The sequence below is a fragment of the Streptomyces sp. NPDC047315 genome (genome assembly GCF_040643215.1).
In the GTDB taxonomy this organism is placed as follows: Bacteria; Actinomycetota; Actinomycetes; order Streptomycetales; family Streptomycetaceae; genus Streptomyces.
Genome location: NZ_JBEYTZ010000001.1, coordinates 106,836 through 220,451 on the forward strand (window position 1 = coordinate 106,836; position 113,616 = coordinate 220,451).

The 113,616-nt window shown below is 72.5% G+C and carries 99 protein-coding genes, 2 pseudogenes and 1 riboswitch (1 of these 102 cut by a window edge); of the genes and pseudogenes, 47 read left to right on the forward strand and 54 right to left on the reverse strand.

Annotated features, from left to right (window positions below; all coding sequences use genetic code 11):
• Together ABZ842_RS00485 and ABZ842_RS00490 are read left to right on the forward strand one after the other, a co-directional pair.
• A protein-coding gene (locus ABZ842_RS00485) for an SMI1/KNR4 family protein (protein ID WP_361529175.1) crosses the window boundary here: on the forward strand, positions 1-678 show its 3' portion. The gene continues 12 nt to the left of window position 1, outside the view; only the last 678 of its 690 coding nucleotides appear in the window; the start codon falls outside the window, past its left edge; it ends in the stop codon at positions 676-678.
• Positions 679-922: 244 nt separating this feature from the next.
• Positions 923-1,696: a GIDE domain-containing protein gene (locus tag ABZ842_RS00490; RefSeq protein WP_361529178.1), complete on the forward strand. Its 774-nt coding sequence runs from the start codon at positions 923-925 to the stop codon at positions 1,694-1,696.
• Here the strand turns inward: ABZ842_RS00490 and ABZ842_RS00495 are convergent.
• Positions 1,665-2,072, reverse strand: coding sequence for a helix-turn-helix domain-containing protein (locus ABZ842_RS00495; protein WP_361529181.1), 408 nt, complete (start codon positions 2,070-2,072; stop codon positions 1,665-1,667). The genes ABZ842_RS00490 and ABZ842_RS00495 overlap by 32 nt on opposite strands.
• 103 nt (positions 2,073-2,175) lie before the next feature.
• Here ABZ842_RS00495 and ABZ842_RS00500 point away from each other — a divergent pair, with 103 nt between their 5' ends.
• Positions 2,176-3,720, forward strand: coding sequence for an MFS transporter (locus ABZ842_RS00500; RefSeq protein ID WP_361529184.1), 1,545 nt, complete (start codon positions 2,176-2,178; stop codon positions 3,718-3,720).
• 533 nt (positions 3,721-4,253) lie between these two features.
• Here the strand turns inward: ABZ842_RS00500 and ABZ842_RS00505 are convergent.
• The 6 genes from ABZ842_RS00505 to ABZ842_RS00530 form a co-directional block, all read right to left on the reverse strand.
• Complete coding sequence (locus ABZ842_RS00505) at positions 4,254-5,159, reverse strand: hypothetical protein (protein WP_361529187.1); 906 nt, start codon at positions 5,157-5,159, stop codon at positions 4,254-4,256.
• A 28-nt stretch (positions 5,160-5,187) separates the two neighbouring features.
• Positions 5,188-7,371, reverse strand: a complete 2,184-nt coding sequence (locus tag ABZ842_RS00510) for a hypothetical protein (RefSeq protein ID WP_361529190.1) — start codon at positions 7,369-7,371, stop codon at positions 5,188-5,190.
• A gap of 67 nt (positions 7,372-7,438) precedes the next feature.
• A complete protein-coding gene (locus ABZ842_RS00515; protein ID WP_361529193.1) occupies positions 7,439-8,014 on the reverse strand; it encodes a hypothetical protein in 576 nt (191 codons plus the stop codon).
• Complete coding sequence (locus ABZ842_RS00520) at positions 8,011-8,982, reverse strand: hypothetical protein (protein ID WP_361529196.1); 972 nt, start codon at positions 8,980-8,982, stop codon at positions 8,011-8,013. Before ABZ842_RS00520 ends, ABZ842_RS00515 begins: the two co-directional genes overlap by 4 nt.
• Positions 8,983-9,376: 394 nt before the next feature.
• A complete protein-coding gene (locus tag ABZ842_RS00525; RefSeq protein ID WP_361529199.1) occupies positions 9,377-10,456 on the reverse strand; it encodes an NAD(P)/FAD-dependent oxidoreductase in 1,080 nt (359 codons plus the stop codon).
• Positions 10,457-10,526: 70 nt separating this feature from the next.
• Positions 10,527-11,159: a TetR family transcriptional regulator gene (locus ABZ842_RS00530; RefSeq protein WP_361529202.1), complete on the reverse strand. Its 633-nt coding sequence runs from the start codon at positions 11,157-11,159 to the stop codon at positions 10,527-10,529.
• Positions 11,160-11,788: 629 nt separating this feature from the next.
• On the opposite strand from ABZ842_RS00530, the gene ABZ842_RS00535 reads away from it, so the two are divergent.
• Both ABZ842_RS00535 and ligD read left to right on the forward strand, forming a co-directional pair.
• Complete coding sequence (locus tag ABZ842_RS00535; RefSeq protein WP_361529205.1) at positions 11,789-12,826, forward strand: Ku protein; 1,038 nt, start codon at positions 11,789-11,791, stop codon at positions 12,824-12,826.
• 28 nt (positions 12,827-12,854) lie between these two features.
• Positions 12,855-13,733 carry a non-homologous end-joining DNA ligase gene (ligD, locus tag ABZ842_RS00540; RefSeq protein ID WP_361529208.1) on the forward strand — a complete coding sequence of 293 codons (879 nt, stop codon included), beginning with the start codon at positions 12,855-12,857 and terminating at the stop codon, positions 13,731-13,733.
• A gap of 37 nt (positions 13,734-13,770) precedes the next feature.
• Here ligD and ABZ842_RS00545 read toward each other — a convergent pair whose 3' ends face one another.
• Positions 13,771-14,619 carry an NERD domain-containing protein gene (locus ABZ842_RS00545; protein WP_361529211.1) on the reverse strand — a complete coding sequence of 283 codons (849 nt, stop codon included), beginning with the start codon at positions 14,617-14,619 and terminating at the stop codon, positions 13,771-13,773.
• Positions 14,620-14,856: 237 nt separating this feature from the next.
• Between ABZ842_RS00545 and ABZ842_RS00550 the strand changes: the two genes are divergently transcribed.
• From ABZ842_RS00550 to ABZ842_RS00580, 7 genes are all read left to right on the forward strand, one after another.
• Positions 14,857-17,289 carry a PBS lyase gene (locus ABZ842_RS00550; RefSeq protein WP_361529214.1) on the forward strand — a complete coding sequence of 811 codons (2,433 nt, stop codon included), beginning with the start codon at positions 14,857-14,859 and terminating at the stop codon, positions 17,287-17,289.
• Positions 17,286-17,681, forward strand: a complete 396-nt coding sequence (locus ABZ842_RS00555) for a zinc-ribbon domain-containing protein (RefSeq protein WP_361529217.1) — start codon at positions 17,286-17,288, stop codon at positions 17,679-17,681. The genes ABZ842_RS00550 and ABZ842_RS00555 overlap by 4 nt, the downstream gene beginning before the upstream one ends.
• A 105-nt stretch (positions 17,682-17,786) precedes the next feature.
• Positions 17,787-18,569, forward strand: coding sequence for a hypothetical protein (locus tag ABZ842_RS00560; protein ID WP_361529220.1), 783 nt, complete (start codon positions 17,787-17,789; stop codon positions 18,567-18,569).
• A gap of 20 nt (positions 18,570-18,589) precedes the next feature.
• A complete protein-coding gene (locus ABZ842_RS00565) occupies positions 18,590-19,831 on the forward strand; it encodes a HAMP domain-containing sensor histidine kinase (RefSeq protein ID WP_361529948.1) in 1,242 nt (413 codons plus the stop codon).
• Positions 19,832-20,340: 509 nt separating this feature from the next.
• Positions 20,341-21,681 carry an FtsW/RodA/SpoVE family cell cycle protein gene (locus ABZ842_RS00570; RefSeq protein ID WP_361529223.1) on the forward strand — a complete coding sequence of 447 codons (1,341 nt, stop codon included), beginning with the start codon at positions 20,341-20,343 and terminating at the stop codon, positions 21,679-21,681.
• Positions 21,678-23,162 (forward strand): penicillin-binding transpeptidase domain-containing protein, encoded by a 1,485-nt coding sequence (locus ABZ842_RS00575; RefSeq protein WP_361529226.1) that lies wholly within the window; start codon positions 21,678-21,680, stop codon positions 23,160-23,162. Before ABZ842_RS00570 ends, ABZ842_RS00575 begins: the two co-directional genes overlap by 4 nt.
• Positions 23,163-23,194: 32 nt before the next feature.
• Positions 23,195-23,671: a DUF3291 domain-containing protein gene (locus tag ABZ842_RS00580; RefSeq protein ID WP_361529229.1), complete on the forward strand. Its 477-nt coding sequence runs from the start codon at positions 23,195-23,197 to the stop codon at positions 23,669-23,671.
• A gap of 4 nt (positions 23,672-23,675) precedes the next feature.
• Here the strand turns inward: ABZ842_RS00580 and ABZ842_RS00585 are convergent.
• Positions 23,676-24,282, reverse strand: a pseudogene (locus ABZ842_RS00585) (Uma2 family endonuclease).
• A 255-nt stretch (positions 24,283-24,537) separates the two neighbouring features.
• On the opposite strand from ABZ842_RS00585, the gene ABZ842_RS00590 reads away from it, so the two are divergent.
• Positions 24,538-25,509, forward strand: a complete 972-nt coding sequence (locus tag ABZ842_RS00590; RefSeq protein ID WP_361529232.1) for a diiron oxygenase — start codon at positions 24,538-24,540, stop codon at positions 25,507-25,509.
• A gap of 46 nt (positions 25,510-25,555) precedes the next feature.
• The gene (locus tag ABZ842_RS00595) at positions 25,556-26,284 is read left to right on the forward strand and encodes a TetR/AcrR family transcriptional regulator (protein WP_361529235.1); all 729 of its coding nucleotides are present in this window, start codon (positions 25,556-25,558) and stop codon (positions 26,282-26,284) included.
• Positions 26,285-26,359: 75 nt separating this feature from the next.
• Here the strand turns inward: ABZ842_RS00595 and ABZ842_RS00600 are convergent, their stop codons facing one another.
• A complete protein-coding gene (locus ABZ842_RS00600) occupies positions 26,360-27,136 on the reverse strand; it encodes an amidohydrolase family protein (RefSeq protein WP_361529238.1) in 777 nt (258 codons plus the stop codon).
• Entirely contained in the window at positions 27,133-27,900 is a 768-nt protein-coding gene (locus ABZ842_RS00605; RefSeq protein WP_361529241.1) for an amidohydrolase family protein, read from the reverse strand. The genes ABZ842_RS00600 and ABZ842_RS00605 overlap by 4 nt, the downstream gene beginning before the upstream one ends.
• A 127-nt stretch (positions 27,901-28,027) precedes the next feature.
• Between ABZ842_RS00605 and ABZ842_RS00610 the strand changes: the two genes are divergently transcribed.
• Positions 28,028-28,312, forward strand: coding sequence for a hypothetical protein (locus ABZ842_RS00610; RefSeq protein ID WP_361529244.1), 285 nt, complete (start codon positions 28,028-28,030; stop codon positions 28,310-28,312).
• 130 nt (positions 28,313-28,442) lie between these two features.
• Positions 28,443-29,744: a C40 family peptidase gene (locus ABZ842_RS00615; protein WP_361529247.1), complete on the forward strand. Its 1,302-nt coding sequence runs from the start codon at positions 28,443-28,445 to the stop codon at positions 29,742-29,744.
• Positions 29,745-29,760: 16 nt separating this feature from the next.
• Here ABZ842_RS00615 and ABZ842_RS00620 read toward each other — a convergent pair whose 3' ends face one another.
• The 5 genes from ABZ842_RS00620 to ABZ842_RS00640 form a co-directional block, all read right to left on the reverse strand.
• Positions 29,761-31,023: a styrene monooxygenase/indole monooxygenase family protein gene (locus ABZ842_RS00620; RefSeq protein WP_361529250.1), complete on the reverse strand. Its 1,263-nt coding sequence runs from the start codon at positions 31,021-31,023 to the stop codon at positions 29,761-29,763.
• Between the two features lie 22 nt (positions 31,024-31,045).
• Entirely contained in the window at positions 31,046-31,678 is a 633-nt protein-coding gene (locus tag ABZ842_RS00625) for an ATP/GTP-binding protein (protein WP_361529951.1), read from the reverse strand.
• A gap of 61 nt (positions 31,679-31,739) precedes the next feature.
• Positions 31,740-32,174 carry a DUF742 domain-containing protein gene (locus ABZ842_RS00630; protein ID WP_361529253.1) on the reverse strand — a complete coding sequence of 145 codons (435 nt, stop codon included), beginning with the start codon at positions 32,172-32,174 and terminating at the stop codon, positions 31,740-31,742.
• Positions 32,171-32,653, reverse strand: coding sequence for a roadblock/LC7 domain-containing protein (locus ABZ842_RS00635; protein ID WP_361529256.1), 483 nt, complete (start codon positions 32,651-32,653; stop codon positions 32,171-32,173). Before ABZ842_RS00635 ends, ABZ842_RS00630 begins: the two co-directional genes overlap by 4 nt.
• Positions 32,650-35,709: a nitrate- and nitrite sensing domain-containing protein gene (locus ABZ842_RS00640; protein ID WP_361529954.1), complete on the reverse strand. Its 3,060-nt coding sequence runs from the start codon at positions 35,707-35,709 to the stop codon at positions 32,650-32,652. The genes ABZ842_RS00635 and ABZ842_RS00640 overlap by 4 nt, the downstream gene beginning before the upstream one ends.
• Before the next feature lie 330 nt (positions 35,710-36,039).
• Here ABZ842_RS00640 and ABZ842_RS00645 point away from each other — a divergent pair, with 330 nt between their 5' ends.
• On the forward strand, positions 36,040-36,828 hold the full coding sequence (locus ABZ842_RS00645) for a hypothetical protein (RefSeq protein ID WP_361529259.1): 789 nt from the start codon (positions 36,040-36,042) through the stop codon (positions 36,826-36,828).
• A 61-nt stretch (positions 36,829-36,889) separates the two neighbouring features.
• Here the strand turns inward: ABZ842_RS00645 and ABZ842_RS00650 are convergent, their stop codons facing one another.
• Positions 36,890-37,387: a MarR family transcriptional regulator gene (locus ABZ842_RS00650; protein WP_361529262.1), complete on the reverse strand. Its 498-nt coding sequence runs from the start codon at positions 37,385-37,387 to the stop codon at positions 36,890-36,892.
• A gap of 263 nt (positions 37,388-37,650) precedes the next feature.
• Here ABZ842_RS00650 and ABZ842_RS00655 point away from each other — a divergent pair, with 263 nt between their 5' ends.
• Positions 37,651-38,466 carry a lysozyme gene (locus ABZ842_RS00655; protein ID WP_361529265.1) on the forward strand — a complete coding sequence of 272 codons (816 nt, stop codon included), beginning with the start codon at positions 37,651-37,653 and terminating at the stop codon, positions 38,464-38,466.
• Positions 38,467-38,505: 39 nt separating this feature from the next.
• On the opposite strand, the gene ABZ842_RS00660 is transcribed toward ABZ842_RS00655, so the two are convergent.
• Complete coding sequence (locus tag ABZ842_RS00660; RefSeq protein WP_361529268.1) at positions 38,506-39,276, reverse strand: pentapeptide repeat-containing protein; 771 nt, start codon at positions 39,274-39,276, stop codon at positions 38,506-38,508.
• Between the two features lie 489 nt (positions 39,277-39,765).
• Positions 39,766-42,180 carry an endopeptidase La gene (gene lon / locus ABZ842_RS00665; RefSeq protein ID WP_361529271.1) on the reverse strand — a complete coding sequence of 805 codons (2,415 nt, stop codon included), beginning with the start codon at positions 42,178-42,180 and terminating at the stop codon, positions 39,766-39,768.
• A gap of 264 nt (positions 42,181-42,444) precedes the next feature.
• Here lon and ABZ842_RS00670 point away from each other — a divergent pair.
• From ABZ842_RS00670 to ABZ842_RS00685, 4 genes and pseudogenes are all read left to right on the forward strand, one after another.
• A pseudogene (locus ABZ842_RS00670) lies at positions 42,445-43,085 on the forward strand (spermidine synthase).
• Between the two features lie 91 nt (positions 43,086-43,176).
• The gene (locus tag ABZ842_RS00675; RefSeq protein ID WP_361529274.1) at positions 43,177-43,917 is read left to right on the forward strand and encodes a response regulator transcription factor; all 741 of its coding nucleotides are present in this window, start codon (positions 43,177-43,179) and stop codon (positions 43,915-43,917) included.
• A complete protein-coding gene (locus tag ABZ842_RS00680; protein WP_361529277.1) occupies positions 43,914-45,158 on the forward strand; it encodes a HAMP domain-containing sensor histidine kinase in 1,245 nt (414 codons plus the stop codon). The genes ABZ842_RS00675 and ABZ842_RS00680 overlap by 4 nt, the downstream gene beginning before the upstream one ends.
• Before the next feature lie 302 nt (positions 45,159-45,460).
• A complete protein-coding gene (locus tag ABZ842_RS00685) occupies positions 45,461-49,306 on the forward strand; it encodes a multifunctional oxoglutarate decarboxylase/oxoglutarate dehydrogenase thiamine pyrophosphate-binding subunit/dihydrolipoyllysine-residue succinyltransferase subunit (protein WP_361529280.1) in 3,846 nt (1,281 codons plus the stop codon).
• Between the two features lie 343 nt (positions 49,307-49,649).
• Here ABZ842_RS00685 and ABZ842_RS00690 read toward each other — a convergent pair whose 3' ends face one another.
• The 4 genes from ABZ842_RS00690 to ABZ842_RS00705 form a co-directional block, all read right to left on the reverse strand.
• On the reverse strand, positions 49,650-53,513 hold the full coding sequence (locus ABZ842_RS00690) for an SAV_2336 N-terminal domain-related protein (RefSeq protein WP_361529283.1): 3,864 nt from the start codon (positions 53,511-53,513) through the stop codon (positions 49,650-49,652).
• A 4-nt stretch (positions 53,514-53,517) separates the two neighbouring features.
• Entirely contained in the window at positions 53,518-54,573 is a 1,056-nt protein-coding gene (locus tag ABZ842_RS00695) for a MoxR family ATPase (RefSeq protein ID WP_361529286.1), read from the reverse strand.
• Positions 54,574-54,835: 262 nt separating this feature from the next.
• Positions 54,836-56,842: a trypsin-like peptidase domain-containing protein gene (locus ABZ842_RS00700; protein ID WP_361529289.1), complete on the reverse strand. Its 2,007-nt coding sequence runs from the start codon at positions 56,840-56,842 to the stop codon at positions 54,836-54,838.
• Complete coding sequence (locus ABZ842_RS00705; protein ID WP_361529292.1) at positions 56,839-57,324, reverse strand: CU044_2847 family protein; 486 nt, start codon at positions 57,322-57,324, stop codon at positions 56,839-56,841. The genes ABZ842_RS00700 and ABZ842_RS00705 overlap by 4 nt, the downstream gene beginning before the upstream one ends.
• Positions 57,325-57,492: 168 nt before the next feature.
• Between ABZ842_RS00705 and ABZ842_RS00710 the strand changes: the two genes are divergently transcribed.
• Positions 57,493-57,675, forward strand: coding sequence for a DUF6104 family protein (locus ABZ842_RS00710; RefSeq protein ID WP_361529295.1), 183 nt, complete (start codon positions 57,493-57,495; stop codon positions 57,673-57,675).
• A 443-nt stretch (positions 57,676-58,118) separates the two neighbouring features.
• Here the strand turns inward: ABZ842_RS00710 and ABZ842_RS00715 are convergent, their stop codons facing one another.
• The gene (locus ABZ842_RS00715; protein WP_361529298.1) at positions 58,119-58,979 is read right to left on the reverse strand and encodes a hypothetical protein; all 861 of its coding nucleotides are present in this window, start codon (positions 58,977-58,979) and stop codon (positions 58,119-58,121) included.
• 181 nt (positions 58,980-59,160) lie between these two features.
• Between ABZ842_RS00715 and ABZ842_RS00720 the strand changes: the two genes are divergently transcribed.
• Both ABZ842_RS00720 and ABZ842_RS00725 read left to right on the forward strand, forming a co-directional pair.
• Positions 59,161-60,036 (forward strand): DUF4097 family beta strand repeat-containing protein, encoded by an 876-nt coding sequence (locus tag ABZ842_RS00720; protein ID WP_361529301.1) that lies wholly within the window; start codon positions 59,161-59,163, stop codon positions 60,034-60,036.
• A 1-nt stretch (position 60,037) separates the two neighbouring features.
• Positions 60,038-61,057, forward strand: coding sequence for a helix-turn-helix transcriptional regulator (locus tag ABZ842_RS00725; RefSeq protein ID WP_361529304.1), 1,020 nt, complete (start codon positions 60,038-60,040; stop codon positions 61,055-61,057).
• A gap of 16 nt (positions 61,058-61,073) precedes the next feature.
• On the opposite strand, the gene ABZ842_RS00730 is transcribed toward ABZ842_RS00725, so the two are convergent.
• Entirely contained in the window at positions 61,074-62,042 is a 969-nt protein-coding gene (locus tag ABZ842_RS00730; protein WP_361529307.1) for a zinc-binding dehydrogenase, read from the reverse strand.
• A 483-nt stretch (positions 62,043-62,525) separates the two neighbouring features.
• A complete protein-coding gene (locus ABZ842_RS00735; RefSeq protein ID WP_361529310.1) occupies positions 62,526-63,776 on the reverse strand; it encodes an NADP-dependent malic enzyme in 1,251 nt (416 codons plus the stop codon).
• Between the two features lie 614 nt (positions 63,777-64,390).
• On the opposite strand from ABZ842_RS00735, the gene ABZ842_RS00740 reads away from it, so the two are divergent.
• The 3 genes from ABZ842_RS00740 to ABZ842_RS00750 are packed head-to-tail and all read left to right on the forward strand — an operon-like array spanning position 64,391 to position 67,191.
• Positions 64,391-65,368: an ABC transporter substrate-binding protein gene (locus tag ABZ842_RS00740; protein WP_361529313.1), complete on the forward strand. Its 978-nt coding sequence runs from the start codon at positions 64,391-64,393 to the stop codon at positions 65,366-65,368.
• A 51-nt stretch (positions 65,369-65,419) separates the two neighbouring features.
• Positions 65,420-66,433, forward strand: a complete 1,014-nt coding sequence (locus ABZ842_RS00745; protein ID WP_361529316.1) for an amino acid ABC transporter permease — start codon at positions 65,420-65,422, stop codon at positions 66,431-66,433.
• Positions 66,430-67,191: an amino acid ABC transporter ATP-binding protein gene (locus ABZ842_RS00750; protein WP_361529319.1), complete on the forward strand. Its 762-nt coding sequence runs from the start codon at positions 66,430-66,432 to the stop codon at positions 67,189-67,191. Before ABZ842_RS00745 ends, ABZ842_RS00750 begins: the two co-directional genes overlap by 4 nt.
• 88 nt (positions 67,192-67,279) lie before the next feature.
• On the opposite strand, the gene ABZ842_RS00755 is transcribed toward ABZ842_RS00750, so the two are convergent.
• From ABZ842_RS00755 to ABZ842_RS00765, 3 genes are all read right to left on the reverse strand, one after another.
• Positions 67,280-68,038, reverse strand: a complete 759-nt coding sequence (locus tag ABZ842_RS00755) for a hypothetical protein (protein ID WP_361529322.1) — start codon at positions 68,036-68,038, stop codon at positions 67,280-67,282.
• On the reverse strand, positions 68,039-68,605 hold the full coding sequence (locus tag ABZ842_RS00760) for a SigE family RNA polymerase sigma factor (protein WP_361529325.1): 567 nt from the start codon (positions 68,603-68,605) through the stop codon (positions 68,039-68,041).
• Between the two features lie 88 nt (positions 68,606-68,693).
• Positions 68,694-69,383: a class I SAM-dependent methyltransferase gene (locus tag ABZ842_RS00765; protein ID WP_361529957.1), complete on the reverse strand. Its 690-nt coding sequence runs from the start codon at positions 69,381-69,383 to the stop codon at positions 68,694-68,696.
• Between the two features lie 174 nt (positions 69,384-69,557).
• On the opposite strand from ABZ842_RS00765, the gene ABZ842_RS00770 reads away from it, so the two are divergent.
• Positions 69,558-70,187, forward strand: coding sequence for a CGNR zinc finger domain-containing protein (locus tag ABZ842_RS00770; RefSeq protein WP_361529328.1), 630 nt, complete (start codon positions 69,558-69,560; stop codon positions 70,185-70,187).
• Here ABZ842_RS00770 and sodX read toward each other — a convergent pair.
• Positions 70,091-70,510: a nickel-type superoxide dismutase maturation protease gene (gene sodX, locus ABZ842_RS00775; RefSeq protein ID WP_361529331.1), complete on the reverse strand. Its 420-nt coding sequence runs from the start codon at positions 70,508-70,510 to the stop codon at positions 70,091-70,093. The genes ABZ842_RS00770 and sodX overlap by 97 nt on opposite strands.
• 171 nt (positions 70,511-70,681) lie before the next feature.
• Here sodX and sodN point away from each other — a divergent pair, with 171 nt between their 5' ends.
• Positions 70,682-71,077 (forward strand): superoxide dismutase, Ni, encoded by a 396-nt coding sequence (gene sodN, locus ABZ842_RS00780; RefSeq protein WP_361529334.1) that lies wholly within the window; start codon positions 70,682-70,684, stop codon positions 71,075-71,077.
• Positions 71,078-71,197: 120 nt separating this feature from the next.
• On the opposite strand, the gene ABZ842_RS00785 is transcribed toward sodN, so the two are convergent.
• Together ABZ842_RS00785 and ABZ842_RS00790 are read right to left on the reverse strand one after the other, a co-directional pair.
• Positions 71,198-71,743 carry a flavoprotein gene (locus ABZ842_RS00785; protein WP_361529337.1) on the reverse strand — a complete coding sequence of 182 codons (546 nt, stop codon included), beginning with the start codon at positions 71,741-71,743 and terminating at the stop codon, positions 71,198-71,200.
• The gene (locus ABZ842_RS00790; RefSeq protein WP_361529340.1) at positions 71,740-72,987 is read right to left on the reverse strand and encodes a helix-turn-helix transcriptional regulator; all 1,248 of its coding nucleotides are present in this window, start codon (positions 72,985-72,987) and stop codon (positions 71,740-71,742) included. The genes ABZ842_RS00785 and ABZ842_RS00790 overlap by 4 nt, the downstream gene beginning before the upstream one ends.
• Positions 72,988-73,336: 349 nt before the next feature.
• Here ABZ842_RS00790 and ABZ842_RS00795 point away from each other — a divergent pair, with 349 nt between their 5' ends.
• Entirely contained in the window at positions 73,337-73,606 is a 270-nt protein-coding gene (locus tag ABZ842_RS00795) for a hypothetical protein (RefSeq protein WP_361529343.1), read from the forward strand.
• Positions 73,607-73,729: 123 nt separating this feature from the next.
• Here the strand turns inward: ABZ842_RS00795 and ABZ842_RS00800 are convergent, their stop codons facing one another.
• On the reverse strand, positions 73,730-74,200 hold the full coding sequence (locus ABZ842_RS00800) for a hypothetical protein (RefSeq protein ID WP_361529346.1): 471 nt from the start codon (positions 74,198-74,200) through the stop codon (positions 73,730-73,732).
• A 160-nt stretch (positions 74,201-74,360) separates the two neighbouring features.
• On the opposite strand from ABZ842_RS00800, the gene ABZ842_RS00805 reads away from it, so the two are divergent.
• Positions 74,361-74,906, forward strand: a complete 546-nt coding sequence (locus ABZ842_RS00805) for an NUDIX hydrolase (protein WP_361529349.1) — start codon at positions 74,361-74,363, stop codon at positions 74,904-74,906.
• A 10-nt stretch (positions 74,907-74,916) separates the two neighbouring features.
• Here the strand turns inward: ABZ842_RS00805 and ABZ842_RS00810 are convergent, their stop codons facing one another.
• A complete protein-coding gene (locus tag ABZ842_RS00810; protein WP_361529352.1) occupies positions 74,917-75,876 on the reverse strand; it encodes a LysR family transcriptional regulator in 960 nt (319 codons plus the stop codon).
• 254 nt (positions 75,877-76,130) lie between these two features.
• Here ABZ842_RS00810 and snpA point away from each other — a divergent pair, with 254 nt between their 5' ends.
• On the forward strand, positions 76,131-76,775 hold the full coding sequence (gene snpA / locus ABZ842_RS00815) for a snapalysin (protein ID WP_361529355.1): 645 nt from the start codon (positions 76,131-76,133) through the stop codon (positions 76,773-76,775).
• 127 nt (positions 76,776-76,902) lie between these two features.
• On the opposite strand, the gene ABZ842_RS00820 is transcribed toward snpA, so the two are convergent.
• The 3 genes from ABZ842_RS00820 to ABZ842_RS00830 form a co-directional block, all read right to left on the reverse strand.
• Entirely contained in the window at positions 76,903-77,343 is a 441-nt protein-coding gene (locus ABZ842_RS00820) for a DUF6304 family protein (RefSeq protein ID WP_361529358.1), read from the reverse strand.
• A gap of 189 nt (positions 77,344-77,532) precedes the next feature.
• Positions 77,533-77,829, reverse strand: coding sequence for a hypothetical protein (locus tag ABZ842_RS00825; protein ID WP_361529361.1), 297 nt, complete (start codon positions 77,827-77,829; stop codon positions 77,533-77,535).
• 109 nt (positions 77,830-77,938) lie between these two features.
• Positions 77,939-79,024, reverse strand: coding sequence for a polyprenyl synthetase family protein (locus ABZ842_RS00830; RefSeq protein ID WP_361529960.1), 1,086 nt, complete (start codon positions 79,022-79,024; stop codon positions 77,939-77,941).
• A gap of 472 nt (positions 79,025-79,496) precedes the next feature.
• Between ABZ842_RS00830 and ABZ842_RS00835 the strand changes: the two genes are divergently transcribed.
• Together ABZ842_RS00835 and ABZ842_RS00840 are read left to right on the forward strand one after the other, a co-directional pair.
• Positions 79,497-80,087 (forward strand): N-acetylmuramoyl-L-alanine amidase, encoded by a 591-nt coding sequence (locus tag ABZ842_RS00835; RefSeq protein ID WP_361529364.1) that lies wholly within the window; start codon positions 79,497-79,499, stop codon positions 80,085-80,087.
• A 119-nt stretch (positions 80,088-80,206) separates the two neighbouring features.
• The gene (locus tag ABZ842_RS00840) at positions 80,207-81,181 is read left to right on the forward strand and encodes a pyridoxal-phosphate dependent enzyme (protein ID WP_361529367.1); all 975 of its coding nucleotides are present in this window, start codon (positions 80,207-80,209) and stop codon (positions 81,179-81,181) included.
• Here the strand turns inward: ABZ842_RS00840 and ABZ842_RS00845 are convergent.
• On the reverse strand, positions 81,160-82,758 hold the full coding sequence (locus ABZ842_RS00845; protein ID WP_361529370.1) for a Na+/H+ antiporter: 1,599 nt from the start codon (positions 82,756-82,758) through the stop codon (positions 81,160-81,162). The genes ABZ842_RS00840 and ABZ842_RS00845 overlap by 22 nt on opposite strands.
• A gap of 115 nt (positions 82,759-82,873) precedes the next feature.
• On the opposite strand from ABZ842_RS00845, the gene ABZ842_RS00850 reads away from it, so the two are divergent.
• The 3 genes from ABZ842_RS00850 to ABZ842_RS00860 all read left to right on the forward strand — a co-directional run bounded on the left by ABZ842_RS00850 (position 82,874) and on the right by ABZ842_RS00860 (position 85,156).
• On the forward strand, positions 82,874-83,134 hold the full coding sequence (locus tag ABZ842_RS00850; RefSeq protein ID WP_361529963.1) for a UBP-type zinc finger domain-containing protein: 261 nt from the start codon (positions 82,874-82,876) through the stop codon (positions 83,132-83,134).
• 382 nt (positions 83,135-83,516) lie between these two features.
• Positions 83,517-83,930, forward strand: coding sequence for an anti-sigma regulatory factor (locus ABZ842_RS00855; protein WP_361529373.1), 414 nt, complete (start codon positions 83,517-83,519; stop codon positions 83,928-83,930).
• On the forward strand, positions 83,927-85,156 hold the full coding sequence (locus ABZ842_RS00860; protein WP_361529376.1) for a SigB/SigF/SigG family RNA polymerase sigma factor: 1,230 nt from the start codon (positions 83,927-83,929) through the stop codon (positions 85,154-85,156). Before ABZ842_RS00855 ends, ABZ842_RS00860 begins: the two co-directional genes overlap by 4 nt.
• A gap of 27 nt (positions 85,157-85,183) precedes the next feature.
• On the opposite strand, the gene ABZ842_RS00865 is transcribed toward ABZ842_RS00860, so the two are convergent.
• Positions 85,184-85,591, reverse strand: coding sequence for a hypothetical protein (locus tag ABZ842_RS00865; RefSeq protein WP_361529379.1), 408 nt, complete (start codon positions 85,589-85,591; stop codon positions 85,184-85,186).
• Between the two features lie 132 nt (positions 85,592-85,723).
• Between ABZ842_RS00865 and ABZ842_RS00870 the strand changes: the two genes are divergently transcribed.
• Together ABZ842_RS00870 and ABZ842_RS00875 are read left to right on the forward strand one after the other, a co-directional pair.
• Positions 85,724-86,692, forward strand: a complete 969-nt coding sequence (locus tag ABZ842_RS00870) for a diacylglycerol kinase family protein (protein ID WP_361529382.1) — start codon at positions 85,724-85,726, stop codon at positions 86,690-86,692.
• A gap of 321 nt (positions 86,693-87,013) precedes the next feature.
• The gene (locus ABZ842_RS00875) at positions 87,014-87,271 is read left to right on the forward strand and encodes a WhiB family transcriptional regulator (RefSeq protein ID WP_003953983.1); all 258 of its coding nucleotides are present in this window, start codon (positions 87,014-87,016) and stop codon (positions 87,269-87,271) included.
• A 195-nt stretch (positions 87,272-87,466) separates the two neighbouring features.
• On the opposite strand, the gene ABZ842_RS00880 is transcribed toward ABZ842_RS00875, so the two are convergent.
• Both ABZ842_RS00880 and ABZ842_RS00885 read right to left on the reverse strand, forming a co-directional pair.
• On the reverse strand, positions 87,467-88,942 hold the full coding sequence (locus tag ABZ842_RS00880) for a histidine kinase N-terminal domain-containing protein (RefSeq protein ID WP_361529966.1): 1,476 nt from the start codon (positions 88,940-88,942) through the stop codon (positions 87,467-87,469).
• A 350-nt stretch (positions 88,943-89,292) separates the two neighbouring features.
• Positions 89,293-89,883, reverse strand: a complete 591-nt coding sequence (locus ABZ842_RS00885; protein ID WP_361529385.1) for a TetR/AcrR family transcriptional regulator — start codon at positions 89,881-89,883, stop codon at positions 89,293-89,295.
• Positions 89,884-89,978: 95 nt separating this feature from the next.
• Between ABZ842_RS00885 and ABZ842_RS00890 the strand changes: the two genes are divergently transcribed.
• Entirely contained in the window at positions 89,979-90,746 is a 768-nt protein-coding gene (locus tag ABZ842_RS00890; RefSeq protein ID WP_361529388.1) for an SDR family oxidoreductase, read from the forward strand.
• Positions 90,747-90,812: 66 nt separating this feature from the next.
• On the opposite strand, the gene ABZ842_RS00895 is transcribed toward ABZ842_RS00890, so the two are convergent.
• The 5 genes from ABZ842_RS00895 to ABZ842_RS00915 all read right to left on the reverse strand — a co-directional run bounded on the left by ABZ842_RS00895 (position 90,813) and on the right by ABZ842_RS00915 (position 96,751).
• Positions 90,813-91,886, reverse strand: coding sequence for an SIS domain-containing protein (locus tag ABZ842_RS00895; protein WP_361529391.1), 1,074 nt, complete (start codon positions 91,884-91,886; stop codon positions 90,813-90,815).
• Between the two features lie 108 nt (positions 91,887-91,994).
• Complete coding sequence (locus ABZ842_RS00900; RefSeq protein WP_361529394.1) at positions 91,995-93,575, reverse strand: glycoside hydrolase family 3 N-terminal domain-containing protein; 1,581 nt, start codon at positions 93,573-93,575, stop codon at positions 91,995-91,997.
• A 6-nt stretch (positions 93,576-93,581) separates the two neighbouring features.
• Positions 93,582-94,412, reverse strand: a complete 831-nt coding sequence (locus ABZ842_RS00905; protein WP_361529397.1) for a carbohydrate ABC transporter permease — start codon at positions 94,410-94,412, stop codon at positions 93,582-93,584.
• Positions 94,409-95,386: a sugar ABC transporter permease gene (locus ABZ842_RS00910; protein WP_361529400.1), complete on the reverse strand. Its 978-nt coding sequence runs from the start codon at positions 95,384-95,386 to the stop codon at positions 94,409-94,411. The genes ABZ842_RS00905 and ABZ842_RS00910 overlap by 4 nt, the downstream gene beginning before the upstream one ends.
• 90 nt (positions 95,387-95,476) lie before the next feature.
• The gene (locus ABZ842_RS00915) at positions 95,477-96,751 is read right to left on the reverse strand and encodes an extracellular solute-binding protein (RefSeq protein WP_361529403.1); all 1,275 of its coding nucleotides are present in this window, start codon (positions 96,749-96,751) and stop codon (positions 95,477-95,479) included.
• Positions 96,752-97,203: 452 nt separating this feature from the next.
• Here ABZ842_RS00915 and ABZ842_RS00920 point away from each other — a divergent pair, with 452 nt between their 5' ends.
• The 3 genes from ABZ842_RS00920 (at position 97,204) to ABZ842_RS00930 (ending at position 102,191) form a co-directional block, all read left to right on the forward strand.
• Positions 97,204-97,968: a GntR family transcriptional regulator gene (locus ABZ842_RS00920; RefSeq protein ID WP_361529406.1), complete on the forward strand. Its 765-nt coding sequence runs from the start codon at positions 97,204-97,206 to the stop codon at positions 97,966-97,968.
• A 509-nt stretch (positions 97,969-98,477) separates the two neighbouring features.
• Positions 98,478-98,552: riboswitch (cobalamin riboswitch) on the forward strand.
• Positions 98,553-98,784: 232 nt separating this feature from the next.
• A complete protein-coding gene (locus tag ABZ842_RS00925) occupies positions 98,785-101,163 on the forward strand; it encodes a ribonucleoside-diphosphate reductase subunit alpha (RefSeq protein ID WP_361529969.1) in 2,379 nt (792 codons plus the stop codon).
• Complete coding sequence (locus tag ABZ842_RS00930) at positions 101,163-102,191, forward strand: ribonucleotide-diphosphate reductase subunit beta (RefSeq protein WP_361529409.1); 1,029 nt, start codon at positions 101,163-101,165, stop codon at positions 102,189-102,191. Before ABZ842_RS00925 ends, ABZ842_RS00930 begins: the two co-directional genes overlap by 1 nt.
• 85 nt (positions 102,192-102,276) lie before the next feature.
• Here ABZ842_RS00930 and def read toward each other — a convergent pair whose 3' ends face one another.
• The 8 genes from def to ABZ842_RS00970 all read right to left on the reverse strand — a co-directional run bounded on the left by def (position 102,277) and on the right by ABZ842_RS00970 (position 110,130).
• Positions 102,277-102,909: a peptide deformylase gene (gene def, locus ABZ842_RS00935; protein WP_361529412.1), complete on the reverse strand. Its 633-nt coding sequence runs from the start codon at positions 102,907-102,909 to the stop codon at positions 102,277-102,279.
• A 117-nt stretch (positions 102,910-103,026) separates the two neighbouring features.
• Positions 103,027-104,046, reverse strand: a complete 1,020-nt coding sequence (locus ABZ842_RS00940) for a hypothetical protein (protein WP_361529415.1) — start codon at positions 104,044-104,046, stop codon at positions 103,027-103,029.
• Positions 104,047-104,174: 128 nt separating this feature from the next.
• A complete protein-coding gene (locus ABZ842_RS00945; protein WP_361529418.1) occupies positions 104,175-105,533 on the reverse strand; it encodes an HD domain-containing protein in 1,359 nt (452 codons plus the stop codon).
• A complete protein-coding gene (locus ABZ842_RS00950) occupies positions 105,530-106,948 on the reverse strand; it encodes an HD-GYP domain-containing protein (RefSeq protein ID WP_361529421.1) in 1,419 nt (472 codons plus the stop codon). The genes ABZ842_RS00945 and ABZ842_RS00950 overlap by 4 nt, the downstream gene beginning before the upstream one ends.
• 189 nt (positions 106,949-107,137) lie before the next feature.
• Positions 107,138-107,449 (reverse strand): mycothiol system anti-sigma-R factor, encoded by a 312-nt coding sequence (rsrA, locus tag ABZ842_RS00955; RefSeq protein WP_361529424.1) that lies wholly within the window; start codon positions 107,447-107,449, stop codon positions 107,138-107,140.
• Positions 107,446-108,180 (reverse strand): sigma-70 family RNA polymerase sigma factor, encoded by a 735-nt coding sequence (locus ABZ842_RS00960; RefSeq protein ID WP_361529972.1) that lies wholly within the window; start codon positions 108,178-108,180, stop codon positions 107,446-107,448. The genes rsrA and ABZ842_RS00960 overlap by 4 nt, the downstream gene beginning before the upstream one ends.
• A 318-nt stretch (positions 108,181-108,498) precedes the next feature.
• Entirely contained in the window at positions 108,499-109,182 is a 684-nt protein-coding gene (locus tag ABZ842_RS00965) for an alpha/beta family hydrolase (protein ID WP_361529427.1), read from the reverse strand.
• A 132-nt stretch (positions 109,183-109,314) separates the two neighbouring features.
• Positions 109,315-110,130, reverse strand: coding sequence for an SOS response-associated peptidase (locus ABZ842_RS00970; protein WP_361529430.1), 816 nt, complete (start codon positions 110,128-110,130; stop codon positions 109,315-109,317).
• 49 nt (positions 110,131-110,179) lie between these two features.
• Here ABZ842_RS00970 and ABZ842_RS00975 point away from each other — a divergent pair, with 49 nt between their 5' ends.
• The 3 genes from ABZ842_RS00975 to rsgA all read left to right on the forward strand — a co-directional run bounded on the left by ABZ842_RS00975 (position 110,180) and on the right by rsgA (position 113,539).
• The gene (locus ABZ842_RS00975) at positions 110,180-110,968 is read left to right on the forward strand and encodes a M50 family metallopeptidase (RefSeq protein ID WP_361529433.1); all 789 of its coding nucleotides are present in this window, start codon (positions 110,180-110,182) and stop codon (positions 110,966-110,968) included.
• A 195-nt stretch (positions 110,969-111,163) separates the two neighbouring features.
• Entirely contained in the window at positions 111,164-112,510 is a 1,347-nt protein-coding gene (gene aroA, locus ABZ842_RS00980) for a 3-phosphoshikimate 1-carboxyvinyltransferase (protein ID WP_361529436.1), read from the forward strand.
• A gap of 15 nt (positions 112,511-112,525) precedes the next feature.
• A complete protein-coding gene (gene rsgA, locus ABZ842_RS00985; protein ID WP_361529439.1) occupies positions 112,526-113,539 on the forward strand; it encodes a ribosome small subunit-dependent GTPase A in 1,014 nt (337 codons plus the stop codon).
• The last annotated feature ends 77 nt before the right edge of the window (positions 113,540-113,616 follow it).

Below are 113,616 nucleotides of genomic sequence, written 5' to 3' on the forward strand. Positions count from 1 at the left end.
ATATGGGTGGGGGTGCGGGAGCGGGTGCAGTCGCTCACTGCCGCGCCGGCCGGTGACCGTGTCTTTGGCTCGCTCGGGCACAAGTTCCTCCTTGAAGACCCTCTGACCCCGGCAGAGCTGGCCGACCTCGAAGGACAGGTGGGTGTGGCGCTGCCCGGGGAGTACCGCGACTTCCTCCTCCGGGTAGGCGCCGGAGGAGCCGGGCCCTCGCACGGGGTGTATCCGGTACGGCTCATTCAGGGTCGCTGGCAGTGGGAGGGAGATGGAGCCGAACTGGCTGACCTGTCCCGTCTGGCCGAGCCGTTTCCGCGTGAGGGTGCCGATCCTGAAGCTGTCCAGTTGCTGCTGTCCGAGCAGCCTGAAGAGGACGACTTCGAGGACATAGAGGACTTCGATGACGCCGTTGAGGCATGGGAAGAGCGTTGGGGACCCGTGATGTGGTCAGCGGACCGCACCGTCGGCGCGGTGGTGATCTCAACGCTGGGCTGTGCCGCCCGCGAGTGGCTGATCATCAGCGGACCGGAGCGTGGGCGAATCTGGTCCGACAACAGGGTCGATGACGAGGACCTGAGGCCGCTCCTGGATGACCACGACGCTCCGATGACTTTCGCGCGCTGGTATCTGACGTGGCTTGAGAGGGCGGAACGTCAGCAGGCGTTGGCCCCGCAGGCAGACTGACCTGCGGGCCCGGCGGAGGGACTTCCGGGCCCTTCGGGACGCGCTCGCCGACGGCCGGCCGATGACGCCGGAGGCCAACGTCGACGTGATGAGCCGCTACGCGACCAAACCCGCGACCAAACCCGCGACCGAGCCCGTCTGACGAGGGGAGCGTTCCGGCCGAAACCGATCACGGGGGCGGTGGCGTCCTCGGATTGGGCAGGATCCGACCGGAGCACACGTACTCGAAGCGCGCGGGGGTCTCTTGATCTTCATCCAGTTCATCTCGCAGTTCGTCGTCGTCGGCGGACTCGTCCTGCTCGTCCGTGCGCTGCTGGAGCACCGCAAGCTCTCCACCATCGACAAGGCCCGACCGGTGACCGTCGCCGAACTGGCGGCCGACCGGCCGCCCGGCGAGGGGCTGAGGTGCGCCGTCGAAGGCAGCGCCGAGCCGGGCACGGCCGGGCTGATGACGGCCCCGTTGTCCGGACAGCCGTGCGTTTGGTACCAGGTCACGACCAGGGAGAAGTGGCGGACGGTCACCAAGGACGAGGGCCGTGAGATCTCCACCCGGCACGACAAGGTGCGCGGGCGGACGGGCTCGCCGCCGCAGTTCTGCGTCCGCGACGCCACGGGCGTCGCGGTGGTGAACTTCGCCGGCACGGACGTGGACGAGCCGGTCCAAAGCTTCACCAGAACTCGGCCGGCGAGGTCACAGGACGCCGAACTGCCGCCGGTGCCGGTCAAGCTCGACGGCTCGGACAAGCTCGACCACGAGGTCACCTGGCGGGAGGTCATCGTGCCGCCGGGGCAGTCGATGTGCGTGCTGGGCAGGGGGGCGCGGCACCCGGAGACCGGCCACGTCGTCCTGGGCCCCCCGGACACGGGCCGGTTCATCGTGTCCACGCTCTCCCACGACGAGCTGAGGACGCGCTCCTCGGCCCTGAGGAAGAGCCGTTACACCCTCGGCGGCTGGCTGTTCGTCGGCGGCGCCACCGTGTTCACCCTCATCGAGCTGCTGGCGAACCCTTCGTCGTAGCGGCGGCGCCCGACGAGGGCGCGCCCGCGGTCGGGTCGTCGGCGCGGCGGACGGTGTCCTGGTACCACCGTCCCCAGGTGTCCAACTGGTCCATGATCGCGTCGAGCCGGTGGCCGACGTCGGTCAGGGTGTACTCCACGCGCGGCGGTACCTCCCGGTACATGGTCCGCGTCACCAGCCCGTCGGCCTCCAACTCCCGGAGCTGGCGGGTCAGCATGCGCTGCGTGATGGCGGGCAGCGCGCGCCTGAGTTCGCCGAAGCGCAGCGTCCCGGGAACGAGCTGCTTGAGGATCGCGAGCTTCCAACGCCCCCCGAGCACCTCCATGGCGGACTCAATCGCGCAATACTCCGGGGTCTCCTCGATCTTGCTACGCACGGCTGACCTCCATTGGTATACAGAATGACAGTAGGGGACAGGAAAGACCGTACTTGCAGCATGCGTTGGTACCTACTGGACTGAGCGTATGCCAAAGAGTCAAGTGCCCGCTGCGGAAAGCCTCCCGGCGGAGACGGACCGGTCGATCTCCTCGTCACGGCAACGGTGGGTCGTGCTCGTGGTGGTGGCGGGCAGCCTGTTCCTGGCCGGGATCGACCTGACCGTCCTGCACGTCGCCATGCCCAGCGTGAGCCGGGACCTGGCCCCCAGCGCCGCCCAGGTGCTGTGGATCGTCGACGTGTACTCCCTCGCACTCGCCGCCATGCTGGTCACCTGCGGCACCCTGGGCGACCGGATCGGCCGGCGCCGCATGGTGCTGAGCGGCCTCTTCGCCTTCGGGCTGTCCTCGCTGGCGTGCGCCTTCGCGGCGAACACCGGGCAGCTGATCGCCTCCCGCGCCGCCCTCGGCGTCAGCTCGGCAATGATCATGGCTTCGACGGTGGCGATCATCAGGGTCACCTTCACGGACAACCGCGAACGGGCCCTCGCGATCGGCGTGTGGACCTCCGCCCACAGCGTCGGGGCGACGCTCGGGCCGCTGATCGGCGGACTGGTCTCCGAACGGTGGGGCTGGGGCGCCGTGTTCCTGGTGAACGTGCCCGTCGTCGCCGTCCTCCTCGCGGTGGGAGCGCGGGTCATCCCGGAGTCCAAGAACCCCGTGCCCCGACGCTGGGACGTGCTCAGCGTGGTGCTCTCCGTCGTCGGACTGGCGAGCGTCGTGTACGCCCTGAAGCAGGCCGGCGAACACGCGGGCGTCAACACCGTCTTCTTCGTCACCGCCCTCGGCGGCGCGGCGCTGCTGTACGTCTTCGTACGCCGCCAACGACGCCTGGCCGAGCCGCTGCTGGACTTCTCCCTCTTCGCCGAGCGCCGCTTCTCCACCGCCACCATCTGCGTGATCGGCTGCTTCGGCAGCTACATCGCCCTGCTGTTCTTCCTCACCCAGTGGCTCCAGCAGGTGGGCGGGTACTCGCAGCTGCGCGCCGGGCTCGCCCTGATGCCGCTGGCCGCCGCCAACGCCGTCGGCGCCGTCACCGCGCCCTGGTTCACGCACCGGTGGGGCAACCGCGTGATGCTCACCGCGGCACTGCTGCTGTTCTCCCTCGCGTACGCCGTCATCGCCCTGTTCGGCGACCCGTCCGGCTACGGGACGCTGATGCCGGCGCTGCTCGCCGCCGGGTTCGGCGCCGGGATCGTGATGACGCTGGGCGCCGACGTCATCATGAGCGCGGCCCAGCCCGAACGCTCCGGGGAGGCCGCCGCGATCCAGGAGACCTCCTTCGAACTCGGCGCGGGCCTGGGCGTCGCCGTCTTCGGCAGCGTCGTGACCCTCGTCTACGGCACCGCCATCCCGACCGTCCCCGGGCTCGACCGCGAGCAACAGGCCACCGCGGGAGAGTCGTTCACCGCCGCGCAGGAACTCGTGGCCCAGCTTCCGGCGACGACCGCGGACGCCGTGCTGGACGCGGCGCGGCAGGCGTACGACCGCGGCTTCACCACCGTGGCGACGATCGCGACGGTCGGGCTGGCCGTCACCGCGACCCTGGCGGCCGTACTCCTCCGCCCGCGCAAGGCCGACAGCGCCTGAGTGAACGTGCGCGGGGGCGCGGACCGGGAGCCGGTAGCCACCTTTTTGTGGGTACTTGGCCTCCGGCGGCGGACGGGGGAACCTGGTGGTGGAAGGCGGCGCGACCGGGCTAGGGCGCTTCTGACAAATAGCGTCGTCCGCCCCTGAGGGCGGGGGCCGCGGCATCCGGTGCGTGCAATCGCAAGGCGGAGGGTCTTCCTCGTACTGGACGTACCAGGAAGATCCCGACAACGCAGCGAGTGTGCGTGCCGGGTGCCGCGGCCCAGACGGGATTTGTCAGACACGGCCTAGGGGGCTTCTGATGGATCAGGCTGGATGAGGGTGGGGGTCCCTCCCACGCCCTCCGGGCGTAGGAGGCGGGTTCTGGTGCCGTGGATCTCAAGGCGGAGGAGGGAGTCAATGCGGAGTATTGGCGACCGACGACAACGCTGAGTGGGGGCACCTCCCGGGCCGAAGGCCCAGGGGGAGCGGTGCCAGGGCACGCGAGCCCAGCAAGATCCATCAGAAGCCCCCTGGGAGCACACCCGGGCCGGCTACGGAACCCGGGCCGCTGCCTGCGCCGCGAGTGACAGCGTCTGGGGGCGGGGCGGCGCGTGTGGGGTGCTCAGGTGGCTGAGGACGACGAGGGAGTTCCGTACGACGACCAGCACCAGGGTCTCGCGGACCGTGACCGCCTCGTACGTCACGGAGACGGTCGCGTGCCAGGACTCCGAGCCGAGGCCGGCGGAGCCGTGGGGGGTGACGGTCTGTCGGGCCTGGTCGCCGTCGGGCCAGGTGAGGGTGTACGTACCGCAGCCGGCGAGGGCGCTCGCCGCGGCTTCGAGTTGGCGGCGGGCGGTGGTCGTGCCGGGGTACCAGCGCAGGACCTGTTGGAGGAAGGGGCCGCTGCTGCTCTGGGCGAAGGCGACCCGGGCCTCGATGGAGCCGGGAGCGGTGGTGCGGTGGATCTCCAGTGAGTTGAGGCGCTGGACGCAGTCGGGGCGGCTGGAGCGGGTCGGCGGATCGTTCTTCAGGATCGTCTTGACGTAGCCGGCGGGGAGTTGGGCGGTGCTGAGGAGGGCGCGGGTCAGGTCGGCGGCCGTCGGCCTGGCGGTCGTCGGCGCGACGGTGGGCGGGGCGGCGGAGCGGGACGCGGGACGGTGGGTGGTGGAGGGGGCTGAGCCCGGTCCGGTGCCGCTCGCCTTCGGGGTGCCGTTCGCCGTCGGGGCGGTGGTGCTCGGGCGTACGGAGCTCGGGCCGGGGCCGGGCGTCGCGCTGCGCGAGGGGGCAGCCGACGAAGACGTGGTCGTGGGCAGCGGCGACGGGACTTCGATCGTCGTGCCGTCCGGTCGCACCCGGTCGGCGCGGCCGTCACCCCCGCCGTCGCCGCACGCACCCGCCGTCGCGGCCAACACCAGGCACAGCAGGAGAGAAGGAAGGGTGCGGGTGACGGGACTCATCGTCGGACTCCTCGACTTCGGGGCGAGCTCAGCGGGCGTAGCGGTGCAGTACGTCGCAGCGCAGCGTCGCCGCCTGGTGCACGTCGCTGTGCACCCGCTCCGGGAGGGTGCGCAGGAGCACGGCGGAGACCGCGCGTAGGACGGTGTCGTCGACGGCGGCGAGGAGTTCGCCCGTCTCGCGCCGACCCTCCGGGCCGACCCACAGGGCCGAGCCGCCGATGGCCAGCGCCCGGCAGGCGATGAAGGGATCGGTGACCGCCGCCGCGCCGTCCGCGTCGGTCGGCGGCAGCGGCGGCAGTTCGTCGATCGGTACGGGTGGCGCGTCGTCCGGCCGCGGCTCGGCGGCGGGCGGTTGTCGCAGCACGCTCCCGCCGCCCGGGGCGTCCGCAGCGGCCACCGTGCCCGGGAGCAGGATGCGGCGCGGGCTCGTGTCGTCGGAGCGGGCCAGCGGGATCCACACCGTCGCCGGTAGTACGAACAGGCCCACGGCCAGCGCCGCCGTGAGGGCGGGTGTCCTGCGCGGGCGCGGTCGGCCGCGGCGGCGCACCACCGTCGCCGCGAAGGGCGCGAGCGCGCCGAAGAGCGTGGCCGTGGCGCCGGCGACCCAGCCGCGCGAGTCGAGGGCGCCCCAGTACGCGGTGGAGTCCGCGTGCGCGGCGGCGAGCGCGGCGCACAGGAACCAGGTGCCGAGCGGCAGGGCGAGGACGAGTCCGCTGAGCGCGACGGCCGCGGCGCACGCCGGCGCGGAGCGCGGTCCGTCCGGTCGGGCGCGTGCGGCGCGGGCCAGGGCCGCGACCCAGGTGGTGAAGAGGGCACCGCCGACGACGAGTACGAGCGCCAGGGCGATCTGGCGGCCGGTGCTGGCGTCGGCGAGCGAGAACGACGCGGTGAGCCCGTCGGCGGTGCCGGACTCCCGCGCCCAGTCACCCGCGGCGCGGGCGGACAGTTGCGAGCCGGCGAGGACGCCGACCCCGAGGGCCCCTCCGGCGTAGGCGGGGCGCGGCCCGTACGCGTCGGGGTGTCCGACGGCCGCGGCCCGCCACAGCGCGACGGTGACGACCCCGGCGACGGCCCAGCCCGTGAGCGCGCCGGTGATGCGGTAACCGGTGGCGATGCTGTCCGGAGTGAGGGCGGTGACCAGCAACGCGAGGTCGGTGAAGACCAGTCCGGCGGCGAGCCCGGTGACCAGGCTCTCGGCCGGGCCGAGCCCCCACAGCCGCGCCGGGCGGGCCAGCACGTCGAGCCGGGCCCGCCGGGTGGGGTGGGTGGCGAGGCCGAGCGCCTGCGGGATGCGGCGGCGCAGGGTGGGCGGCCGGTCCCGGAGGACGTACGCGGCCATGGCGTCCGGGTCACGCGGATCGGCGGACGCGCGTACGTCCGCGTCGTGTTCGCGCACCCGCAGCACCGCGCACAGGGTGAGGCCGACGACGGCGACGACCGCGGTCAGCCGCAGGGCGAGGGCGGTGCCGAGCGCGCCGGGGCCGCGCCAGACCTCGACGACGAGGGGGACGGTGACGCCGACGAGGAGAATCCACCACGCGGCGAGCGCCAGCCGTACGCGTCCGACGTCCCGCGCGTCCAGGTGCGCCGCCTCGTGCCGGAGCATCGCCTCGACGTCGCGGCGCGGCAGCATCCGCACGCCCGGGTCGACGACGACGCGCGGTCGGCGTGCGGTGCCGGCGGCGCGGGCGCCGATGCCGATGCGGGAGGTGCGCCGTACGACCAACTGCGGTGCGCGGCGCGGGCCGTGCGGTACGACGGACGCCAAGGCGGCGGCGGTCCGCGGGTCGGCGGGCCCGGTGCGCCAGCGGGACAGGGTGAAGGCACGGGCCGCCGCCCGGACCAGGAGGGCGAGCAGCAGCAGGGCGAGGGGGCCGCAGAGCACGACCTCGGCTTGGTCGAGCCGTACGCCGTCGACGCAGCGGGTGAAGCCGGTGACGGTGTCCATCGGGTCCGGGTCCGGCGGGCGGGGCGCGGACGGGTCGGGCAGGCAGGCGAGTTGGGCGCCGGGCCAGTGGGCCCGCTCCTTGACCAGCCACCACCAGCTCGCGAAGGACGCACCGGCCGCCGCGACGAGGACGAGGAGGAAGAGGCGCGTGGTGGTCGGCAGCGGCAGCCGGCTGGCGCAGAGCGCGGCGGCGGATGTGAGGTCGGGGCGGGGTGCGGAACGGGGGTCGGGGCGGGGTGCGGAACGGGCTTCGGTGGTCGTCACGGGCGTGGCCGCTTCCCGGGTGGTGGCGATGCCGGATGCAGTGAGTGCGGGTGGGCAGGTCGCGTCCTTACGGGACGTCGGGCGCGGGAGCGGGCGCAGGGGCAGGGGTCTGGCTGGTGTCGGGGGTGACGTCCGGCGCGGACGTCGAACCCGGGGTCGCGGACGGCGACAGCGGGCCCGGGGCGAGCAGGGCGACCACCACCACCCGGCCGCACCGGTCCGCGTCGCCGCGCGACAGACCGCAGTCGCGGGCCTGGTCGACGGCCCACCGCAGCAGGTCGTCGCGGGGGAACGGCACCGCGTCGGGGACCGCGGCCACGAGCACCGCCCGGCGCTCCTCGGTCGCTTCCCTGCCCCGGCGCCGCCGCGCGCGGCGGCGGGCGAGGGCGGAGCCGCCGCGGCGGACGGCCCCGGCGGCGACGTCGGCGAGGAACTGGGCGACGAAGGCGACGAGCACCGGCAGCAGCACGGCCGTGTCGACGCCCGCCGTGAGCACCCCGCCGCCCGCGCGGCCGGGCCGCCCCGGAGCGTACGGCTGTTCCGCGTACGCGCGACGGGCGTCGTCGAGGTGGGGCAACTCGTCCGGAGCGAGGGCCCGTACGACGTCCCGCAGCACGTCCGCGCCCGTACGGCCCGCCGTCACCGGTGCTCACCGCCCGCGGGTGCGGGGCCTGCGCTCCCCCGGGTGCGGCGCAGGCGCAGCAGCAGGAGGCCGGCGGCCACGGCCGCGCCGCCGCCGACGGCCAGCGGGAACGGGGACGTACCGGTGGCGGCGAGTTCTTCGCGACTGCCGGTGCCGGTTTGGGGTACGGGTCCGCCCCCGCCCTCGTCGATGGGTGGGTCGTCGACCGGCGCGACCGGGTCGGTCGGCGCGTCCGTGGGGACTGACGGCAGCGGGTCGGACGTGGAGGGCGCGGGCGACGGGCTCCGGGTCGGCGTCGGTGACAGTGACGGCGTGGTCGTTGGGGAGGGCGACGGCGAGGGCCCGGCCGCGGCGACGACGTACGACGCCGTGCCGTCCATCAGCGGCACCGGGTCGATGCCGGGGGCGATCTGGATCAGCCCCTGCGCCACGAACTGGAGCTTCTCGCCGACCTTGACGTCCTCGGCGAGCACGATCCGCAGCCGTACCTTCGCAGTCCCCTTCGCCGGGATCGAACCCGTGGACGGCAGCCCGCCGTCGACGGTGAGGAAGCCGGTGAGGGCGGTCTGCCCCTGGCTGAGCTGAACCGGCCGCCAGGTGCTGGCCGTGGCGTCGTACCAGGTGAGCGCCACCTTCTGCGGCGTCAGCGCGGTGGCGGGCGGCGCGAGGCGCACTCCGACGCCGACGATGAGGCTGTCGGTGACGGGGGCGTCCAGGGTGTTGTGGAACTCGACTTCGACGGTGAGCGGTTCGGCGACCGGAATGGGGCCCGAGGCCGGTGTGACCCTGGCGAAGGGGGCGACCGGGTCCGCCTGGAGCGAGGCGGAGACGGAGGCCGGGGCGGGGGCGGCTGCGTACGCGGGTGTCGTGGGCGTCGCGGCCAACAGCCCCGCGGTGGCCGCGAACACCGCCCACGGCAGGGCGCCCCGCCGTATCCGAACGAACCCGGAATTCATTGCACGAGCCATGGGAAAGCCCCCCCTTGCAGGCGTACCCCCGCACGCCCATCTGAATGCAGTGTCAGGGACTTTGGCACGGAATTCCAGCACGCGCGGGAAGTAATGTGGAATTCCCTGAACCCCTTCACGATGCATCAAAATGGGATGTTGTTACGCCTGTTCAGAGTGGGGTGCAAGCGGCCAGGCACTCGGCCGGCGATGCCGAACGCAATTCCCGTCGCATGGCCGGGGATCGGCATTGACGCACCTCGTTCGCGAGGAATTCCCTACGGCAATCCCGGACGTCGCAGAAGGGTGCACGCGTCCCGCGTCCCGCGGCCCGGCGCCCGTCGCCCGGAACGGAGAAGTCCGGAACGGAGAAGTCCGGAACGGAGAAGTCCGGACGGCGGGCCGCGGGACCGCCCTACGCCGCGAGGCGGCGGCGCCAGGCGGGTTCCGTCGTGGCGATCCAGCGCCGCAGCCGTCGCGTGATGTACGTCGCGTCCGGGCCGACGCCGTGCAGTCCGGCCGACAGCAAGGTGCGCTGCCCCTCCAACCCCATGAAGGCGAGCCCGGGGTGGATCGTCGACAGGCCGTGTCGCTGGCGCGGGAGACCCCGTCGGTCCAGGGCGCCGAGCGGGCGCAGGTACTCCAGGGCGGGGCGGTACCCGGTGGCGAGGACGACCGCGTCGACGTGTTCGCGCCGGCCGTCGGGCCAGCGCAGTTCGGTGCCGTCCGCCGCGGTGAACATCTCCCGCCGGTCCGGCTTCCCGGCCTCGACCGCCGCCTGGTAGGTGCCGTCGTTGTCGATCACGACCGCGAAGGAGGACTCGGTCAGCAGGCCGCCGACCGGGAGCCGGAAGGCGGCTTCCACCACCTTCGCGTACGCCTCCTTGCCGCTGAAGGGGGTGCGGCTGTACCGGATCGGCTTGCGGCTGGCGAGCGTGACGCGGGCGTGGGCGGAGAGTTCGTGCGCGATCTGGACGGCCGAGTTGGCCGCGCCGACGACGACCACCCGCTGCCCGGCGAAGGGCTCCGGCGAGCGGTACTCCGCGGAGTGCAGGACCTTGCCCGCGTAGCCGGCGAGGCCGGGGACGTCCGGTCGGTGGGGGTTGCCGAAGTTGCCGGTGGCGGCCACGACGACGGCCGCGTGCAGCTGCTCGCCGGATTCGGTGGTCACGACGTAGCCGTCGCGGTCGGCGACGACGGAGGCCACGCGGGTGCCGGTGCGTATCTCGCAGTCGAGCCGGGAGGCGTAGTCCCCTAAGTAGGCCACGACTTCGTCGCGGACCGGGAAGTGCGACGGCTTTCCGGGGAAGGGCATGCCGGGGAGGGAGGACAGCCGTACGGGGGTGAAGACGACGAGGCTGTCGTAGTAGTGGGGCCAGGAGCCGACGGCGTCGGCGCCGGCCTCCAGGATGACCGGTCTGAAGCCGTGGTTGCGCAGGGTGAAAGCGGTGCCGAGCCCGCACTGTCCGCCGCCGATCACTATCGCGGTGTCCATGTCTGTCGTTTCCCTTCCCTGTGCCTAGCTAGGTACGTGTGTCCCGTGACGGCCGGGCCCGCGCCCGCCGTCAGGGTGCCGCCGCACCCCCGGGGGTGGGCAGGCCGGCGGAGAGCGTCGCGACGGCCTCCGCCATCAGCGCGGCGAGCGGAGTCGTGCCGCCGAGTCGTTGCCAGTGCTCCAGACAGGCCCGGTACGCGGCCTCCGCGACGTACAGCACCAGCGCGCAGTACGGGTCGTCCTCGGCGAGTCCGACGCGGCGGCCGATGGCCCGGGCGGCGCTCGCCGACTCGTCGGCGGCCAGCAGGGCGAGCCGCACGATCAGCTCGGGGTGCTCCGCCATCACCGTGAGCCGCGCCAGCCACTCGTCCCGGTCGGCGTCCACCATCGCCATCTCGTCGCGCCACGCGTGGACGACCGCGCGCAGCGGGGAGAGTTCGGCGGGGGCGGCTTCGACGCGGGCGGCGGTGACGTCGCCGTCCCCGGTCTCCGGGTACGGCAGGAGCAGTGCGTCCTCCTTCATCGCGAAGTAGTTGAAGAAGGTCCGCGGGGAGACCCCGGCCTCGTTGCTGATGTCCTCCACGGTCACCCGATCGAGCCCGCGCTCGGTGACGAGACGCAGGGCGCAGGTCGCGAGCAGGCGGTGGGTGCTGCGGCGTTTGCGTTCGCGGAGGCCGAGAGGGGGTTGGGGCGGCGTGGTCACGCGATCGACGATAGGTCAATCGATGCAGCCCCTGCATTTTTTTATCCCCTGCACTTATTGGGGGCGGGGTGGGTGCGGGGTGCGCGTGGGGTGGCGCGAGCGCCGCTCCCCCACGGGTCCGCTGGCCGGGGCGGCTCGACGGCGGGTTGCTCGCGCGGTCCCTCGCGACCTTGGACGCCACCGCGGTAGCCCTGCGGGCGCGTTGGCCTCTGCGGCCTGGTGGGTGGCTTGTCGCGCGGTTCCTCGCGCCCCTAAAAGCCCAAGCCCTGCGGGCAAGCGCCCCTGGACACCCCCGCCGTTCCTCTGCAGGTCCGCTGGTCTCCGCGGCCCGGTGGTGGGCTGTTCGCGCAGTTCCCCGCGCCCCCAATTGCCCACGCCCTGCGGGCGTAGGGCGAACTCGTGCACGCCCCGTACTCGACAGACGGGGGCAGCGAAACAGGGGCGCGGGGAACTGCGCGACAAGCCCACCACCGGGCCGCAGGGGCCAACGCGCCTGCGGGGCTGCGGCGAGTGGGGCACCGGGGGTGCTGGGGTCCCGGGGGAACGGCGAGTGCGGGGTGCCGGGGGTGGGTCCGGGGGCGCGGGGGGCGTTCGCGGCATAGCCTGGGGGTCCCGGCGAAGGAGGCAGCATGCGGGCGACCTGGAAGGGAGCCATCTCGTTCGGGCTCGTCACGATCCCCGTTCAGCTCTTCACCGCCACCGAGGAACACGACCTGCCGCTGCGGCAGGTCCACGTCCAGGACGGCTCGCGGGTGCGCATGCGGCGCTTCTGCGAGGCGGAGGACAAGGAGATTCCGTACGCCGAGGTCGCCCGGGGGTACGAAGCGCCGGACGGCAGCATGATCACGCTCACCGACGAGGACCTGGCGGACCTGCCGCTGCCCAGCAAGAAGGTCATCGACGTGCTGGCCTTCGTCGATGCGGAGGCCATCGATCCGCTGATGCTGTCCAAGGCGTACTACGTCGGTTCGACCGACCGCTCCGCGGCGAAGCCGTACGCCCTGTTGCGGGACGCGCTCGCGCAGGCCGGTCAGATCGCCGTCACCAAGATCGCCCTGCGTTCGCGGGAGGCGCTGGCCGTACTGCGCGTAAGGGACGACACGTTGGTGCTCCAGACCTGTCTGTGGCCGGACGAGGTGCGTCCGGCGGCCGGGATCGCGCCGGAGGGGGAGGCCGCGATCCGTCCGCAGGAGCTCAAGATGGCCCGTTCCCTGATGGACACCCTCTCCGAGGACTTCGACCTCGACTCGCTGCACGACGAGTACCAGGAGGCGCTGCGGCTGGTGGTCGAGGCCAAGCTCCAGGGCGTGGAGCCGCCGCACGAGGCGGAGGCGGCGCCCAACGGCGGGAAGGTGATCGACCTGATGGCGGCGCTGGAGAGCAGCGTCCGGGCGGCGAAGGAGTCCCGGGGCGAGGAGGCCGGCGCGGAAGCCGGGGAGGAGGCGGAAGTCAGGAAGCTCCCCGCCCGCAAGCCGGCGAAGAAGGCCGCGGCCAAGAAGACCACCGGGAAGACGGCCGCGAAGACGACCGCGGCGAAGACCGCCGAGAAGAAGGCGGCACCCCGCAAGAGCACCCGCAAGACCGCCCAGACCGCACAGAAGGCCCAAAGGGCGCAGAAGGCTCAGAAGACGGCGTCCGGGAAGTCCACGAAACGGGCCTCCGCGTGACCCCCGCCACCCGTGTGGCCCCCGCCCCATGACGCCGATCACCGAGGTCGCCGGGCGACGGCTGGCTCTCAGCAACCTGGAGAAGGTCATCCACCCCGCCACGGGGACCACCAAGGGCGAGATCCTGCACTACTACGCGGTCACCGCCGACGCGATGCTGCCGCACCTGCGCGACCGGCCCGTCTCCTTCCTGCGCTACCCCGACGGGCCGGACGGTCAGCTCTTCTTCACCAAGAACCCGCCGCCCGGCACGCCGTCGTGGGTGCGCACCGCCCCGGTGCCGCACTCCGACGACCCCGACGCCCGGCAGGTCGTCGTGGACGACCTGGCCACGCTGGTGTGGGCGGCGAACCTGGTCGTGGAGTTCCACACGCCGCAGTGGACCGCGGCCGAGCCCGGCGTCGCCGACCGCATGGTCTTCGACCTCGACCCGGGCGCACCGGCGACCGTCGTGGAGTGCTGCGCCGTCGCGCTGTGGCTGCGCGAGCGCCTGGCGGCGGACGGCCTTGAGGCGTACGTCAAGACGTCCGGCGCCAAGGGGCTGCACGTGCTGGTGCCACTGGCGCCGACCCCTTCGCGCACGGTGTCCGCGTACGCGCGGAACCTGGCGCAGGAAGGCGAGGCGGAGCTTCCGGACCTGGTGCTGCACCGGATGGCGCGCGCCCTGCGGCCCGGGAAGGTCTTCGTCGACCACAGCCAGAACGCCGCGGCGAAGACCACCGCGGCGCCCTACACGCTGCGCGCCCGCGCCGAGCCGACCGTGTCGACCCCGGTGACGTGGGACGAGGTGGCGGAGCGCCGGGACCTGTCGTTCCGCTTCGAGGACCTGGGCCCGCGGCTGGAGCGCTACGGGGACCTGATGGCGCCGCTGCTCGCCCCGGACCGGGCCCGCCCGCTCCCCTCGTGAAACCTGGGACGCCCGGGACGCCCGGGACGTCGGATCGTCAGGCCCGCAGCCACGTGCGGCGGTCGCGGGCGCGGGCGTACAGCGCTTCGACGTCGACGGGCTTGTGGATCCCGCCGAGCGCGGCCAGCGCCGGGATCTCCCCGTCCCGGAGGATCCGGACGTCCGCCGGCGCGGGCGGCACCAGCTCCAGCCGCGCGGCGCCGACGACCACCAGCACGGGGCGCACCGCCGTCGCCAGCGCCAGCGCGGCGCGTTCGGCCCGGTGGCGGGCGACGTCGAGCAGCGGCACCGGCTGCGCGCGGCCCGCGCGCACGCCCTCCCCCTCGACGAGGATCCGCAGGCCCCGGGCCGGCAGCGCGTACAGGGCCAACACCCCGCCGGGGCCGACGGCCACGTGGTGCAGCTGGTCGGCGCCCGGCAGCGGCACGGAGTGCACAACGCGCCAACCGGCGATTTCCAGCCCGTCCAGCGCATCGCCCACCGACTGCTGCGCGGCCAGCCGGGCGCGGGCGCCGCGGTGCGGATCCCGGGCGAGGCGGCGGGGCGGCGGCAGCCGGTCGAGTTGGGCGTGCAGCGCCTCGCCGGGGCGGTTGGGCGCCAGGTCGTCGTCCGGATGGAGGGCGAGACGGGCCAGATCGGCCGAGGTGGGCACCGGAGGCGGACCGACGGTGACGTCACCGGCGACGTAGGGCGCGAGCACGGCCAGCACTTCGTCGCGAAGCCGCTCGTGAACCAGAAAGATCCGGCCACCCTCACCGCCCCCCGCACGGCCCTCAGTGCCCCTGCCACCGGCGCCGTCCGGGTCGTACCAGGCCACCGCACGCCCGTTCGGCAGCAGTACGCACAGCCGATCGCCTGCCGGTGTTACGCGCAGTAACGCACTCATTGCAGCACCTCAGCCCCCCTGACGCCGTCGCCGGCGCTCGCGCCCCATGGGACCAGTCCCCGCCCCTCCTGAGCAATAACCGCGCCATGTACGGGTCGATGCCGACTCGATGTCGGCGCTGTGGTGCAGACTCTCACCGAGCGCCGATTCGAACGGGGGTTGTGGAAACGCCCCGGTCGGGCGTATGCCTGTGACGCCTGTGACGGCAGAGTTCTGGGTTTTGGGGAGGAGGCAGGCGTGTTCGGGGGGATCGACGAGGTCGACTGGGCCTCATTGGAGCATGCCTACGGGCCGGCGGGGGACGTCCCGGAGTTGCTGCGCGGCCTCGCGTCGCCCGACCCCGCCGTGCGGGAGGCGGCGCTCGACGGCATGTACGCGACGGTGCACCACCAGGGCGAGGTCTTCGACTCGACGCTCGCCTGCATCCCCTTCCTCCTCGAACTGGCCGGAGACCCCGCGGTCCAGGACCGCGGCGGCGTCATCGAGTTGCTGACCAGCATCGGCGGCATCGACCTCGACGGGGACGACGCGCTGGACCTGGTGGAGGACGAGGAGTTCGAGTCCGCGGCGAACTACGCGATGGCGGCGTCGGCGGTGACCGCGGGCGCGGACGTCTTCCTCGCCCAGGTCGGTGCCGACGACCGCGGGGTGCGGCTGGCCGTGCCGCTCGCGCTCGCCTCGCTGCACGCCGAGCCCGCCCTGGTGCTGGCGCTGTTGCGGGAGCGGCTGAAGGTGGAGCAGGACCCCGAGGTGCGGCTGGCGTGCGTGGAGGCCGGGGGTCGAATAGCCCTGCGGCACGACAGGCTGAACCCCGAGGTGGTGGAGTGGCTGACCGGGCTGACCCGGGTGCCGCACGACGCCGACCCGTCGGCGTACGACCCGGACGCGTACGCCATCGCGCCGCCGTACGAGCACGAGCACGAGCCGTACAGAAACGGGAGCGGGACCGGAAACGGGAACGGGAACGGGCAGTACGAGCGCCAGAAGGCCGGTGCGCGCGGATACGACCCCGGGCTGCGGCTCTCCGCGCTCGCCCAGCTCGCCCGCTGCGCACCGCACCGGCTGCCGGACGACGTGGTGCCGGGGGTGACGGGCCTGCTGCGGGAGTTGCGCGGCGGCACGCCCGAGGCCCCGTCCGCGCCGACTCCCCCGCCGCAGCACGCACCGGCGCCGTCCGCCGCAGCACGGCTCGGCCAAAGCGGCCCGAACGGCCCGAGCGGGCAGACCAACTCGGCCGGCACGAACGGCCAGAGCAGCCCGAACGGGCAGGGCGGCGGCCAGGGCGGACAGCTCGGCCACCTCAGGGCGCGCCCGGACGCGACCACGACGGAGCGGGCCGCGCCCTGGACCGGCGCCCTGCTCCGCACCCTGCACTCCGGCCTCGGCGACCGCGTCGACGACCGCGTCGCGCTCCTCGCGGACCAGTTGTGCAGCCCTGACCAGGGCCAGCGGATCGACGCCGTACGGATGAGCAGCGGCCTGTTGCGCACCTGGCGCGGCGAGTACGCCGAGTTGGTGGCGCTCCTCGGCGAACAGCTCCCGGAGGACCGCGGGGGCCCGCGCCTCGCCGACGCCGCCATCGCCGTGCTGGGCGAGCTGTTCGCGCTGGCGGAGCCCGCCACGGACGCCCTCGCCGAGTACGTGGCCGCCAATCCGGACCGCTGGGTGCAGGAGTGGGTCGGCGGGCCGCTGATGCTCGGCGGCGCGGTCACGGCGCTGGCGCGCACCGGCGACGCGCGCGCCGTGCCGGTGCTGACGCGGATGTTGGAGCTGCCCGAGGCGCCGCAGGACCTCGGCTACGTCCTGGACCACCTGGGCGAGGCCGCGGCTCCGCTGGCGCCCGTGCTGCGCGAGCGGCTGGGCGCGGTGGCGCTCGACGACCGGCTGTACGACCTGGCCGGTCCGCTGCTGTACGGACTCACCGCGCTACGGGCCGCGGAGGCGATGCCCGAGGTGCTGCGGGTGCTGCGGGGCGTGCCGGAGTACCGCCGGGAGTGGGTGGTGGAGCTGGTCCTGCGCGCGCTCACCGCGTTCGGGCCCGCGGCCGGCGAGGCCGTGCCGGACCTTCGGGAGTTGCTGCGGCCGGCGCGGCCTCTTCGGGGGGACGCCCGGTCGGGTGCGGCGCCGGAGGCCGGCGGCGCGCTCTCCCCCGCCTTCCGGGCGAAGGCGGCGGCGGCCCTGTGGGCGGTGGAGGGCTCCGACAGCGCGGACGTGGTGCTTCCGGTGCTGCTCGGTGCGCTGTCGGAGGCGGACACCGGCGGCCGGCGCTCGGCGGCGACCGCGCTGGGCACGATGGGCCCGGCCGCGGCGGTGGCCGAGCCGGCGCTGACGGAGCTGTTGGCGGCGGCCGACCCGTGGACCCGGGTGGACGCGGCGGTCGCCCTGTGGCGCGTCACGGGCTCCCCGCGCCGGGCGTGGCCGGTGCTGCGGGCGGCGTGGCACACCCTGCCGTTCACCCGCGTCCCGACCGCGCAGCGGCTGGCCGCGGGCGGCGGTATCACCGCGGTGATGGCGGTCGACGGCGCGGAGGCCCTGCTGCGCAGCGAACTGGCCGGGGTCAGGCGGCACAACGCCATCGACGGCGGCTACGGCAGTCATGACATCGTGAGGGACGAGAAGCTGCTGGCCCTCTGCCGGCGGGCACTGATCAGGGAGAGGCGCTCACTGTGATCATCTTCGGCACCAAGGGGTACCTGTACCAGCTCGCGATACTCACGCTGGTGTGCGGGCGGTGCGGCAACCCCGCCGCGCACACGCTGCGCAAGCGGGTCACCAAGTTCACGTTGTTCTTCGTGCCGCTGTTCCCGGTCTCTTCGAAGTACGGGACGCAGTGCACGTTCTGCGGTGCGGAGTCGCAGATCAACCAGCAGCAGGCCGAGCAGTTGCAGGCCCAGGCCGCGGCGGGCGGCCAGGGCGCTCCCGGTGTGCAGGGCGGACAGGGCGGTGCGGCGTACGGCCAGCCGCAGTCCGCCCCGTACCAGCAGGGCAACCCCTTCCAGCAGGGGAACGCCCAGGGCACCCCGGGCACCCAGGGCCCCCAGGGGAATCCCTACCAGCGCTAGGAAGTGTCTTCGTCGGGTCTCGGCCGTCGGACACCCACGCCGGCTGGTTTTCGCCATCTCATAAGGTTTATGGGACGAAGAACGCCCCGCTCGGCTAGGAGATCCTTGCGCCCCCGTCCCCGACGCCCGCTGTCCGCGGCGCTGACCAGCGCGGCCACGGGCTGCGTGCTGCTGTCGGGGTGCGGCGACGCGGGCGAGTTGCGCAGCGCGGGGCCGACGCCCACGGCCACCGGGCCCGTACGGCTGTGGCCGGATCTGCCGCCCGTCACCGCTCCCCCGTATGACTACGGCGAGACGGACACGGCCCCCGTCCCCGGCGTGCGGGTGCCCGCCGGCGGGGTGCGGGCGCTCGACCCGGTGGCCGTGGTCCGTGCGGAGGCGCTCGCGTACCCGGAGGCGTACGCCCTCCCCGACGGCGCGGGCGACTCCCTCGCGAAGAAGCTCGCGGGCTGCGCGGGACGCGGCCCGGGGCAGGCGCAGCCGTCGAAGCCGAGTGCCTGCCCGGTGCTCCGGGCGTACCACCGCGATCTGACGGGCGACGGCCGGGAAGAACTGATCGTCGCGGTGCGGATGGGGCGGCAGATCACCGAGGTCCGCTGCTACATGCCCGCGCGGGGCTCCGACCCCGCCGAGCTCACCCGGATCATGTCCACCGCGGACCAGCTGGTCGACGTGCAGTTGGCCGGCCGGGACATCATCCTCCGGTCCGTCTCGGCCGGCATGCCCGGGAGCGAGTACCGGACCTCGTGGTCGTGGGACGAGCAGCACCGGGCGATGCTGCCGACGCGCGACGAGATCGTCCCGGTGAAGCCGGGCAAGGCGGACGGAACGGGCAAGGCGTCGCGGGGAGCTTCGGCGTCGCCCGGCGGCGCGGAGGACGCCTCGTGATCGGGCGCGTCCGTGCCGCCCTGCGCCCCCGTCTGCCGCGCTGGACCGCGACGCTGACCTGGAAGGCCGCGGTCTTCATCACCGTCATGTGCTGCACGCTCGCCGCGCTGCTGGGCGTGCTGGTGCACGTGGGGGTGACCCGGCAGACCGTCGACGCGTCGCGCGAGAAGGCGCTGAACCGGCTGGCCGACGTCACCGCGGCGTACGAGGCGGGGCATCCGCTGCCGAAGTTCGGCGCGGTGGATCCGCCGGGGCTGCCGCAGTCCCTGCGCGACCTGGCGCTGCGCGGCGAGCGCGGCACGATGGTGAGCCTCTTCAACGGGCGCCCCACGATGTGGGCGGCGGGCCCGGCGGACGGCCGGGCGATCGCCGCGCGCTCCGACCACTCCCAGAGCGCGAAGACGATCAGCGCGCTGGACCGGGCGATCCTCGGCTCCGCGGGGCTGGCGATCGGCGCGACGCTGCTCGCCGGGGCGTTCGCGGTCACCCGGGTCACCCGGCGGCTCCATCTGACCGCGCAGGTGGCGCGGCGCATCAGCGCCGGCGACCTGGACGCGCGGGTCGACGACCCGCGCACCAAGGACCCCTCCCGCCGCCAGGACGAGGTGGCCACGGTGTCCGGGGCGCTGGACACCATGGCGTCCTCCCTCCAACGCAAGCTGCTGAGCGAGCAGCGCTTCACGGCGGACGTCGCGCACGAGTTGCGCACGCCGCTGACCGGGCTGACCGCGGCGGCGGAGCTCCTGCCGGAGGGGCGGCCGGCGGAGCTGGTGCGCGACCGTGTCCGGGCGATGCGCTCGCTCACCGAGGACCTGCTGGAGATCTCCCGTCTGGACGCCGGCAGCGAGACAGTCGACCTGGCGCTGCTGGAGCTGTCCCACCTGGCGGAGCGGGTCGCCCGGGCGTCCGGTACGGACACGCAGGTAAGGGTGGTGCGGGACGCGACCGTGGAGACGGACCGGCGCCGGCTGGAACGCGTGCTGGGCAACTTGGTGGCGAACGCGCACCGCCACGGGGCGGCGCCGGTGGTCCTGACCGTGGACGGCCCGGTCGTCACGGTCCACGACCACGGTCCGGGCTACCCCGACTTCCTGTTGTCGCAGGGCCCGACGAGGTTCCGCACGGAGAGCGAGGCGAAGGGCCACGGTCTGGGCCTGACGATCGCGGCGGGTCAGGCGGGTGTGTTGGGCGCGATCCTGACGTTCGAGAACCCGACGACGGGCGGAGCGCTGGCCCGCGTCGCCCTCCCGCTGCGCGTGTAGCCCACGCCGCGGGTGCGCTGCGGGGTGCGGTGCGGGGTGCGCGCCCCGGGCCCCGGCGCCCTTGGCCTACCCGCCGCGCTTCTGCGGGAGCATTGGCCTGTGCGGCCCGGTGGTGGGCTGTTCGCGCAGTATCCCCGCGCCCCTAAAAAACCTCCACCTGCAGCCCGCAGACAAAGGCTGGGGGCAGCGAAACAGGGGCGCGGGGAACTGCGCGAACAACCACATGCGGCCCGCAGGGGCCAGCGCACCCCGCAGGGAAACGGCGAGGAGGCTTGGGGCGCTGGGCCCCCGCCTCCCTGGGCGTAGGGGGCGGAACTGCGCGACAAGCCCACCACCGGGCCGCACAGACCAACGCACCGTCAGGAGAACGGCGCGGGTGTCCTGAGGCGCATCCCACCCCGCATCCCGCACCGCATCCCGCACCGCATCCCGCACCGCACCCGCAGGCACGCAGGCGCGCACCCCCACATACCCGGCATAGCCGGCAAACGCTTGCTACGTTGCGTCGCATGAGCGCAACCACGCACACTCCCGCACCCGCGCCCCCGGCGCGCCCCGTGGAGCGTTCGGCGCGGGGGGTCGAGTTGGGGCTGCTCGTGGGGGCCGTGCTCGTGCCCACGTACGGGTACGCCGCCGTCGGGCTCGCGCACGACCGCGCCGTGCCGCCCGACGTGCTCGGCTACGGCGCCGGCCTCGGCGCCCTCGCCCTCTTCGCGCACCTCGCGGTCCGGCTGCGCGCCCCCCGCGCCGACCCGCTCTTCCTCCCCATCGCCGTGCTCCTCAACGGCCTCGGTCTGGTGCTGATCTACCGGCTCGACCTGGAGACCCCGGACAGCGTCGCCGCCCCCGCGCAGTTGGTGTGGTCGACCCTCGGCGTCGGGCTGTTCGTCATCGCGGTGACGCTGCTGCCGGACCACCGGGTCCTCCAGCGGTACGCGTACCTCTCCGTCACCGCCGCGCTCGCGCTCATGGTGGTGCCGATCTTCTTCCCGTCGGTGAACGGCGCCCGCATCTGGATCCGGCTCGGCGAGCTGTCCTTCCAGCCGGGCGAGTTCGCGAAGATCCTGCTCGCGGTGTTCTTCGCCGCTTACCTCGCCGCCAACCGCCACACCCTCGCGCTCGCCGACCGCCGCCGGCTGCCCCCTGGCCGGGTGCTCGCCCCGGTCGTCACCGTGTGGCTGGTCAGCGTGGGGGTGCTGGTCCTGGAACGGGACCTGGGGACCTCGCTCCTCTTCTTCGGACTCTTCGTGGTGATGCTGTACGTCGCGACGGGCCGCACCGGCTGGATCGCCGTCGGGCTGGCGCTCGCCGCCGCGGGCGCGTTCGCCGTCGGGGCGCTGGAGCCGCACGTGCACGGCCGGGTCGACGACTGGCTGCACCCGTTCGCGTCCATCGAGGCCGGGCAGGGCCCGAACCAGGTGGCGCAGTCGCTGTTCGCGTTCGGCGCGGGCGGGATGCTCGGCACCGGGCTCGGCCTCGGGCACTCCGCGCTCATCGGGTTCGCCGCCAAGTCGGACTTCGTCCTGGCGACCGCCGGCGAGGAGTTGGGCCTCGTCGGGCTGACCGGGATCCTGCTGCTGTACGCGCTGCTGGTGGCGCGCGGCCTGCGCGCCGGGCTGAACCTGCGCGACCCCTTCGGGCAGTTGCTCGCCGTCGGCCTGGCCGCGATCGTCGCGCTCCAGGTCTTCGTGATCACCGGCGGGGTGACCGGGCTGATCCCGCTGACCGGCATGGCGATGCCGTTCCTCGCCCAGGGCGGCTCGTCCGTGGTGACCAACTGGATCATCGTGGCGCTGCTGATCCGGATGAGTGACCTCGCCCGCACCCCCGGACCGGAGGGCTTCCGGTGATCCGCACCATCCGCCGTGCGTCCGGGCTCTGTCTGGTGCTCCTCGCGGCGCTGCTCGTCAATGCGGCCCGGGTGCAGGTCGTGCAGTCGGGGCGGTTGGACGACAACCCGGCGAACCGGCGCGGCGCGATCGCCCGCTACGCGGAGCCGCGCGGGAACATCCTGGTGGAGGGGGCGCCGGTGACGGGCTCCCGGGACACCCGTCAGCAACTGCGCTTCGAGCGCACCTACGTCGACGGCCCGGTGTACGCGCCGGTCACCGGGTTCGCCTCGCAGACGTACGGCACCTCGCTCGTCGAGCACGCCGAGGACGCGGCGCTGTCCGGCGCCGATCCACTGTTGGCGACGTTCCCGCTGTGGAACGACCTCAGCCGCGACCGCCTCGCCGGCGGCGACGTGGTGACCACCGTCAAGCGGTCGGTGCAGGAGGCGGCGTTTCGGGGGCTGGCCGGGCGGCGCGGGGCGGTCGCCGCGGTCGAGCCCGCGTCGGGCCGGATCCTGGCGCTGGTGAGCAGCCCGTCGTACGACCCCGGCGTGCTGTCGGGGACCGGCCGGGAGGCGAAGCGGGCGTGGACGGAGCTGAACGCGGCGCCGACCCAGCCGATGCTGAACCGGGCGATCCGGCAGACGTACCCGCCGGGCTCCGCGTTCAAGATCGTGACCGCGGCGGCGGCGCTGGACGCGGGCGTGGTGCGGGACGTGGACGCGCCGACGGACACCCCGGAACCGTACGTGCTGCCGGGGACGCGCACCCGGCTGCCGGACGCGGCCGAGGGCTGCGGCGGTGCGTCGCTGGCGTACGCGATCCAGTGGTCCTGCAACTCGGTGCTGGCGAACGTCGGGGCGAAGGTGGGGCTGCCGGGGATGGTGGAGGCGGTGGCCGCGTTCGGGTTCAACGACCGGGGGCTCGCGATCCCGTCGACGGTGGCGCCGTCCAACTTCGACGTGCGGATGTCGGTGGACCAGTTGGCGCTGTCGTCGATCGGGCAGTTCAACACGACGGCGACGCCGCTGCAGATGGCGCTGGTCGCAGCGGCGGTCGCCAACGGCGGCACGCTCAAGGAGCCGTACCTCGTCGACCGGGTGGTGACCCGCGGGGGGCGCACGCTCTCGCAGCACCACCAGCGCCCGTACCGACAGGCGATGTACCCCTCGACGGCGCGCCAGCTCCAGCGGCTGATGGTGCGCGTGGTGGAGGACGGCACGGGCGCGAACGCCGCGATCCGGGGCGCCCGGGTGGGCGGCAAGACGGGCACGGCCCAGCACGGCCTGGGCAACTCCGGCACCCCGTACGCCTGGTTCATCTCCTGGGCGCAGGCGGACGACGCGGTCCAGCCGGCGGTGGCGGTCGCCGTGGTCGTCGAGGGAACGGAGGGCGCGGAGCCCGGGGACGCGGCGGAGACGGTCCGTAGGGAAGTCAGCGGCAACGGCGACGCGGCGCCGATCGCCCGGGCCGTGATGGAGGCGGCGATGGCCGGCTGAGCCGGCCGCGGCGCGGGGTTATCGTACGGATCATGACGTCCTACGAACTCGCTCAGGTGAACATAGCCCGGCTGAAATTCCCCCTGGACTCCCCCGAGTTGAAGTACTTCGTCGACAACCTGGACCCGGTGAACGCGGTCGCCGAGGCGTCCGACGGCTTCGTCTGGCGGCTGAAGGACGAGACGGGCGACGCGACGGACATCCGGATCTTCGACGACGAGTGGATCGTGGTGAACATGTCCGTCTGGCGCGACAAGGACGCCCTGACGACCTTCATGTACCAGGGCACGCACCGCGAGCTGCTGGCTCGTCGCCACGAGTGGTTCGAGCGGGTGCGCGAGGCGATGTCCACCCTGTGGTGGATCCCCGCGGGCCACCGCCCCACGGTCGCGGAGGCGGAGAACCGCCTACGACTGCTGCGCACCGAGGGCCCGACGGAGCGCGCGTTCACGCTGAACAGGGCGTTCCCCGCGCCGGAGACCGCGCCTCGGGCGGACAGCGGGCGCTGACGACTCAGAAGGCGCCCGTGAGGTCGATGTCGACGGCGAACGGGCGGTCCAGCTTGAGCTGCTTGTGGTGGATGCCGGTGACGGCGTAGGTGCGCGTGGCGGGGTCGAGTTCGTAGACGTACACCACCGGGGCGTCGTTCACGTTCTCCACCCGCCAGAGGTGCGGGATGCCGGCGCGGGCGTACTTGAGGGGTTTGACCTCACGGTCGCGCTCTTCGGAGTCCGGGGAAGTGATCTCCACGGCCAGAAGCAGCACCTCAGGTTCGTACCAGGTCTGCCGTGAACTCTTCCGCTCGGCCCTCGGCACCACCATGAGATCGGGCTCCGGACGATTGCGCTTGTCCAGCCTGATCGACATCCCGGACGACGTAAAGTTCCTTCGAAGCACAGCTGATCAAGCCGTATTCCAGCAGTCGCAGGGTGGCCATGTGGAAATCGACCTGCGGACTCATGAAAACGAGACTCCCGTCGATCAGCTCCGTGTGCGGAGGAAGGTCCGGAAGCCGGTCGAGGTCGTCCGCCGTCCAGCCGTCGGCCGGCGGACGAGGCCGCTCGTACCTGTCGCCCTGCTCGCCCTGCCCGTGCTGCGCGTCGTCGCGTGCGGCGCTCATCGCTGCTCCCATGCCGCCGAGTCTGACCGTCCCCGTCAGCCTACCCAGCCCGGTTCACCCGTCATCGCCCGAACGAGCGAGCGACGATTCGCCCTTTGATGGCACGCGTAGGCAGCCACCCCCTCGCTTGCTAGACAGTCAGTCAACAAGTCGCGCACGGAGTCTTGACGCCCTTGCTGACGGGCAGTCTCATAAGGAGTGCCCGGGGTGACCCCGGGGACATTCCGTCGAGCGAGCCCCGAGGTGTGCGACGCCATGACGACGACCGGAACGAGCACCACGACCGACGCCACCGACGCGATCGGCGCCAGCGGCGTGCAGGGGCTCCGGGACGCGCTCGGGCCGTTGCGGGACCGTGAGCAGGTGGCGCTGCGGCTGCTCGAATCGTCCGCGAAGCACTCCTTCGACCCCGATCGGGAGCTCGACTGGGACTCCCCCTGGGAAGACGGCAAGTGGTTCTGGCCGCCGGAGTTGGTCTCCCTCTACGACACCCCGCTGTGGCGGCGGATGCCCGATGAGCAGCGGCAGGAGCTGGCCCGGCACGAGCTGGCCTCGCTCTGCTCGTTGGGGATCTGGTTCGAGGTCATCCTGATGCAACTGCTCGTGCGGCACGTGTACGACAAGCCCGTGACGAGCCAGCACGTGCGGTACGCGCTGACCGAGATCGCCGACGAGTGCCGGCACTCGATGATGTTCGCCCGGCTGATCGAGAAGACCGGGGCGCCCGCCTATCCGGTGCCGCGCTTCCACCACAACCTCGCCCGCGTGCTGAAGACGGTCTCGACGACGCCCGGATCCTTCGCCGCCACGCTCCTCGGCGAGGAGATCCTGGACTGGATGCAGCGGCTGGCCTTCCCCGACGAGCGGGTGCAGCCGCTGGTGCGCGGCGCCACCCGGATCCATGTGGTCGAGGAGGCGCGGCACGTCCGGTACGCGCGCGAGGAGCTGCGGCGGCAGATGGTGACCGCGCCGCGCTGGGAGCGCGAGCTGACCCGGCTGAGCTGCGGGGAGGCGGCGTGCGTCTTCTCCGTCTGCTTCATCAGCCCGAAGGTGTACGAGAGCGTGGGGCTCGACCGGCGCGAGGCGGTCGCCCAGGCGCGGGCCAGCGCACACCGGCGCGCGGTGATGCAGACCGGAGCGCGGCGGCTGACCGACTTCCTGGACGACGTGGGCGTGTTGCGGGGGCCCGGGCGCCGACTGTGGCGAAACTCAGGGCTGTTGGCGTGAGCATTCACACCCCGCCCGGGGGGCGTGCGCCGGCTACCCTGCGGGCATGACCAGTCCCGCGCCGGCAGCCCGCGCCTACCGGCGGCTCAGCGTAGAAGCACGTCGTGCACAACTCCTGACGGCCGCGCTCGCGCTCTTCGCCCATCTGCCGCCGGAGGACGTCTCCCTCGACGACGTCGCCGAGTCCGCCGGGGTCTCCCGGCCGCTGGTGTACCGGTACTTCCCCGGCGGCAAACAGCAGTTGTACGAGGTCGCCCTGCGCTCCGCGGCGGACGAGTTGGAGCAGTGCTTCGCCGAGCCGTCGCAGGGTCCGCCGACGCTGCGCCTGGGCCGGGTACTCGACCGCTACCTCGCGTTCGTCGACTCGCACGACGCCGGGTTCAGCGCGCTGCTGCGGGGCGGCAGCGTCGCGGAGACCTCCCGCACCACCGCGATCGTGGACGGGGTGCGGCGCGCCGCGGCCGAGCAGATCCTCGTCCACCTCGGGGCGGCGCGGCCGGGCCCGCGGCTTCGGATGATGGTGCGCACCTGGATCGCGGCCGTGGAGGCGGCGTCCCTGATCTGGCTGGACGAGGAGAAGCAGCCGGGCGCGGACGAGCTGCGGGACTGGCTCGTCGACCACCTGGTCGCGCTGCTGGCGGCGACCGCGGCGACGGACCCGGAGACCGCCGACGCGGCCCGGGCGCTGGTGGCGCAGGAGTCACCCGACGGACCGGTCGCCGAACTGGCCCGGCGTGTACAGCTCGTGGCGGGGACCGCCGCAGAACTGGGCTGAACCCGGTCGTAAGCGTCGAGGCCGAAGAACCCCGCCGGGTGCCCCGTTTCGCCCGGCCGTCGATTCGTCGTCCCGTCAGGAAGGTCGGGAGGGCTCGTCGGGGAAACCGGCGAGCAGCCGGTCGATCGTGCCGTGCAGGACCCACCGCCGCTGTTCCTCGGTGAGTTCGGCGAGCAGTACGCGTCCGAGCCCGACCCGCAGGTCGAGGAAGACGGCGTCGGAGCCGAACGCCACGCGCTCCGCGCCCACCTCGGCGACCAGCCGCACCAGGTGGCGGGCGGTCATCTTGGAGCCGCAGGTCTCCAGCACGATGTCGGAGCACTTGCCGGCGGCCCGCACCGCGGCGGCGTGGCCGGCGCCGGGCCACAGCCCGGAGTGGCCCATCAGCAGCGGGAGCCCCGGCCAGCGGGGGGCGACGAGGCCGAAGCGGGCGGGGTCGGAGAAGGCGGAGCCGTACTCGCTGTGGGCGAGGACGATCCGTCGGGCCTCCGCCGCGAGTGCGAACGCGGGGGCGTAGCCGGGGTCGTCGAGCGGCAGCCGGTGCACTTCGGGGTGGAGCTTGACGCCGATGACGCCGGGTACCTGGAGCAGGTCCCGCACCCGGTCGGGCGCTTCGGGGTCGTGCGGATGGTAGACGGCGTAGCCGAGGAGGCGGCCGGGGTGGGCGGCGAGGGCTTCGAGGAGGGCCGCGTTGCCGGCGCGGGCGTCGGGTCCGACGCCGAGCAGGTGCGACACGCAGGAGACGGCGACCCCGCACCGGTCCATGACGCGTACGAGCGAGTCGGCGGACCCGTCGGCGATGGCGAAGGCGGACCAACGGCCGAGGTGTCCGTGCGCGTCGACGATCCTCATCCGGCGCCCTCCAGCAGCCGTAGCGCGCTGCCGCCGGCGATCATCGCCCGGTCCGTCTCCGGCAGCTCCAGGTGGTCGAGTTGGTGGCGGGGCCCGGCGTCGTCGGTGACGGGGGCGCCGGTGCCGAAGAGGACCCGGTGCGCCCCGAAGCGTTCGGCGAACCACTCGACCTGGAGGTGTCCGAGGAGGGTGGAGGTGTCCACGTACACCTCGTCCTGGACGTCCATGAGATCGGCGAGGGCCCGGCCGCTGCGGTAGCCGGTGCCGGTGAGGACGAGGCGCAGCCCGGGCTCGGCCGCGGCCAGCTTGCGCACGTCGTCCCCGACGACGCCCTCCCAGCCGAGGAGGGCCACGGTGCCGGCGGCGGCCAGTTCGGCGGCGAGGGCGAGGGAGTGCCGGCCGGCCAGCGGCCAGCCGTGTTCGGCGGGGCAGAGCCGCACGAGGGAGCCGGCGCCGACGGGGCCCGTGCCCAGTGGCCCGGGTACGAGGGTCGGCACCGGTCGCAGCCGGCGGTCCGGCGGCGGCAGCGCCGAGTTGCCGTCGCGCGGGTCCCCGTAAACCGCGTGCGTGTGCACCACGTACGCGGTGTCGATGCGCAGCCGGTCGAGTTCGCGCAGCAGCCCGGGCGGGTTCGCGCTGGGGACGGTGTCGAAGGGCAGGGGCCCGAGCATGCGGTTGACGTCCACGACGGGCGCGCTGGCAGTGGCGGCGGGGGCGGCGGCAGTGGCGGGGAAGACCGCTGGGGAGTTCGCCGGCGTGGGCACGATCATTCCCCAGTAGGTGTCCACCCCGCGCGGTTCCGAAACCAGGATGGCGTACGGGACGAGGGAGCGGGCCGGGCCGCCCTGTGACGAGGGTGGTGCACCGGGACGGATGGGACAGACTGGAGGGGTGAGAAGCGAGCGAACCATCTTCGTCGGCGGCCCCCTGGACGGGCAGGTGCTGTCGGTGTTGGTCGGCCCCACGGGACACCCGCCGAAGTGGTACGAGGTCCCGGTGCCGAACGACGACGGCACCCCGCCCACCGTGCACGCCTACCGCCGCGAGCCCGCGGGCCACACCAAGCGGCTCGGCCTCCAGCGGGGCTGGAAGTACGCGTACGCCCCCGAGGGCCGGGAGCGCCGCGAGCTGAAGTGGCCCTGGTCGAAGCCGCGGGGGCACGCCGACACGCCGTAGCCGGCGCGGACGCCGCCGCAACGAGTGAACCCGTACCGCCGATGCGGCCACCCGGGATGCGGGCCGGCGGGGGCGCACTCACCATCCGGGCAGTGGGCGGGACGCACCGCCCCCGGCCGGAGGTGATGACGTGTCAGGAAAGGTGCTCCGCGCGGTGTGCACGGCCGCGCTCGCCGCGACGACGACGCTGGTCGCCGTCCCCGCGGCACCACCCGCGGCGGCCGGGGGGCAACTCGCGGCACGGCCGGCCACCCCCGTCGACCCCGCCCTCGCCGATTCCGTACCCGAGGAGTCCACGGACCTCGTCGAAGCCGCCGAGCCCGCCGAAGCCGCGGCGGACGCCACGGCCGCCGGCCCCCCGGCATCCGTCCCCGATCTGCTGGCCCGGCTCCAGGTCCTCTACCGCGACTCCGAGACCGCGGCCCGGGCCCACGCCGAGGCCGAGACCCAGCTCACCGAGCAGCGGGCCGAGACCGCCCGGCTCGGCCGCGAGCTGACCGCCGCCCGGGCCGCCCTCGCGGACGGCGTCGGCGACGCCGGCCGGCTGGCCCGCGAGCAGTACCAGGGCCACTCGGAGCTGTCCGCGTACGTACGACTGCTGCTCGCCCCCAATCCGCAGACCGCCCTGGACGAGGGGCACCTCATGCGACGGGCCGCGGCGAACCGACGCGCCACCGTCGACCAGCTCACCGCCCGTACGCAGCACGCCGAAGAGCTGGCCGCCGCATCGCGCAAGGCGCTCGATCGGGAACGGGCCCTCGTGGCGCGCCAGAAGCAGGCCCGGGACGCGGCCGACGAACGCCTCGCCGCCATCGAACGCACGCTCGCCGCGCTCACCCCGGAGCAGATCGCCGGCATCACCTCTCCCGAGGCCCGGAGCAGCCTGGGAGCGTCCGGCGCCCTCGGCCAAGCCGCGGCTCTCGGCCAAGCCGCGGCTCTCGACCCGGCCCCGGCCGCGGACCCGGCCCCCGGCGCGCAACAGCAGGGCAACCCCACCGCCGCGGGCGAGCGCGCCGTCCGCTTCGCTGTGGAACAGATCGGCAAACCGTACGTCTGGGGCGCCGAGGGCCCCTCCTCGTACGACTGCTCCGGCCTGACGTCCCAGGCGTGGGCCGCGGCCGGCCGGCAGATCCCCCGCACCAGTCAGGACCAGTGGCACACCCTGCCGAGGATCCCCGTCGGGGAGCTGCGCCCGGGCGACCTGGTGCTGTACTTCGCCGACGCCACGCACGTCGGCGTCTATCTGGGCGACGGCAAGGTGGTGCACGCGCCGCGCCCCGGAGCCACCGTCAAGGTGTCCCCGCTGACGGCCAATCCGCTGCTGGGCGCGGTCCGGCCGGACCCGGAGGGGCAGCCGCTGGCCGCCTACGCCCCGCCGCGGCTGCCCGAGTCGGCCACGGCGGGGTCCGACGCCGGATACGACGGCGACTAACCGGCCCATCAGTCGGTCAGCCGGCCGGCGACACCGATGCCAGGTACGCCCCGGCCTTGTCCGGCTCGAAGAAGAAGTTCTCGAAGTCGGCGGGGTCGTTGAAGCCGTTGGCGATCCGGTCGGCGACCGGCTGGAGCTGACCGGCGGCGCCGATCAGGTTCAGCACGTGCTCCGGCGGCGGCGCGAGCATCGCGTTCGTCCACTTGGTGACGTGCTGGGCGGTGTTCCAGTACCGCTCGAAGGCGCTCCGCATCCACGCCTCGTCGAACGGCCGGTCGCCGTGCTCGACGATCGAGGCGAGGTAGCTGGCGGCGCACTTGGACGCCGAGTTCGAGCCCTGGCCCGTGATGGGGTCGTTGGCCACCACGACGTCCGCGACGCCGAGGACCACCCCGCCACCGGGCAGCCGACCCACCGGGTTGCGCACCGTGGGGGCGTAACGGCCGGCGAGGGTGCCGCCGCCGTCGGTCAGCTCGACCTTGGTGGCGCGGGCGTACTCCCACGGGGTGAACCGTTCCATCAACTCCAGCGTCAGCGAAAGGTGCTCGGCCGGGTCCTTGACGCCCTGGAAGACGTCGAGCGGCCCGCCCGGGATCCCCTCCCAGAAGAGGATGTCGGCACGGCCGGAGAGGGTGAGCGTCGGCATCACGAACAGCTCGCCGACCCCGGGCACCAGGTTGCAGCGCACCGCGTCGTAGTCCGGGTGCTCGGGACGCACGCCGAGTCCGTGGACGTAGGCGACGGCCAGGGCGCGCTGCGGGCTGTCGTACGGGGAGCGCGAGGCGTCCCGGCCGAACATCGACACCAGCTCGCCCTTGCCGGCCGAGACCAGCACCAGGTCGTACGTCCGGGCGAAGAAGTCCAGGTCGGAAACGGCGGCGCCGTGGATGACGAGCTGTCCGCCGCGCTGGGCGAAGGTCTCCATCCAGCCGGCCATCTTCACCCGCTGGTCGACGGACTGGGCGATGCCGTCGAGCTTGCCGACCCAGTCGATCAGCCGGCCGCGTGGACCGCCGGGTTCGTCCTCCGGCTCCGGGCCGGCCACGGAGACGCCGAGCCCCTGGATCCTGGGCGCCTGCGACTCCCAGAAGTTGACGTCCAGGTCGCGCTCGTGCTGGAGCGCGGTGTGGAACATGCACTGGGTGGACATGACCCGGCCGGACCGGATCTCGTCGGCCGTGCGGTTGGACATCAGGGTGACCTCGTAGCCCTGGGACTGGAGGCCGAGGGCGAGCTGGAGGCCGGACTGACCTGCTCCGACTATGAGTATCTTCCGCATCCGGAAAGTCTCTTCTCTGCGTTCATTCGGGAGTTTCTTCGAGTGCGTGCGCAACCAGGGACAACAGTGACTCGATCACCGTGAACCGCTTGCGCGCATCCATGATCACAATCGGTACGTGCGGCGGTATGGTCAAGGCCTCCCGCACGTCCTCGATCTCGAAGAGCTCCGAGCCCTCGAAGTGGTTGACGGACACGATGTAGGGCAGCCCGCTGCTCTCGAAGTAGTCGAGCGCGGGGAAGCAGTCGGAGAGCCGTCGGGTGTCGGCGAGCACTATGGCGCCCACCGCGCCGCGCACCAGGTCGTCCCACATGAACCAGAACCGCTGCTGGCCCGGCGTGCCGAAGACGTACATCACCAGGTCGGCGTCGAGCGTGATCCGGCCGAAGTCCATGGCGACGGTGGTCGTCAGCTTCTCGGGCGTCGCGGAGAGGTCGTCGGTCGCCTCGCTCGCCTCGGTCATCATCGCCTCGGTCTGCAGCGGGGTGATCTCCGAGACCGAGTGGACGAAGGTGGTCTTGCCCACGCCGAAGCCGCCCGCGACGACGACCTTCGCGACGGTGGGGGCCCGGCTGTGGTCCAACTGCCAGGACTGGAGCCCCTCCTCGGCCGCCGCGACGGGGTCGAAGGGGGTGCCGGGCTCGGGCACGAGGATCCGTCCGGACTGGTGTTCCGCGTCCGCGTGGCCGGCACCGGGGCCGGAGCCGAACAGCGTGTCAGAGGCGGCGGAGTCCACTCAGCACCCTTTCGAGCAGTGCGCGTTCCGGGCGTCCCGGGCCGTGCCCGGTGCCGTATACACGGATCTTTCCCTGGTCGGCCAGGTCGCTCAGCAGCACCCTGACGACGCCCAGCGGCATCTTGAGGATCGCCGAGATCTCGGCGACCGTGCGCATGCGTCGGCACAGCTCGACGATGGCCTGGAGCTCGGGCATCACCTTGGACGACAGGTCCCCCTGCGGGAGTTGTCTGCGGTCCGCGGGCGGTTCGAGCGCGGCGACGAACGTCTCGACGAGCAGGACGTGGCCGAAGCGGGTGCGTCCGCCGGTGAGGGAGTACGGGCGCACCCGGGCGGGGCGGCGGTTCTCGCCGCGCACCGGCAGCCCCGTGGGCGTCGCGGCCGACGGGCCGGCGGAGGAGGCCGCGGCGGTCATCGGCCGACCTCCAGGGACTGCCGCAGCTCGCTGCGGAGCTCGGGGGTGAGCACGTGTCCGGCCCGGCCCACGAACAGGCCCATGTGGTACGCGACCACGGACATGTCGCAGTCGGCCTCGGCGTGCACCCCGAGGAGCGAGCCGTCGCTGATCGCCATGATGAACACGCAGGCGCCCTCCATGGCCACCATCGTCTGTTTGACGCCGCCGCCGTCCATCAGCTTGGCGGCGCCGACGGTGAGGCTGCCGATGCCGGACACGATGGTGGCGAGGTCGGCGCTCGATCCGCGCGGACCCTCTCCGTTGGGCGAGTCACCAGGTGTGACGTGCTGCGCGGGGTCGGAGGAGAGCAGCAGCAGTCCGTCGGACGAGACGACGGCGACGGAGCGCAGTCCGGGCACCTCCTCCACCAGATTGCTCAGCAGCCAGTGCAGATTGCGGGCCTCGCTGCTCAGGCCGAACGTCCCGGTCGCAGTCAACTGCGTGCCTCCTCGACTGTGTCCCCCGCCTCTTCTGGTGCCGTTGTACGGGCGATCTCGGCCCGCGCCTCACGTCGGCCGTCCTCGGCGGCCCTTTGGAAGCCCCCGAGTTTACGGCGCAGGGCGTCGGCGTCCAGGCCGCCGCCCTTGCGTCCCGCGGTCGGTTCCGCGGGCTTGACGACCCGGGGCGTGCGCTTGGGCAGGCCCTTGTCGGTGACGCGGACCCCCACGGGTGCGGCGGGTCGGGCCGAGCCGGTCGGAGCGTCCCGGCCGGCTGCGGCCACGGGCTCCGTCGGCCGTGCGGTGTCCCCACTCCGCGCGGCACCGGTCTCGTCGACCGCCGTGTACTCCTCGTTGCGTACGTGCTGGTCGTGCGGTACGTGCTGGTGGTGTCCCCGGTCGGGGCGCACCGAAGTCCGGTGGTCGTCGGACGCGGCTGCGGGCAGGCTCGGGAGCCGCATCTCGAAGGTGGGCTCGTCGATCGCGCCGGCGGCGTCGCCGCCGTCGGCCACCCGGCCGTGCACTTCGGGCTCGGCCGCGCGGACGGCGGCTTCGGCCGCCTCCACCAGCGGGTCGGTGCCCTGGGCGATCGGCACGGCCGTGCGCGCGGTGGTCGGCAGCGCGTTGGAGTTCGCTTCGGCGACCGAGCCGGGCAGTTGGACGGCGGGCATGGTGCCCGAGTCGGTGAGCGCGTTGCGGGCCTCGGCCGGCGGCTCCTTGGGCAGCAGCGGCTGCGGCAGGACGATGACCGCGGTGAGTCCGCCGTGCTTGCCGTCGCGCAGTTGGACCCGTACGCCGTGCCGGGCGGCGAGCAGCGCGGTGACGCGCAGCCCGAGCCCCTCGGCGTCGGTGGACGACTTGCCCGACCTGGTGCGCGCGGACTGGCCCGAGCCGGCCTTCCCCGACTGCTGGGGGCGGCCCTTGGCCTTGCCCTTCCCCTTGCCCCGCCCCTTGTGCCAGGTCTCGAAGCCGGCCGGGTCCTCCAACTTGCCGTTGAGTTCGACGAGTCGGGCGGCGGACATCCCGATGCCGCTGTCCTGGACGGAGAGCATGACCTCGCCGTTCTCCAGGAGCCAGCCGGAGAGTTCGACCTGGGCGTCCGGCGGGGAGAACGAGGTGGCGTTCTCCAGCAGTTCGGCGATGAGGTGGCTGAGGTCGTCCGCGGCGAAGCCGGCGACCTGTGCGTGCGGCGGCAGGGACTGGATGACGACCCGTTCGTACCGCTCGATCTCGGAGACGGCGGCGCGCAGCACGTCGACGAGCGGCACGGCGCCGGGGTGGCCGTGGCTGTGTTCGGCACCGGCGAGGACCAGCAGGTTCTCGCTGTGCCGGCGCATCACGGTGGCCATGTGGTCGAGCTTGAAGAGGGTGGCCAGCCGCTCCGGGTCCTGCTCGCGCTCCTCCAGCTTCTCGATCACGGAGAGCTGGCGCTCGACGAGTCCGAGGGTGCGCAGGGAGAGGTTGACGAAGGTGTGGTCGACGCTGTGGCGCAGCCGTTCGACCTCGCTGGTCAGCTCGTCGACCGTGCGGCGGGACTCAGCGCGCTCGGCGGCGAGTTCCGCGGCGAGGCGCGCGGCGTCGGCGGACGCCTTGGAGTCGTTGCCGGCGCCAGTGGCGGTGCCGGTGGCTATGTCGGTGGCGCGGTCCGCGGCGGGGGCGCGGCGGGATTCGTCCAGCGTCTCGGCCCGGGCGGCGAGCTCCCGCACCCTGCCGTGCAGGGTGTTGAGGGACCGTACGACCTGGGCGAACTCGTCGTTGCGGCCGGTGAAGGTGACGGGCTCCTCCAGCTCGGGCGAGCCGGCGACGCGGGCCGCGCCGAGCCGCAGCACGGCCAGCGGGCGGGTGATCGTCCGCAGCAGGGCGGCGAGCACGGCGATGGAGAGCAGCAGCAGGGCGCCGAGGATCGCGACGCGCACCTCCAGCGCGGTGACGTCGTCGTCGCGGAGCTGTTCGAGGCTGGTGATGCGCTGGGTGGCGAGGGCGGACTCCACGCCGCGCATCTGCTCGATGCGGGCGGTGAGCGCGGCGGCGAGCTCGACGTGGTCCGTCTCCAGCTCGCTGTCGGACAGCTCGGGGCGGTCGGTGAGCCGGGCCAGGAACTCCTCGGCCGCCTTCACCTCGGCGCCGGTGACGGTGGCCGCGAGGGAGTCCCGGGCGGCCTTGTTCGCGGCCTGGTCGAAGTCGGCGAGGGCGGCCTCCGCGCGCACCTGGGCCTGCTGGGCGGCGGCGCTGAGGGCGTCGCGGGCGCCGGCGGCGGCCTTCTGGTCGTCGCTCTCCCGCTGCACGGTGCGGCCCGTGTAGGGGTCGTACTCCTTCTCCGGCTTCCCGCCGGGCACCGCGAGGGCGGCGAGCAGCAGGCCGCGGGTGGCGGACGCCTGCTCGACGGCCTGGCCGAGGGAGGCGGGGGCACGGGTGCCGTGGGCGGCGCGCGGCGGGGTCTTCTCGGCGAGTTCGTCGGAGAGGGCGTTCAGGCTGCCGATGATGTCGGTGTACGCCTGGTGCGCCTCCATCGCCGAGCCCTTGCCGGTGAGCGCGGTGCGGCGCAGGGACGGCACGGTGGACAGCTCGCGGCGCAGCGCGGCCCGCTCGGTGGGGATGGAGCCGCGGATCTCCTCTATCTGCCGGTCGACGCGGGCGCTGCGGGTGGCGGTGACCTTGCGCTGGTCGGCCTCGTCGCCCTGCTGGTCGTCGCGGCCCGCGGAGATGTACGCGGTGATCTCGTCGCGCTCGTCGGCGAGGGAGTGGGCGAGGGTGACGGCCTGTCGGTTGAGTTCGGCGAGCGTCACCAGGCGCTGGGACTCGTGGAGGTCGGCGGAGGAGTCCATGATGCCGGGGGCGCCCGCGCCGGCGACGACGAGGGCGACGACGCCGACCCCGATGACCAGCCTGCTGCGGAGCCGCTTGGCCCGGCCGCGTCCGACGGGTACCACGGGTACCGGGGGGTGGTGAACGGGGAACGTCTCAGGGGCCGGTGGGGCGGCCGTAGGGGCCCCTGAAGGCCGCTTCTTCTGCACCGGTGCTCGCAATCCTGCTTGACTCGTCCAGCCGTGAACCATGAAGCAGAGATGACGGCCGGTCACACGCGGGACCCCACCCCTGGCACGCGTTCAGACGATTCCAGCGCTTTTGGGTAGGAGGCGCGCATCGGCCGCTCCGCCACCTGAACGAGTGAACATCACCGGGGAGTTGGCGAACAACTTCTCTGCGTTGCCGGAATGAGAGATTCCGCGAGGCTGACTGGATCTTCCGGCCCGGCTTTGGCAGGATGCGCGCCCGCATATGCCACCGGGGGTGTCACCACCCGGCCGGACCCGCGCTGACCTGGCCGTACGGAGGATTCCGCCGGGTGTGGGGGTAACGTGAACGTGTCATGCAGACTGTGCGCCATGCGCATTGAACTCGCCACGTCGCCCGGATCCGTCGAACGGCCCAACGAAGACTGGGTGTCAGCGGCCCTGCCCGCTTCGGGCCAGGGCGGATCCCTCGTGGCGCTCGACGGGGTGACCCCTCCGGCGGGTGACGACGGCTGCGTGCACGGGGTCCCCTGGTTCACCGCGCGTCTCGGCGGTGCGCTGCTCGAACTCTCCTCGACGCGCCGTGACCTGCCCCTGACCGAAATCCTCTCCGCGGCAATCCGCCGCACCGCGAATTCCCATCGGCAAACCTGTGACCTTTCTCACGTTCGTACGCCACAGGCGACGGTGGTCCTCGCGCGCTGGGGCGGGCCGCTGGAGGACGTGGAGCATCTGGTGCTCTCGGACTCCGCCCTGCTCGTAGAGGCGCCCTCCGGCGAGGTCCGGGCGGTCCTGGACGACCGGCTCGACCGACTGCCCCGCGAGGCGCTGCGCACCCACGCGTCGGCGGACGCGCTGCGCAACGCCGAGGGCGGCTTCTTCACCGCGGCGGCGGACCCTTCCGTGGCCGAGCGGGCGGTGACCGGCCGCACCCCGCGCACCGAGGTCCGCTCGCTCACCGCGCTCACGGACGGCGCATCGCGCTGGGTCGACATGTTCGAGGAGGGCGACTGGGCCGAGTGCGTCGCCCTGGTGCGCCGGGAGGGGCCGCAGGGGCTGATCGACCGGGTGCGCGCCGTCGAGACGGCGACGAAGGAGCGCACCGCGGTGATCCGCTGGAAGCTGCACGACGACGCGGCGGTGGTCTTCGCGGAGCTGTAGCCGTTGCGGGGGCGCCGCTCCGGCCCTGACGGCCGGCGGCGCCCCGGCCGGTGGCGGCGCGTCAGTCCCCCGCCCGGTCGTTGAGCTGTCGCAGCAGCCGCGCCAGTTCCGCGATCTCGCCGCGGTCCCAGCTGGCGAGCTTGCGGACGTACCGCTCGCGGCGCGCGTCCCTCACTCGGCGGAACCGCTCCAGACCTTCTTCGGTGAGCCGTACGAGTGACGCACGCCCGTCCGCCGGATCTGGCTCGCGGACGACCACTCCGACGTCCTCCAGCGCCCGCAGTTGGCGGCTCATTGTGGCCTTGCCGACGCCGAAGTACGCCGCGAGGTCGGTGGCCCGCTGGGCACCGGCGTCCTCCAGTCGCACGAGCAACCCGTAGGCGGAGGACTCCAGTCCGGGGTGGACCTCGCGGGCCATCTCCCCCGACTGCGACCGTGCACGGCGTAGGAAAACGGCCAACTCCCGCTCCAGGGCCAGGAACACCTGGTCCACACCACTCACACCGTTGGGGTTGGCTTCACTCCCCGTACCGCTTTCGTGCACGTCAGAACCCCTCATAGGCTTTCCGGTTCCTGAAAGTTTTCGTCATTGACCGCCGTCTTTGCAGTTCGGTCAGTATTTCGCAGGCGTAGACCAACGGCACCCTTCTCGACCCCTTCCGGACACCCTTCTACGTGCGTAGCGTCAGGTATGGCATGTCCACACCATGTTGGTCCATCGCGGTCATGCCGACGCTCCGTCCGATCCCCCCACCGAGTGCCGTCGGAGGCACGCTTATGTCCGTGCAGAGATCCGGAACGACCGTCCCCCACCACGCGTCGATGAGACCCCGCCGCACGCTCGCGACCGCGGTCGGCGCCCTCCTCGCCGTCCTGTCCCCCCTCGCCGCCGCCTCGACCGCCGCACCGGCCTCCCCGGACGGGGACCGACCACCACGCGGCTCCGCCCACATGGGCATGGGCGTCGTCGAACACGACGGCCAGGGCGGGCTGCCCGTCCCGACCCGCGCCGCCCAGACCGAAGGCGTCGACGTCTCCAGCCACCAGGGCAACGTCAACTGGTCCGCGCTGTGGAGCAGCGGCGTGAAGTGGTCCTACGTGAAGGCCACCGAGGGCACGTACTACAAGAACCCGTACTTCGCGCAGCAGTACAACGGCTCGTACAACATCGGGATGGTCCGGGGGGCGTACCACTTCGCCACCCCGGACACCGCGTCGGGCGCCGCGCAGGCGGACTACTTCGTCAACAACGGCGGAGGCTGGTCGCGCGACGGCAAGACGCTGCCGGGCGCGCTCGACATCGAGTGGAACCCCTACGGTGCGGCCTGTTACGGAAAGACGCAGGCCCAGATGGTGACCTGGATCCGGGACTTCCTGAACCGGTACCGGGCCCGCACCGGACGGGACGCGGTGATCTACACCGCGACGAGCTGGTGGACCCAGTGCACCGGCAACTACAGCGGCTTCGGCGCGAGCAACCCGCTGTGGATCGCCCGGTACAACACCACGCCCGGCACCCTGCCGGCGGGCTGGGGCTTCTACACCATGTGGCAGTACACCTCGTCCGGGCCGATCGTCGGTGACCACAACAAGTTCAACGGCGCCTACGACCGGGTCGTGGCACTCGCCAACGGCTGAGCCGCCGGGGTCCGAGCGACCACCGCGGCCGGCTGCCCGTCACGACCAGTGCGTCGGTCGGTCCAGGGCGGCGGGCAGTCCGGTCGCGGCGTCGCCCCGGGCCGCGTTCACCTGCATCTGGGTGAGGAAGAGGCTGCCGCGCAGATCGGCGCCGGAGAGGTCGGCGTCGCGCAGGTCGGCGCCGATCAGGTCGCACTGGCGCAGGTCGGCGCCCGCGAGGTCGGCGCCGATCAGGTACGCACCGCGCAGGCTGACACCGCGCAGGTCCGCGCCGCGCAGCCGGGCGCCCATCAGGTCGGCGCCCCTGCGGTCCTTCTTGCGCCCGCGCACCGGGCCCCGCACCACCTCGCTGACCTGCACCAGCAGCGCGTTCACCCGCTGCCGCTGCGCATCCACGTCCACCGCGAGCAACGCCCGCGGCGCGCGCCGCGCCAACTCGTCCGTCTCGGCGTACAGCTCTCGCAGCCTGTCGTGGAGGGGGCTGGCGGCGCGGTGGGTGAGGGCGTCGGCCAGGTACCAGAGCAGCTCGTGCAGATTCCGTGCGACGGGGAACGCCTCGACGACGGCGACACCGGTGTGCTGCGACACGCGCTGCCCGGCGCCGAAGCAGTCGTACGTGGTGCAGCCCCGGTAGCCGCTGGTGCGCAGCCGGGCGTGTATCGAGCAGCGGAAGTCCGCGGTGAGGTTGCGGCAGGGGGTGCCGGCTTCCTTGTCGACGGCGAAGTCGGCGGAGGCACGGAAGGGGAGGGCGGTGCAGCACAGCCCGAGGCACGCGGCGCAGTCGCCGCGCAAGGCGGTGGGGTCGTCCATGCCCCACATTCTCGCCCCCACGCTTTCCCTGCGGGCGCGCTGGTGGTCTGTGCGGCCCGTCTGCGCTGCGGCGACACCACCGCCGTGCGCCGGCGGGATGCGTTGGTCTCTGCGGTCCGTCTGTGCCGTGGGACATCACCGCCGTGTTCCTGCCGGAGCGTTGGTCTCTGCGGCCCGGTGGGTGGCTTGTCGCGCAGTTCCCCGCGCCCCTAAAACCCGCTGCCCCAGCCGCAGACAAGTGACGGGGGCAGCGAATCAGGGGCGCGGGGAACTGCGCGACAAGCCACAGAGCAGCCGCAGGGACCCAGCGCTCCCGCAGGGAAACGGCGGGTGGTTTAGGGGCGCTGGGGGTCCACCCGTGCCCGCAGGGCACAGGTGGGGGTCCCCCCACGCCTCTGGGCGTAGGGGGAGGAACTGCGCGAACAGCCCCCACCGGGCCGCAGGGAAGCCGCGGGGGCGCCCGAGAGGGGAGGCTCGGGCGCACCCGGGTTACGCCGCGGCGGGGACGCGGAGTTCCGCGGGGGTGAGGGCGATGTCCAGCACCTCGCGGACGTCCGTCACCGCGTGGACCTCCAGCTTCTCCAAGATCTCCGCAGGGACGTCGTCCAGGTCCGGCTCGTTCCGCTTCGGGATCACCACCGTGGTGATCCCCGCCCGGTGCGCCGCCAGCAACTTCTGCTTCACGCCACCGATCGGCAGCACCCGACCCGTCAGCGACACCTCTCCCGTCATTGCCACGTCCGTCCGGACCAGCCGCCCGGACAGCAGCGACGCCAGCGCCGTCGTCATCGTGATGCCGGCGCTCGGGCCGTCCTTGGGGACCGCGCCCGCGGGGAAGTGGATGTGCACCCCGCGGTCCTTGAGGTCGGCCACCGGCAGTTCCGCTTCCGCGCCGCGGGACCGCAGGAAGGAGAGCGCGATCTGAGCGGACTCCTTCATCACGTCACCGAGCTGCCCGGTCAGCGTCAGCCCGGACGCGCCCGTCTCCGGGTCGGCCAGGGACGCCTCCACGTACAGCACGTCCCCGCCGGCGCCGGTCACGGCGAGCCCGGTGGCGACGCCGGGCACCGCGGTCCGGCGCTCGGCCGGGTCCTGCGCGGACTCGGGCACGTGGTGCGGCCGTCCGATCAGCCCGCGCAACTGCTCCGCGCCGATGGTGAACGGCAGCTCCCGGTCCCCGAGCTCGTGCTCCGCGGCCACCTTCCGCAGCAGCCGGGCGATCGACCGCTCCAGGTTCCGCACGCCCGCCTCGCGGGTGTACTCGCCGGCGAGCTTGCGCAGCGCGGACTCGTCGATGACGACCTCGTCCGCCGCCAGGCCCGCCCGCTCCAGCTGGCGCGGCAGCAGGTGGTCCCGGGCGATGACGACCTTCTCGTCCTCGGTGTAGCCGTCCAGCCGGACGAGTTCCATCCGGTCCAACAGCGCTTCCGGGATGGCCTCCAGCACGTTCGCGGTGGCCAGGAAGACGACGTCGCTCAGGTCGAGTTCCACCTCCAGGTAGTGGTCGCGGAAGGTGTGGTTCTGCGCCGGGTCGAGAACTTCGAGCAGCGCAGCCGCAGGGTCGCCGCGGAAGTCGGAGCCGACCTTGTCGATCTCGTCGAGCAGGACGACCGGGTTCATCGAACCGGCCTCCTTGACCGCGCGGACGACGCGGCCGGGGAGCGCGCCGACGTACGTGCGCCGATGGCCCCGGATCTCCGCCTCGTCCCGTACGCCGCCGAGGGCGACGCGGACGAACTTGCGGCCCATGGCGTGGGCGACGGATTCCGCGATCGACGTCTTGCCGACGCCGGGCGGGCCGACCAGCGCCAGCACCGCGCCGCCGCGCCGGCCGCCGACGACGCCCAGGCCGCGGTCGGAGCGCCGCTTGCGCACGGCCAGGTACTCGGTGATCCGCTCCTTGACGTCCTGAAGGCCCGCGTGCTCGGCGTCGAGCACGGCCTTGGCGCCCTGGATGTCGTACGCGTCCTCGGTGCGCTCGTTCCACGGCAGTTCGAGGACGGTGTCGAGCCAGGTGCGGATCCAGGAGCCCTCGGGGCTCTGGTCGCTGGCCCGCTCCAGCTTGTCGACCTCCTTGAGGGCGGCCTCGCGCACCTTCTCGGGCAGGTCGGCGGCCTCGACGCGGGAGCGGTAGTCGTCGGACTCCTCCCCTTCGCCGTCGCCGTTCAGCTCGCGCAGCTCCTTGCGGACCGCGTCCAGCTGGCGGCGCAGCAGGAACTCGCGCTGCTGCTTGTCGACGCCCTCCTGGACGTCCTTGGCGATGGACTCGGCCACGTCCTGCTCGGCGAGGTGCTCGCGGAGCTGGTCGGTGGCGAGCCGCAGCCGCGCGACCGGGTCGGCGGTGTCGAGCAGTTCGATCTTCTGGGCGGTGGTGAGGAAGGGCGAGTAACCGGCGTTGTCGGCGAGCTGGGAGACGCCGTCGATCTGCTGGATGCGGTCGACGACCTGCCAGGCGCCGCGCTTCTTCAGCCAGTCGGTGGCGAGGGCCTTGTACTCCTTGACCAGCTCCAGGACCTGGCCGGGCAGCGGGTCGGGCAGGGTCTCGTCGACCCCGGTGCCCTCGACCCAGAGCGCGGCGCCCGGGCCGGTGGTCCCGGCGCCGATCTGCACCCGGGAACGGCCCCGGATCAGCGCGCCGGGATCGCCGTCGGAGAGCCGGCCGACCTGCTCGACGGTGCCGAGCACACCGGTCGCGGCGTACGTGCCGTCGACGCGGGGAACAAGCAGCACCCGGGGCTTGCTGGCACCGGAAGAGCGCGCGGCAGCCTGAGCCGCCTCGACCGCGGCCCGCACCTCCGTGTCGGTCAGGTCAAGCGGCACCACCATGCCCGGCAGGACGACCTCGTCGTCCAGCGGCAGCACGGGCAGGGTGAGCGGTGTGAAGGCGTCGGACTCAGCAGCCATGATCTCCCCTTCGGCAATGAACTTGAGCTGTATCGACTCAATGCCCTGGGGTCCCCAGATGTTCCCCGCCCTCTGTTCGCTCTGAGCGATCACCCCGTTGAAGTGCGGGATATGGCGAGGAGGCCGCACTTTGGCGTTATCCGTTCGCACACCGCCCCCGGTGCGGCAACGATGGCCCGGTCACGCCATCCGCAGCGCACCGGAGGTCTTGTGCCCCAGCCCGTCACCCTCGACCGCCGGGACGGCCCGTACGGGGAAATCGTCCTGCGCCGCCGGGGAGATCACCACGAGATCATCGCCAACGGGTGCTTCCTGATGGACACTCCGACGGCCGATCCGAGCGGAGGCTGGTGGACGCGGCGTTCGAAACCCTGACCGCCGCCGAGGACCACGCCGCCCCGAAGTCGGCCGAAAAGCGACCCGCACTGCTCATCGGAGGACTGGGCGTCGGCTTCTCCCTGGCGCACGCGGCGGGGAACCCGCGCTGGGGCCGCATCGCGGTGGTCGAACGGGAGGAGGCGATCGTCGAGTGGCACCGCTCGGGCCCGCTCGCGAACGTCTCGGGACCGGCGCTCGCGGACCCCCGGAGCGTGATCCTCCGCACGGACCTGCTGACCCATCTCCGCGAGACTGACGACCTTTACGACGCGCTATGTCTGGATATCGACAACGGCCCCGACTGGACCGTGACCGAGGACAACGACGCGTTGTACGCGCCGGCCGGACTCGCCCTGTGTCACGGGCGGTTGCGACCGGGAGGCGTCCTCGCCGTCTGGTCCGCGCAACCCTCTGCAACCTTTGAACGAGCCCTGCGGAATGCCGGATTCAGCGGGGTAAGAACCGAAGAGATCCGGGTTGCCCGAGGCGTACCGGACGTGGTCCACCTCGGCGTTCGGCCTGCGTAGCAGGGTGGTGCGCAGTGCGCTTAGTCTGCTGAACTACACACCGGATCTACAACGAGCGTGAATCTCCCGAGAGCGCTTACAGGGGCGGGCGATGGAACAGACACAGACCACCACCCAGACAAGCGTGGCGGCCACGCCGGGCGCGCAGCGACGGGTGCTGGTCGTCGAGGACGACTCGACGATCGTGGACGCCATCGCCGCACGTCTGAGGGCCGAGGGCTTCCTGGTGCAGACCGCGGCGGACGGCCCGGCGGCGGTCGACGCGGCCGACGCCTGGCAGCCCGACCTGATGGTGCTGGACGTGATGCTGCCCGGCTTCGACGGCCTGGAGGTCTGCCGTCGGGTGCAGGCGCAGCGCCCGGTGCCGGTGCTGATGCTGACCGCCCGGGACGACGAGACCGACATGCTGGTGGGCCTCGGCGTCGGCGCCGACGACTACATGACGAAGCCGTTCTCGATGCGGGAGCTGGCGGCGCGGGTGCACGTGCTGCTGCGCCGGGTCGAGCGCGCCGCGCTCGCCGCCGTCACCCCCCGTAGCGGGATCCTGCGGCTGGGCGAGCTGGAGATCGACCACGCCCAGCGCCGGGTGCGGGTGCGCGGCGACGACGTGCACCTCACGCCGACCGAGTTCGACCTGCTGGTCTGCCTCGCCAACACGCCCCGCGCGGTGCTCTCCCGGGAGCAGCTCCTCGCGGAGGTCTGGGACTGGGCGGACGCCTCCGGCACCCGGACCGTCGACAGCCACATCAAGGCGCTGCGCCGGAAGATCGGCGCGGAGCGGATCCGTACGGTCCACGGCGTCGGGTACGCACTGGAGACGCCAGCGCCATGAGACGGCGCACCCGGGCCGCCGCGGTGCCCTCGGCGCCGCCCGCCTACGCGGAGCCGACCGCCAGGGAGGGCCGGCCGCGGCGCGCCCCGCGCACGCCCCCCGCGGCGGGCGCGGCCCGGGGCGAGCGCGCGGGCCCGGCCCGGCGCGGCGCCCGGGTGGAGCCGTGCGAAGCACGCCGGCGGGGCCCCGTCCCGATCACGATCAAGACCAAGCTCGGCACGCTCGTGGTGGTCTCCGTCTTCATCACCACGGGTCTGCTGCTGGTCGCCCTGCGCACCTCCACCGAGCTGCGCTTCATCACGGTCTTCTCGGTGATCGCCACCTTGCTGATCACCCAGTTCTTCGCGCACGGCCTGACCGCGCCGCTGGACGAGATGAACACGGTCGCCAAGGGCATCTCGCACGGCGACTACACCCAGCGGGTGCGCGGCGCGGACCGCCGGGACGAGCTGGGCGACCTGGCCTCGACGATCAACCGGATGGCGGACGACCTGGAGGCCGTGGACCGGCACCGCAAGGAGCTGGTGGCCAACGTCTCGCACGAGCTGCGGACCCCGATCGCCGCGCTGCGCGCCGTGCTGGAGAACGTGGTGGACGGCGTCTCGGCGGCCGATCCGGAGACGATGCGCACGGCGCTGACGCAGACCGAGCGCCTGGGCCGGCTGGTGGAGACCCTCCTGGACCTGTCGCGCCTCGACAACGGTGTCGTACCGCTGCGGACGCGCCGCTTCGAGGTGTGGCCGTATCTGTCGGGGGTGCTCAAGGAGGCGAACCTGGCGGCGGCGCAGCGCCGGCTCGCGTCCGGCTCGGGCCACCACACCCGTACCGACGTCCATCTGCACCTGGACGTCTCGCCGCCGGAGCTGACCGCGCACGCGGACCCCGAGCGGTTGCACCAGGTGGTGGCGAACCTCGTCGACAACGCGGTGAAGCACTCGCCGCCGCACGGCCGGGTCACGGTGCGGGCGCGGCGCGGGCGGCAGCCGGAGTCGTTGGACCTGGAGGTCGTGGACGAGGGGCCGGGCATTCCCGAGCAGGAGCGCCACCGGGTCTTCGAACGGTTCAACCGGGGTTCGGTCGCCGCGCCGCACGGCAAGGGCAGCGACGGCGGTACGGGCCTGGGGCTCGCCATCGCGCGCTGGGCCGTGGACCTGCACGGCGGGCGCATCGGCGTGGCCGAATCGGCCCGCGGCTGCCGCATCCTCGTCACCCTTCCGGGAATCCCCGCGCAGCGGAGTTGACGTAGGGTTCGAACGGCCGCGGGCCGGAGTGTGTGTACTTGCCATGAGCAGGGCCACCGACTCGCGCGGACCAGTAGGTTCACAGGTGTTCTTCCTGGTCAGTGGTGCGAACCGGAACGGTCCGCCACATCGTCGGCATGGGCGAACCGTGCTTATTTCCCGCCATTCCTCACCATGAAACCCACGCTTCGGTGTGACTTACGCGACGATGGCCCGCCCGGCCTGCATCTACCGGCCATGGGGGCGTAGCCTTTATTTCCGCTGTCCACCATCTTGTGAAGCGGAAGAGGGCGGTTGCCGCCGTGTCGTCTCAGGTCCCCAGTAACGCCAGCTCCCCCAGCCTCCGGCCGGGAGGTGCCCCCACGGTTGACCAAGGCACGCAGGGCCAGGGCCCTGCCGCCGCCTTCGGCGCCAATGAGTGGCTCGTCGACGAGATCTACCAGCAGTACCTCCAGGATCGCGATTCCGTAGACCGCGCCTGGTGGGACTTCTTCGCCGACTACAAGCCGGGCGGTGGCAAGAACACCGCCGAGGCGCCCGCCGAGGGCGCGACCGCCGCCGCGGCGCCGCCGGCGCAGGCCGCACCGGTGCAGGCCCCGGCCGCGCCGCAGCAGCCCGCCCAGGCCCCTGCTGCGCCCGCGGCTCCGGCCGCCCGGCCCGCTGCCGCCCCGGCCGCTCCCGCCGCTGCGGCACCCGCGGCCCCGGCTGCGGCTCCGGCTGCGAAGCCGGCGCCCGCCGCCAAGCCGGCCGCGGCGCCCAAGGCCGCCGCTCCGGCCGGCGCCGGCCCCGAGCTGGTCACCCTGCGCGGCCCCTCCGCCGCCGTCGTGAAGAACATGAACGCCTCGCTGGAGGTGCCCACGGCCACGTCCGTGCGCGCCGTCCCGGTGAAGCTCCTGTTCGACAACCGCATCGTCATCAACAACCACCTGAAGCGCGCCCGGGGCGGGAAGGTCTCCTTCACCCACCTCATCGGCTTCGCGATGGTGCAGGCCCTCAAGGCCATGCCGTCGATGAACTGGTCGTACGCGGAGAAGGACGGCAAGCCGACCCTCGTCAAGCCCGAGCACGTCAACTTCGGCCTCGCCATCGACCTGGTGAAGCCGAACGGCGACCGCCAGCTGGTCGTCGCGGCCATCAAGAAGGCCGAGACGCTCAACTTCTTCGAGTTCTGGCAGGCCTACGAGGACATCGTCCGCCGCGCCCGCAGCAACAAGCTGACGATGGACGACTTCACCGGCGTCACCGTCTCGCTGACCAACCCCGGCGGCCTCGGCACCGTCCACTCCGTGCCGCGGCTGATGCCGAACCAGTCGGTCATCATGGGCGTCGGCTCCATGGACTACCCCGCCGAGTTCCAGGGCACCTCCCAGGACACCCTGAACAAGCTGGGCATCTCCAAGGTCATGACGCTGACCTCGACCTACGATCACCGGGTGATCCAGGGCGCCGCCTCCGGCGAGTTCCTGCGCATCGTGGCCAACCTGCTGCTGGGCGAGGAAGGCTTCTACGACCAGATCTTCGAGGCGCTGCGCATCCCGTACGAGCCGGTCCGCTGGCTCAAGGACATCGACGCCTCCCACGACGACGACGTCACCAAGGCGGCGCGCGTCTTCGAGCTGATCCACTCCTACCGGGTCCGCGGCCACGTCATGGCCGACACCGACCCGCTGGAGTACCGCCAGCGCAAGCACCCCGACCTGGACATCACCGAGCACGGGCTCACCCTCTGGGACCTGGAGCGGGAGTTCGCGGTCGGCGGCTTCGCCGGCAAGACGCTGATGAAGCTGCGGGACGTCCTCGGCGTGCTGCGCGACTCGTACTGCCGCACCACCGGCATCGAGTTCATGCACATCCAGGACCCCAAGCAGCGCAAGTGGATCCAGGACCGGGTGGAGCGCCCGCACGCCAAGCCGGAGCGCGAGGAGCAGCTGCGGATCCTGCGCCGGCTGAACGCCGCGGAGGCGTTCGAGACCTTCCTGCAGACGAAGTACGTCGGCCAGAAGCGGTTCTCCCTGGAGGGCGGCGAGTCCGTCATCCCGCTGCTGGACGCGGTCATCGACTCCGCCGCCGAGGCGCGGCTGGACGAGGTCGTCATCGGCATGGCCCACCGCGGCCGGCTGAACGTGCTGGCGAACATCGTCGGCAAGTCGTACGCGCAGATCTTCCGCGAGTTCGAGGGCAACCTCGACCCGAAGTCGATGCACGGCTCCGGCGACGTCAAGTACCACCTGGGCGCCGAGGGCACCTTCACCGGTCTCGACGGCGAGCAGATCAAGGTCTCCCTGGTCGCCAACCCCTCCCACCTGGAGGCGGTCGACCCGGTCCTGGAGGGCGTCGCCCGCGCCAAGCAGGACGTGATCAACAAGGGCGGCACGGACTTCACCGTCCTGCCGGTCGCCCTCCACGGCGACGCGGCCTTCGCCGGCCAGGGCGTCGTCGCGGAGACCCTGAACATGTCGCAGCTGCGCGGCTACCGCACCGGCGGCACGGTCCACGTGGTCATCAACAACCAGGTCGGCTTCACCGCCGCGCCGGAGTCCTCGCGCTCCTCGATGTACGCCACCGACGTGGCCCGCATGATCGAGGCGCCGATCTTCCACGTGAACGGCGACGACCCGGAGGCGTGCGTGCGCGTCGCCCGGCTCGCCTTCGAGTTCCGCCAGACGTTCAACAAGGACGTCGTGATCGACCTCATCTGCTACCGCCGCCGCGGTCACAACGAGGGCGACAACCCGCAGTTCACCAACCCGCAGATGGTCGCGCTGATCGACAAGAAGCGCTCGGTGCGCAAGCTGTACACCGAGTCCCTGATCGGCCGCGGCGACATCACGCTGGAAGAGGCGGAGCAGGCGCTCCAGGACTTCCAGGGCCAGCTGGAGAAGGTCTTCGCGGAGGTCCGCGAGGCCACCAGCCACCCGGCGCCGACACACGTCCCGGACCCGCAGGCCGAGTTCCCGGTGGCGGTGACCACCGGGATCTCGCAGGAGGTCGTCAAGCGGATCGCCGAGTCCCAGGTGAACATCCCGGACAGCATCACCGTCCACCCGCGGCTGCTGCCGCAGCTCCAGCGCCGCGCCGCCTCCGTCGAGGACGGCACGATCGACTGGGGCATGGGCGAGACGCTGGCCATCGGCTCGCTGCTGATGGAGGGCACCCCGGTGCGGCTGTCCGGCCAGGACACCCGCCGCGGCACCTTCGGCCAGCGCCACGCGGTCCTGGTCGACCAGGAGACCAACGAGGACTACACCCCGCTGCTCTACCTGACCGACGAGCAGGCCCGCTACAACGTCTACGACTCGCTGCTGAGCGAGTACGCGGCGATGGGCTTCGAGTACGGCTACTCGCTGGCCCGGCCCGAGTCGCTGGTGATGTGGGAGGCGCAGTTCGGCGACTTCGTCAACGGCGCCCAGACCGTCGTCGACGAGTTCATCTCCTCCGCCGAGCAGAAGTGGGGCCAGACCTCCGGCGTCACGCTGCTGCTGCCGCACGGCTACGAGGGCCAGGGCCCGGACCACTCCTCGGCCCGCCCGGAGCGCTTCCTCCAGATGTGCGCGCAGAACAACATGACGGTCGCCATGCCGACGCTGCCGTCGAACTACTTCCACCTGCTGCGGTGGCAGGTGCACAACCCGCACCACAAGCCGCTGATCGTCTTCACCCCGAAGTCGATGCTGCGTCTGAAGGCGGCGCAGTCGAAGACGGAGGAGTTCCTGACCGGCGGCTTCCGCCCGGTCATCGGTGACGAGTCGGTCGACCCGGCGGCGGTCCGCAAGGTCGTCTTCACCTCCGGCAAGGTCTACTACGACCTCGACGCGGAGCGGAAGAAGCGGGGCGTCACGGACACGGCGATCATCCGGCTGGAGCGGCTGTACCCGCTGCCGGGTGCGGAGCTCCAGGCGGAGATCGCGAAGTTCCCGAACGCGGAGAAGTACCTGTGGGCCCAGGAGGAGCCCGCGAACCAGGGTGCTTGGCCGTTCATCGCGCTGAACCTGATCGACCACCTCGACCTGGCGGTCGGCGCGGACGTCCCGCACGGCGAGCGGCTGCGGCGGATCTCGCGCCCGCACGGCTCGTCGCCGGCGGTGGGCTCGGCGAAGCGGCACCAGGCGGAGCAGGCGCAACTGGTCGCCGAGGTCTTCGACGCGTAGCCCTCGCGCGCAACCTCGCGCTCATGAGGCCCGGCCCCTTCCTAGGGGCCGGGCCTCCCCCGTTTCCCGGGCGATCTCGCCATCGCCGTACGGCAGCGTTGGCGTCTGCGGCCGGGTGGTGGGCTTGTCGCGCAGTTCCCCGCGCCCCTGTTTCGCTGCCCCCGTCACTCATCTGCGGATGCAGGCGGATGTGTTTAGGGGCGCGAGGAACTGCGCGAACAGCCACGACGTACCCGCGGAGAACAATGTCCCGCAGGGTTATGGCGGGTATGCCAGGGGCGCGGCGAACTGCGCGAACGACCCACGCCGGGCCGCAGACAAACGGGGGCGTTCGGAGGGGGAGCTACAGGAGGTTGGACTCCGTTAGGAGCGTGGTGACGGCGTCCTGTTCCTCCAGGGCCCGCGCCGGGCCCGCCGAGCGGGACAGGCGGGTGACGCGGGCGCGTTGCGCCGCCAGGAGCGCGTCCAGGAGGGCGGGCGAGGCGGACGCCGCCGCGCGGCAGTGGGAGGCCGCGTCGAGGAGGCGCTCACGAGACGACGTGCGTCGGGCGAGGAGCGCCGTCGCGAGGGCGCGGTGCCAGCGCGCGGTGACCGCGAGCGCCGGGTCCGTCGTGGTGCGCGCCGCCTCGCCCAGCGTCCAGTCCGCCTCGTGGAGGTCCGCCAACGCCTCGTCCGCCCGGAAGCGTTCGAGGTGGGCGTGGCCGAGGAGCGCCCGCCGCTCCGGGAGCGCCGGATCGCCGGCGGCGGTCTGGTCGACCGCGCCGCGCAGGTGCCGCACGGCGGTGCGGACGTCGCCCGGCGCGTCCTTGTCGACGCCGCGTTCGATCAGCCGGCGCCCCAGCGAGGTGAGGACGCCCGCCCGCCCGGGGTCGCGCCACGGCAGCAGCGGCAGCGCCTCCGTCCACGCGGCTATCACGGAGTCGCGGTGCGACCAGCTGCCGCTGGCGGCGTGCCGTTGCTCCAGGTGGCGGGCCATCCGCAGCAGGATGCCCGCCTCCGCGGCCTCGTCGCGCTCCACGTGGCGGCGGGCCTGGTCGAGGGCTTGGAGGATGCGCAGCCTGGCGTCGTCGTCGGGGTGCTCGTACGCGAGCTCGATGGCGTCGGCGTACTCCAGCCAGGCGCGCAGCAGTTCCGCGGCGGCGCCGGGCGCGCCCGTGCCGGGGTCGATGCCGTCGATCGCGGCGAGCAGGTCGTCGCCGGCGCGCTCCGCGTAGCCGCGGGAGGTCGCCGGGTCCACGGCGTCCGCGGCGACGGGGCCCTCGCCGCGGTGGTGGCGGGCGAGGTCGAGGAGGAGGCCGCCGCGCAGCAGCAGCGCCGCCTCGTGGTGCTCGACGCGGTCGGGCTCCGGGTAGGGCCCGGGGAGGCGCTCGTCGATGAGCGCCTGGACGACGTCGACGGCGGTGCCGAGGGTGGTGGCGGCCCACTGGCCGGGGGTGGCGGGGCCGCGCAGCGCGTGCGGGGCGCCGGTGACCGCGAGCCGCCGCAGCACCCGCACCCGCAGCGGCGTCGCGGATTCGCGCAGCCCGGTGTCCCAACGCCCGGGTCCTTCGGTGAGTTCGGCCAGGCTGCCGTCGGCGGCGGCCAGCAGGACCGCGGCCATCGGTGCGGGGTCGTCGCCGTCGGTGCCGGCGCGCACGGCGACCCAGTCGGGCAGGAGCTTGGTGCTCAGTCGCCCGGCGGCGACCTCCTCCGCCATGATCTCCAGCAGACGCGCCAGGGTGAGGTGCGCCTCGGACGTGCCGGCGATCGCGTTCTGCGCGGCGTCGAGCGCTTCGGGCAGGTCTTCGGGGACGGGCCGCAGGAACCACCGGCGCAGCAGCGAGTCGGCGAGTTCGCCGTAGAGCGCGGCGCGCGCCGCGGTGCGGCGCTCGGCCCGGGTGGCGGAGCCGAGCAGCCGGATCGCCGTGTCCAGGTCGCGTACGGTGCCGTGCTCGCCGAAGTGGTCGAGGCAGGCCCGGGCTTGGGCGGCGAGGCCGGCCGGCCCGTCCTCGGGGGTGCCGAGCGGGGTGGCGGTGGGCGAGGGGCCGCCGAGGCGGCGCAGCACCTGGGTGGAGACCTGGGCGAAGGCCCACAGGCGGCGGGATTCGGGCCCGGGGCCTTCGACGGCGGGCTCGGCGAAGCGCTCCGCGGGGCTGACGGAGCCGTCGAGGAAGGCCGCGGCGAGGGCGGGGAAGTTGCGCACCGTGCGGCCGTAGCGGGACTCGACGTACTCGGAGCACTGCTTGAGCACCAGGGAGGCGCTGCTCGCGCCGAGTTGCCCGAGGAGTTCTTCGCGTACGCCGTCGAGGAAGGCGTACGCGGGGCCGTCCGGCTCTCGTTGCTCCGCCGGGCGCCGGTCGTCGCGCCGCAGCAACCCGCTGAGCAGCACTTCGGCGAGGACGTCGGGGCCGCTGCGCCCCAACATGGCGCGCTGGACGAGCTGCATCACGGGCAGCAGCAGGGGCACCGCCGACAGGTAGACGGCGAGCTGCGCCGCGGCCGGCGACGCGGTGCGGCGGAACGCGCGGACGCGCTCGGCGGGGTCGATGCCCCGCTCGGCGCGGGCGCGGGCGGCGGCGGGCAGGTGCCGGGCCTTGACGACGGCCGCGGCGGCGTTCAGGGACCGCCCGGTGGCGCCGGCGACGAGCCGGGTCCACGCCTCGAAGGAGGACCGTCGCAGGGCGAGCACGGGCACGGGGAGGCCGTCGTCGACGGGCGGGCCGGAGCGGGGCACGAACTCCAGCCGCCCGGCGGGCCCTTCGCGTCGGCGCAGCAGCCCGGGCCGCGCGGGCAGGTGCGTCCGCCCCCACATGCGCTGCGGCAGGGGCTGTACGACGGAGACGGGCGCGGTGGCCGCCCAGGAGTGCAGCAGGCGCTGCATCCGTCCGCTGCGCCACAGCGGGCCGGCGCAGTCGCTGAGGACGACGGTGAGCTGGCGTCCCGTGGGGTCGCCGAGGTCGGTGGGCGGGGCGTCGTCCTCGGCGATGCGGTGGACGGCGACTTCGCGGAAGGCGCCGGCGCGTTCGCAGATCTGGCGCAGTTCGTCCAGGGCGCGGGACCAGACGACGTTGGAGCTGGACTCGTCCATGACGAGCGCGAGCCGGGCCTCCCGGCGTCGTACGAAGGACAGCACGGGGACGACGATGCCGGTGTCGGCGGCCCGGTCGGCGGTCGCGACCTCGTCCAGCTCGCGGCGGACGTGGCGCCTGGGCGGCCGGTAGCGCTGGAGGGGGCGCAGGGAGCGCTCCAGCGCGAGCGCGTCGGGCAGGGCGGCGGGCGCGGGCACGGGGATGCGGCGCATGCTGGCGTCGACGAGGGTGCCGTAGCTCGCTTCCGGCTGGGCGGGCCCGTACAGCCCCACGAGGCCGGAGGGTGCCTGCGGATGCGGGGGCGGGGGCTGTGGTGCGGCCGGTGGGGCGGGGTCGTCGAGGTGCCGTACGGGCGTCCCGTGCGCGCTCGGCGCCGTCGGGCCGGCCTCGCCCGTGCCCGGGGGCCGCGGGTCGGAGGCGGGCAGGAACCGCGCCAGCCAGAGCGCGTCGGCGACCTCTTCGGCGGTGGGCTTCAACTCCGCTTCCCGCAGCCGGGTGACGAGCGCGGTGAGCGGGGCGGGCGGTCGGGGCCCGTCCCTGGGCGGGGTTCCGCCGCCCAGGCCCCGCGTCAGGAAGGGCGGCAGCACGGCTGCGGGCAGTGCGTCGGATGGCGGCTGGCCGGGCGGCTGCGCCGGCTCGCCCGCTGCGTCGGCCCCCTCGCCGCCGGGCAGCGGCCCGAGCCGCACCGGCCCCAGGAGCGGTACGACGGGGAAGCCGGACGGCGACGAGAGCCACCCCAGCGAGGGCTGTACGGGCGGACCGGGCGGCGAACCGAAGCCCGGGGACGGCTCGGGCACCGGGCCGGGCATGGGCGGTGGGTCCGGCAGCGGCGGTGGGGCGCTGAAACCGCGCACTCGCCCGATCCCCCGGTTCCGCGGTCGCCGCGTGCGCCTCGCGGGCGGCTCAAGCCGCGGCGGGGAGGCGTCGTCCTCGCCGGCATCCTCCGTACGCTCCTGGGACGGCGCGGGCGGCAGTCCGACGAGGGGAGCGTCGGGCGGTACGGGCCCGGGCGGTGGCGGCGGCACGGGCCCCGGCTCGACCGGCGGACCGGCCCCTTCGGCGGGCCCCGGTGCGCCCGGGGCCCGACCGCGGCTCTCCTCCGGGTCGGGCTGCGACGGCGGGCGGCGCTCCTCGGACATGGCGTCACCGCTGCCGGGTCTCTAGGGGCCGGATCAACAGCTCGGCGATCTCCTCGCGGCGTCCCGGATCCGCCCGGGCCGCGTGGTGGGTGAGATAGATCGCGTTCAACAGCTGGTCGGTGGGGCGGAGTTCGCCGTCGCCGTCCTCCCGGGTGAAGCGGCCGATCAGGTCCAGGTTCTGCTCGTCGGCGCCGGCGCCGAAGTGCGCCTGCACCATGGACGCGAGGCGTTCGTCCCGCGGCGGGTCGAGGTGGAGGTGGATGCAGCGGCGCAGCAGGGGCGCCGGGAAGTCCCGTTCGCCGTTGCTGGTCATGACGACGAACGGGAAGGCGTGGCAGCGGACCCGGCCGCCGCGCACCGGCACCCGGCGGCCGTCGTCGGTCAGCACGCTGACCTCTTCGTGTCCCGGCCGGTCGGCCGTGCGCTCCAGCTCGGGGAGGGAGAACTCGCCTTCCTCCACGACGTTCAACAGGTCGTTCGGCAGGTCGATGTCGCTCTTGTCCAGCTCGTCGATGAGCAGCACCCGGGGCAGCTCGGACGGGAGCAGCGCGGTGCCGAGCGGGCCGAGCTTGATGTAACTGCCGATCGACTCGGGGGCGTCCGCATCGCGTGCCTCGCGGGCCTCGCGGGCGTCTCGTACCTCGCGTGCGTCCCGTTCGACGAGTTGGGCGTCCTGGAGGCGGCCGATCGCGTCGTACGTGTAGAGGCCGTCGCGCAACTCGGTGCGGCTGACGATGGGCCACTGGAGCACCCGGCCGAGCCCCAGTTCGTACGCGATGGAGTGCGCCAGCGTCGACTTGCCGGAGCCGGGCTCGCCGGTCACCAGGAGGGGGCGGCGCAAGTACAGCGCGGCATTGATCAGTTGGAGGGCCTGGGCGTCATGGGCGGGCGGCGCTCCGACGCGGGTGCCGAGGCGGCGGGTGGAGGCGCTGTCGACGGGCGGGGCGGCGTCCGGCAGCGGGACTCCGGAGAACGCCCGCCACGGCGGTGGCGGCGGCAGCAGTCGCATGCGGTCGGGGGCCGGGCCGCCGACCCCTCGGTAGATCAGCCAGTCGTCCATCGCGCGCTCCTCTTCCTCAGCTTCCCTCAGTCGTCCTCGGCTTTCTTCTGCTTCCTCGGCTACGGATCCGGCCGCGGGCACCCTGGCGGGCAACGGGGGTTATATGCCCGGTCCGAGGCCCTCCCATGACTGGGAGGCGGCGAACTCTGTGATGTCTCCCCATGAGGAGGGACACCCTCCGCAAGTCCGGCCAATCGCATCGAACGTCGACGAATCGAACATCGGTGCAGGCGAGCCGCGGCCGTGGCGCGCGTCGACGGGCTCACGGGGAGTCCACCGGCCCGTCGGCGTCCGACGGCAGCGGTCGGCAGGGGTCGTCGTAGAGCAGGGCGACCCCTTCGGCCCAGTGCCCGCCGGCGCGCGTTCCGCTGATGTCGTCCCGGATGCGGCGCAGCCGGTCGGGGAGTTCGTCGGCCCCCTCGGTCACGGCCAGCAGCGTGGCGGCGCCTTGGTGCACCTCCTCGCAGAAGTCGGAGCAGCCCTGGTCGGGGTGGGCGTCCGTGTGCCACAGCGCCACTCCGTGGCCGGCGTCCAGGGCCATGCCGATGGCCCGCCGGCCCACTCCGCTGCCCGCCGGCCGGCACAGGACGGGGACGCCGGCCGCGGGCATCTCCGCCAGGTGACGGGGGCGCGGGACCTGGCGCGCGGGCGGGGTGCGGCAGGCGGTGAGCCGGGCCGCGTCCGCCAGCCGCGCCCAGCGGTCGAGCCAGTCGGCGTGCGGTTCGCCGCGCCGTGCGACGTCGCGCAGGACCACCATGCGTCGTACGCCGACGTACGCCGGCTGGTGGAGCCGGGCCATCTCGGTGAGCTGCCAGCGGTGCACGGCGGTGTCGAAGTGGTCGGCGGGCAGGGCGACTTCCAGCGGGGCGGGCGCGCCGGGTGCGTCGACGGAGGCGAAGACCTCGGCGAGCGGCGCGCGCAGCTCCCGTACGAGCCCTTCGGGCGCGGTGCCGTCGCCGGTCTGTGCCTCGTGCAGCGGCTCGTTGAGGTCGTGGCCGTCGTCGACCCGGATGCGCCAGTAGAAGCGGGGCGCGGCGGCGTCGACGACGGGCTCCAACTCGACGATGACGACGGCCCGTCCGTCGCCGGGCCGCGGGTAGCGGACCACGAGCCGGCCGTCGCCCGCGCCGTCCTCGCCGGGGGCCTGGAGGAGCGCGGGCGGGAGCGTGGCCTCGGTGACGACGGTGTGCACGATCCGGGGGACGTCCTGGAGCCGGCGCAGCACCCAGTGGGCGAGTGCGGCGGGGTCGCCGCCGCGGGCCCGGTCGTACGCCACCACCAGTTGCAGGTAGTGCAGGGCGGCGATGGCGGCGGCGGGCTGGCCCGCCTCGTACAGCAGTCCGTGCCCGTCGCGCCAGGTGCGCGGGAGCAGTTGGCCGGGCGGGGCGGCCACCGAGCCGCGGGCCTTCTTGGTGAGTTCGGTCAGGGGGCGGATGCCGTCGGGCGGCTGGACGGCGGCGAGGTGGGCGAGCGCTTCGCGCCGGTCCCGCGGGCTCCAGTGGTCGCCGCCGGTCTGCACGCCGGTGCCGGGCAGCTGGTGCTGGCGCTCGATCCAGTTGTGGCCGGTGATCTTCGGCGACTGGCCGTGCCAGCGGTCGTGGGCGGCCGTCAGCTCCTGGTACGCCGGGCCGAACCGGCGCAGGGCGGTGACGGCGATGGCGAGTCCGCCGTCCCGGCCGGTGCGCCGGGACTTGAGGACGCCGACGACGGCGCCGGTGTACGCGTCGAGCACGGGTGAGCCGGAGCCGCCCTTGGGGAACTCGGCCTCGGGGCGGATCCGTAAGCCGTACTCGTCGTCGAAGCCGTTCACGCGGGCCGTGGCCTTCCAGGGCACGGCGCGGTGCGGCTGCGTCTCGCCGCCGGGGCGGTAGCCGAGGACGACGCCACGGCCGCCCGTGTAGTCCGTGCGGTCGGTGAGCCACACGCACTCGTGCTCGGCGTCGGGGTCGAGCAGCCGCACCAGCGCCAGGTCCTGTTCCACGGGCACCTTGTGCTCGGGCAGGGGGCCGCCGTCGAGCAGCCAGCGGTCGAGGCGGGCGTCGAGGGGTTCGCCACCGTTGAACTCGGGTCCGCCGACGGTGAAGATCCGGCCCGGGTTTCCCTTCAGATGGGGGGCCAGGACGTGTGCGCAGGTCAGGAGGGTGCCGGGGGCGACGAAGAAGCCGGTGCCCCACGGGGCCCCGGTGTCCCGGCCGCCGAGGTGGACGGTTGCGGCGCGCAGCAGTGCGTCTATGACCGGGTCGGATTCGGCGGGGGCGGCGGTGGTCATGACGGGGGTGCCGCGTGGGACGCACCGCTTCGGCCGTCCGGCGCCGGGGGCGCCTCCGGCGGCGCAGGGGCGTGAGCGGGCTGCGGCGGGTGGGTCGGCGGCGGGGGTACGGGCGCGGGCGCCGCCGTGGTCGTGGTCGTGGCCGTGGACTCCGGCTGGTCCTTGAGCTGCCAGACCAGCGTGACCTGGACGGACGCTTTGGTCTCGCCGGAGGCGAGTACGGCGAGGGCGGCGCCCGACTTGGCGGTGAGCTCCACGCCGAAGGTGACGCTCGCCTGGTCGGGGCCGGCCGCGGCGGCGGCCCGCAGCACCGAGGCGCCGACGTCCGTGATCAGCTGGTGCAGCTGCTGGACCTTGGCGGTGGCGTTCTCGACGAAGCCGACGTCCTCGTCGTCGTCGCCGTATCCGCCCTCGGGTGCGGAGAGCCGGGCGTGCACCACGGCTCCCCCGGGCAGCTCTATCTGCTGGACGCGTCCGTTCACCGTTCCCCCGTTCCGTCGCGACTCCACGCCATTGTCGACGGCGACCTGCTTGCCGCGCAGGCGAGTTGGCTCATGCAGTGATGGCGACGACGGTAGCGGCTCGTCCGGTTGCCCGGCAGTCGCCGTAATCTGGGCGGTGTAGTCCCCCATCCCTCCCAGGAGCATGTCTTGTACTTCACCGATCGCGGCATCGAGGAACTGGAGAAGCGGCGCGGCGAGGAGGAGGTCACCTTCGAGTGGCTGGCCGAGCAGCTGCGCGCCTTCGTCGACCTCAACCCCGACTTCGAGGTCCCGGTGGAGCGCCTGGCGACGTGGCTGGCGCGCCTGGACGACGACGAGGACGACGACTGACGACCAGGCCCCGCGCGCTTGCCTGCGCCTCGCGACGCAGCCGCCGTTTCCCTGCGGGGTGCGCTGGTCTCTGCGGCTCGGTGGCGGGTTGTTCGCGCAGCTCCCCGCGCCCCTGTTTCGCTTCCCCCGTCATTTGCCTGCGGGCTGAAGGTGGAGGTTTTCAGGGGCGCGGGGAACTGCGCGACAAGCCCACCACCGGGCCGCGGACGCCATCACCGCACGCCGTCATGGCGCTACCGCGCCTGCCGGGGCAGCGCCGGAGGCGGAGGCTTTAGGGGCGCTGGGGGTCCCCCCACGCCCTCTGGGCGGGCTGGGGGTCCCCCCACGCCCTCTGGGCGTAGGGGGCGGAACTGCGCGAACAGCCCCCACCGGGCCGCAGGCGCGACGGCTCAGCTCGCCGCACGGCGAGACCGCGGCGAGGTCCAGCCGCACCCGGACAACGGCTAGCGCAGCTCCCGCGCCCGTCGGCGTTCGTACGCCAGCAGCAGCGCTCCCTGCGCGATCAGGACGGCGCCGGCCGCGGCCCACCCCGCTCCCCCGCGCCCGCCCGCACCTTCGCCCTCGCCCGCCCGCAGAGCCCTCCGCAGCCCCCACAGGGCGAGCGGCACGCCCGCCGCCACCTGGGCGACGCCGAGCGCCTTGGGCGCGATGCGCTCCTTGGGCTCCCGCAGCCAGTGGTCCAAGCTCTCCTCCACGGCGTGCAGCTCCGTGCGCACCGCGTCGCGCCACCCGGCCCACTCGACGGTCTGCGCGCCGAGCTCCAGCGCCGCGGCGTGCAGTCGGTCGGCGGGGTCGCCGGGGGCCAGCCCCCTGGGCGCTTCGAGCCCGGCGCGGGCCAGCACGGCGATCAGCCCGCGCAGCCGGTCCGCCCCCAGGGAGTCCAGGTCGTCCCTGGTCAGCGGGGCCAGCGCCTGGACGTCGAGGACCGGGTCGAGCCCGAGCCGGGCGGCGAAGGTGGTCATCGCCTCGTCCTCCCCCACCGGCGTGCCGTCGGCCAGCCAGACGTAGCCGACGGGCCGACGGAAGCCGGTGGCCAGGGTGAAGCCGGTGCGTTCGGCGTCCCACCACAGGGCGAGTACGGGCCGGCCGAGCCCGACCGCGACGGCGAGGGCGACGGCCCAGCCGCCGACGACCCGGTCGACGGGCTCGCCGTCCTCCCACGCGGCGCCCTCGGGGACGAGGACGCTCCACTCGGCCCCGGCCGGGGCGAGGAGCTGCGGCTCGCGCAGGAGCTGTGCCGGCGACCGTACGACGGACGGCTCGGCACGGCAGAACAGCAGGGCACCCGCGACTGTCGCGTTCATACCCCTCACGCTAGGACACCGCGCCCCGTTTGACCGGTTATGGCCGGCTGGCAGACGGGCGGGCGTTCCTTGACAACCCCGATACGCGATATATCGTCTCTCACGAGAGACGCGATATATTGCGTCTCCGTCGGGCGCTCCGCGGCTCCGTCGGGCCGGGTCCAGCTGGGAGGTCAGCGTAATGACACAGTCGTCGTGGGAGGTCTCCGACGAGCGCAAGCTCGTCTTCGACGCCCCCGTGACCGCACTCGACGTACGGATCGTCAACGGCACGGTCAACGTCGTCGGCACCGAGGGCGGCTCCGCCCGGCTGGAGGTCGGCGCCGTCGAGGGCCCGCCGCTGATCGTCACCCAGGAGGGCACCCGGGTCACCGTCGCCTATCGGGACCTGCCCTGGCAGGGCTGGCTCAAGTGGCTCGACCGCAAGGGCTGGCACCGCAGCGCGGTGGTGTCCCTGGTCGTGCCGGCGACGGCGGACGTGGCGGTCGGCGTGGTCGGCGCGGCGGCCGTGGTCTCCGGCATCGAGGGCGACACGTCCGTACGCGGGGTGAGCGGTGACACCACGCTGGTGCGGCTCTCCGGCCGGGTCCGGGCCGAAAGCGTCTCGGGCGATCTGGAGGTCCAGTCCGTCGCGGGCGAGTTGACGTACAGCTCCGTCTCCGGCGACCTCACCGTCATCGAAGGCGCCGGCTCGTCCGTACGGGCCGAGACCGTCAGCGGTGACGTGTTCGTCGACCTGGCCCCCACGGACGGCGCGCCGGTCGACCTGGCGCTGACGACGGTCTCCGGGGACGTCGCGGTCCGTCTGCCGAGCCCCGCGGACGTGCAGGTCAGCGCGGAGACGGCGGCCGGCTCGGTGTCCAACGCCTTCGACGGCCTGACGGTCGGCGGCGAGTGGGGCGCGAAGAAGGTCACGGGCGTGCTGGGCGCCGGCAGGGGGTCGCTGCGGGCCACCACGATGTCCGGCTCGATCGCGCTGCTGCGCAAGCCGCCCGCGGACGAGGAAGGAGCCGCGCCGGCCCCCGCCGCGGCCTCCACCTCGGGAAAGGTGCTCTGAGATGGCTCCCGTCTTCGCCCACGGCAGGCTGCGGCTGTACCTGTTGAAGCTGCTCGACGAGTCCCCGCGCCACGGTTACGAAGTGATCCGCCTGCTGGAGGAGCGCTTCCAAGGGCTGTACGCGCCCTCCGCCGGCACGGTCTACCCGCGGCTGGCCAAACTGGAGGCCGAGGGCCTGGTCACGCACGCCACCGAGGGCGGCCGGAAGGTGTACTCGCTCACCGACGCGGGCCGCGCCGAGCTGGCCGGGCGCGGCGGGGAACTCGCCGACCTGGAGATGGAGATCCACGAGTCGGTGTCCGAACTCGCCGCGGAGATCCGCGACGACGTGCGCGGCGCGGCGGGCAAGCTGCGCAGCGAGGTGCGGGCGGCGGCGTCGCAGGCCAAGAGCGCGGGCACGTCGAGCTCCGCGAACGCCACGAAGGCTTCCAAAGAAGAGTGGCGCAAGGTCACGCACGAGTGGCAGGAGCAGGCCAGGCTGGCCCGCGAGGAGGCCCGGCAAGCCAGGCGGCAGGCCAAGGAGGCGCAGGAGAGGGCGCGCACCGAGGTCGCCCGCATCGCCCAGCAGGTGCAGGAGCAGGTCCAGGGCCACTTCTCGCACGGCGACTGGCCCGCGGGGTTGCGGGACGGGCTGACGGAGCTGTCGACGCAGCTCAGCGGGTTGACGCAGAGCGTGTGGTCACCGCACGCCTGGTCCTGGTCGGATCAGGAGCCGAACGCGGCGCCGCAGTCGGAAGAGACGCCTCCGGACTGGGCCGTACCGGAGTGGACCGTCCCGGAGAAAACCGATCCGGAGGAAGTGGTTCCCGGGTGGGCCGAGGACGCGCCCGTCACCGGAGACCCGGCCCGCGACCTCGACCGGCTCCTCGACCGCTTCCGGGACGACGTCCGCGACGCGGCGCGGGACCACGGCATCACGCAGCCGCAGTACGACGAGGCCCGTCGACACCTCGCGACGGCGGCGACCCGGCTCTCCGCGCTGCTGCGCACGCCGCGGCAGGACGACGGCGACGGGAGCTGACGCCGGAGGGCGGCGGTCACGGCGCGGGGGTCAGCACGATCTTCCCGAACAGGTCGCCGCTCTCCATCCGCTCGAACCCCTCCCGCGCCCGGTCCAGCGGCAGCACCCGGTCGATCACCGGCCGCACCCCGGTGGCCGCGCAGAAGGACAACAGGTCCTCCAGCTCGTCCTTCGACCCCATGGTGGAGCCGACCACCTTCAGTTCGAGGAAGAAGATCCGGGTCAGCTCGGCGTGGGAGGGCCGGTCCCCGCTGGTCGCCCCGGAGATCACCAGCGTGCCGCCGGGCCTGAGGCACTTGACGGAGTGCGACCAGGTCGCCGCGCCGACGGTCTCGATGACGGCGTCCACGCGCCGCGGCAGCCGCGCCCCCGGCTCGTACGCCTCCTCCGCGCCGAGCTCCACCGCGCGGGCCCGCTTCGTCGCGTCCCGGCTGGTGGCGTACATCCGCAGGCCCGCGGCGCGCCCGAGCACGATCGCGGCGGTGGCGACGCCGCCGCCGGCGCCCTGCACGAGCACCGAGTCCCCGGGCCGCACCCCGGCGTTGGTGAAGAGCATCCGGTACGCGGTGAGCCAGGCGGTGGGCAGGCACGCGGCCTCCTCGAAGCTGAGCTCCGGGGGCTTCTTCAGCACGTTCCACGTGGGCACGGCGACCTGCTCGGCGAAGGTGCCCTGGTAGCGCTCGGTGAGCAGCGAACGCGGCTCGTCCGGGCCGACGCCGTGTCCGGTCTGTCCGATGACCGAGTGGAGGACGACCTCGTTGCCGTCCTCGTCGACCCCTGCGGCGTCGCAGCCGAGGATCATCGGCAACCGCTCCTCGGGGAGCCCGACGCCCCGCAGCGACCACAGGTCGTGGTGGTTGAGCGACGCGGCCTTCACGGTGACGGTGCTCCACCCGCTGCGTGGTTCCGGTGCGGGGCGGTCGCCGAGGGCGAGGCCGTTGAGGGGGTGCGCGCGGTCGATGCGTGCGGCGTATGCAGCGAACATCCCCCGACCCTAGGCGCGCACCCCTCCCCGGAACACCACCCCGGAGTGTGACCCACCCCGCACCCCGCGCACGGCCCGGCGCGACTGGGACATGCCCGCCGTCTCCCTGCGGGGTGCGTTGGTCTCTGCGGGCCGTCTGTGGCTTGTCGCGCAGTTCCCCGCGCCCCTAAAAGCCCCTGCCCCAGCCCGCAGACATATGACGGGGGCAGCAAATCAGGGGCGCGGGGAACTGCGCGAGCAACCCACCACCGGGCCGCAGACGGACGGGGGTTAGGGGCGCTGGGGGTCCCCCCGTGCCCGCAGGGCACAGGGGGGTCCCCCACGCCTCTGGGCGTAGGGGGCGGAACTGCGCGACAAGCCCACCACCGGCCGGCAGAGACCAACGCACCCCGCAGGGAGACGGCGGGCATGTCCTGGTTGCGCCGGGACCGGGGTCCCCGGGGCGGGCGCCCCCGGGAAGGGCGCCCTGGCCCGGGTGGGGCGCTACGCGCGGGCCACGCCCTCCGCGCGGGCCGCCGCCGCCACCGCCGCGGTGACCGCCGGCGCCACCCGCTCGTCGAACGGCGACGGAATCACGCAGTCGGCCGACAACTCGTCCCCCACCACGTCCGCCAACGCGTTCGCCGCGGCGATCTTCATGCCCTCGGTGATCCGCTCCGCCCGCACCTGCAGCGCCCCCGCGAAGATCCCGGGGAACGCCAGCACGTTGTTGATCTGGTTCGGGAAGTCGCTGCGGCCCGTGGCCACCACCGCCGCGTACTTGTGCGCGACGTCGGGGTGCACCTCCGGGTTCGGGTTGGCCATGGCGAAGACGAACGCGCCGGGCGCCATCGAGGCCACCGCCTCCTCCGGCACCGTTCCGCCGGAGACGCCGATGAAGACGTCCGCGCCGGCGAGGGCGCTCTCCAGGGACCCGGTCAGCCCCGCCTTGTTCGTCAGCTCGGCCAGCTCGCGCTTGATCGGGGTGAGGTCCTCCCGGTCCCGGCTGACGACGCCCTTCCGGTCCGTGACCGCGACGTCCCCGAGCCCGGCTTCCAGCAGGAACTTCGCGATGGCGACGCCCGCCGCACCCGCGCCCGAGATCACCGCGCGGAGCTCGCCGAGCTCCCGCCCGGTCAGCTTCGCCGCGTTCCGCAGCGCCGCGAGGGTGACGATCGCGGTGCCGTGCTGGTCGTCGTGGAAGACGGGGATGTCCAGCCGCTCCTGGAGCTTGCGCTCGACCTCGAAGCAGCGCGGCGCTGAGATGTCCTCCAGGTTGACCCCGCCGAAGGAGGGGGACATCCGGACGACGGTCTCCACGATCTCGTCGACGTCCTTGGTGGCGAGCGCCACCGGCACCGCGTCCACCCCGCCGAACTGCTTGAAGAGGATCGCCTTGCCCTCCATCACGGGCAGTGACGCCTCCGGGCCGATGTCACCGAGGCCGAGGACGGCGGTGCCGTCCGTCACCACGGCCACGACCTGGGACTTCCAGGTGTAGTCGTGGACCAGCTCCGGCCGCTCGGCGATGGCGGTGCACACCTTGGCCACACCAGGGGTGTACGCGAGGGACAGGTCGTCCTTGTCCCGCACCGGCACCGTCGCCCGGATCGCCATCTTGCCGCCGCGGTGCAACGCGAAGGCCGGATCGAAAGGCTCCTCGGGAGCCTGGGCGGCCTCCGCACGGGCCGCCTCGGTCGCGCCCGCGATGGCGCTCTCACTGTCGCTGCGAGGATTGACGATCTCCGCTGCCATGGGTTGACCCCTTTTGGTTCTACATCGATTGAGGGTTGCCACTCCTGGTGAGGAGGGGTGGGCGGGCACCGCGTGCGCGCTCCGTACCGACGGTCTGAACCGTTCTGCCGGAGGCAGTGCGCACGCGCGGGCGCGCCGCACACGCGCCCTGGGCCCCTGATGAGGGGTGTAAGAGTCCTTCTTACCGGAACGTGACCGCGGACGACGAGTCCATATCGCGTCAGTGCCCCGACACGACACGACTCATTGCCACTCACCACGAATTATCAGGACAAGCCTGATTCGCGCAGTGAATACAGCCTACGACCCGGCTCGGGCGGCAGTTCTTCCGGTCGGAAGGATGGATTCCCGTGAATGGTCCGGTCGCGATGTACCGGCCGACGGAGGTCGGGGGTGTCCCGTTACCCGATTTTGACATGCTCCAGCCCCTGAATGGGCTAGTCCGAATGGCAAGATGCCGAAACACACAAGGTCGCGACCTCCGAAGACGTGCTCGACGACCCCTTCGCAGGACCCCGGCGGGGCCCCGCGCGGGGACGCGTCGGGACACGTGCTCGTCGCGGCCGGGACGCGACCAGGAATGGCAGCCCATCGACACGCCGGAGGACCACGACATGACCGCAGGCACCACGCACCGCACGACCGCCACCCGGTCCCGGAAGCTCCGCTCCCCCCGGTTCGCCGCGGTCGGTGCCCTCGCGGTCGCCGGCTCGCTGCTGCTGACCGCCTGCGGTGACCAGACCGAGGGCGCCAAGAAGGGTGACGGCGACCGCTCGTCGAACAGCGCCCCGCTCTTCGACAAGCTCCCGGAGAAGTACCAGAAGTCGGGCGTCATCAAGGTCGGCACGAACGCCGAGTACGCCCCGATGGAGTCCGTCGAGAACGGCAAGATCGTCGGGGTGGACCCGGACATCGCGGCCGAGCTGGGCAAGAAGCTCGGGGTGGAGTTCCAGTTCACCTCCGGCTCCTTCGACGGCCTCATCACCGCCCTGAACACCGGCCGGCACGACGTCGCCATGTCGTCCATCACGGACAACAAGCAGCGCCAGGAGGGCCTGGACGAGAACGGCAAGAAGCTCGGCAAGGGCGTCGACTTCGTCGACTACTTCCTCGCCGGCACCGCCGTCTACACCAAGAAGGGCAACCCGCAGGGCGTCAAGTCCATCGCGGACCTGTGCGGCAAGGCGGCGGCGGTGCAGCGCGGCACGACGTACGAGAAGGCGCTGCAGACCCAGTCCAAGGCGTGTCAGGACGCGGGGAAGCCCGCCGTCAAGATCGAGTCCTTCGAGAACGACACCGAGGCCCAGACCCGGGTGAAGTCCGGCGGCGCGGTCGCCGGCGTCAACGACTACCCGGTGGCCCTGGACCTCGCCCGCAAGGCGGACGACGGCAAGGCGTTCGAGGTCGTCGGCGACCAGATCGACGCCGGCCCGTTCGGCATCGCCGTGTCGAAGGAGAACACGGGCCTGCGGGACGCGCTGAAGGAGGCCGTCGACGCGATCATCGCGGACGGTTCGTACGGGAAGGTGCTGGAGAAGTGGGGGGCCAGCAGCGGGGCGATCGACAAGGCCGCGATCAACGGCGGCAAGTGATCCCCGCCCCCGACACCAGCTTCCCCGAAGGTTCCCCGAAGGGCAGTCACCGTGACTGACAACACCGACAGTTCGCGCTCCGACATGTTCGACAAGGCGGGGGCCGGCGCCCCGGCCTCCGTCGCCAAGGAGTCCGCCGACCCGGGCGGCGGGAGCACCCCGCCCGAGTTCATCAAGGCCGTCCCCGTGCCGCACGTGGGTCGCTGGATCAGCGGCGTCCTGGTCGTCGCCCTGCTGGCGAGCCTGGTGTACGCGTTCGCCGGCGCCGACATCCAGTGGAGCTCGGTCGGCGACAAGCTGTTCGACGAGTCCGTGCTCAAGGGCGCCGGCCGCACCCTGTACATCAGCGTCCTGGCGATGGTGCTGGGCGTGGCGCTCGGTGTGGTGCTCGCCGTGATGCGCCTCTCCGACAACCCGGTGACCAGCTACGTCGCCTGGCTGTACATCTGGTTCTTCCGGGGCACCCCGGTCTACGTGCAGCTGCTGCTCTGGTTCAACCTGGCACTGATCTTCCCGGTCCTGAACATCCCGGGCATCTACAAGGACGAGATGACGGACGTCATGACTCCGTTCATGTGCGCCCTGCTCGGCCTGGGCCTCAACGAGGCCGCGTACATGGCGGAGATCTGCCGCGCCGGCATCCTCTCGGTGGACCAGGGCCAGTCCGAGGCGTCCCAGGCCCTGGGCATGTCCAAGGCGAAGACGATGCGCCGGGTGGTGCTCCCGCAGGCGCTGCGGGTGATCATCCCGCCGACCGGCAACGAGTTCATCAACATGCTGAAGACGTCCGCGCTGGTCTACGCGGTGACGTACAACGAACTGCTCCGCTCCACCTCGCAGATCGGCTCCACGTCGTACGCGGTGATGGAGATGCTGTTCGTCGCCTCGATCTGGTACATCGTGATGACCAGCGTGTTCAGCGTGGGCCAGTACTACCTGGAGCGGCGCTACGCCCGCGGCTCGCAGCGCGACCTGCCGCCGACCCCCTGGCAGCGCATCAAGGCCAACCTCCGCGGATCCGGCCGCCGCAACACCCCCGTGGCCCCCCTGGGAGGCAGCCGATGAACGCCATGGTGAAGGCGGAGGGCGTCCACAAGTCCTTCGGCCACGCCCACATCCTCAAGGGCATCGACCTGGAGGTCGCCCCGCGCGAGGTCTTCTGTCTGATCGGCCCCTCCGGCTCCGGCAAGTCGACCTTCCTGCGCTGCATCAACCACCTGGAGAAGATCAGCGCGGGCCGGCTGTACGTCGACGGCGACCTGGTGGGCTACCGCCAGAAGGGCGCCAAGCTGTACGAGTTGAAGGACAGCGAGGTCGCGCTCCAGCGCCGGGACATCGGCATGGTCTTCCAGCGCTTCAACCTCTTCCCGCACATGACGGCGATCGAGAACGTCATGGAGGCGCCGGTCCAGGTCAAGGGCGAGACGAAGGCCGTCGCCCGCGCCCGCGCCGAGCGGCTGCTGGACCGGGTGGGCCTCGCGGACCGCGCGGGCCACTACCCCTCGCAGCTCTCCGGCGGCCAGCAGCAGCGGGTGGCCATCGCCCGCGCCCTGGCGATGGAGCCCAAGCTGATGCTCTTCGACGAGCCGACGTCCGCGCTCGACCCCGAGTTGGTGGGTGACGTGCTGGACGTGATGCGCGGGCTGGCCGAGGACGGCATGACGATGATCGTGGTCACGCACGAGATGGGCTTCGCACGGGAGGTCGGCGACGCGCTGGTCTTCATGGACGACGGCAAGGTGGTCGAGTCCGGCCACCCCCGCGAGGTCCTGTCGAACCCGCAGCACGACCGGACGAAGTCCTTCCTGTCGAAGGTGCTGTAGCTTCTCGCGCCGGTGTGAGCGAAGGGGCGGTACGGAGGAATCCGTACCGCCCCTTCGCGTTCCCGCCCCCGTCGCGGGGCTGGCCGGGCTACTTCGGCGCCGGATCCAGCAGCCGCTCGTCGCGCTGCAGCGAGCCCAGTTCGTCGGGGGAGAGCGGCGGCTCGCCCAGGCGGGCCGACCCGTTCGGGAGGGCAAAGGCCGACACCTCGACCCAGAACTTCCCGTCGGCCCGAGCGAAGCTGCGCACACTGCTATGGGAGCGGCCGTGCCCTTCGACGCCCGTGTACCTGTTCCGCCAGGTGACGATCTCGTCGCCGTTCGACAGGCGCTGCACCTCGCAGTCCTCGCGGGCGGGAACACAGAATTCCTGTGCCTTCGTGCCCTCCTTGAGGCGGGGGTCGATGCCGATGAGCCCGACCTGATCGCCCCAGCGGACCACGAATCTGCTGAGGACGCCGTCCTCCCCGTACCGAACCCCGTTGGAGGTGCCGTCAGTTCCCTTCGTCCGCCAGGGGTCGGGCTCGACCATCCGCACCTCGTCGAACCGCCCGGCCGGCAGCAGCCGTGCCAGCCTGGCCGCCTCCTCCTCACCGGCCTTGCTGGTGTCGAGCTTCATCGACGTTCCCACCATCGACGCCAGGTCCCGGTGGTCGCCTCCGTCCCACCCTTCGACCACCCGTGGGACGCCGACGACTCCGGTCGCCGCGACCACCGCGGCCACCGCCGTCGCCGTGATCCGTCGTCGCCACCGCCGCTTCGCCGCCTCGGCGAACACGCCGTCCGTGGTGACCCCGCTCCATGCCGACCCTTCGACCGCCCGCCCCAACAGACCCTTCACGTCGTCCATCTAGCTGCCCTCCCGCAGTTCGACGCGCAGGGCCGCGAGCCCCCGCATCGCGTGGCTCTTCACGGTGTTCTCGCGCATCCCGAGGAGCCCGGCGGTCTCGACGACGCTCAGGTCCTCCCAGTAGCGCAGCACGACCACGGCCCGCTGCTTGGGCGTGAGTCGGCGCAGGGCCGCGCGGACCATCAGGCCGGTGTCCGTGTCCGGGGCCGGCGCCGGCTGCCGGTCGGGCAGTTCGCCGAAGGCGCGCTCGCGCCGCCAGAACCTGCGGCGGCTGGCGATGAACGTGTTGACCAGCGTTTTGCGGGTGTACGCCTCGATGTTCTCCAGACGCGCCTTGCGACGCCCGCCGAGCACGACCTTGACCAGTGTCGTCTGCACGAGGTCGTCGGCTTCGTCGCGGTCGCCGCACAGCAGATAGGCGCTGCGGAACAGGGCGTGCCGTCTGCCGTCGACGAACGCGCGGAGCTCCGCGTCGGCGTCGGTGTCGGTGTCCGTTTCTGCCCCGACGCGCACGGCTTCGGCTCCCGTTGTCGTGTCGGCGGCGACACCGGTGTGTGCGAGCGTCATCCCGCCCCTCCCCGGTCCGCGGGCGCGGACCGTCTCACCCTGTCCAGTGCGGTGGGGCGCACGGGAGGTTGCACCCCACCGCGTCGGATCACTTCAGGGCGAGCACCAGGGCGTCGGACGGCGAGGACCAGACCGCGCGGGACTCGGCGAAGCCGGCGGTGAGCAGGGTCTGCACGTGCCACTGGAGGGGCGGGGTCTCGCCGTCGGCGTGCTCGCCGTAGATCTCGAAGCGGCGGGCGGTGGGTTCGGCGAGCGCGGGGTCCTTCGCGGCGAGGGCCCACCATTCGGCCCAGTCGACGGCGCCGCCCTCCTTGGCGCGGTCCATGACCGCGTGCCGGTGGGCGCGTTCGGCCGCGTTGATCCGGGGGGTGGTGCGGTCGATCATGTGGTCCGCGTTCATCAGGACGCCGCCGTCGCGGACGAGCCCGGCGAGTTGCCCGTACAGCGTGGCGAGCGGTCCGGCGCACAGCCAGTGCAGTGCGGTCGCGGTGAGCACGGCGTCGTAGCGGTCGTACGGCAGCCGGGCCGTCCAGTCGGGGTCCTTCAGGTCGGCGGTGACGAAGGTGACGCGGTCGTCGTCGGCGAAGGTGCCGCGGGCGATGGTCAACAGGGCGGGGTCGAGGTCGACCCCGGTGCTGACGGCTTTCGGGAACCGTCGCAGCAGCCGGTCCGTAATACTTCCCGTACCGCACGCGAGGTCCAGGACCCGCGGCTCCGGGCCGACGGTGGCCTCGACCAGGTCGAGCATCACCCGGAAGCGCTCCTCGCGGTCGGGCATGTACCACTCCTGCTGACGGTCCCAGCTCTGCTGCCAGGCCGCCCAGTCGGTGCCCCTGTCCGTTTCGTTCTCCGACACGGATCTTCCCTTCGCATTACCCTAGTAATACCTGCAAGCAAAATTGCCCATTACCTGACAAGCGTCGACCCTAGACCCTCGCGGTAAGGACTACAAGTGGAACTGGTCTATTACTCGGACTACGCCGTGCGCCTGGTCAACACCGAGGAGCCAGCTCGCAACAAGGACTCCCTCACCTCCGTGGAGGCGATCCGCGACCTCTTCGGCCCCGGGTCCCAGGCCGCGCGCCGGGCGAGCGACGCGGACCTGCCCCGGTTCCGTTCCGTGCGCGGGCGGCTGCGCGCGGTGTTCGCCGCGGCGGACGAGGGCGACGAGACCCGCGCCGTCGACCTGCTGAACTCGCTGCTGCTGGAGTTCCCGATCAGCCCGCAGATCTCCGGCCACGACTACCGGGACGAGGACGGCCGGCCCAAGTGGCACATGCACCTGGCCGAGCACCCCTCGAACGCCACCGCCGGCTACGCCGCGATCGCTTCGATGGGCCTGGCGTTCCACCTCACGGAGTACGGCGTGGACCGCCTCGGCCTGTGCCAGGCGTCCCCCTGCCGCAACGCCTACCTGGACACCTCGACCAACCGCTCCCGCCGCTACTGCTCCGACCGCTGCGCCACCCGCGCGAACGTCGCCGCCTACCGGGCCCGCAAGCGCCTGGAGACCGAGCGGTCGCCGAGCACGGGCCGCACCGCGGACAGGGCCCAGGAGGCCAGCGCCCACAGCGAGCGCTGACCGTCCGCCCTCGGGCGGTACCTCCCCAGGACCCGTCCGAGCAGCAGTTCGCCCGGCACCGTGCCGAAGAGCCGGCTGTCGCCCTCGGCGCCCGGGTTGTCCCCGAGCACCCACCAGCCGCCGTCCCGTAGCTCCACCAGCCGCTTCACGATGAGCAGGTCCTGCTGGAGCGGATGGCGCAGCACGGCCACGTCCCCCGGCTTCACTCCGGCGCCGTAGCGCACCAGCAGTTGGTCCCCGTGCCGGAGGGTCGGATACATGGACGGCCCCGTCACTTCGGCCACCCCGAACGGCGCTTTCGGCTCCCGCCCCGGCTCAGTCATCCGTCACCTCCGAGCCCCGGGTCACGCCCCCGGGTACGTCCACGGTACGTTCCGCCACCGGTCCCATGGCGCCCCGGACTTTTGTCCTAAGCCCCGGGGGCAGCCGCGAAAACGGGTCCCTCACGGAGTAATGTCCCACCTGAGAAGACGATCACGAGGAAGGACTGCTCCATGCTCTCCCGCCTGTTCGCCCCCAGGGTGAAGGTCAGCGCCCACTGCGACCTGCCGTGCGGCGTGTACGACCCGGCCCAGGCCCGCATCGAGGCCGAGTCGGTCAAGGCCGTCCAGGAGAAGTTCCAGGCCAACGAGGACCCGCACTTCCGCGCCCGCGCCACCGTCATCAAGGAGCAGCGCGCGGAGCTCGCCAAGCACCACATCTCGGTGCTCTGGAGCGACTACTTCAAGCCCCCGCACTTCGAGAAGTACCCGGAGCTGCACCAGCTGGTGAACGACGCCCTCAAGGCCCTCTCGGCGGCGAAGGCGTCCACGGACCCGGCGACGGGCCAGAAGGCGCTGGACTACATCGCCCAGATCGACAAGATCTTCTGGGAGACCAAGCAGGGCTGATGCGCCTTGCGACTCCTGGACACCAGGTCAGAGCAAGCACACCAGTGGCCCGACTGCGGGGAGCAATCTCCGCAGTCGGGCCACTGGGCTGCTGAGGATCGTCTACCCGCGCATGCGCTCCTACGACGTGCCCCCTGCGCCCTCGACGGCGGCCAGCGCAGCTCTCCAGGGGAACTCCGCCGGGTCGCCCTGCTTGGGCGGATGCGACCGGTAGCCGTCCGGCCCGTCGAGGTACGTCACTCCCTGGGCGCGTAGGTCCGCGATGCTCCGTGCGACCGCGGGTTGGGCCGCCTGAGCCTGGTTGAAGTACGGCACCGCCACCACGCGTACGCCGAGGTGCACTCCCTCCGAGACCAGGCCGATGGCCAGCGTGTCAGCGATTCCGGCACCCCACTTGTTCAGACTGGTGCAGCTCAAGGGTGCGACCAGCATCGCGTCGGCTTTCGGAAGCGCGTCCTTCTGGCCGGGCAGTTTGTACTGGGAGCGCACCGGGTGCCGCGTCAGCTCTTCCAGGTCGCCCAGGCGGTCCTGCCACCACCGGGCCGCGGTCGGCGTCAGGATGAGGCAGACGTCCCAACCCGCGTCCTGGGCTTCTCTGACTCCGGTGTCGATGTACTGGGTGGGGCCGGCTGCGCATGCGATGAGATAGAGGACGGGGGGTGTCATGCCCGGAGTCCACACCGTGCCGCGAGTGCACGCAACTGGCTGTTCGGCTGAGGGGTGGCCCGTAGGACGTCCTCCACCAGGTGCACGGTGTCGGGACGCCCTTCCAGTTCCTCGGGCGCCAATGCGGCGGCAGCCAGCAACTCGGTGGCCGCCTGTTCTCGGCGTCGTGTCAGGAGCGAGGCACGCGCCTTGGAGACGTGCAGGCCGGCTGTTCGCTCGCGCGACAGGCCGCCGATGGCCTCGGGAGGGAGTCCTGCCGCTGCTTCAAGTGCCGACCAGCCGTCCTCGAACCGGGTCAGGGTGTCCACTCGGTGCAACACGACATTCGTGGGCCCGAACATCGTCCAGTCCTCATCGAGGTCCCCGCCCTGCCGCTGGGCCACCTCCCCCGCCTCACCGATGAACCCGGAGGCAGCCCGCATCCGATCGGGCGTGCGCTCCTGCGACGACGCCGCCAGCGCCGCCGACGGGTAGAGCATCCCCAGCGTCGACAGGCCAAGCGGGCCCTGCGAGGAGAGGTCGGCGGACAGCCGGCGCGCGGCTCCGGTCGCGAAGTCGACCGCTGCTTCAGGGCGATGTTGGTACACGAGGCTCTTGGCGATCCGGCGTGACGCCGCACCGATCTGCACCGGATCCCCGGACCGCTCCGCCGCGCTCAACGCCCGGTCCGCGGCCAGTGCCGCCGAAACCGCCGTCGACTGCCCGTACTTGTGCAAGTAGGAGGTGCCGAGCTGGTACACGCGGGACACCAGCGCCGACGCTTCGCAGGTCCGGTCCGCAGGCGCTGCGTGGGCCGCTCTTTCGGCGCCGAGGATGAGACCGGGGAGATCCCGAGCGATCGCCTCGTAGTGGCACGCCTGGAAGGCTTCGCAGCAGTAGACGAGCTGGCCTCGTAGACGCCCCAAGGGGAGGGGATCGACATCGTCCTGCGATGCCCTCCTGTACAGCGCATCCGCCAGGCGGAGCGCGCCCGCGGGAGGCTGTGAGCCTGCTGCGGGCTCGGGCGGGGCGTCGGACAAGAGCTGCTCCGGGGGAATGCGCAGGACTTCAGCCGCGCGCACCAGCACGGACAGCCGGGGGTCTTGCTGTCGCTTGCCGCCTTCGAGGTCCTGCACCCACCGCTTCGTCTGGCCCATGAGGCGGCCGAAGTCCGGTTGTGTGAGGCCGCGGCGGTCCCGCCAGTAGGCGATCCGTCGGCCGATGCGACCAGTATCCACAGCGTGCTCCCTGCGAAGGGCACGCACAGTGCGTGCCTACTCGCCTTGTACCGCGCCTTACCGTCCGTCGTAAGCCGATCACACAGACGGGATGGGCAATGGCCAATCATGAGCAATACCCACGGGCGGGCGAGCAACCGGACGCGGCGCCCGTGCCCGTGCCGGCGATGACCTTGCGGGTGTATCGCGTGGGTGCGGACGGCACGCGGTGGCCGGTGGAGCGGGAGGTCAGCGTCGTCGCGGCGCAGGACGTACCGGCCGAGCCGATGAAGTTCCCGCCGTGCTCGTGCCCGCGCTGCGTGCGGGGTGTTCGGTGACTGCGAGTGTGAGCTTGGTGGATGTGACCCGGGACGTGCGTCTCGCGGGTGCTGTGTGCTTGAGCCGGCCGCCGAGCAGCGCCGTCGAAGCGTTGCGGGATCGGCTGCGGGCCCACATCGCCGTGCTGGCCGTACCGGCTGAGGCGTACGGCTCCAGCCTCAGCGGGGAGTGGTACGGGCAGCGCGTCCTGACCTGTGTCGCGAGCGCGCGCAGGGCCGCGGCCGGGGGCGAGCCCGGCATACGGATCGATGAAGAGCTGCTGCTCTTGGCCGAGTACGTCAAGACGCTCCTGATGTACACGGGACGCAAGCCGCGGCACAGCGCTTGAACTCCCGTGTGCCAGCGCACGGGCAAGGGGCCAACGCGCTGGCACACGGGCCCAGACCGGCCCCGGCCCTGGTTTCCGATCCCCCGCGACAGGGCCGGGGCCCTTCCCGGGCGCACTCGCGGATCAGTCCGGCGGGGCGCCCAAGTCCCGTCGCAGGACGGCGCGGGCCGCGTCGGTCGTCTCGCGGTGGGCCTGCCTGGCCGCCTGGTACTCCGGCGTCGGCACGGTGGCGCCGGAGGCGAGCACCTCGCGGATGCCGCGCAGCGTGACGTATGCGGCGTCGATCGCGGACGTGACCTCGCGGGGCGCCGTGAGGGCCAGCCGCTCGCGCGCCCCGTCGCACCCCGAGTCCAGGAACGCCTGCCGGATCCTGGCCGCCCGCAGCTGCGCGTCCGGATGGTCCTCGTCCGCTGCCGAGCGCATGGCCTCGTGCGCCGTGCGGAAGGCGACGAGGCAGTCCGCGTACAGGTTCCGGCGGTCCTGGAGGCCGGTGTCCCTGGCGGTGTGACGCCGGCGCACGTGTTCGCCGACCAGGGTGGCTCCCACCCCGAGGACGGCTCCGAGCCCCGTACCGACCAGACTCGCCCACTCCACGCCACCGGATGGTGCCATGCGGGCGCGCGGTGCAGAACCCGCTGTGCGGAACCTCCTGCGGGCCACCTCCGGGTGAAGCCTCGGGCGAAGGCGCAGGTGGGTCGGTTCGCGGGTGGGAGGGTGGGGGGGACTTCGCGCCGGGCCAGCAAGGAGCAGACGCATGCAGTGGACCGTTCACGGTGAACGGCAGATCTACGCCAACCCCTGGGTCAACCTCTGGCTCGCGGACGTGCAGCAACCGGACGGGCACCGGTTCGAGCACCACGTCGTCCGGATACGGCACCTCGCCGTCGCCGCCGTCGTCGACGACCGGAAGCGGGTGCTGATGATGTGGCGCCACCGGTTCGTGACGGACACCTGGGGCTGGGAGTTGCCCATGGGGTTGATCGAGGAGGGCGAGTCGCCCGAGCAGACCGCGGCGCGGGAGGTGGAGGAGGAGACCGGCTGGCGGGTGGAGGCGCTGAAGCCGATGTTGTACGCGCAGCCCGCGAACGGCATCACGGACTCCGAGCACCACTTCTTCCGCGCCGCCCCGGCGACGTATACCGGCCCGCCCGTCGAGGTGAACGAGGCCGACCGCATCGAGTGGGTGCCGCTCGCGGAGGTCCGGGGGATGATCGACCGTCGGGAGATCGTCAGCGGGGCCAGTCTGAACGCGCTGCTGTACGTCCTCCTCGACGAGGCGACGGCCGGGCCAACCGCCTAAGGGGGCCCGTTCAGGCGGCCGGGACCGCGAGCAGCGGGCTGCCGTGGCGGCGTAGCCACTGCCGGTACGCCACGGCGCCCGCGGCCACTTCCCGGTACGCCTCCGCCAGGTCCAGGTACGCCCCGTCCGCCACCTCCTGCGCACCGGCGCGCGAGCACAGCAGCAGCCGTACGGCCAGCGGGTCGCCGCGCAGGGGGCGGATCGCCATGTCGCCGCGCGGGTCGGAGGTGGGTTGGCAGGGGGCGACGGCCTCGCCGACGGCGATCAGCGCGGCGGCCGTGTGGTAGTCGCCGTGCAGCAGCGGCGGGTCGATGCCGGCGGCGAACAGCACCCGGCGCACGCCCTCCCACTCGCCGTCCACCGAGGGGTCGACGATCCAGCGGTCATCGGCCAGGTCGGCGAGTTCCACGACGGCCGCATCGGCGGCGGGGTGGTGCCGCGCCATGGAGACGAACTGCGGCTCGCGCTCCACCAGGACGCGTACGCACAGCCCCTCGGGCAGCACGAGCGGGCAGCCCTCCACCTCGTGCACGAAGGCGACGTCGAGCTGTCCGGCCGCAACCATCTTGAGCAGGGAGTTCGGCGAGACGTCCACGTGCAGGGAGATGTCCGTGCCGGGCAGGCGGCGGCGCAGCCTGCCGAGCCAGCCGGGCAGGGCGCGGCTCGCGGTGGAGCCGATGCGCAGCCGCGGCCCGCTCGCGCGCGCGGCGGCCGACTTGGCCTCGGCCACCAGGGCGCTCATTTCGGCCAACAGGGGGCGCGCCCGGCTCAGTACGGCCCGCCCCACCGGAGTGGGCCGGCAACCGGAGCGCTCACGCGCGAAGAGTTCGGCGCCGAGGGAGTTCTCGATGCGGCGCAGTTGGGTCGTCAGCGACGGCTGGCTGACGCCCAGTTGCCGGGCCGCCTTGTGCAGGCTGCCGGCGTCCGCGATGGCGCACAGGGCGCGGAGGTGTCTCACCTCTAGCTCCATGGTTGGAGAGTAGGTCCGCGCCAACTGCCGCACCAGACGCATAGTCCGGGCACAGCGGGACGGATGAGGACGACACCGCCCGAGAAAACGGAACCCCCAAAACCGGATCGATGACATGGGCATGAAGGAAGCGGACAACCGGGACGACCGAGGTGATGCGTCGGCGTTATCGGGGGTTGGCATCATCCCAACCAGGGGTGGTTCCCCGAAACTCGGCCGTACCGAACCGCTCAACGGACGAGTAGGAGCCCCCCATGCGTCACCCCCGATCCGTCCTCGCCACCGCACTCGGCATCGGACTCGCCGCCGCCCTCGCCACCCCGGCGTCCGCCGCCACCGCCCCCGTCGCGTCCCCCGCGTCCGCGGCGAGCACCGCCGCTGCCGCCGCGGGCTGGGCCGCGTACGAGAAGTCCGGCGAGGACACCCGGGCGACCGAGGCGTTCATCCAGGCCATCCAGAAGGCCGTCGCCGAGAAGCGCGCCGCCAACCCGGACGCGCGCGTCGTGACGGTCAACTACAGCGCCGCCGGCGCACCGTCCTTCCGCAACCAGATAGCCCGCAGCACCCAGGTGTGGAACAGCACCGTCACCAACGTGAAGCTGCGCGAGGGCGGCAGCCCCAGCTTCACCTACCGCGAGGGCAACGACCCGCGCGGCTCGTACGCCAGCACGGACGGCCACGGCCGCGGCTACATCTTCCTCGACTACCGCCAGAACCAGATCTACAACTCCAACCGCGTCACCTCGCACGAGACCGGGCACGTGCTCGGCCTGCGCGACAACTACAGCGGCCCGTGCAGCGAGTTGATGTCGGGCGGCGGCCCCGGCCCGTCCTGCCAGAACGACACCCCGAACAGCGCCGAGCGCGCCCGGGTCAACCAGCTGTGGGCCAACGGCTGACGAGCCGACGGCTGACGGCTGACGAGCCACCCAGCTGAGCGCATAGGAGGGGCGTCCCGCCGAAACCGTCGGCGGGACGCCCCTCTCCCGTAGCTCAATCCGCGGCGCGCGCCCGGCGCGCCCCGCGTCAGGCGTCCGCCGGCGTGCGCACCCCCAGCTCCGCGCCGTGCGGCAACAGCCGCTGCAAGCGGTCGAGCGCGTCGTCGAAGTCACCCCCGGCCACCCCGGCCTCGAACGCGGCCCCGCCGTAATGCAGCGTCAGGTTCAGATCGGCCCGGTCCAACGAGCCGTCAGGGCGCGGCTCGCCGAGCGTCAACAGACAGCTGAGCGTGGCCCGCTGGACCTCGCCGTCGGCATGGACGGGGAGCGGCATGTCCCACTCCAGTACGCAGGACGAGAGCAGCCCCTCGGCCCCTATGGCCTCCAGTGCGGCGAATGTCGCACCCTCGTACTCAACACCCCTGATGCGCGTGCACAGTTGACGTCCACGCGCTGCGATCGTGACGGCTTCCGCGCCCCGTCGATCGCGGTACCAGCCCGCCCAGACTTCAGTCGACTCCGATGACATGGCGCGGACTGTAGCGCTACGGCGGGCGGGGGCGTACATCAGGGATGCCCGAACGGCGCGTTCGGGCCTGAGAGCGTTCCGAATCCGTTCGGTCCGGGACCGTTCCCGGACGGATTCGGCGCGGTCTTCGCAGGCCGGGTGCGCGGGTGACGGGCTGGGTGCGTGGCTGGGTGGGTGGCCGGGCGCGGGTCAGGTCGTGCCGACGGAGGTGTCGGGGCTGGTGCCCGGGTGCTGGCGGGAGCCACCGGCGCCGTCCGCGCCCGGGGCGCCGCCGGCGCCCTCGGCCTCTTCGGGCGGCAGGTACCGCTCGCACGCGCGGTTGTGGCAGGGGCCGGGCCCCCAGAAGGGGACGAACGCCCCGAGGGTCTTGCGTCGCTTGATGACGGTACCGACAGGCCGGCCGCACGCCGGGCACCGGAACTTGGCCTGCGGGCTCCGGAGCTCGGCCTGCGGGCTGCGGACGGTCCGACGTCCTTCGCTGCCCATGACCCCAGGATAGGACGGGGTACGGGGAGCGGGCAGCCCGGCGGTGCGCCCCGTTCACCCACTCGGGTCGCGCCCCCGCGCCCCCTGCCCGGCCCACGCCCCGCGTCGCTCAGCGGTTGCGGCGGGTGACGAACTCCGCCAGCGCCAGCAGGTCGCCCGCCGCCGCCAGGTCCGGCACGGCCCGCGACAGCTCGTGGACCGCCCGCGCCATCCGGTCCGACGCCTGTTCCTGCGCCCAGTCACGGCCGCCGGCCCGGTCGACGGCGTCCGCGGCGCGCGCCACCGCCGCGCCGGTCAGCGGCCCCCGGTACAGCTCCGCCAGCTCCGCGCCCGCCGGGGTGCCCGAGGTGAGCGCCGCCACCACGGGCAGGGACTTCTTGTGCGCGGCGAGGTCGGCCCCGGCCGGCTTTCCGGTGCGCCCCGGGTCGCCCCAGATCCCGATCAGGTCGTCGATGAGCTGGAAGGCGAGTCCGGCCTCCCGCCCGAAGGCGTCCATGGCAGCGGCCTCCTCCGGCCCCGCGCCGGCGTACAGCGCCCCGATCGCACAGGAGCACCCCAGCAGCGCGCCCGTCTTCGCGGTCGCCATGGTCAGGCACTCGTCGAGCAGGACGTCCTCCGGGGCGCGCTCCTCGAAGGCGCAGTCCGCCTGCTGCCCCGCGCACAACTCGATCACGCAGCCCGCCAGCCGGTGCGCGGCCTCGACCGCCGCCGGGTGGCCGTCCTCGGCCAGCATGCGGTGCGCGAGGGCGAGCATCGCGTCACCGGCGATGATGGCGTCCGCGGTGCCGAAGGCGGCCCAGGCCGTGGCGCGGTGCCTACGGGTCGCGTCCTCGTCGATGACGTCGTCGTGGAGCAGGGTGAAGTTGTGGACCAGCTCCACGGCCGCGGCGGCGCCGACCGCGGGCTCCGCCGGCCCGCCGAACGCGTCCGCCGCGGCCAGCACCAGGGCCGGCCTGATCGCCTTGCCCCCGAAGCCGGCGCCGGGGGCTCCGGGGACGCCGGGCGAGTCGGGCGAGCCGGGCACCATGGGGTCGCCGGCCCCGTGTTCGTGCTCCTCCCAACCGAAGTGGTACGCCGCGACGCGACGCAGCGCGCGGGGCAGGGTCCCCACGGCCGCCCGCAGCCGCGGGTCGACCAGTGCGCGGGTGCGTTCCAGCAGCGCCAGCGCCTCCCGGGCGCCGACGGCCTCCGACATGGTCAATGAGCGGTCCTTTCCCAGATGATTCCCCGTGGCCCGGGTGATCCCGGGTGAGTCGACGACGAGACGTTCGCGTCGGAACGCTCAGCCCCAGCGCCCCACCTCCACGTTCTCCAGCACCTAGTCCCCGGCGCGCGCCGTCTGACCTGCCTGGGGAGAGCGTTTCAGCGCATGAAGTGCCGGCGCCATTACCCGAATTGATGGGACTAGATCAGCCCCGGCGGGGCACATCCCACGGAATTTCGCAATCCGCCAGGTGGGGCGATCAGAGCTGACCGGATCGGCTCGCACACGTTCCGAACAGCCGGCGGGGCCGTGTGGCCGGGGTAGGTAGGCCGATACGGAATTCTCCGTACCTCATCTCCGAGCACTCATCACCAGCACGCATCACCAGCACTTGTCTCCGAGCATTCATTCGTCTCCAACGTTCTCCGAACCCCTCCTCTCCTCGTACCTCCAGGGAGTCGCCATGTCCTCACCCATGTCCGCCAGCCGGTTCCTCGAAGCGCTGCAGGACGAAGGGCTCAGGGTCGTCCAGGTCGGTGAGTGGCGCACGCACAACCGCAACCACAAGGGCCCCTGGGGGCCGGTGCACGGCGTGATGATCCACCACACGGTCACGAAGGGGACCGCCCTGACGGTGGCCCTGTGCCGCGACGGCCGCCCCGACCTTCCGGGCCCCCTCTGCCACGGCGTCATCGCCAAGGACGGCACCGTCCACCTCGTCGGCTACGGCCGGGCCAACCACGCCGGACTCGGCGACGACGACGTGCTGCGCGCCGTCATCGCCGAGAAGGCGCTCCCCGCGGACAACGAGGCCAACACCGATGGGAACAGCCATTTCTACGGATTCGAGTGCGAGAACCTGGGCGACGGCAAGGACCCCTGGCCGGAGGCCCAACTGGAGGCGATCGAGAAGGCGTCCGCCGCGATCTGCCGGGTGCACGGCTGGAACTCGCGCTCGGTGATCGGGCACCTGGAGTGGCAGCCGGGGAAGGTCGACCCCCGCGGCTTCACCATGGACGCGATGCGCGCCCGCGTCCACGACCGTCTGAAGTAGGCCCCGGGGCCCCGGGCGCGGTCGCCGCCCGGGGCCGCCGCCGGGGCCACTGTCCGACGGCCCCGTCCCGGGGTCTCGCCCGGGGGCCGTTGTCAGACCTCGGGGCCACAATGGGGTCCATGTCGCCACAGGTGTTCGATCCCGCCGCCGCACTGCGGCCCCGGCTGCCGTCGCCGCTGCAGCCGGTCGAGGACGAGCGCTTCGCGCGCCGGGGCGTGCGCCTGCTGCTCAAGCGGGACGACCTGATCCACCCCGACCTGCCGGGGAACAAATGGCGGAAGCTGGCGCCGAACCTGACCGCAGCGGCCGGCCGCCCGCTGCTGACCTTCGGCGGCGCGTTCTCGAACCACCTGCGGGCGACCGCCGCCGTGGGCCGCCTCCTCGGCGTGCCGACGATAGGCGTGGTCCGCGGCCACGAGCTCGCGGACCGCCCTTTGAACGACTCTCTGGCCCGCTGCGCGGCGGACGGCATGCGCCTGATGTTCGTGGACCGTACGACCTACCGGGCGAAGGCCGACCCGGCGGTGGTGGCGCGCGTGATCGCCACGGCCGGCGGGATACCGGACTCGGTGTACGTGGTCCCGGAGGGCGGCAGCAATGCGCTCGCCGCCCGCGGCTGCGTCGACCTGGGCCGGGAGCTGCGGGGCGCGGCGGACGTCGTCGCCGTCGCCTGCGGCACCGGGGGCACCGTCGCCGGGCTGGCCGCGGGGCTCGCCCCCGGGCAGCGGGCCGTCGGCTTCCCGGTGCTCAAGGGCGGCTTCCTCACCGCGGACGTGGAGCGCCTCCAGCACGATGCCTTCGGGGGCCGCCGCGGCGACTGGTCCTTGGACGACCGCTTCCACGGCGGCGGATACGCCCGCATACCGTCCGAGCTCCATCGATTCGCTGACGAGTTCGAAACGCGCCACGGACTGCCCCTGGAGCGACTGTATGTGGCCAAAATGCTGCACGGTTTGACCGAGCTCGCGGCCGAAGGCGCCTTCCCGCCGGGGACGGCCGTCGCCGCCGTCGTCACCGGTGCCCCCGCCCCGCCCGCTCGGGAAGGGCCGCGGGAGCGACTGCGGGACGCGGATCAGTCGTCGCCCTCGCGGTAGGCCGCCGCCTCCTCCAGGTCCAACCGGAACAGCAGCGTGCGCATCATCTCGTCGTCGATGCGCCGCTCGTCCCGCAGCCGTACGAAGACCTCCCGCTCCGTGCCGATCATCTCGCGGGTCAGCCTGCGGTAGGTGTCGTCGGCGGACTCACCGGTCTCCACGTTCACCGTGCCGAGCCGCTCCCAGACCGAGTTCCGCCGCCGTTCCATCACCGTCCGCAGCCGGTCGGCCAAGGGCTCCGGCAGGGCGTTGCGCGGATCCGTCAGCAGCTCGTCCAGGCGTCGGTCGGCCGCCGCGGACGCCTCGCTCTGCGCCTGCGCCTCGGCGAGCGTGTCCGCGTACGCGTCACGCTGCGGCAGCCGCAGCGCCCTGATCAGCGCCGGCAGCGTCAGCCCCTGCACCACCAGCGTCCCGATGACCGTGGTGAAGGTCAGGAAGAGCACCAGGTTCCGGGACGGGAAGGGGTCCCCGGACGCGGTGGTCAGCGGCACGGAGAACGCGATGGCCAGCGAGACCACCCCGCGCATCCCGGCCCAGCCCACGATCGTCGGCGCCTTCCAGTCCACCCCGGGTTCCCGGTCCCTGATCCGGGAGGACAGCCGCCGGGGCAGGAACGTCGCGGGGAAGACCCAGACGAACCGCACCACGACCACGAACACGAAGACCCCGACCGCGTACGCCAGTGCCTGGCCGACGCCGTAGTGCCCGAGCCCCTTGAGGACGTACGGCAACTGCAACCCGATCAGCGCGAAGACGGCGGACTCCAGGACGAACGCGACCATCCGCCACACCGCGCCTTCCTGGAGCCGGGTGGCGAAGTCGACCTGCCAGGACCGGTGCCCCAGGTAGAGCCCGACCACGACCACCGCCAGCACCCCGGAGGCATGGACCTGCTCGGCCGCCGCGTACGCGACGAAGGGGATCAGCAGCGACAGGGTGTTCTGGAGCAGCGCTTCCTTCAGATGGGTGCGCAGCCAGTGGATCGGGACCATCAGCAGCAGTCCGACCCCGACGCCGCCGAGCGCGGCGAGGGCGAACTCCGCGATGCCCTCGACCCAGGTCGCGCCCTCCCCGACGGCCGCCGCGACCGCGACCCGGTACGCGGTGATCGCGGTGGCGTCGTTCACCAGGGACTCGCCCTGGAGGATCGTGGTGATCCGGTTCGGCAACCCCAGCTTGCGGGCGATGGCGGTGGCGGCGACCGCGTCCGGCGGCGCGACGATCGCGCCCAGCACCAGCGCCGCGGTCAGCGGCAGTTGCGGGATCAGCAGGTGGGTCAGCCAGCCGACGGCGAGCGTGGCGAACAGGACGTAGCCGATGGACAGCAGCGCGACCGGGCGCGCGTTGGCCCGTAGGTCCAGGTACGAGCTGTCCAGGGCGGCCATGTGCAGCAGCGGCGGCAGCACCAGCGGCAGCACGACGTGTGGATCGAGGGTGTAGTCGGGGACCCCGGGCAGGTAGCCGGCGAGCAGCCCCGCGGCGACGAGCAGCAGCGGGGCGGGGACGGGGGTCCGTCGGGCGGCGCCGGCGACCGCGGCGCTGGCCGCGATCAGTGCCACCAGTGGCAGTGCTTCCATGCGCCTTCCTCCTGCCGCCCGCAGCATGCGGCCCCGCTCGACGACCGCGGCGCCGCTCGACGCGAAGGCGCCGCTCGACGCGAAGGTGCGGCCCATCCGCCGTAACGTGGCCATCATGAGCGAGTGCCCGCACACAGCGGCTCTGCCCCGCCCGGAGCCGTCGGCCCAGTCCGAAACCTGCCCCGAGTGCGTGATCGCCGGGACACAGCCCGTGCACCTGCGGCTGTGCCTGGTCTGCGGTCACGTGGGCTGCTGCGACTCGTCCCCGCTGCGGCACGCGAGCGCGCACTTCAGGGAGACGGGTCACCCCGTGATGCGCAGCTTCGAGCCCGGCGAGGACTGGCGCTGGTGCTTCGTGGACGCGGCGCTGGTGTAGGACGCACTCCCCCGTGCCCGCCGGGCACGGGGGAGGAACTGCGCGACAAGCTGCGGACGGGCCGCAGACGCAACGGCACAGCTCGCCGCACGGCGAAACCGCGGGTTCGGTGGGGCGTCTCGTGGGTACGTCAACCCTTCACCGGTTGCCTGGAATTGCGTGCCGCAGACCTCTAGCCACTGTGTGTACTCATATGCCTACCATGAGTGACAGTGACCATAGGGGGCCCTGCGACAGGGCACCATGGATCGCGATAGCGTCGCCGGGCCGGTACCGGCTGCGCGCGGAAGTCGACCGGTCTTCGTACCGGACCGCGTAACCGACGGCCCCGGGACCTTCCTCCCGCGGCCCCGAAAGAGCATGTGTCACCTTGGAGGTGAGGGTGTCCCAGATCGCAGGCGAGCCCGGGACCCAGGACTTCGTGGAAGTCCGGCTGCCCGCTGCGGGTGCTTATCTGTCCGTGCTGCGTACGGCCACCGCCGGTCTCGCAGCGCGCTTGGACTTCACCCTCGACGAGATCGAGGATCTGCGGATCGCGGTCGACGAGGCGTGCGCGATCCTGCTCCAGCAGGCCGTCCCCGGCTCGGTCCTGAGCTGTGTGTTCCGGCTCATCGACGACTCCTTGGAGGTCACGGTCTCCGCGCCGACGACCGACGGCCGGGCCCCCGAGCGCGACACCTTCGCCTGGACGGTGCTCTCCGCGCTCGCCGGCAAGGTGAACTCGTCGGTGGCCGACGACCGCACGGTCTCCATCAGCCTGTACAAACAGCGCGGCGCGGGACCCGGGCCGGCGTGAGGAACGGGGACGGTCCGGTGTGGGACGAGGACGGTCCGGGACGGGACACCAGGCGGGACGGACGACCGGCCCGGCGGGAGGACGGGGAGCGGGACGGGCAGCCCGCGGCCCCCGGCATCCCCGGGCAGCAGGTCCGACCGCTCCCGGTCGAAGGACCCGACGTCGAGGCACTCGACGGCGAGGTGCCCGGCGGTGCGGAACCGAGCGGCCGACGGGCCGCGGCGGAGCAGGAGGCGGGGGCTGCCATTGCGGCGGAGCCCGGGGCGAGGGCGGACCACATGAGCGAGCAGCAAGAGCAGGCGCACGACAGCCGACCGGACCACCACCACGACCCCAACGAGGACGGCCGGCGCGAGGGCCCGTCCGAGCAGCGCGACGCGAGCCCGAACGAGAACCGGAGCGGGGATCGGAGCGAAGCCCGGAACGAGAGCCGCAACGAGGGCCGGCGCGAGCAGTCGGGCGCCTCGGAAGGCCAGGACCGCGGCGGTGCGCGCGCCCTCTTCGTCGAGCTGCGCAAGCTGCCCGACGGCTCTGAGGAGCGCGCCGAGCTGCGCAATCGGCTGGTGCGGATGCACCTCCCGCTGGTCGAGCACCTGGCCCGCCGGTTCCGCAACCGCGGCGAGCCCCTGGACGACCTCACCCAGGTCGCGACGATCGGCCTGATCAAGTCCGTGGACCGGTTCGACCCGGAGCGCGGCGTGGAGTTCTCCACGTACGCGACCCCCACGGTCGTCGGCGAGATCAAGCGGCACTTCCGCGACAAGGGCTGGGCGGTGCGGGTGCCCCGCCGCCTCCAGGAGCTGCGGCTCGCCCTGACGACGGCGACCGCGGAGCTCTCCCAGCAGCACGGCCGCTCCCCCACGGTGCACGAGCTCGCCGAGCGGCTGAGCATCTCGGAGGAGGAGGTCCTGGAGGGCCTGGAGTCGGCGAACGCGTACTCCACGCTGTCCCTGGACGTCCCCGACACGGACGACGAGTCCCCGGCCGTCGCCGACACCCTCGGCGCCGAGGACGAGGCCCTGGAGGGCGTGGAGTACCGGGAGTCGCTGAAGCCGCTGCTGGAGGACCTGCCGCCGCGGGAGAAGCGGATCCTGCTGCTGCGCTTCTTCGGCAACATGACCCAGTCGCAGATCGCGCAGGAGGTCGGCATCTCCCAGATGCACGTGTCGCGCCTGCTGGCGCGGACCTTGGCCCAGCTGCGGGAGAAGCTCCTCGTGGAGGAGTGACGTTCGGCCCGCGCGGGCCGGAGCGCGTCAGCTCTGCGGGCCGCGGATGCCGAGCGCCCGGGTCGTCGCCGGGTTCACCAGCAGCACCAGACCGGAGACCGCGACCACCGCGAGCACCATCCCGACCGGGATCAGCGCACCGCTCGACCTCAGCAGCGTCCACGCGGGGATCAGCGCCATCAGGTGCGTGATCAGCGCGGGTCCCCGGCTCCAGCTGCGCTGGAGCAGCAGCCCGCGCGCGGCCACCAGCGGCAGGGCGCCCAGGGCGATCATGGTGAGCCCGCCCATCTCCGCCTGGGACGGGCTCTCCGGCCGGCCCAGGAGCCCCATCACGAGCATGTAGACGCCGTACGCGACCAGCGCCAGACCTTCCAGGCCGGACGTCGCCGCGGCGGCGGCCAGGCGGGCGGGGCGGGGGCTCGGGGCATCACTCACCCCGCCAGGGTAGCCGCCGCACCCGGCCGCCCCGCCCGCCGACCCCGACCCCGCCCCAACCCCGCTGGGTGCAGAACGGTGCGAGGGGTCCGGGGGTGGGACCGGTACTCCCGGCTAGGTACGCTGCACCCCATGCGTGCACTCCTCGTGGTCAACCCGGCAGCAACCACCACCAGTGCTCGTACGCGCGACGTACTGATCCACGCCCTTGCCAGCGAGATGAAGCTGGACGCGGTGACGACGGAGTACCGCGGCCACGGCCGGGACCTGGCGCGGCAGGCGGCGGACTCGGGCGAGGTGGACCTCGTCGTCGCGCTCGGCGGCGACGGCACCGTCAACGAAGTCGTCAACGGACTGCTCCACGACGGCCCCGAGCCGGACCGGCTGCCGCGGCTCGCCGTCGTGCCCGGCGGCTCGACGAACGTCTTCGCCCGCGCGCTCGGTCTGCCCAACGACGCCGTCGAGGCGACCGGCGCGATTCTGGACGCGCTGAACCGCAAGAGCGAACGAACGGTCGGCCTGGGGCTGGCCTCGGGCACCAAGGGCACCGCCGACGAAGGCGTGCCCGAACGCTGGTTCACCTTCTGCGCGGGATTCGGTTTCGACGCGAGCGTGATCGGCCGGGTCGAACAACAGCGGGAACTGGGAAAGCGCTCCACGCATCCTCTTTACGTGCGGCAGGTGGTGCGCCAGTTCCTGCGCTACCCGCACCGCCGGCAGGGCACGATCGAGCTGCGGCGCCCCGGCCACGACCCGGTGACCGACCTCGTGGTGTCCATAGTCGCGAACACCTCTCCCTGGACCTACCTGGGCAATCGCCCGATCTACGTCTCCCCCCGGGCCTCCTTCGACACCGGTCTGGACGTGCTCGGACTCTCCCGGCTGTCCACCGCCGCGGTCACCCGCTACGCCTCCCAGCTGCTGATGTCGACGCCCGAACGGGGCCCCCACGGCAAGCACGCGACCACGGTCCACGACATGGATGACTTCACCTTGAATTCAAAGGTTCCGCTCCCCTTTCAGATGGACGGAGACCACCTCGGACTGCGGACGAGCGTGACGTTCACAGGCGTACGCCGTGCACTGCGTGTGATTGTGTGAGTAGAAGGCCCGTAGCGCCTTTATCTCGAACGTACGGACTGCGATCCACCCCATGGAAGTACGGCTGTGACCTAGTCGACACCGAGGAATCAAAAAAAACTTTCCGGAAGGGGTTGTATCCGAAGCCGAGGTTTGCGAATCTCTTCATGGCGATCGGGACGGCCCGCAGGACCTCGGCCCCGCAGATCGCCAGAACCCCTCCCCTGAAGCCTGGACCTTCGTCGATGTGATGTTGGCGATCGCCCTTCCCTCGCGGGGGGATTCGTGAAAGCGTTCACATTCACAAGCACCTGCATGTCATACCAAGGAGAGGTAGCAGCCATGGACTGGCGTCACAACGCCGTTTGCCGCGAGGAAGACCCCGAGCTCTTCTTCCCCATCGGCAACACCGGTCCTGCGCTGCTGCAGATCGAGGAAGCCAAGGCCGTCTGCCGTCGCTGCCCCGTCATGGAGCAGTGCCTGCAGTGGGCGCTTGAGTCCGGCCAGGACTCCGGCGTCTGGGGTGGCCTCAGCGAGGACGAGCGCCGCGCGATGAAGCGCCGCGCCGCCCGCAACCGGGCGCGCAACGCCAGCGCCTGACCGCCACCGCGACGAGCCTGAGGCAACCGGGCGGCGCGTACGGAGCGTACGCAATCACCGCCCCCGAACCGCAGCGCGCAGTAGCAACAACCCACAGCATTCGAGCCCCGGAACGCATTCGAAACGTTCCGGGGCTCGCTGCTGCGTCGGCCCGGCCACCGCCCCGGTGGCCGGGCCGTCACCGTGGCCGGGCCGTCACTTCTTCTGTGCGCGCACCGGTACGTCGAGGACGACACGGGTGCCGCGGCCGGGCGCCGGCACCGGCAGCATGTCGAAGGTGCCGCCCAACTCCCCCTCCACCAGCGTCCGGACGATCTGGAGGCCGAGGTTTCCGGCGCGGTGGGCGTCGAAGCCCTCGGGCAGACCGCGGCCGTCGTCCTGCACGGTGATCAGCAGTCGGCTGTCGACGCGGGTCTCGCCGCGCACCGCCGACACCTCGACGGAGCCCCGCTCCCCCGCCGGGAAGGCGTGCTCCAGGGCGTTCTGGAGGACTTCGGTGAGCACCATCGACAGCGGGGTGGCGACCTCGGCGTCCAGGATGCCGAACCGGCCGGTGCGCCGGCAGTCGACCTTGCCGGGTGAGATCTCCGCCACCATCGCGATGACCCGGTCGGCGATCTCGTCGAACTCGACCCGCTCGTCCAGATTCTGGGACAGCGTCTCATGGACGATGGCGATGGAACCGACCCGGCGCACGGCCTCGTTCAGGGCCTCCCGGCCGCGCACGGAGTCCATCCGGCGCGCCTGGAGACGCAGCAGGGCCGCGACCGTCTGGAGGTTGTTCTTCACCCGGTGGTGGATCTCCCGGATGGTGGCGTCCTTGGTGATCAACTCGCGTTCGCGCCGGCGCAGTTCGGTGACGTCCCGGAGCAGTACGAGGGAGCCGATGCGGATGCCCTTGGGGTGCAGCGGGATGGTGCGCAGCTGGATCACCCCGCCGTTGCCCTCGACCTCGGTCTCCCGGGGCGCGTAGCCGCTGGCGAGCTTGACCATGGCCTCGTCCACCGGGCCGCGGGAGGGGGCGAGTTCGGCGGTGACCTGGCCGAGGTGGTGTCCGACGAGGTCGGAGGCGAGGCCGAGGCGGTGGTAGGCGGAGAGGGCGTTGGGGCTGGCGTACTGGACGACGCCCTCCGCGTCCAGCCTGATCAGTCCGTCGCCGACGCGGGGGGATGCGTCCATGTCGACTTGTTGCCCCTGGAAGGGGAAGGCGCCGGCGGCGATCATCTGCGCGAGGTCGGAGGCTGACTGGAGGTAGGTCAGCTCCAGCCGGGAGGGCGTGCGCACGGTCAGCAGGTTGGTGTTGCGGGCGATCACGCCGAGCACCCGGCCCTCGCGTCGCACGGGGATGGACTCCACGCGCACGGGCACCTCCTCGCGCCACTCTGGGTCGCCCTCGCGCACGATGCGGCCCTCGTCGAGGGCGGCGTCCAGCAGCGGGCGGCGGCCCCGGGGCACCAGGTGTCCGACCATGTCGTCCTGGTAGGAGGTCGGGCCGGTGTTGGGCCGCATCTGGGCGACGGAGACGTACCGGGCGCCGTCCCGGGTGGGCACCCACAGGACGAGGTCGGCGAAGGAGAGGTCGGAGAGCAGCTGCCACTCCGAGACCAGCAGGTGGAGCCATTCGAGGTCCGAGTCGCTGAGGGCGGTGTGCTGGCGTACGAGGTCGTTCATGGAGGGCACGTCTGCGAGCGTACCCGTGGCCGGTGGGGGAGATGAGAGGCCGGTGAGCTAGGGATGAGAGGTCGGATGAGACTTCAAACTGGTGCGGGCCTACGCATGGACATCCGCGAATGGTCTAGTCCACAATGAATGCATCAAGAGCTTCCGCCCTCCCCGCACAGGTGGGCGGAGTGAGGTCCGGCGTTCTCTGCCCTGACTGCGCCGAGTCCTCCCCAACGGCCGCGCGAGCCCGCACACTCGCCCGGTCGAAGCACTCCGGGCTGCGGTGCCGGGCGGGTTGAGGGTCCTGCCAGGCGCCGCGGCCCGCGGGTTTTTCCGTACCCCTCCGGGACCGCCAGCACCTACGCGGAAGGCACCGGCCAGGCGCGCAGTGCGGTCTCCACCACGGCCTCCAGCTCGCCGCGGCCCGCCCCGTCCCGCGCCTGGAGCGACATCCCCTGGAGCACGGCCCCGACGAAGCGCGCGAGCGCGGTCACGTCGGTGTCCGCCGGCAGCACCCCGGCCGCCACGTCGGTCCGCACCCGATCCTCGAAGAGCGCGAGATTGGCGTTGCGCCGGTCCCGCAGGGACGCCATGACCTCGCCGTCCGCGCAGGTGAGCGCGGCGCTGATGACCAGGCAGCCGGGCGGGTGCGCGGGGTCGGTGTAGTCGGCGGCCAATGCGCGCAGCAGCTCGGCGAAGGCGTCACGGGCGGTCGGGGCGGCGTCCAGGTCGACCGGTCGGGCGGCCGTGTACGCCTCGACGACCTCGGCGAACAGGGCGCGCTTGTCGCCGAAGGCGGCGTACAGGCTCGGCGGACCGATACCCATGGCCTTCGTGAGGTCCGCGATGGAGGTCGCCTCGTAGCCGTGCTCCCAAAAAGCCCGGGTGGCCTGCTGAAGAGCCGTGTCCCGGTCGAAGGAGCGGGGTCGGCCGCGCTGTTTCGTCGCCATGCCGAATATTCTATAGCGATCGCTAGACAATCTGGTACGGTCACGCTCGTCGCCGTTGCGCGGCGGCACCAGACATCCAGGCACGGGGAGGCAGCATGTCCGGCAGGGGAACGCTCGACGGCAAGACGGCGCTGGTGACGGGGGCGAGCCGGGGCATCGGGCGCGGCATCGCGGTGCGGCTGGCCGAGGAGGGCGCCCGGGTCGCCGTCCACTACGGCACCAACGAAGCCGCCGCGCGGGAGACGGTCGCGGCCATCGAGGCGGCGGGCGGCACCGCCTTCGCCGTCGGGCAGGAGTTGGGGGTCCCCGGGGACGCCGCCGCGCTCTGGGCGGCGTACGACCGCCTCAGCGGCGGCGCGGGCCTCGACATCCTCGTCAACAACGCCGGCATCGGCATCTCCAGCCCCTTCGAGCAGATGCCGGAGGCGGAGTACGACGCACTCTTCGCGGTCAACGTGAAGGCGCCGTTCCACCTGGTCCGGGAGGGTCTGGACCGGCTGCACGACGGCGGGCGCATCATCAACGTGTCCTCCGGCCTGGCCCGCACCGCGGTGGAGCCCACCCTGATCGCCTACGCGATGACCAAGGGCGCCCTGGACGTCTTCACCCGCGACCTCTCCAAGCTGCTCGGCCCGCGCGGGATCACGGTCAACTCGGTCGCCCCCGGCATCATCGACACGGACCACACCGCGCCCAGGATCCGCGCCAGCGACGAGGCGTGGCAACAGGCGGCCTCGGTCGCGGCCCTGGGCCGCGTGGGCCGCCCCGACGACGTCGCGGACGTCGTCGCCTTCCTCGCCTCCGACGCCGCCCGCTGGATCACCGGGGGCTGGCTGGACGCGACCGGCGGCTCGTTGCTGTAGCTTCCGTGGCCGGACTCGTTGCCGTAGCTCCCTCAGCAGTGGCCGCAAAGGCCCCGCGGGCTCGCCTCAGCGGGTCTCGGTGACCTTTGCCAGGGCTCGGGGGGCGTCCGGGTCCTGGCCGCGGGCGATGGTGACCTCGTACGCCAGGAGTTGGAGCGGGAGGATCTCCACGATCGGCTGGAGCTCCTCCGGGAGGCCGTCCGTGGGCAGGACGAAGCCCGCGGACGCCTTCGCGACCTGGGCCGCCGGGCCGATCACCACCAGGTCGGCGCCCCGGCCGCGCAGGCGGTCCAGGACGGGCTGGAGGGCCGTGCCGCCCTTGCCGTCCGTGACGACGGCGATGACGGGCGAGATGTTGTCGACCATCGCGAGGGGACCGTGCAGCAGGTCCGCGCCGGAGTACGACAGCGCCGGGATGTAGCTCGTCTCCATGAGCTTGAGCGCGGCTTCCTTCGCCGTGGGGTAGCCGTAGCCGCGCGAGGTGATCACCATGCGTTCGGCGAAGCGGTAGCGGGAGGCGAGTTGGCGCACCTCGTCCTGGCGGTCCAGGACCTGCGCCGCGAGGTCGGGCAGCGCCTTGGCCGCCGTCGCGCCGTCGCCGCCCCGCAGGCCCTCGACGAAGAGGTACAGCGCCAGCAGGGACGCGGTGTACGTCTTGGTGGCCGGCAGCGCCTTCTCGGGGCCGGCGAGGACGTCGATGTGGAACTCGGAGACCGCGGCCAGCGGCGAGTCCGGGTTGTTGGTGACCGCGAGCGTCACCGCGCCCGCCTCGCGCGCCGCCCGGGTGGACGCCACCAGGTCCGGCGAGCCGCCGGACTGGCTCACGGTGATGACCAGGACGTCCCGCAGGTCCGGCTTGGCCCCGTACGCCGTCGTGGTGGACATGGACGTCAGCCCGCACGGCAGGCCGAGTTGGATCTCCAGCAGGTACTTCGCGTACAGCGCCGCGTTGTCGGACGTGCCGCGCGCGGTCAGCAGGACGAACCGCGGTGCGCGGGCGGCGATCGCCGCCGCCGTCTCACGGATGCGCGGCGCACCCCGCTCCAGGATGCGCCGCAGTACGGCGGGCTGCTCCGCCATCTCGCCGGACATGATCCGCCCGGGGCGCTCGCTGGCCGAGTGCGACGAAGGGGCAGGCATCTGGGGGCCTCCAACAGGCGTTCCGTGTGCCAGGGCCCCGGGCCCCCGGACGGGGTCACCCCGCCCGGAGCCGCCCGGGGCCCTGGCACAACACTCGGTCCGCCTCGGTCAGGCACCCGCTCCCTTGCCGGTGATGACCTCGGCGGCGGCGCGTCCGCAGACGCGGGACGCGCCATGGGTCGCGATGTGCAGCGCACCCCTCGGCCGTGACCTGTTGACGCCCATCTCGACGACGACCGTCTCCGGCCGGGCCGCGACCAGCGCGTCCAGTGCCTGCGCCATCCAGGGGTGGCGGTGGACATCACGTACTACTGCGACGATCCTACGGTCTGCCGCAGCCGCCAGCACGTCCCCGACCAGCTTCTCCGCGCCGCCGACAGCGCTCTCTGCGCCCTCTGCGTTCTCAAGCGTGTACGCGTCGCCCCGGGTGTCCGGGACCAGCGCGGTCAGCTCGCCCACCACGCCCCACGGCGTCTCGTCGCCGACGGCGATGTTCGCCTCGGCGGCGAAGGACGCGACGTACGGCGCCTCGGTGACGGGCTCGTACGGCCGCTCCCCCGCCGTGACGGCGACGGCGCGACGCGCGGCGACCAGGCCGACGTCGGAGCGGATGCCGGGCGCGGTCCCCTCCTGCGTCTCCGCGCCCGGCCCCGCGACGGCCTCCCGTGCCCGGCGCGTCCAGTCGGCGAGGGCGCGAACCCGCGCCGCCGCGTCGGCCAGCCGTTCCTCGGGCAGGTCGCCGTCCCGTACCGCAGTGACCAGCGCGTTGCGCAGCGCCACCACGGTCGCCTCGTCCGCGAGCCCGCCGCCGACGCAGATGGCGTCGGCGCCCGCGGCGATCGCGAGGACCGCCCCGCGCTCCAGGCCGTACGTCCCGGTGATGGCCTGCATCTCCAGGCCGTCGGTGACGATCAGGCCGTCGAAGCCCAGCTCCTCGCGGAGCAGTCCGGTGAGGATCCGCGGGCTCAGGGTGGCGGGCCGGTCGGCGTCGAGCACCGGCACCAGGATGTGCGCGCTCATCACGGCCTTGGTGCCGGCCGCGATCGCCTCGCGGAACGGCAGCAGGTCGCGGGCGTGCAGGGTGTCGAGGCCCACGTCGATGCGGGGCATCGCGAGGTGGGAGTCGACGTTGGTGTCGCCGTGGCCGGGGAAGTGCTTGACGCAGGCGGCGACGCCGGAGTCCTGCAGGCCCTGGACGTACGCCACGGTGTGCCGGGCGGCGAGCGCCGCGTCGGCGCCGAAGGAGCGGACGCCGATGACCGGGTTGTCCGGGTTGGCGTTGACGTCCGCGGACGGCGCCCAGTTGAAGTCGACGCCGCAGGCGGCGAGCCGGTGGCCCAGCTCGCGGGCGACGTCCCGCGTCAGCCCGGTGTCGTCGACCGTCCCGAGGGCGTAGTTCCCCGGGAAGGACGAGCCGCCCCGCACCTCCAGCCGGGTGACGTCCCCGCTCTCCTCGTCGATGGCGACGAGGAGGTCGTCGCGCTCGGCCCGCAGTTGGGCGTTGAGCGCGGTGAGCTGCTCGGGGGTGGTGATGTTGCGGCCGAAGAGTCCGACGCCGCCCAGTCCGTCGGCGATCTGTCGCAGCAGCCAGTCGGGGGCCGTGGTGCCCTCGAAACCGGGCTGGAGGACGGCGAGCGCGTCCCGGCTGAGCTGGTCGGTGGCCTTGAGGTCGTTCGTCGTGGTGGTCACCGCGCGTTATCCCTTCACAGCGCCGTCGGTGAGCCCCGAGACCGCCTTCCGCTGGAGGAAGACGAAGAGGATCAGGATCGGGATGGCGAAGAGCGAGGACGCGGCCATGGTGGCGCCCCAGTTGCTGCCGAAGACGGACTGGAAGCTGGACAGCCACAGCGGCAGGGTCTGGAACTCCACGTCCTTGTTGAGCACCAGGACGATCGCGTACTCGTTCCAGGCGGTGATGAAGCCGAACATCGAGGTGGCCATCAGACCGGGCGCCAGCAGCGGCAGGATCACCTTGAAGAACGCCTGTCCGCGGGTGCAGCCGTCGACCATCGCGGACTCCTCCAGCTCCTTGGGCACGGCGGCGACGAAGCCGCGCAGCGTGAGGAGGGTGAAGGGGAGGATGGAGACGGTGTAGAAGATGGTCAGCGGCACCAGGCTGTTGAGCATGTCGGCGTCGCGGGTGATGAAGTACAGCGAGATCACCATGACTTCCCAGGGCGCCATCTGGGCGATCATGAAGCCGATGATGAATCCGCGGCGACCCTTGAACTTCATCCGGGCCAGGGCGAAGGACGCGGCCAGCGCAATCATCAGCGCGAAGAGCACCGCGAGGATCGTGACCGTGAAGGAGTTGCGGACCAGGGTCCAGAAGTGGTCGGCCTCGATCGCGGTCTTGAAGTGCTGGATCGTCGGGTCGAGCGGGATCCAGACGGGAGTGTCCGCGACGATGTCCGTCGGCTTCTTGAACGCCGTGGCGAACATCCAGTACACGGGGAAGACGAGGCCCACGCAGAGCAGGACGGCCGTGACGTTGGGCCACACGCGGCCCAGCAGGGAACGCTTCATCGCTCGTCCTTCTCTTGCTTGAGAACGATCCGCAGGTGGAACGTCGTGATGAACAGCAGGATCACGATCGTGAGGATCGCAATGGCGGCGCCCATGCCGTAGTGCTGGTTGCCGATGCCCTCGACGTACGCGTACACGGGCAGGATCTCGGTGAGTCGGTCGGGGCCGCCCTGGTTGATGGCGAGGACCTGGGGCAGGGCCTTGAAGACCCAGATGATCTCCAGGAACGTCGTCGCGAGGAGGAAGGGCTTGAGGAACGGCAGGGTGACGGAGGTGAAGCTGCGCCACATGCCGGCGCCGTCCAGGGACGCGGCCTCGTACAGCTCCTTCGGGATCGTGGTGGTGGCCGCGTAGAGGTTGATCGCCACGAAGGGGATCGACTGCCACACGATCAGCAGGGTGATCACGAAGAAGGTGGAGAACTGGCTGCTGAACCAGTTGTAGTCCGCCATGCCGTCGAAGCCGATTTTGGCGAGGACCCAGTTGACGACGCCGAAGCGCTGGGCGAAGAGCCACTGGTAGACGGTGGTGGAGGCGATGACGGGCATGGCCCAGGCGAGGACGAGCGCGATCAGCAGGGCGACCCGCATCCGCTTGCCGAGCCGGGCGAGCAGCAGACCGACGAGGAGGCCCAGCACCATGATCAGCAGGACGTTGGCGCCCGTGAAGACCAGGGATCTGCCGGTGACCCGCCAGAAGTCGGAACCGGTGAGGATCTCCTTGTAGTTGTCGATCCCGTTCCACTCGGTGAGACGCTGGATCAGCTGTCTCATGTTGAGGTTCTGGAACGACAGCAGCAGGTTGTTGAACAGCGGCCACCCGAGGACGACGATCGTCACGCCGATCGCGGGGAGCATCAACAGATAGGGCAGGAGTGCGCCACCTCGGGACGCTGAGGGCTTGCCCTTGCCCTCGACGGAGACCTTCGATACCTCCGTCGGGCCTGATGGCGGCCTTTCGGTCTGCACGGTCATGCTCGTCATCTCTTCACTAGGCGCCGGGGGGAACGCAGTGGGCGGCCGGGGCGGGGGCGCTACGGGCCCCCGCCCCGGCCGCGAGCAGCATTACTGCTTCTGAGCCAGGCGCTTGTTGAAGTCGCCCTCGACCTGCTTGGCGGCGTCCGCCGGCGACTTACCGTTCAGCACGGCGGTCAGGTAGGTCTTGATCGGGTTCGGCGCGTTCTCGACCGCGGCCCACTCCGGGATCAGCGGGGTGGTGCCACCGACCTTGGCGGACGGCGCGGCGGCCTCGGCGACCGCGTTGCCCGTCAGGTTGGAGTTCAGCGACTCCTTGTTCGGGATGACGCCGCTGGCCTTGGACAGGCCGCCCATGTACTTGTCGGACAGCAGCAGCTTCAGGAACTCCTTGGCGAGCGCCTTGTTCTTGCTGCCTTCGGCGACGGCGAGGTTGGAGCCGCCGAGGAAGACGCCCTCGGGCTTGTCGACCGTCTCACCCGGGATGGTGAAGTAGCCGATCTCCTTCTCGATCTTCGGGTCGGCCTTGATGGCCGTACCGGCCTCCCAGCCCATGCCGATGAAGGCGCCGGTGTTGCCCTTGGCGAAGATCTCGGCCTGCTGCGGGGTGGCCTCGTCCTTGTCCTTGGGGGCCTGGGAGTACGCCTGGAGCTTCTTGTACTCCTCCGCCGCGGCGATGACCTTCGGGTCGGACAGGTTGGAGACGTACTTGTCGCCGTCCTTCTTCACCAGCTCGCCGCCCTGGCCGATGACGAGGCCGACGAAGTGGTACCAGTTCTGGCCGGGCAGGTAGATCGGCTCCTTGCCCTTGGCCTTGATCTTGTCCAGCGCGGCGTAGAACTCGGCGCGGGTCTTCGGCGGCGTGGTGACGCCGGCCTCGGCGAAGACCGACTTGTTGTAGATGACGACGCGGTTGGCGAACCACCACGGCGCCGCGTACTGCTTGCCGTCGAACTGTGCGCCCTCGTTGAAGTTGGCGGCCCAGTCCTTGCCGATCTCGTCCTTCAGGTCACCGAGGTCGGCGAGGCCGCCGCTCTTGGCGTACGCGGAGGTCTGGGTGTTGCCGATCTCGAAGACGTCCGGCGGGTTGTCCTCGGAGAGCGCGGTGGTGAGCTTCGGCTGGATGCCGGTCCACTGCTGCTCTTCGAACTTCAGCTTGGCGCCGGTCTTCTGCTCGAACTCGGTCGTGAGATCCTTGAGCCACTGGTCCGGCGTGGACCCGTCCATGGCCCAGAACGTCAGGGTCTTGCCCTTGAAGTCGTTCGGGTCGCCCGACCCGTTGTCATCCTTGTCGTCCGAACCGCACGCAGCAATGCTGACCAACATGCCCGCGACGCCGATCGCCGCGATGAGCTTGCGCTTCACGCCACCCTCCTAAGGGATGCCTGCCACCCCCGCCCACCACGAAGCCACACGTACGTCATACGCGAAGTACTACTGCCTGGGGCTGGGACCTGGTCTTTAATGGTTTAGACCAGTACCGGGAGCTTGGCCTAGACCTTTAGGGCTGTCAAGGCTCGATAAACCTGCCTATCCAGTCCGTTACCGGAACGACATCTGGGCATGATCCGGGCAGGGTTCGCCTGCTTCACCGCCCCGCGTTCCACCCGGGAACATGGACTAGACCAACCCTAGTGCCCACGGTGTATAAGAAGCAGTGGTGTCGCCCGGAACGGCGCCAGGAACTCGACCTGGCAGGAAGCCGGGGGACGACGAGGGTGACTCCCCGGGACCGGCCCGTGCCACGATGTGAGCCGCGACAGACGGAGGAGCCGGTGACGGCAGCAGCGCAAGCGCAGGAGTCGGGAAGGCGGGCCATGACGACGGACGGGGTGGGTACGGAGACCGAGGGCGGGACACAGACCCGCACGGCACGCGTGCCCAAGTACTACCGCCTGAAGCGACACCTGCTCGACATGACGGAGACCATGCCGCCGGGCACCCCCGTGCCCCCGGAACGCACGCTCGCCGCCGAGTTCGACACCTCCCGCACCACGGTGCGCCAGGCCCTCCAGGAGCTGGTCGTCGAGGGCCGGTTGGAGCGCATCCAGGGCAAGGGCACGTTCGTCGCCAAACCCAAGGTCTCCCAGGCGCTGCAACTGACCTCGTACACCGAGGACATGAAGGCCCAAGGGCTGGAACCGACGTCCCAGCTGCTGGACATCGGCTACGTCACGGCGGACGACACCCTCGCCGGGCTGCTGGACATCACCACCGGCGGCCGGGTGCTGCGGATCGAACGGCTCCGGCTGGCGAGCGGCGAGCCGATGGCGATCGAGACGACGCACCTGTCGGCGAAGCGCTTCCCGGCACTGCGGCGCAGCCTGGTGAAGTACACCTCGCTGTACACCGCGCTGGCGGAGGTGTACGACGTGCACCTCGCGGAGGCGGAGGAGACGATCGAGACGTCCCTCGCCACGCCGAGGGAGGCGGGGCTGCTGGGCACGGACGTGGGCCTGCCGATGCTGATGCTCTCGCGGCACTCGCTGGACGCGCGGGGGGAGCCGGTGGAGTGGGTGCGGTCGGTGTACCGGGGGGACCGGTACAAGTTCGTGGCGCGCCTCCGCCGCCCCCAGGACTGAGCCGAGCCCATCTCGAAGCCCCCCGGTCACCCCCGGGGGGCTTCGCGCTGCGCGCGCCCTGACATATCCGCCGTAGCCCTGCGGGCACGTTGGTCTCTGCGGGCCGTTCGTGGCTTGTCGCGCAGTTCCTCGCGCCCCTGACATATCCGCCGTTTCCCTGCGGGCACGTTGGTCTCTGCGGGTCGCCTGTGGTTGCTCGCGCAGTTCCGCCCCCTACGCCCAGAGGGCGTGGGGGGACCCCCAGCGCCCCTGTTGTGCTGACCCCCGTCACTCGTCTGCCAGTCTCGGAGGCGAAGCTGTGCGGCACGCCACGGACGGACCGCAGAGACCAACCGGCCCGCAGGGAAGCGGCGGGTGCGTCAGGGGGGCCCAAGAGGCCGCGCCGCAAGCCGCAGACGGGCCGCAGACGGGCCGCAGACGGGTCGCGGACGCGAGGGCGCGACACAACATGTGGGGGCTCCCTCCAACACCCGCCCCCACATGTATGCTCATCTCGCTGTCACCGCAGAGGAATCCGGTGCGAATCCGGAACTGTCCCGCAACGGTGTGCTTCGGCATGCTTCGTCACGCCGAGCGAGTCCGACCGTCTGCCGACAGCGCGCCCGGCTCGTCCGACCGGGTGCCCAGACGTCCGGGCCTCGCGGTTGGGCCGGTGGACGCCGTACGTGCTGCCGGCCTCGGAACGCTCCGGCCGCACGCTCCGGCACGCCCGCCCTCTCCCGCGCCGCCCGTGAGCCGAGCGAGGGAGAGCACCACGTGACCATCGCGCCAGCCGATCCGGCTTCAGGCACCGCCGAGCAGCTTCCCGGGCAGCCGATCCCGGCGACCCGGCCCACCGGGTCCACGCCCCCCGGACCAGCCGCCGCGGTGTCCGAGGACGGCCCGGGGACCGCGCTCCTGCGGACCCTGACCGACCTCACGGCCGATCTGCCGGACACCGACCCCGGCAGGGTCGCCGCCGCCGCGCTGCGCGGCCGGCACGCCGGATCGGACGCGGCCGAACTCCACGGGCTCGCCACCGACGCCGCCGCGGGCCTCATCTCCGAGGACCCCGCCTACTCGCGCCTCGCCGCCCGGCTGCTCGCCCGCACCATCGTCGCCGAGGCCGCCGGCCAGGGCTCCGTCTCGTTCTCCGACTCCGTCAAGGTCGGCCACGACGAGGGCCTGATCGCCGACCGCACCGCCGCGTTCGTCGCACTGCACGCGGAGCGCCTGGACGCCGCGATCGACCCCGTCGCCGACGACCGCTTCGGCTACTTCGGGCTGCGCACCCTCTACAGCCGCTACCTGCTGCGCCACCCCATCACCCGTCAGGTGATCGAGACCCCGCAGCACTTCATGCTCCGGGTGGCCTGCGGTCTGGCCGAGGACGACGGCGTACGCGCGCTGGACGAGGTCGTCTCGCTGTACGGGCTGATGAGCCGGCTCGACTACCTGCCCTCGTCGCCCACGCTCTTCAACTCCGGCACCCGCCACCCGCAGATGTCCTCCTGCTACCTGCTGGACTCCCCGCTGGACGAGTTGGACTCCATCTACGACCGGTACCACCAGGTCGCCCGGCTCTCCAAGCACGCCGGCGGCATCGGGCTGTCCTACTCCCGCATCCGCGCCCGCGGCTCCCTCATCCGCGGCACCAACGGCCACTCCAACGGCATCGTGCCGTTCCTGAAGACCCTGGACGCCTCGGTCGCCGCGGTGAACCAGGGCGGTCGCCGCAAGGGCGCCGCCGCGGTGTACCTGGAGACCTGGCACGCGGACATCGAGGAGTTCCTGGAGCTGCGCGACAACACCGGCGAGGACGCCCGGCGCACCCACAACCTCAACCTCGCGCACTGGATCCCGGACGAGTTCATGCGCCGGGTCGACCGGGACGCCGAGTGGTCGCTGTTCTCCCCCGCCGACACTCCCGAGCTGGTGGACCTGTGGGGCGAGGAGTTCGACGCCGCCTACCGGGCCGCCGAGGCGAAGGGCCTGGCCCGCAAGACCATGCCGGCCCGCGAGCTGTACGGCCGGATGATGCGCACCCTCGCGCAGACCGGCAACGGCTGGATGACGTTCAAGGACGCCGCCAACCGCACCGCCAACCAGACCGCCGAGAAGGGCCACACGGTCCACTCGTCGAACCTGTGCACCGAGATCCTCGAAGTCACCGACGACGGCGAGACCGCGGTCTGCAACCTGGGCTCGGTCAACCTCGGTGCGTTCGTCGCCGACGGCGACGTCGACTGGGAGCGGCTGGACGCCACCGTGCGCACCGCGGTCACCTTCCTCGACCGGGTCGTCGACATCAACTTCTACCCGACCGAGCAGGCCGGCCGCTCCAATGCCAAGTGGCGCCCGGTGGGCCTGGGCGCAATGGGCCTCCAGGACGTCTTCTTCCAGCTCCGGCTGCCCTTCGACTCCCCCGAGGCGCGCGCCCTGTCGACCCGGATCGCCGAGCGGATCATGCTCGCCGCGTACGAGGCGTCCGCCGAGTTGGCCGAGCGCCACGGCACCTTCCCCGCCTGGGAGAAGACCCGCGCCGCCCGCGGCGTGCTGCACCCCGACCACTACGGCACCGAGCTCAACTGGCCCGACCGCTGGGCCGCGCTGCGCGAGCGCGTCGCCCGCTCCGGGATGCGCAACTCGCTGCTGCTCGCGATCGCCCCGACGGCGACGATCGCGTCCATCGCCGGCGTGTACGAGTGCATCGAGCCGCAGGTGTCGAACCTCTTCAAGCGCGAGACCCTGTCGGGCGAGTTCCTCCAGGTGAACTCGTACCTGGTGGCCGACTTGAAGAAGCTGGGCGTGTGGGACGCCCAGACCCGGGAGGCGCTGCGCGACGCCAACGGCTCGGTCCAGGGCTTCTCCTGGGTGCCGGCCGAGGTCCGCGAGCTGTACCGCACGGCGTGGGAGATCCCGCAGCGCGGTCTGATCGACATGGCGGCGGCCCGCACCCCGTTCCTGGACCAGTCGCAGTCGCTGAACCTGTTCCTGGAGACGCCGACCATCGGCAAGCTCAGTTCGATGTACGCGTACGCCTGGAAGCAGGGCCTGAAGACGACGTACTACCTGCGCTCCCGCCCGGCGACCCGGATCGCCCGCGCCGCGAGCGGCAGCACGGCCGCCGCCGCACCCGTTCCCGCGCAGACCACCGCCGAAGAGGCGGTCGCCTGCTCCCTCGAAAACCCCGAGTCCTGCGAGGCCTGCCAGTAATGTCCGACACGTCCGCTGCCAAGCGCACCCAGAACCTGCTCGACCCGGGCTTCGAACTGACCCTGCGGCCCATGCGCTACCCCGACTTCTACGAGCGCTACCGGGACGCGATCAAGAACACCTGGACCGTGGAGGAGGTCGACCTCCACTCGGACGTCGCGGACCTCGCGAAGCTCACGCCGAAGGAGCAGCACCTCATCGGGCGGCTGGTCGCGTTCTTCGCCACCGGTGACTCGATCGTCGCCAACAACCTGGTGCTCACGCTGTACAAGCACATCAACTCCCCCGAGGCGCGGCTGTACCTGAGCCGTCAGCTCTTCGAGGAGGCCGTGCACGTCCAGTTCTATCTGACGCTGCTGGACACCTACCTGCCCGACCCGGAGGACCGTGCGGCGGCCTTCGCGGCGGTCGAGAACATCCCCTCGATCCGCGAGAAGGCGCAGTTCTGCTTCAAGTGGATCGACCAGGTCGAGAAGATCGACCGGCTGGAGACGAAGGCCGACCGCCGTCGCTTCCTGCTGAACCTGATCTGCTTCGCGGCCTGCATCGAGGGCCTGTTCTTCTATGGCGCCTTCGCGTACGTGTACTGGTTCCGCTCCCGCGGCCTGCTGCACGGCCTGGCGACGGGCACCAACTGGGTGTTCCGCGACGAGACCATGCACATGAACTTCGCGTTCGAGGTCGTCGACACCGTCCGCAAGGAGGAGCCGGAGCTCTTCGACGACGAACTCCGGCAGCAGGTCACCGACATGCTGAAGGAGGCGGTGGACGCGGAGCTGCAGTTCGGCCGCGACCTGTGCGGCGACGGGCTGCCGGGCATGAACACCGAGTCCATGCGCGAGTACCTCCAGTGCGTGGCCGACCAGCGGTTGGTCCGGCTGGGCTTCGCCCCGGTGTACGGCTCGGAGAACCCGTTCTCCTTCATGGAGCTGCAGGGCGTCCAGGAGCTGACGAACTTCTTCGAGCGCCGCCCCTCGGCGTACCAGGTCGCGGTGGAGGGCTCGGTCTCCTTCGACGACGAGTTCTGATCCCGTACGCAGACGCACGTGCGAACGCCCGACCGGGCAGTCCCGGTCGGGCGTTCGCATACGTGCTCAGATGCGTGGCGGCGTCCTAGTCGTTCGGGACGGTCTCGTACCGCGGCGTCCCCTCCGCCATCTGCTTCAGCGCGTCCTTGCGGTCCCGCTTCGACAGCCGGTCGATGTACAGCCGCCCGTACAGGTGGTCCGTCTCGTGCTGGAGGCAGCGGGCGAAGTACCCCGTGCCCTGCACGCGGATCGGGTTGCCCTGGAGGTCCCGGCCGCTGACGACCGCGTAGTCCGGGCGCGCCAGCGCCGCGTACGCCGTCGGGACCGACAGACAGCCCTCGTTGGACTCGTCCAGCACCCTGCGCTCCGCCGGCAGCTCCTCCAGGACCGGGTTGCAGACGACGCCGACGTGCCGCACGCCCTCGTCGTCGGGGCAGTCGTACACGAAGACCTTCAGGTCCACGCCGATCTGGTTCGCCGCGAGGCCGACGCCCTCCGCGGCGCGCTGGCTGGCGAACATGTCGTCGACGAGCGCCGCGAGCTCGTCGCCGAACTCGGTGACGTCCCGGCACTCCCGGTGGAGGACGGGGTTGCCGACGACCGTGATGGGACGGGAGGTGCCGCGCTCGCGGTGGGCCCGCTCGCGCTCCTCGCAGTCCTCCGTGTCGATGATGAAGTCGTCGACGACCGACTGCTCCGTGTCCTGCTGCGACGCCATGGTTCCTCGATACCCCGGTGATCTTCCTCGGTGGCCGGCCCGCTAGGTCGGCCTCGTCCGTACAGGGTACGGAAGCGCCGCCGGCCGTGTGTGCACGGTTGGGGAGCCCGGCGTCGCTCAGCAGACCTCTTCGAGGTCCCGCCAGGCCCGGGAGTCCGGGCTGTCGGCGACCCAGCCGTCCAGCAGCCCCCGCACCAGCCCGGCCGGGGCCGCGATGCCGCACTCCCGTTCGGGGTGCCACAGATCGCCCGCGGTGCGGTGGCCGAGGGGCCCGGGGTGGCCCGGTTCGCTGTGGTCGTGCGGGTCGAGGTGTTCGCCCTCGCCCTCCGCGCTGGGCATCCGGCTCTCCGAGCAGGCCCGGCACAGCAGCCGTACGGACGAGGACCAGTCCTCGGCGGCGAAGCCGGCGTCCGAGGCCAGCCGCTCCAGGGCGTCCCGGTCGTCCTCGGTCGCGGCCTCCAGCAGGACGACCCAGGTGGGGACGGGCGAGGGCGCCCACAGCTCGATCTCGTCGAAGACGGGGTAGGAGGGGCCGGCGGTCGTGGTGCGCTCGCCGTTCGGCACGCCGTCGTGCAGGACGACCTCGCCCCAGCGGCGGCCGGACGACGGCAGCGGAATGGACAGCACCTCTATCCGGGCGGGGTCGAGCCGGCGGCCCCACACCACTTCGGCCTCGCCCTCCGGCGAGAGCCGCACCGCCGCGCTGCCCAGGTCCATGACGACGGGCTCGCCGACCGGCCCGAAGCCCGTGGCCGAGCCGGCGGCGGAGCGGGAGCGGGTGGTGGGGCCGGGCACCTTCAGGCCGTACGCCTGCCAGGCCCGGCGCGCCAGCGGCCAGTCCTGGAGGGCGGTGGCGGCGATGCCGACGTTCCACCAGTCGGGGGCGCCGGTCTCCTTGTCCAGGAGGGCCACGGCGCGCAGCCCCGCGGCGCGCGCCTGCTCCCAGTCGTGCCGGAACTTGTGCAGCAGGGCGAGGTTGAACCAGGACTCGGAGAGCCAGGGCTCCAGGTCAGCGGCCCGCGTCAGCAGCGCGCCGGCGTCCTCGTACCGCCCGTCGCCGATCAGCGTGAACGCGCGGTCGGTGGCCTGCCGCCACGAGGCGGATGGCCGGTGCCGTACCTTCCCGAAGATCCTCACGATTCCCGCCTGCCGGTCGCTCGGGTCAGTTCCCCCGGACGTGGTCGCTGCAGCTGAGCGCCATCTGGTCGTCTCTCCTCATTCGCATCCAACCATGCCGCGCTCAGAGCTGGCTCCTTACCCATGGGTTACCCAGGGCGGCGCGGATCCGACCGCCGGGGGCCGCAGGACCTGTCGGACGGGCCCCGCCCTTTCGCCCCGTCCCGCGCAAGCACCCTGGCCAGGGACTCCACAACCTCCGGTTGGTGGTCGTGGCCGGTGGCCAGCCGCAGTCGTTCCAGGGCTTCCAGGGCCCTGGCCGCCTGACCGGTCCCGCTGTGGTTTCCCGTTCCCCCGGTCAGATCGTCGTATGCGTTGACGGTGCGGACGATTCGCGCCGTGAGCGGCTGCTCGCGGTACGGGTCGGCCTGTCGCTCCACCACGACGGCGACCGCGGCGGGCACCCCGCTCTGGCGCACGACCGCGCCGCCGAGCAGGGCGATCCGGCGCTGTTCGGCGGCGGACAGCAGGGCGGTGGCCCCTTCGGGGACCGGGTCGACGAGGGAGAGCTGGCCGATGTCGTGCATCAGGGCCGCGTACTCCAGCACGGTCAGGTCGGGCCCGCTCAGCCCCAGCTCGCGCCCGACCGCGGTGCTCAGGTCGGCGACCCGGCGGGCGTGGCCGTGCGGGGTGTAGCCGGCGATCTCGGTGGCGCGGGCGAGGGAGGCGATGGTCTGCCGGTAGGTGGCCTTCACGGCCGCGTACCGGCGCAGCGAGAGCTGGGTGAGCAGCAGGGGGAGGCAGAAGACGGGCAGGGCCCACAGGCCGGCGACGGTGACGGCGAGCGCCATCACCGCGCCGGTGGCGCCGACCGCGGAGCCGATGCCGGGCAGTGCGCGCAGCTCCTCGCGCAGCAGGGCGCCGTACGGATAGCCGGTGCGCGAGCGCTGGATCGCGGCGGCGAGCACGGAGTCCGCGAGGGCGGTGAGCACCAGCAGGACGAGCAGGAAGAGGGCGTACAGGGCGCCCTCGGTCCAGTTGACGGGGGGCACGCCGTGGTAGACGGGCTGGAAGCACAGCGCGGTGAAGGCGGCGATCAGGACGCGACCTGCCAGGTGGTCGAGGACGGGCCCGGCGCCGCGGGAGGCGTGCGGGAGCGAGCCGAGCAGGGTCGCGACGAGGACGACGGTGACGACCTGGAAGACGCTGTGGGTGGTCATGCGCCCGCCGCAGTCGCCGAGCAGGGCGTACGCGAGGGCGCCGGCGGCGCCGAGCGGCGCGGGCTCCCGTTCGCCGGGGGCGCACGGGCGGCGGGCGACCTCGCCGATGGTGATCAGGACGCCGAAGGCGAGGGCGATGGCGGGCTCGTGCAGGCCGCCCCAGGCGGTGGCGCCCACGCCGGCGCAGGCCAGGAGCGCGGCGGCGACGTGGATGCCGTTGACCTCGCTGACGCGGGCGAGGCGGACCGCGCCCAGGCGTCCGCCCGTACTGACGCTCTCGTCGCTCATCGCCGGGTGCCCCCGCTCGGCTGGTCGCCGCTCCGCTCGGCGGGCTCGCGCGGCAGCGGCGCCGGCGCGGGGGCGGGGGCGCGGGTCGGGGCGGCGCGGGGCGCGGGCGGCAGGGGTGCGGAGGGCGGCGGGGGCGTCTCGTCGTCGGAGGTCACCCCGGTCGACCAGCCGTGCCGGGACAGCGCCCGCACCAGCGCCTGCACCATGCGCGGGTCGAACTGGCTGCCGGCGCACTGCTCCAGCTCCTTGAGGGCGACCGACACCGGCCGTGCCCGGCTGTAGGAGCGGGTGGAGGTCATCGCGTCGAAGGCGTCGGCGACGGCGACGACCCGGGCGAACTCGGGGATCTGCTGCCCCACGAGACCGGCCGGGTAGCCGGTGCCGTCGAGGCGTTCGTGGTGGTGGAGGATGGCGGCGCGGGCCTCGTCGAGGAAGCCGATGCCGCGGGTGATCTCGTGCCCGTACTCGGGGTGGAGTTCGATCACCCGGCGTTCCTCGGGCGTCAGCGGCCCCTCCTTGCGCAGGATGCGGGTGGGCACGCCGAGCTTGCCGACGTCGTGCAGGATGCCGGCGAACCGGATCGCCTCCAGCCGCTCCTCGTCCATCCGCAGCTCGCGGGCGATCAGCACGGAGGCGCGGCCGACCCGCTCGCTGTGGCCGCGGGTGTAGCGGTCCTTGAGGTCGACGGCCTGCACCAGCGCCCGGATGGTGGCCTGGTGTGCGGTGGACTCGCGGTGGTACTGGGCGAAGAGCCAGCAGGAGATGTACATCGGCAGCAGGACGAAGAGCGCGGACACCGGTCCGTACGGGCTGCGCCAGAGCACCGCCATCATCAGCCCGGCCAGCCCGTGCACCAGGTGCGGCACGGCGGAGCCGGGGACCAGGCCGTGCCAGGCGCGGCGCAGCGGCAGCCGTTCGGCGGTGGCGAGGATGCCGCCCTCCAGGGCGCCGAGGACCAGGCAGAACGCGAGCGCGCCGGCCGCCGCCGGCAGCAGTGCGTAGGGGAAGTCGGGCGGGCCGGGGGTGTCGTCCACGCCGAGGAGGTCGTACGTGCGCGCCGCGGCCCAGGTGGCGAGGGCGAGTTGGGCGGCGCGCCACACGCGGCGCACGCCGGCGGGGCGCCGCTCGACGCGGCCGAGCAGTGCGCCGGGCACCGCGACCAGGGCGGCGGCCTCGGCGGGCAGCAGGAACGCGGCGGCGAGCAGCACGGGGAAGAACGAGCCCGGGCTGACGGGGACGGAGTAGCCCGTGAGGGGGCAGCGGTTGGGCAGCTCGCACGCCGCGTACAGGCCGGCGAGCAGTCCTACGGTCAGCCAGGACGTGGTGTCGCCGAGGACCGCGGGCGCGGCGCACGCGACGGTGCCGAGGACGGCGCAGAGGACGTAGGCGTACGCCCCTTTAGGTACGGAGCTCATCGCCGCGCCACCCCCTCATCGTCACCCGAGCGTCACGCTAACGAGCGCCGAAAAGGGGAGTGACGGCTTATCCGATAGTTCCCGCATTCGGGTGAATGCGGACACGGAAAAGGCGCGCCGCATTGATTGCGGCGCGCCGGTGGAGCAGGAGATCCGGAGGCGGCGAGGTCGGCCGACGGGCCGACCGCCTCACTCCTTGGCGGTCTCGGCGCCGGCGACGGTCACGTCCTCGTCGGGCACCGGGTGGCCGGCGCGGATCAGATCGATCCGCCCGAGCACCTTGGAGCGCAGGTCGGCGGGGACGTCGTCCGAGCCGCAGCAGCGCTTGACCAGCTTCTTCACGGCCTTCTCCAGCCCGTACATCTCCAGGCAGGGAGAGCACTCCTCGAAGTGCACTTCAAACTTGGTGCAGTCACCGTCGGGCATCTCGCCGTCGAGGAGCTCGTAGAGGTGGTCCAGGACCTCCGAGCAGTCCGTCTCGTGCGGCTCTCCGCAGCTCATGAGCCCGAACCTTTCACTTCGTTCGACTCCCCCGCACCGGCCGGGACGAGCCCGCGCTCACGCGCGTAGTCCTCCAGCATGCCGCGCAGTTGGCGCCGGCCCCGGTGCAGGCGGGACATCACCGTCCCGATGGGTGTACCCATGATGTCCGCGATCTCCTTGTAGGCAAAGCCCTCGACGTCCGCGAGATAGACCGCGATGCGGAACTCCTCGGGGATGGCCTGGAGCGCGGCCTTCACGTCCGAGTCGGGCAGGTGGTCGAGCGCCTGCGACTCGGCGGAGCGCAGACCGGTCGACATGTGCGACTCGGCGCGCGCCAGCTGCCAGTCCTCGATCTCCTCGGCGGCGCTGCGCTGGGGCTCGCGCTGCTTCTTCCGGTAGGAGTTGATGAAGGTGTTGGTGAGGATCCGGTAGAGCCACGCCTTGAGGTTGGTGCCCTCGCGGAACTGGTGGAAGGACCCGTACGCCTTCGCGTACGTCTCCTGCACCAGGTCCTCCGCGTCGGCCGGGTTGCGCGTCATGCGCAGCGCCGCGGAGTACATCTGGTCGAGGAAGGCGAGGGCGTCCCTCTCGAAGCGGGCGTTGCGCTCGGCGGGGGTCTCCGCGCTCCGCTGCTCCGCCTGCCCGTCGGCGTGCGCCGCGTCCGCCGCGGTGCCCGCTCCCTTCTCCGTGCGCGCCCGCTCCGCCTGGCCGCCGTCGGTCCCTGCGTCGGTCCCAGTGACCGGACCCACCTCCTCCAACCCTGTGGCGGCTCCGAGTGCGGACCCGCTCGAATCGGAGAATAGTCGACCTGCGGCGGCGGGCTCTCGGTGATCGACCCCGCCCTTCGCCCGCTCAGGGGCGGCGGCAGCCGCCGAGAGCACGGTCCACTCCAGGTCAGCGGCGTGCGGGCGGCGGGGGCAGATGGTCGAACCCATGCGAAGGACTCCTACTCCATGCTCTGCTTGGTGGCCGGCTGGCTGCTTGCGTCGTGTTGCGTCGTCGTGCTTGGTACTCGCCTCAACAGAGCCGGCGGCCGGCGCATTCCCCGTCCCCCGACTGCCCCCGGGTCACGGCAGTTTCCGCAGCCACTCGCGCACGGCGTCGGTGATGGCGGTCACGGTCTCGGCTTCGGTGCGCCCGGAGCGCTTGGGGACCTTGAAGGAGTGGTCCGCGTCGGGGACGGCGACGAGGACGTGGCCGCCGGCGGGGGCGGCGGGGAAGGCCGGGAATTCGTCGGGGGTGCCGAAGGGGTCGTGCGCGCCCTGGACGACGAGCGTGGGCACCCCGGTGGCCAGCAGTTCGTCGGCCCGGGACTTCTCGGGGCGGCCCGGCGGGTGCAGCGGGAAGCTGAGGGCGAGCACCGCGCGGGCGCCGAGTTCGGCGGCGGTGCGGCAGGCGACGCGGGCGCCGGCGCTGCGTCCGCCCGCGACGACGGGTGTTCCGGCGGCGGCCAGGGCGGGCCACAGGCCGCGCCAGCCCTCGTCGAGGGTCTTGGGCGCGGGGGCGACCTTCTTGCCGGCCACTCGCCAGGGCTGTTCGACCAGGGCGACGGTGATCCCGTCGGCGGGCAGGGCGCGGGCGAGCGCCTGGAGGTCGCGGGCGGCGATGCCGCCGCCGGCGCCGTGGCCGACGGCGAGCACCAGGCGCGGGGCTTCGGCGTGGTGCCAGGTGATGCGGGCGGTGCCGGCCGGGGTGGCGACGTCTTCGGTCTCCGGGTCCGCGGCGGCGGTTGCGTTCTCGTTCGTGGTCACGCCGCCATCCTGCCGAACGGCCGGGACCGCGGTACGGAGGCTCGGACCGTCGTACGGAACAGCCGGGGCCGCCCTATGGAACAGCCGGGACCGTCGAAACAGCCGGGGCCGCCGTACGGATCGGAGCAGGGTTCAGAAGAGCGTGCCCTCTTCCGGCGCGGCCAGTTCGGTCAGCAGCTCGGGGCCGTTGTTGCGGACGTTGCTGACGGCGGTGGTCACCGGATACGCCCGCATCAGCCCCTCCGGCGGCGGGGCCAGCAGCGACGTGAGGTCCTCGACGTCCGTACGGGACGGGTCGAGCCAGGAGTCCCAGCGGTCGGGGGTGAGCATCAGCGGCATCCGCGGGTGGATCTCGGCGAGCGAGCCCGGCCCGTCGGCCGGTGCGACGCCCAGGGGGCCCTGCTCGGCCTCCGTCGTGATGATGGTGCAGGTCGCCCACCACGCCTGCGGGTGGTCGTCGGGCAGGGTCCGGTCGCGCCAGAACTCGTACAGGCCGGCCATCGCGAAGACGGACCCGTCGGCGGGGGTGACGAAGTACGGCTGCTTGCGGGGCCGCTTCTTCCGGCCCTGCTCCTCCAGCTTCCGCTCGTCCGCGGCGGTGACCCACTCGAAGTAGCCGTCGGCGGGGAGGATGCAGCGGCGGGCGGCGAAGGGGCGCCGGAAGGACGGCTTCTCGTGGACCGTCTCCGCGCGCGCGTTGATCATCCGGGCCGCGCCCTCCGGCGACTTGGCCCAGGAGGGGACCAGCCCCCACTTCAGCGCCCGCAGCTGACGAACCGGACGGGGGTCGTCCGCGTCTTTGATGGGGCGTTCGAGTATCGCGTAGACCTGCTTGGTGGGGGCCACGTTGTAGTCCGGGGCCAGGGTCTCCTCCGGCTCCCACTTCTGGACGTCGAAGATTTTGACCAGGTCCTCGGGCTGTCGGCTCGCCGCATAACGTCCACACATAAGTGCCACACTGCCACTCCCGCCCGCCGAGCAAGGAGCCGCCCCACAAATGGATAGGACTCATTCCGCTTTTTCCGCCGCGTCCAGCGCCGCATCCAGCGCAACGCCCACGGCCACTTCCGAGCTCGGCAGCACCTCCTTCGGCGACCTCTGGGACCGACTGGTCGGCACCCAGCCGGCGCCCGAGCAATGGGTGGTGGTGGTCGCCGGGACGCTCGCGCTGATCGCCGTCGTACCGAACCCCATATGGCGGCTGTCGCGGAACGCCGTCACCATCGCCCACGAGGGCGGCCACGGACTCGTGGCCCTGCTCACCGGCCGCACCCTGGAGGGCATCCGGCTGCACTCCGACACCAGTGGCCTGACCGTCAGCCGCGGCCGGCCCACCGGGCTCGGCATGGTCCTCACCGCCGCGGCCGGGTACACCGCACCGCCCCTGCTGGGCCTGGGCGGAGCCTGGCTGCTCACCGCCGGCCACATCACCCTGCTGCTATGGCTGGCCACCGCCCTGCTGCTCGGGATGCTGGTGATGATCCGGAACGCGTACGGGGCTCTTACCGTGATCCTCACCGGTGCGCTCTTCGTCCTGGTCTCCTGGCTGGCCGGCCCGGAGGTGCAGGCCGGGTTCGCGTACGCGGCCGTGTGGTTCCTGCTGCTCGGCGGGGTGCGCCCGGCCTTCGAACTCCAGGCCAAGCGGCGCTACGGCGAGGCTCCGGACTCGGACGCGGACCAGCTCTCCCGGCTCACCAACGTCCCGGCCGCGCTGTGGCTGCTGCTCTTCCACGCGGTGTCGCTCTGCTCGCTGATCGGCGGCGGACGCTGGCTGCTCGAACTCTGATCGACGCCGCCGCCCCGACGTACGGAACCGACGCACGGAACTGGCGTCGGAACTGACGTACGGAACCGGCCGCCGCGGGACGATCACGCATCGTGACGAGCGTTCAGGCACTTCGTTATCACATGCCGGTTACACCCCTGTTTCCCCGCATTTGATCAAGATCGAGGCCCGGGGCGAGCCACTAAAGTATTGGCCATGACCGAAGCCTCCGTGCACCCCGCCCCCGCCCTCTGGCCCGCTCCGTACGCGAGCGGCGCCGTCGACGCGACCGTGACCGTGCCCGGCTCCAAGTCGGTCACCAACCGGGCCCTGGTGCTGGCCTCGCTGGCCGCCGAGCCCGGGTGGCTGCGCCGCCCGCTGCGCTCCCGCGACAGCCTTCTGATGGCCGAGGGCTTGCGGGCGCTCGGCGTCGGCATCGAAGAGGGCGTCGGCCCCGACGGCGAGGGCGAGAGCTGGCGCGTCATCCCCGCCGGGCTGCACGGCCCCGCCACGGTCGACGTCGGCAACGCCGGCACCGTGATGCGCTTCCTGCCGCCCGTCGCCACCCTCGCGGACGGCCCCGTCCGCTTCGACGGCGACCCCCGATCGTATGAACGTCCGCTGCACGGCGTGATCGACGCGCTGCGCACCCTGGGCGCCCGGATCGACGACGACGGCCGCGGCGCGCTCCCGCTCACCGTGCACGGCGGCGGCGCCCTCGACGGCGGCTCCGTGGAGATCGACGCGTCCTCGTCGTCCCAGTTCGTCTCCGCCCTGCTGCTCTCCGCCCCTCGCTTCAACCAGGGCGTCGAGGTCCGGCACGTGGGCGCCCGGCTGCCCTCGATGCCGCACATCCGCATGACGGTCGACATGCTGCGCGCGGTCGGCGCGCAGGTCGACGAGCCGGAGACCGGCGGCGAGCCCAACGTCTGGCGGGTCTCCCCCTCCGCGCTGCTCGGCCGCGACCTGACCATCGAGCCCGACCTGTCGAACGCCCAGCCGTTCCTGGCCGCGGCCCTGATCACCGGCGGCCGGGTCACCGTCCCCGACTGGCCCGAGCGCACCACCCAGCCCGGTGACGCGCTGCGCCGGATCTTCACCGAGATGGGTGGCGCCTGCGAGCTCACCGACCTGGGCCTGACCTTCACCGGCAGCGGCCGGGTGCACGGCATCGACGTGGACCTGAGCGAGGTCGGCGAGCTCACCCCCGGCATCGCGGCGGTCGCCGCCCTCGCCGACTCGCCCTCCACGCTGCGCGGCGTGGCGCACCTGCGGCTGCACGAGACGGACCGGCTGGCCGCGCTGACCAAGGAGATCAACGGTCTCGGCGGCGACGTGACGGAGACCGAGGACGGCCTCCACATCCGCCCGCGCCCCCTGCACGGCGGCGTCTTCCACACCTACGACGACCACCGCATGGCGACCGCCGGCTCGATCATCGGGCTCGCCGTCGAGGGCGTGGAGATCGAGAACGTGTCGACGACCGCGAAGACCCTGCCCGACTTCCCGGCGATGTGGTCGGCCATGCTCGGCGTGCCCGGGACGGCGGGGGCGGAAAGCTGAACGGGATCTGAGGTCATGCGGCGCTACGGCAAGAACCCCGACGAGGACGACGTCCGCGTCCGTCCCAACCGCAAGGGCAACCGACCGCGGACGAACATCCGGCCCAAGCACGAGGACGCCTCCGAGGGGATGGTCCTCACGGTCGACCGCGGCCGGCTCACCTGCCTCGTCGACGACCGGATCGTGGTCGCCATGAAGGCCCGCGAGCTGGGCCGCAAGGCGGCCGTGGTCGGGGACCGGGTCGCCCTCGTCGGGGACCTGTCCGGCGCCAAGGACACCCTGGCGCGGATCGTCCGCATCGAGCCCCGCACCTCCGTGCTGCGCCGCACCGCGGACGACGACGACCCGTACGAGCGGGTGGTCGTCGCCAACGCCGACCAGCTCGCCGTCGTCACCGCGCTCGCCGACCCCGAGCCCCGGCCGCGGCTGATCGACCGCTGCCTGGTCGCCGCGTTCGACGGCGGGCTGGACCCGCTGCTGGTGCTGACGAAGTCGGACCTGGCGCCCCCGGACGACCTGCTGGCGATGTACGGCGCGCTCGGCGTCCCGTACGTCGTCACCACCCGCGAGGAGTTCGAGGACGGGGTCGCGGCGGACCGGGTGCTCCAGCACCTGACGGGCCGCACCACCGCCTTCGTCGGCCACTCCGGGGTCGGCAAGACGACGCTGGTCAACGCGCTGGTGCCGAAGGACCGCCGGCGCAGTACGGGCCACGTCAACGCCGTCACCGGGCGCGGCCGGCACACCACCACGTCGGCGCTGGCGCTGCCGCTCACCGGCGACGACGGCGGCTGGGTGATCGACACCCCGGGCGTGCGGTCCTTCGGCCTGCACCACGTCGACCCGGCGCGCGTCATCCACGCCTTCCCCGACCTGGAGCCGGGCACGGAGAACTGTCCGCGCGCATGCAGTCACGACGAGCCCGACTGCGCGCTCGACGCCTGGGTGGCCGAAGGCCACGCCGACCCGGCGCGCCTCGTCTCGCTGCGGCGACTTCTCGCCACCCGCGAGCGCCGCGAAGGCGACTGACACCGCTGGTCACACCCGGTTCGCCGGGGCGCGTGGGGCGGTTGCGACGCACAGTGCAGCGCTTCGGACAGGTTTGC

Bases quoted from the DNA above. Each gene is read 5' to 3' on its own strand.
- ABZ842_RS00590 (WP_361529232.1), top strand. From the start codon at position 24,538: ATGACGACGACCGGAACGAGCACCACGACCGACGCCACCGACGCGATC.
- ABZ842_RS00840 (WP_361529367.1), top strand. From the start codon at position 80,207: ATGTCGCCACAGGTGTTCGATCCCGCCGCCGCACTGCGGCCCCGGCTG.
- ABZ842_RS00905 (WP_361529397.1), bottom strand. From the start codon at position 94,412: ATGAAGCGTTCCCTGCTGGGCCGCGTGTGGCCCAACGTCACGGCCGTC.
- ABZ842_RS00595 (WP_361529235.1), top strand. From the start codon at position 25,556: ATGACCAGTCCCGCGCCGGCAGCCCGCGCCTACCGGCGGCTCAGCGTA.
- ABZ842_RS00890 (WP_361529388.1), top strand. From the start codon at position 89,979: ATGTCCGGCAGGGGAACGCTCGACGGCAAGACGGCGCTGGTGACGGGG.
- ABZ842_RS00830 (WP_361529960.1), bottom strand. From the start codon at position 79,024: ATGTCGGAGGCCGTCGGCGCCCGGGAGGCGCTGGCGCTGCTGGAACGC.
- ABZ842_RS00580 (WP_361529229.1), top strand. From the start codon at position 23,195: ATGACGTCCTACGAACTCGCTCAGGTGAACATAGCCCGGCTGAAATTC.
- ABZ842_RS00735 (WP_361529310.1), bottom strand. From the start codon at position 63,776: ATGGCAGCGGAGATCGTCAATCCTCGCAGCGACAGTGAGAGCGCCATC.
- ABZ842_RS00810 (WP_361529352.1), bottom strand. From the start codon at position 75,876: ATGGAGCTAGAGGTGAGACACCTCCGCGCCCTGTGCGCCATCGCGGAC.
- rsgA (WP_361529439.1), top strand. From the start codon at position 112,526: ATGCGGCGCTACGGCAAGAACCCCGACGAGGACGACGTCCGCGTCCGT.
- ABZ842_RS00695 (WP_361529286.1), bottom strand. From the start codon at position 54,573: ATGGACGACTGGCTGATCTACCGAGGGGTCGGCGGCCCGGCCCCCGAC.
- ABZ842_RS00740 (WP_361529313.1), top strand. From the start codon at position 64,391: ATGACCGCAGGCACCACGCACCGCACGACCGCCACCCGGTCCCGGAAG.
- ABZ842_RS00910 (WP_361529400.1), bottom strand. From the start codon at position 95,386: ATGACCGTGCAGACCGAAAGGCCGCCATCAGGCCCGACGGAGGTATCG.
- ABZ842_RS00785 (WP_361529337.1), bottom strand. From the start codon at position 71,743: ATGACACCCCCCGTCCTCTATCTCATCGCATGCGCAGCCGGCCCCACC.
- ABZ842_RS00835 (WP_361529364.1), top strand. From the start codon at position 79,497: ATGTCCTCACCCATGTCCGCCAGCCGGTTCCTCGAAGCGCTGCAGGAC.
- ligD (WP_361529208.1), top strand. From the start codon at position 12,855: ATGACGCCGATCACCGAGGTCGCCGGGCGACGGCTGGCTCTCAGCAAC.
- aroA (WP_361529436.1), top strand. From the start codon at position 111,164: ATGACCGAAGCCTCCGTGCACCCCGCCCCCGCCCTCTGGCCCGCTCCG.
- ABZ842_RS00870 (WP_361529382.1), top strand. From the start codon at position 85,724: ATGCGTGCACTCCTCGTGGTCAACCCGGCAGCAACCACCACCAGTGCT.
- ABZ842_RS00650 (WP_361529262.1), bottom strand. From the start codon at position 37,387: ATGAGGGGTTCTGACGTGCACGAAAGCGGTACGGGGAGTGAAGCCAAC.
- sodX (WP_361529331.1), bottom strand. From the start codon at position 70,510: ATGACTGAGCCGGGGCGGGAGCCGAAAGCGCCGTTCGGGGTGGCCGAA.
- ABZ842_RS00715 (WP_361529298.1), bottom strand. From the start codon at position 58,979: ATGAACGCGACAGTCGCGGGTGCCCTGCTGTTCTGCCGTGCCGAGCCG.
- ABZ842_RS00660 (WP_361529268.1), bottom strand. From the start codon at position 39,276: ATGGACGACCCCACCGCCTTGCGCGGCGACTGCGCCGCGTGCCTCGGG.
- ABZ842_RS00950 (WP_361529421.1), bottom strand. From the start codon at position 106,948: ATGAGCTCCGTACCTAAAGGGGCGTACGCCTACGTCCTCTGCGCCGTC.
- ABZ842_RS00720 (WP_361529301.1), top strand. From the start codon at position 59,161: ATGACACAGTCGTCGTGGGAGGTCTCCGACGAGCGCAAGCTCGTCTTC.
- ABZ842_RS00600 (WP_361529238.1), bottom strand. From the start codon at position 27,136: ATGAGGATCGTCGACGCGCACGGACACCTCGGCCGTTGGTCCGCCTTC.
- ABZ842_RS00805 (WP_361529349.1), top strand. From the start codon at position 74,361: ATGCAGTGGACCGTTCACGGTGAACGGCAGATCTACGCCAACCCCTGG.
- ABZ842_RS00535 (WP_361529205.1), top strand. From the start codon at position 11,789: ATGCGGGCGACCTGGAAGGGAGCCATCTCGTTCGGGCTCGTCACGATC.
- def (WP_361529412.1), bottom strand. From the start codon at position 102,909: ATGGCGTCGCAGCAGGACACGGAGCAGTCGGTCGTCGACGACTTCATC.
- ABZ842_RS00730 (WP_361529307.1), bottom strand. From the start codon at position 62,042: ATGTTCGCTGCATACGCCGCACGCATCGACCGCGCGCACCCCCTCAAC.
- ABZ842_RS00845 (WP_361529370.1), bottom strand. From the start codon at position 82,758: ATGGAAGCACTGCCACTGGTGGCACTGATCGCGGCCAGCGCCGCGGTC.
- ABZ842_RS00875 (WP_003953983.1), top strand. From the start codon at position 87,014: ATGGACTGGCGTCACAACGCCGTTTGCCGCGAGGAAGACCCCGAGCTC.
- ABZ842_RS00750 (WP_361529319.1), top strand. From the start codon at position 66,430: ATGAACGCCATGGTGAAGGCGGAGGGCGTCCACAAGTCCTTCGGCCAC.
- ABZ842_RS00630 (WP_361529253.1), bottom strand. From the start codon at position 32,174: ATGACCGCCGCGGCCTCCTCCGCCGGCCCGTCGGCCGCGACGCCCACG.
- ABZ842_RS00825 (WP_361529361.1), bottom strand. From the start codon at position 77,829: ATGGGCAGCGAAGGACGTCGGACCGTCCGCAGCCCGCAGGCCGAGCTC.
- ABZ842_RS00520 (WP_361529196.1), bottom strand. From the start codon at position 8,982: ATGGCTCGTGCAATGAATTCCGGGTTCGTTCGGATACGGCGGGGCGCC.
- ABZ842_RS00525 (WP_361529199.1), bottom strand. From the start codon at position 10,456: ATGGACACCGCGATAGTGATCGGCGGCGGACAGTGCGGGCTCGGCACC.
- ABZ842_RS00570 (WP_361529223.1), top strand. From the start codon at position 20,341: ATGAGCGCAACCACGCACACTCCCGCACCCGCGCCCCCGGCGCGCCCC.
- lon (WP_361529271.1), bottom strand. From the start codon at position 42,180: ATGGCTGCTGAGTCCGACGCCTTCACACCGCTCACCCTGCCCGTGCTG.
- ABZ842_RS00620 (WP_361529250.1), bottom strand. From the start codon at position 31,023: ATGCGGAAGATACTCATAGTCGGAGCAGGTCAGTCCGGCCTCCAGCTC.
- ABZ842_RS00970 (WP_361529430.1), bottom strand. From the start codon at position 110,130: ATGTGTGGACGTTATGCGGCGAGCCGACAGCCCGAGGACCTGGTCAAA.
- ABZ842_RS00675 (WP_361529274.1), top strand. From the start codon at position 43,177: ATGGAACAGACACAGACCACCACCCAGACAAGCGTGGCGGCCACGCCG.
- ABZ842_RS00645 (WP_361529259.1), top strand. From the start codon at position 36,040: ATGCGCATTGAACTCGCCACGTCGCCCGGATCCGTCGAACGGCCCAAC.
- ABZ842_RS00880 (WP_361529966.1), bottom strand. From the start codon at position 88,942: ATGAACGACCTCGTACGCCAGCACACCGCCCTCAGCGACTCGGACCTC.
- ABZ842_RS00920 (WP_361529406.1), top strand. From the start codon at position 97,204: ATGACGACGGACGGGGTGGGTACGGAGACCGAGGGCGGGACACAGACC.
- ABZ842_RS00505 (WP_361529187.1), bottom strand. From the start codon at position 5,159: ATGAGTCCCGTCACCCGCACCCTTCCTTCTCTCCTGCTGTGCCTGGTG.
- ABZ842_RS00820 (WP_361529358.1), bottom strand. From the start codon at position 77,343: ATGTCATCGGAGTCGACTGAAGTCTGGGCGGGCTGGTACCGCGATCGA.
- ABZ842_RS00885 (WP_361529385.1), bottom strand. From the start codon at position 89,883: ATGGCGACGAAACAGCGCGGCCGACCCCGCTCCTTCGACCGGGACACG.
- ABZ842_RS00725 (WP_361529304.1), top strand. From the start codon at position 60,038: ATGGCTCCCGTCTTCGCCCACGGCAGGCTGCGGCTGTACCTGTTGAAG.
- ABZ842_RS00765 (WP_361529957.1), bottom strand. From the start codon at position 69,383: ATGCCCGACCGCGAGGAGCGCTTCCGGGTGATGCTCGACCTGGTCGAG.
- ABZ842_RS00760 (WP_361529325.1), bottom strand. From the start codon at position 68,605: ATGACGCTCGCACACACCGGTGTCGCCGCCGACACGACAACGGGAGCC.
- ABZ842_RS00945 (WP_361529418.1), bottom strand. From the start codon at position 105,533: ATGAGCGACGAGAGCGTCAGTACGGGCGGACGCCTGGGCGCGGTCCGC.
- rsrA (WP_361529424.1), bottom strand. From the start codon at position 107,449: ATGAGCTGCGGAGAGCCGCACGAGACGGACTGCTCGGAGGTCCTGGAC.
- ABZ842_RS00700 (WP_361529289.1), bottom strand. From the start codon at position 56,842: ATGACCACCGCCGCCCCCGCCGAATCCGACCCGGTCATAGACGCACTG.
- ABZ842_RS00850 (WP_361529963.1), top strand. From the start codon at position 82,874: ATGAGCGAGTGCCCGCACACAGCGGCTCTGCCCCGCCCGGAGCCGTCG.
- sodN (WP_361529334.1), top strand. From the start codon at position 70,682: ATGCTCTCCCGCCTGTTCGCCCCCAGGGTGAAGGTCAGCGCCCACTGC.
- ABZ842_RS00680 (WP_361529277.1), top strand. From the start codon at position 43,914: ATGAGACGGCGCACCCGGGCCGCCGCGGTGCCCTCGGCGCCGCCCGCC.
- ABZ842_RS00930 (WP_361529409.1), top strand. From the start codon at position 101,163: ATGTCCGACACGTCCGCTGCCAAGCGCACCCAGAACCTGCTCGACCCG.
- ABZ842_RS00655 (WP_361529265.1), top strand. From the start codon at position 37,651: ATGAGACCCCGCCGCACGCTCGCGACCGCGGTCGGCGCCCTCCTCGCC.
- ABZ842_RS00895 (WP_361529391.1), bottom strand. From the start codon at position 91,886: ATGCCTGCCCCTTCGTCGCACTCGGCCAGCGAGCGCCCCGGGCGGATC.
- ABZ842_RS00640 (WP_361529954.1), bottom strand. From the start codon at position 35,709: ATGGTTCACGGCTGGACGAGTCAAGCAGGATTGCGAGCACCGGTGCAG.
- ABZ842_RS00545 (WP_361529211.1), bottom strand. From the start codon at position 14,619: ATGAGTGCGTTACTGCGCGTAACACCGGCAGGCGATCGGCTGTGCGTA.
- ABZ842_RS00690 (WP_361529283.1), bottom strand. From the start codon at position 53,513: ATGTCCGAGGAGCGCCGCCCGCCGTCGCAGCCCGACCCGGAGGAGAGC.
- ABZ842_RS00975 (WP_361529433.1), top strand. From the start codon at position 110,180: ATGGATAGGACTCATTCCGCTTTTTCCGCCGCGTCCAGCGCCGCATCC.
- snpA (WP_361529355.1), top strand. From the start codon at position 76,131: ATGCGTCACCCCCGATCCGTCCTCGCCACCGCACTCGGCATCGGACTC.
- ABZ842_RS00755 (WP_361529322.1), bottom strand. From the start codon at position 68,038: ATGGACGACGTGAAGGGTCTGTTGGGGCGGGCGGTCGAAGGGTCGGCA.